This is a genomic window from Psychrobacter fulvigenes, from assembly GCF_904846155.1.
Taxonomy (GTDB): domain Bacteria; phylum Pseudomonadota; class Gammaproteobacteria; order Pseudomonadales; family Moraxellaceae; genus Psychrobacter; species Psychrobacter fulvigenes.
The window spans coordinates 1,152,663-1,268,005 of the sequence record NZ_CAJGZP010000001.1; the positions used below are offsets into that span (position 1 = coordinate 1,152,663).

Below are 115,343 nucleotides of genomic sequence, written 5' to 3' on the forward strand. Positions count from 1 at the left end.
GTACAGATGCGGTCAACTTTGATCAATTAAATGAAGTTAGAGACAGTGCTACATCCGCTAACCAAGGTTTTAATATTAGTGCTCAAGGTGAGAATAAAAGTACAGTAAGACCAGGCGATAGCGTTGACTTCAATAATCAAGACGGTAATGTCGTGGTGTCTAAAGAAGCCGATAGTAACAATATCAGCTTTGATTTGAACCAAAACGTTAATTTAGATAGCGCGACCTTCGGTGATGTGGTTGTCTCAGCCAATGGTCTAAACAATGGCGGCAAAAAGATTACCAACGTAGGTAACGGCACTGTAGCTGCAGGCTCTAGCGATGCCATAACTGGCGATCAGCTTAACAGTAATGCAGATTCTATTACTAACGTAATTGGTGGTAATGCTGTGAACAATGGTGGCGTTATTACTACTACTGACATTGGCGGTACCGGTCAAAACACTATTGATGGCGCTATCGGATCTATACAGCAGGGCGTGACTAACACTAATGCTCAAGTAACGACTAATACCACTAATATTGCCAATAATACTAATAGATTGGATGGCGGTTTAAACTTTGGTGCTGATAATGGTAACAATATCAATAAGCCTATAGGTGATGATAGCGTACTTGGTTTTGTAGGTGGTAATAACATCACAACCACTACGGTGGGTAGCAGTATTAGGTTTGATTTAAATGGCAACATTAATGTCGACAGTGTGACAACTGGTAGCGTTGTCGCTGGCAATACGACAGTTAACAATAATGGTGTCACTATCGCAGGTGGCCCTAGTATGACAGTTGACGGCATTAATATGCGTGACAAAGTGATTACTGGAGTCGCTGACGGTGTTAAGGATACTGATGCTGTGAATAGAGGACAGCTCAACAATCAGTTCGATACGATTGATAGGTTGATCAATAGCGAGCTCGCTAATATGGACTCAAAACTTGATGATCGAGTCAACTCGTTAGGTTATAGAATTGACGATGTTGAAGACGATGCGAATGCAGGTATCTCAGCAGCAATGGCGATGTCTTCACTGCCACAGGCTTATATTCCTGGTAAATCCATGATAGGTGGCGGTATTGCCTCATACAATGGTGAAAGTGCCGTTGCTATTGGTGTCTCGAGAGTCTCAGACAATGGTCGGTGGGTGATGAAGATAAATGGTACAGCAGATACTCAAGGTAATGCTGGCGGAGCTATCGGAGCAGGCTTCCACTTTTAATTCAACCAAAAGTATTATGACACTGCCTGTGCTCAAACAGGCAGGCTCTGTCAAATCACTCATGACATATTAAGGAATAAAAATGAAAGTATCTATATATCGACATGGACTGCTAGCTACCGCTCTGTTATTCGCTGCAACGGGTTGTACTTGGCATTTGAGCCCTGGTGCTCAGCATGGGTCTGTCAGTCCCGAAGACGTAGTCTTTCCTGATCAAAACTCAGCATGGCAAAAAGCTGGAAAAGTCGTTGAGCAAAAGGATCTTGCTAAGATTAAAGTTGGTTCTACAAAAGAGGAGATTTATCAAGTCATTGGCGCACCGCATTTCCAAGAAGGGTTTAATGCTCGCGAATGGGATTATATCCTCAAGTTTTATGACGACAATAACAATATGGAAACTTGCCTTTATAAAATCATCTTTGATAACGGTTATGAAGGAAAACTTCGTGGTGATAGCTTCCAAGCTACTGAGTTTTATTGGCAACCGGCATCATGTGGTGAGTATGTCAAAAAATGAGCGCTGGTTTAGTAGCGATATTTAACTAAGAGTTATAATTTTAAAGCAAGAAAAAAAGATCGAGATATTAAATATCTCGATCTTTTTAATGAAAAATCCTAATATTAGAACACAAAACAAAATATCTATAAAGTGAATCAACTATAGCTAATCCTGAATAAAAATATTACGCACTATGTCACGTGCTGCTGGCATTCGTTTTCCTTGCGTGCTGTGCCTACGCCGACAGAGGCTGCGAAAAACTAATACCAGCAGCACTGTACCTATTTTAAAGTGTGTTAACTATATATATTCTTTCGAACTGAATATCTTAATTACCTGAGTAGTAAGTCACTCTGTCATTACGTAAGAATCCAGCCAAGCCCAAGTTATATCTCTCAGCCACACGCACCGCCGTACTGGTAGGGGCAGACATACCTACCAACCAGGGTATGCGACCACGAATGGATTTTTGTACCAGCTCGATAGAGAGGCGAGAAGTCATAAGGACACAGTCGATATCCACCTTGTTTCGCAGTTGCCAGCCGATAAGCTTATCAAGCGCATTATGGCGTCCTACGTCTTCAAACAGATACAGTTGTTGACTATGCATCGTTGCAGCAGCATGCACGGCACCTGTCAATTGATGCATATGTTGCATGCTATCCACTTGTTGCCGTATTGATAATAGATGATTAAGACTTGGAGTGTTTGTTCTGACTTTTTGTATATCTTGAGCATAAGTATTTAGGTCGGGTAGTGCTTGTGTCAGTCCAGTGATGCCGCACATACCGCATCCTGTGCGCCCAGCAAGCTGACGTCTTTGTGCTTGGATACGCTGATGACAGCGTTGGTTCAGTATCAGCTCCACCACATAAATATCATAATCTTGTAATTGCTCTAAGCTTTGTTCAAATGCTGCTGAATCAAGACTCTCATTCGTTGAATCTTGCGCAAAGGAGTCTTGCGTAAACTGTTGATAGCTTGTGCTGTCGGTCAGCTGGGTCACTTCCCAATCAAGTAGTTCATGACTGTGCTCGATCAAACCTTCACTAAACAAAAAGCCGACGGCTAAATACTCTAGTTGGTGAGGACTGGCCATCAATACCGCATAGTGAATACCATTGATAATAATAGCTACCGCTGCTTCCACGGCCAAACTGGCTTGCTTACATTCCATATTGATCTGAGTACCACTATGATGACCCTGCTTATCTGATGCGTAATAATGCTTTTGCGCTATATGTTTACGCGCAAGAGGTATCGTAGACGATTTTACAGTCTCTGACACCTTGTCTATCAGGTTATCTGCCAAGCATTGATCGCTATATCTTGCATCATACTCAGTATTATTTTCAGCTATCATCACGGCTCATCGTATCGTATTATCATGGGTATGGTTATGACCATTATCCTTTTAAGTCATCATTATACCAAACCCGAAAAGTGCGATTAACGGTGTCAAACTTGTTAAGCCTACTAGGTGTAGTACTTGCGCAAGTGTTCCGCGTTCCTCTCATTTTTGGAAGTGGTATTATTTAATCGCTCGTTTATGTCGCTTATGCAGGGTCAGTGACTCCTGTATTGCTATTTACTCTTTGCAAAACAACGGTCGTTGATTTGTATGCTGGTATATGGGAGTCTGGCGCATGAGTGTCTAGATCAAATAGGTCATTACATTCAGGATAGTACGCTGCTACGGCATTAGAGGCGATATCCATCTCAGTCAATATCAGTGGACCCAATGTACGAGACTGCTCTGTGCTGTCTGTATGATTTGCGCTATTTGAACTGGCTTGACGCGATACCATAACGCTATCGCCTTTTTGCCAACCTAAGCGGCTCATCTCATCTGGATGCATAAACAGGACATCACGGCGATTGGTTTGACGATAGCGATCTTGATAGCCAAAAATCATGGTATTAAATTGATCATGACTACGGACGCTGGTTAATTGCCAAACTTTTTGACTGTTCTTTTGGGCTATGCCCTGAGCATCAGTACTATTGGTTGCTCTCGTATTGTCTTTAAAGGCTGAGGTTGTCTCTGCCATCTGCGCTGCGACATAAGTAATTGGGTATTGCGGCACTTCAAACTGTGCTTTACCACTGTCGGTATTCCACACCCGATGGCGCGCTGGATGATATAAATGAAAGCCACGCTCAGTAGCACGTATACGCTCGTTGAAGTTCTCAAACCCATCGATCGCTTGGGCGATGTAATCACGAATAACATCGAAGTCCTCGCTCATCGCTTGCCAAGGAATAGATGAATCAGCCCCAAGCACATGGGTCGCAATGTCTGCCACAATCTGCGCTTCCGACTTTAATCTGTCGCTAATAGGCTTAAGACTGCCTTGAGTAGGTACTATCTGACACATAGAATCTTCAATAGTTGCAAACTGCTCGCCTTTAGCAGTGACTATGCGTTCGGTACGACCTAAGCAAGGTAAGATCAAGTTATTTGCACCTGGATACAGCATGGTCTCATTGAGCTTAGTGCCCACAAAGATATTGAGCTGAGTAGTGGTTAAGGCTTGTTGAATAGCACTGGTATCAGGTGCTGCAACCGCATAATTACCACCCATAGCCATAAAGACTTTAAGCTTACCAGCAATTAACGCTTTGGCGCCAGAGACGACATCAAACCCATTTTCTTGCGGCATTGGACGCTCAAAGACACGCTCCAAACTATCAAGCAGGCTTTGGGCAGGACGTTCGTGAATGCCCATAGTACGGTCGCCTTGCACATTAGAGTGCCCACGAACTGGGGAGGCGCCTGCACCATCAATCCCGATCATACCCATCAGTAGTAGTAAATTGGTAATCATCGCCACATTATCATCGCCTTGTACGTGCTGGGTGATGCCCATACCCCAAGTACAAATTGTGGCTGGGCTATCGGCAATTAACTTAGCAATAGTGATAATTTCTGTTTGAGCAATACCAGAGCCTTGCTCGATATCTGCCCATGCTTGCTCTGTCAGCCATTGCTTTAATGGCTCAAAACCTGACGTATGAGTGGCAATAAAGTCGTTATTAATTTTATCGTTTTCAATCAGCCACTTGGCAATACCCGTCAACAGCGCGGTATCACCGCCGATTTGGATTTGAATGACATCATCGACCACATTGTCGCTTTGACCTGCTGCCATATGGGTGGGTTTTTGCGGGTTTCTAAATTTACTCAAACCTTGTTCACGCATGGGGTTTATCGAAATAATGCGGCAGCCTTGCTCGTGAGCATGGGCGAGCATTTCAAGCATGCGCGGGTGATTGGTCGCAGGGTTTTGCCCAAACATTAATATCAGCTTGGCCCGCTCAAAGTCTTCTAATTTCACGGTCGCTTTGCCAATACCTAACTGTCTACCAAGCATTACTGAGGTGGGCTCGTGACACATGTTGGAGCAATCTGGTAAATTATTGGTGCCAAAACAGCGTACAAATAACTGATACATAAAGGCTGGCTCGTTGGTGACACGGCCTGAGGTATAAAATAACGCCTCATCTGGCGAATCAAGCTGCCTTAATTGCTCAGCGATACGCTTATATGCCGCTTCCCAAGAAATCGGTACATAGCGGTCTTGCGTCGCATCATAATAGACTGGCTCTGACAAGCGGCCACTGTGCTCAAGCTCGTAGCCTGACCATCCTTGTAACTCTGTGACGGTATGCCGCGCAAAGAACTGAGCATCTGCCTTTTTTGACATGGTCTCACTGGCGATGACTTTGATGCCGTTTTCGCAGACATCAATGGACTTATGTGACTTATGATCTGGCCAAGCGCAGCCTGGGCAATCGAATCCCCCTTTAGGCTGGTTGCTTTTGAGCACACTTAAACTGCCGCGCAAAAAAGTCTGATAATCCATCAGTTTACGAGTAGAGGATATCAGCGCAGGCCAACCGGCAGCAGGGTGAGAGTAGACAGGGATTTTGCGCATGACAGACCTCATGAATAAATGACGATAGACTAATATGCCAACTATATAAGACCCAGCGCGAAGTTTGTAGATAATTAACCATAGATAACAAAAAAACCTTCAAGAAAAGTGCATTTTCTTGAAGGTTGGTCATGTACTTGTTCATTGAGTGCTGGTTAACTGTGTACCTATTAACTAAGCGCTTATTGACCGATAAAAAGCATGGGCTACCATTGCTTAATCAAAATCAGTAGCGCGCATCTTTCGGTTTCTTACCACTTGGCCAGTCATTTACTTTGCCAGCGAAGTCAGGGCGAGGTTTGTGCGCAAAGAACTCAGCGACGTCTACAGCATCTTGATCGGATAAGATGCCACCATGACCCCATAAACCCTTAGTTTGAACACTCATGGGCATGTTGTACTTAACAAAAGCCGCTGCTTTGTAAGTACGTGCCATACCAGCCCCAATGTTGAAGGATTCATCACCCCAGAGTGGTGGGAAAACAATGTGACCAAGATTGTCTCTCTTGCCTTCACCGTTGTCGCCGTGACAGCTAGCACACTGAGCAAAATAAATCTTCTCACCGCGATCTGTATCTGCCACTAAAGAGGTGTCTACATCACCCGCGTTTTGGATATCGACGCGTTGGCTTTCAGGGATTTTTTGGCTGAGCCATTCCATATATGCAATCATAGCTTTCATTTCTGGCCCTTCACGATCAAGGGGCACACCATTCATAGAACGTCTAAAACAACCATTAATCCGCGCTTCTAAATCAACCATAGACTCTGAGCGCGGCATCACGCGAGGGTAAGTGTTAAAGCTGTTGATGTACGGGTCGCCAAGTGGAATTTTGCCTTGCGAGATGTGGCAGCTGTTACAGTTCATCTCAGCGCCAACGTGCTCTGGCAACAAGCGCTTGGTCTCGTTTAATAGACGCTTGCCATAAAAAATCTCATCCGCATTGGGCTCGTTCAATATTTCTGTATCTTGTGGCAGTACATACTTACCAATGTCTTCGTTTGCATCATCAGCAGTGGTCACTACGAACTCGGGAGCAGCACGCTCAGCTGGCTCTGGATTGCCACAGGCTGTCAGACCAGAGGCGAGGAGAGCTGCCATGCCGAGCGCCAAGGCTGAATGTGCTGGATTTTTAAGTTTATGAGTGAGGTTCGTAAAATTATTCATTACCCGCTCCTTGTGTCTCTGCAGGCACCGTCAGATCCATGGGCAAATCGGTAGCCGTCGTAGGTTTTGCATCTAAGAATGCACGCATCTTGACCACATCTGTGGTATTGATCATGGGTGCTTGGTTGGTCCAGCTGTTACGCACATAGTTCACGACTTCAGCGATATCAGAATCACTTAAATGGCTGAACTCAGGCATCGTAAATGCCATACGGTCATGCGGTGTTTTTGGCATCCGTCCACCACTCAGCGTGATTTGTAATACTGAATCTGCGTTTCTGGCATAGACAGCACTGTTGTCCTCTAATGCTGGGAAAATACGTGGTACACCCTTACCGTCTGCACGGTGACAAACTTGGCAGTACTCTGCATATAAAATAGCACCGCGACTGTCATAATCACCATCGAGGAGCTTTTGCGTGGTCACGTCTTCTTTTGCAGGTAGTGTCACTTCTTTATTCGGTGCAGGGCTAAGGGTCTTTAGATACGCTGACATCGCATACAGGTCATCGTCAGTCATGTATTGGGTGCTGTGCTCAACCACTTCAGCCATCGCGCCAAAGGCTGCAACTTTATCTGTACGTCCAGTTTTGAAGAAATCAACCAACTCTTCTACTTTCCAAGTGCCTAGACCACGATGTTCGCCGCGTAGGCTTTTGGCACGCCAGCCATCGATGACCGCGCCGCTTAAGTATTCATCTGAGCCTGCGTTGGTCAGCGTCACTTCTTGGTAGCCGATACCGCGCTCAGTATGACAGGAGCCGCAATGACCTGGGCCTTCAATCAAGTACTGACCACGAGCCAGTACAGCATCGTCTGTCTCTGCAACAAACTCACGTTCAGGTGCAAACAGGGCTTGCCAGTAGGCCAAAGGCCAGCGCCAGTTGGTCACTGGTGGCAGCTCGCTCTTCAAGTTTGCCTGATTGACGGGCTTCACATCAGTCATGAAGTAGGCGTACATGGCTGCCATGTCTTCATCTGGCATGATTTGGTAAGATGGATACGGCATAGCAGGGTATAGTGCTCTATTACCAGGGGCTACGCCATGTTTGACGGCGTTTTTGAAGTCATCAAAGCTATAGTTGCCGATACCGGTTTCTTTATCTGGGGTAATATTTGTTGAATAAATCGCACCAAGTGGTGTCAGCATCGGCAGACCGCCCGCATAAGCTTCACCGCCCAAAGTGGTATGACAAGCCACACAGTCAGAGGTTCGCGCGACATATTCGCCTTTTTTGATTAAGGCGGGGTCGGTGATGTTGACTTCAATATCGCTGGTAGTAGTACGCATATTGGGCAACAATAACCCAATGATAAAAGCTATTGCCAGCCCGATAGCGGCTGCCATTATAATAATCAGTGGCCACTTTTTCATAAGCCCGCCCTCCATAATAAAATATTTGCCAAACTTGGTATTAGATGATGCTTATCTACAGCTTGGCTAATCAAAGGATACATTCTTACTATATAGTATAGGGTAGAGAGTAACATTAAGGTATTGTGGAAAACCACATTAATTATAAGGTTTTGATGAGATGTGCCAACTTAGCGCTTTAAATAGTAGAAATATCAATAATGCTTAGACGTCTATTCTTACAGGCTTCTATTTTTGCGCTCGTGATTGTGATGCTTAGTGGTGCATCAGTCTCGCAGGCGCAAACCTACTATTTAGGTGTGCTGGCTCCTCAAGGGGAGCGTGCTGCTCAAGAGCGCTGGCAGCCTTGGTTGAGTGAGTTAAATACTAAACTGTCTAATGACACTTTGGTATTGGTGCCGTTGGGACTCGAAAACTGGCAACAGCAAATTGAAGCGCAGCAGTTTGCGCTAGTACTAGGGCCACAAGTACAGTTTATTAGGATGGATACCATCGGTTGGCGCTGGCTTGCGACCTTGCAGACGGATGCAGCCACATCTCCACTGAGCACCTCTATAGATCCTGGCTCCAAAGCTTTTAGAACTGAAAAAACGCAACAGCCGCTTTCTGCTACCGTTGTATTGGCAAATGAGTTGAACAAACTTAATGCGCTCAAGCAGTCGCATGAGCCAAGTGCGATTGAACAGGTCGCAAGTGCGCTATGGGTCAAGGCCGATAGCACTATTTATCATCTACAGGATTTAGAACAGCGTAAAGTCGTGGCTGTGGATGCTGATGCATTTGGTGGCTACTTACTCATCGCGCATTTATTGCAAAATAACGGCGTGCCGCCCAGTCGTTATCAAACGCAGTTTGTCGGTTATCCCATCGAGCGCACTTTGAGCACGCTGGCGAGCGGAGCAGTGGATGCCGCTATAGCGCCGCTTTGTTTGATGGAGGAGATGGCACAGCAAGGCAAAATTGATAAAAGTAAATATCGTCTTATCCATAAAGTAGAGACGACTTCAAACTGCCAGTCATCAACCAAGATTTATCCAAATTGGACGCTCGCAGCGACAGAGCAAGCACCTGCGGCACTGGTGCGTGAGATCAATCAGCATTTATTCGTCTCACAAATACAGCAAAATGAATCGGGACAATCAGTAGTTAGTCAGGTTAAAGAATCAAGTGAATCAAGCGACCCGACGGTTGGACTGCGCTGGTTACCGCCTGAATCGAGTAGTGATGCCGAGCGCATTTTGTACGAAATGAATCGTCATCCTGCACAAAAAACCTTAACCACTCATATGGTCGATTGGATATATGCGCATCGACTGTGGGTGGGTGTACTGGCTTTTATTATTGTCATATCGACCATCAACTATGGCTGGATGAGCTGGCTGGCATGGCGTCGGCGGCAGCAAATAATGATGCAAAACCGTCTGATTCGTGACTATGATAATAGACTGCGACAATCGGAGCACTTTGCGGTGATTGGTGAAATGAGTGGCTCAATAGCGCATGAAATTAATCAGCCGCTGTCGACGATACAGAACTATGCGCAAGGATTATTGATTCGCAGTCAAAAAGCACGAGCTGACATAGAAGATGTAAAGAAGAATGCGGTAGAACAACAAACCACGGAGACTGCGCTACAGCAAATAGTCAGTGAGACCGAACGCGTCGCAGCGGTGATCAGTAATATTCGGCGCTGGGCGGGCAGGTCGCAACCTGATGAAGTCAGTGTCGATATAGCAGCCACTTATCAGCAGTGCGTGCTACTACTCGGCGACAAGGCAAACGCGCTTAGCTTTTGGTATGCTAGTGACTATCAGCAGCTACGACTGCCAAACTTGGTGCTCGATCAGTTATTGATTAATACTATGTTAAATAGCCAACAGCAAGGCGCTGCCCATATTATGCTGCGCTGTCAGATGACAGAAAACAAGACAGGTCGTTGGCTGGTGTTGCATCTCACGGATGACGCGGGCGGCTTTGATGAAGAGCGGTTGGCAGTGAATCAAACGCAGAGTCAGTATGATATCCGCTCGACGAAAGAAGAGGGGCTTGGCTTGGGGCTGATGATCTGTCAGCGGCTCTGTAAATCACTCGGCGGTATCATGCAGCTTAGCAATGTCTATGTGCAGACCGAACTTAATGATATAAAAGCTTTAGATGCGTATTATCAGCAGCGTCACAAGCGTAGCATCAATGGTAAAGTTCAGCTTATGCGTACAGAGGCTTCTTATCCACTAGCAAACGCTATTGGTGCGCAAGTGTCTTTTTATCTGCCGGTACACGTAGCGGATACAGACCCTATTAAGACCTCACAAATATAGCCAACAAGATAGTGGGTAGTGTATGACTTCTAAGCAAATGCCAAGCGATCAGATAAGCACTCTAGTAGATACTGATAACTTATCGAATGGTCTGTCCGACGTTAGGCCTGAATCGTTAGTGATCCATATCATTGATGATGAGGAAAGCGTCCGCACCTCGTGTGATTTTTTGATCAGCAGTTTGGGATTACCAACTGAGGCGTGGGCAAGTGCAGTAGAGTTCTTGCAGCAAGTAGATATTCATAGGCCAGCGGTGGTGGTCAGCGATTTGATGATGCCAGCGATGAGCGGTCAGGAGCTGCAGGCTCATCTCAATGACAATGACAGCCCGATGGCACTGATTGCATTAACGGGCAATGGTGAAATCCCTGATGCGGTAAATATGCTCAAACAAGGCGCAGCAGACTATCTAGAAAAGCCCATTAACAGCCGCCGCTTACAAGAGGCGATTACAAACGCTCAAGCGCTCACCATCAAACGCGCAAAACTCTATGAGATTCGCAAACTTTATTCAGAGCTGACGGACAAAGAAAAGCAGGTAGCAGATGAGCTTATGCAAGGCAATATTAATAAAGTCATTGCCGACCACTTAGACGTATCAGTACGGACAGTGGAGGTGCATCGCTCGCAAGTGATGAAAAAAATGCAAGCGCAGCATGTCAGTGAGTTGATTCAGAAGCTGGTGTTGCTTGCGGAGTAGAGTTGATAAATAAGTAGTAATGTTTGTAGCATGTGCCAAGCCGCACCAATGTTATAAAATATACTTTTTATCGGTGCAGTTCAGCATACTCTACGTCACTTTATAAGTTTAGGTTACCACTTCTTAAAACCGCAGCCCGCCATTAATACTTAAGACTTGGCCTGTTATAAAGGAAGCGTCATCGCTTGCCAAAAATAATACACCGTTTGCTATCTCTTGCGGTTCCGCTAAGCGCCCAAGCATGGTTTTCTCACGAATCGGATTTAAAACCTTATCAGGTATGGTTTTCATTAAGTCCGTATTGGCAAAACCTGGAGCAACCACATTGACCCGTACCGCTGCGCCTTTTCTCGAAAACTCTTTTGCCCACGTCTTTGCCATGGCAATGACGCCCGCTTTTGTCGCCGCATAGTTGGTTTGACCAATATTGCCATCTTCGCCGACTATTGAGCTGATATTCACAATAGAGCCTGACCCTTGCGCCATCATCATAGGGCCTATCAGCTGAGTCACGTTGAAAGTGCCTTTTAAATTGACATCAATCACCCTATCCCACATTTCTTCAGTCATTTTATGCAGCAGTGCGTCTTTAGTGACTCCAGCGTTATTGACCAAGATATCGATACGCCCAAAGGTCTCTGCAATCTCATCGACCACTGTTTTTAGACGCTCTCTATCGGTCACATCGGCTGATTTGAAGTGCAGGTTTTCTTGCTGCCACTTTGCATCACCTATATCCAAATTTATAACCGTCGCCCCTTCTCTCAAAAAGGTTTGCGCGGTTTGCTTACCAATACCTTGGCTGGCACCTGTGATAACCGCAATTTTATTTTTTAGTCTCATTTATTACTCCTTTTTGAGTGTTTTTAGATTATAGACTGGTCTCAACCAGCCAAGTCCACAGCTTACGATAGTCTATACTAAGTTGCAGGCGAGGGGATAGATGAAAGTATATGCCCATCACTCAATGACAAAGGTTTATAAACAGCGGTTACTCTATCAGTATGCCAAAATCCATTGCTTCCTGACGCAGTGCCTCTCGAAACTTTGGATGCGCGATAGAAATGAGACGCTCTATGCGCTCTTTTATATTGGTGCCTTGCAAGCGGACGATGCCATATTCAGTCGCTATCATATCGATACTATTACGCGATAAGGTGACAATTGCGCCGCGTTTGAGAGTGGTGACGATTTTTGAGACTTCCACACGTTCGCCTTGCTCATTTTTGACCATAGCCGTTGAATACAGAGCGATGATACTTCTGCCGTTTTTTGCCATCTGCGCACCCAAAGCCGTATCGGTTTGACCACCTGAGCCGCTAAATTGCACATGACCAATAGACTCAGAGCAAACTTGCCCAGTCAAATCCACTTCTATGGCGGTATTGATCGAGACCATGTTGTCATTTTGGCTAATGACATAAGGATCGGTGACGTAAGAGCCTTTGAGCACCATCACTGAGGGGTTGTTGTCCAAGTATTCATAAAGCCTCTGATTGCCAAGCGCAAATGAAAACACCACCTTGCCAGGATGCAGCGACTTTTTCTTGCCGTTGATAACGCCTTGCTCGATTAAATCTAGCATGCCCGAGGTCATCATTTCTGTATGCACACCCAGATTCTTTTTATCTTGTAAGCAGGCGGCAACCGCATTTGGAATACCGCCAATACCAAGCTGAATGGTGTCACCATCTTGAATCTGCTCGGCGATAAGTGCGCCGATTTTTAGGTCTTTCTCATTGGGCTCAATATCAGGCAGCACAGGCGCATCGTAATCCGCTTCAATCAAATAATCAATGTCATCGATATGCACCTCGACATCACCAAAGGTTCTGGGATAATTGTGGTTAATCTCCAAAATGACCAGCTTGGCTTTTTCAATCATTTGCTTTTCGTAAGTATTAGACAAGGACAAGGATACAAAGCCGTGCTTGTCTGGCGGCGTTGCAGCACCGACATAAATATCAGGGTTGATATGTTTAAGTCTATCGCTGCCTGCTAAATGCAAATTGTTCGGTACAAATTCAGCATTGCCATGCCTATGCGCTTTGCGCATGGGCGGTGAGAAGAAGAGACTATCAATATTGAATGATTTTTTGTACTGCTTATCCAAGAAAGCATTTTGATAGAGCGATAAGCAATTGGTAACGGTCACATTTTCGACGTCATTGGCTATGGTATGTAGGTTTTCCATGAACAGCTTAGCTTCAGCTGCCGCTAAACCCGTGACGATATGTTGATCGTTTTTTACCAGCTTTAGCGCCTCAGTGACGCTGATGGTTTTATTATTAATGGCAGTTTCATTGCTGATGATTTGATCGATACTCATGTGTGTTCCTAATCGTAAATCGGGTTAATATAGTCGGAGTACTTTTAAACCGCTACGGTGTTACCCGCCCTAGATGTACTCAGTGTACTATCTGCGGTCGGTCGCCTTGTAGCGATTTTAAAATTCCTTGACTATAATAGCGGCGTAACCCAACACGTTTTTTGAAAAACTAAAAAGCCCATTCTTAAATGCAGGAATGGGCTTTAATTTAAAAAGTAAATAGCTAACCTAACTCAAAATTAAACTGTCATCTTCAACCTTCTCACCGCGTGTTTGCTCAAACATATCGAGCAGGTCGTGTACGGTCATGCCTTTACGATCATCACCTGCCACATCAAGCACCACCTGTCCTTGATGCAGCATCACGGTACGCGTGCCATGTGCCAGTGCTTGTTGCATGGAGTGAGTAACCATCATGGTCGTCAGCTGATTGTCAGTGACGATCTTATCGGTCAGCTCTAAAACGAAAGCAGCGGTTTTTGGATCCAGCGCGGCAGTATGCTCATCAAGCAGCAAAATCTTAGAGGGTTGCAATGACGCCATCAACAAACTCACTGCTTGGCGTTGCCCACCAGACAATAGACCCATGCGGTCGGATAAACGATGTTCCAAACCCAGCTTAAGGACTGACAGCCTCTCTCTAAACAGCTCACGGTTGTTTGAATTGAGTGCAAATTTCAAGCTGCGCTTGCCACCGCGCTTATACGCAAGCGCCATGTTTTCTTCAATGGTTAGTGCCTCGCAAGTACCAGCCATCGGATCTTGGAACACACGTGCGACCCAATGGGCACGTTGGTGAGCGGTTTTTTTGGTTACATCGATGCCATTGAGTAATATTGAGCCACTATCGACACGGGTCGTACCGCTTACCGCATTCAAAAACGTCGATTTACCCGCGCCATTAGTGCCAATGACGGTGACAAACTCACCGTCAGCAATGTTTAAATCAATACCACGCAGTGCAGGGTTTTCGATGGGCGTACCTGGGTTAAAGGTCAGGCGCAAATCATTGGCTTGCATCATAATCGTTATTCCTTATTGTCTCTTCAAGCGTCGCAAGTTTTTATCACTGTTTTTGTGGCTCGATATTATGCACGAACTTTACGAGTTGACTTCCTCCCCTCCTTAAACGGAGGGGATTCCTACCGCTAGACGCTCAAGCCCGAGCGCGAGAATGTTTTTTGCCGCATTGATATCGCGGTCATGAGTGACACCGCACTCACACCACCATTCTCTTATTCCAAGCTCTGTCCTACCTTTCGGACTGTTTTGGCGTGAGCCGCAACACGAACAGGTTTGGGTGGTGTAGCTTTCATTCACCTCAATATAATGGCAACCTGCATGCTTGCATTTGTAGGTCAGTTGTCGTTTTATTTCAAACCAACCTGCGTCATAGACAGACTTGGCAAGGTTGCCCCGAGTGAATGAGTGTGATTGAAGTTTGCCAACGACAATCACGTTGTTATCTTTGCTTAGTTTCGATGTGAGTTTATGGATCAGGTCTTGGCGGGTGTTTTTGATTTTGGCATGAACAGCCTTAACCCGCTTTTTATTATTTGCTCTTTGGGCAATAGCGAGCTTTTTAGCCCATTTTTGCGTTTGCTTGATGGTGAGTTTATCGCCTTGGCTGCTAATGGCTGATTCTTTACAGCCCAAATCAATGCCGACTTTACCACTACCACACTTGTTGTTTGGAAATTCCTTAACGGTGACACAGGCATACCAAAGACCACGACTGTCCTGTACCAGCTCACAGGTATTAATACTATAGAGGGCAAGGTTATAGCTGTCCCATACATCAATCGTCAGTTTTTGACCTTTAGCAAGACTAAATTGAATGGTGGATTTAAGACTTTTCTTACCCACTTTTTTAACACCGAGATATTTAATAGCGGTCTTTTTAAAGGGTATCCAGCCCAAACTCTTGCGCTTGGCTTTAGGGTTGTTGGTGCGCCAGTTGAGCTTGGCTTTGTTGAACTGTTTGCGACTTTTGGCATGGGTTTCGGTGATGGCTTGCAAAGTTTGACTGTGCAGGTTTAGAAGCTCGCCACTGCCTTTCACATAAGCTGCGATGTCGTAAGCTGAAAAGAAATGTCCTGTACGTTGAAGGTGTTTAAAGCTCAAGTCATTCACATAGTTCCACACAAAATTGACCGATCCCGCCAATGTATTTAATTGGGTAGCATGTTTGTCTTTGATGCGTAGCTTGAGTGTTTTCATGGTATGATTATGATCTCAGCGCGGTTGGTTGACAAGGGGTATTCAGGATTAAACAACAAAGGCTGACGCCTTACATCCACGCCCTAGAAGGACGTGGATTTACGGCGCTTTTTTGATAAAAACTTGGTCTTGGCCTTTGGCAATACCAATGCGACTACCACAAGTAGCGCTGTAATCAAGTTCAGATCCTGTGGACCAAAGCCAATACTACGCAGCGTATCACTTGATAGCGCAACCTGAATAAATAACTTATAAAGTACTGCGCCAAGTATAACGGCAAAAGTAATCAGCCAAATACGCTTGGCGGGAATGATGGTTTCACCAATGATGACTGCTGCCAAACCAATGACAATGGTACCGATACCGATAGAGATATCTGCCCCACCTTGAGTCTGTACAAACAGCGCCCCTGCTAAAGCAATCAGACCGTTAGAGATTGCCATACCAATGACCGTCATCCATGAGGTGTTGATGCCTTGTGCCTGAGCCATGCGCAGGTTAGAACCAGTGGCGCGCATAGATAGACCAGATTCAGTACTATAAAACCAATCTAAGAATAACTTCGCCAGTATCACCACCACACCAATGATGAGACAACGCATCCAAAAGCCGTTACCGTCATTAACCAAGGTACTAAACACAGTGGTCTCACCCAACAAAGGTAAGTTTGGCGCCCCCATGATGCGTAGGTTGACAGAGTAAAGCGCTACCATGACCAAAATACTGGCCAGTAGCTGTAAGATACCAAGCTTGACATGTAGCCATGCGGTGACGATACCTGCCACCGAACCTGCCAACATGCCAAAGAGACAAGCAAGCCAAGGATTGATACCCGCTATAATGGATATGCCAGCGACCGCGCCACCTAACGGAAAGCTACCGTCGGCTGTCAAGTCAGGAAAATCGAGCGTACGAAATGAGATGAGGACGCCTAGAGCCACAAGGCCATAAATCAGACCACTTTCAAGCGCACCAAAAAAAGCAATTAAAGACATAAGAGATCAGTAAGTCATAACCAAGCGTTTAATAAATATTAGGGCAGATGGGTGAGTGGCATAGACCAGTATCATCTACCTATTAAACGACTGAGCGGTGAATTTAACAGATTAAAAAATCTGCAGTTAGGGTAAACCAAAACATATCACAGTAATAAGTCATCATAAGCTTTTGTATTTTAAAGCTTTTAAAAACAAGCCCAGCCTATCTGATTAGTAGCTGGGTCTTGTCTATGCTGCGTCCGTGCTGCATAAACAGCAATATAAAGCTAGGTAAACGCCACTTTAAGGTTTATTACGGCAAAACATCTTCTACTTTGAAGGTTTCATTAATAGCATATCTATGACCGATACGCTATCAATACCCCCAGTATAACCAGTCGTTATTCTACCACTTCTTTTGCTCTATCGATAACTGCTTGTGGCAAGGTAATGCCTTCTGCCTCAGCATTTTTTGGACTGACATACAAATCAAGATTCTGCGGTGTATAAACAGGTATCTCACCTGCATTTTCACCATTCAGGATACGTACGACGATTTTCCCTGTTTCGCGACCAAGCACGTAATAGTCGACCCCTAATGCGGCAACAGCACCGCGGGCAACTGAGCTGGTGTCAGAGGCAATGAGGGGAATCTTACTTTCTTTAGCGATTTGGAACAGTGACTCATAGGCTGATACGACGTTGTTATCCGTTGAGGTATAGATCATATCGACCTTACCTTCTAGACTACGTGCTGCCATAGCGATGTCATTACTACGCTGAGCTGGTGCCTCATGTACATCGATACCGAGTGGCGCTAGGTTTTCTTTCAATGCTTTTAAGACGATGGTTGAGTTTACTTCACCTGGGCTATAAACATAACCAACGTTTTTTAGATCTGGAATAATCTGGCGCATAAGCTCGATTTGTGGCTCATACGGTAGGGCATCGGATGCACCTGTAACGTTAGTGCCAGAGCCATCAAGCTTAGGTACCAATTTGGCTGCTACCGGATCGGTAACTGCTGAAAACACCAATGGAATGCTACTGGTTGCGGCGGCAACAGACTGAGCTGAAGGTGTGGCGATAGCGACGATTACATCTGGAGAGTCCGCCACAAACTGCTTGGCAATCTGTCCTGCTGTAGCGGTGTTACCCTGTGCACTTTGGAAGTTAATCGTTAAGTTTTCACCGTCTGTAAAACCTGCTTCATTTAGCTCATCGATGACACCTTTGCGCACATCATCAAGTGCTGGATGTTCAACAATGGCAGTAATAGCAACGGTCTTCACATCAGTAGCTGTGTCACCAGATGCAGCATCAGTGGTCTCTTGTACTGATTGGTTGCAACCAGTCAAGATAGCGGTACAAACGCCGCCCCATAACAGAGCCTTGGCAAAACGATTTTGGTACAACATGAGTCTTACTCCTAAAGGTAGATAGTGTTTCCATACAAAAATTAAAAGTTTTTTAAATCACTGCTGATTATTTGCTGGCAGTTTGGGTATCAGTATCAACATTAATGGCATTATTAAGTAGCTCTGTGGTCAAGGTCGTGCCTTGTTCAGCCGCGTGCTTAGGGCTTGCATATAAAGTTAATGTATTCATGATTTGTGGTGAGATATCTGAGACGGCTTCACCATTTAGCACTCGATAGACCATTTTGCCAGTGGTGCGTCCAAAGTCATAATCGTTGACACCAAGGGCCGCAGTCGCGCCGCGTCGCACACTAAACTCGTCTGAAGCAATCACAGGGATGTCTAGCTCATTTGCAGCGCCTGCCATCGCTTCAAAGGCAGATACTACGTTATTATCTAGTGACGTGTAAATAACATCTACGCGACCAGCAAGGCTACGTGTTGCCATGGCAACGTCAGTGGGGCGGTTGGCTGTCACGTCTAATATCTGAAGACCACGCGCTGGTGCGGCTTTTTTAAGCTGATTGAGCACCACCACGGAGTTGACCTCACCTGGGCTATAGACATAGCCAATGGTTTTTGCATTGGGTACAATTTTGAGAATGTTGTCTAACTGCGGCTCGATAGGTAACTCGCTGGATAACCCAGTCACGTTAGATTGAATAGGAACGTCGTTTTCATCAATGAGTTTGGCCGCGACAGGGTCAGAGATGGCGGTATAAATAACGGGTACAGTCGTGGTCGACGCAACAACGGATTGTGCTGATGGGGTAGAGATGGCAACGATGGCATCAGGCATGTCGCCTGCAAACTGCTTGGCAATTTGACCGGCTGTACCGGTATTCCCTTGTGCACTCTGAAAGTTGACGGTCAGGTTTTGACCCTCTATGTAGCCATTGTCCGCTAGTTCATCGATGATACCACGGCGCATGGCATCCAATGAGGGGTGCTCAACGATTTGAGTAATGGCCAAAGTTTTGGCAGGTTTGTCAGTGGCTGTAGTCTCATCAGTCGTTGCAGCAGTGTCTGTAGAGTTTGAGCAGCCGATCAATCCAAGTGTGGCGCTGAGGGCAGCACCATATAGGCTAAGGCGTAGAGTAGAAGCAATATTCATTATTAGTTTAACTCATTAGTGATACCAATCTTAAAATCAGGTTGACGTTGCCAGACGAGCGCAGTCTACTTGATGCATTACTTATACTGGTCTAATTGACAAGGTTTGATTTTAAAAACGGTATTAGAAAGTGCAGGTTAGCCGAGTCAATGCTATGTTGATGCCAAGATAGCAGGCTAACAATAAAGTAATCGTTCCGTCGATCATTATGATCATATTATGACAGTAATGTAACTTATCGCAATAAAAAATTAAAGCGTATTCGTCACGGATGCTATTAATGCCGGTATTAGCTGTTTTATTGAGCTAAATTTGGTAGCTTAGGGCAATAAAAAAGATGCCACGAGAGCATCTTTTTTATTATTCATTCATTTAGATAGCAGTCAGTTAGAGATTAATCAAAAACACGCCAGAGACTACGGAATAGCCAGCCGATCAAATAAAAAGGAATTTCTAATATATCTATAAAATATAACCAGTCCCATATACTCGAAGGCTCTGAATGACGGTTACGCCGTGAGCGTTTTATTTCCGCAGTATACATAAATAGTAAAGCGCTAATAATACCACTGCCAAGCGCAATCCATATGGCGGTGGTATCATCAGTAAAGTACCAGTAGCCAACTAGACCGAGCGCTAAATATATCAGGATATCGGCCAGTAATCTCAGCAGTACCATAAGACGCTCTAATAGTGTTTTTGGATTTAAGGTACGAATTAAAGCACTTAAGCGAGCTTATCACCAACCACACAAGCATCAGGCAAAGTGACTACCGTCAGGCCAGTCTTTGGATCACCAGTCGACAATACCATGCCTTCTGAGACACCGAATTTCATCTTACGCGGGGCAAGATTGGTCACGCAAATCACTTTTTTATCAACCAATTGCTCAGGCTCATAAAACTTACGAATTCCGCTAAATACATTGCGCGGCTTGTCTTCGCCTACATCTAGAGTAAGTTGCAGTAGCTTGTCCGCGCCTTCGACATGGCTGCACTCTAAGACATGCGCCACTTTCATCTCAACTTTGGCAAAATCCTCGATACCGATATGGTCAGCTTGATCAGCATCTGTTGTCACTGGTGGCGTGCTTTTGGCTGCTGTTTTGCTGTCGTTGTTAGCGACTGAGTCATTAGCAACGGAAGCATCTGCTTGGGCTAATGACGCTTTTGAAGCCTCAATCATCGCTGTCACGTCTTTTTCTTCGATACGCTGCATCAAAGGTTTGAACTTATTGATTTTATGTCCAAGCAACCACTCGTTATGACTGGCAAAACTTAAATCGTCGATGTTTAAGAATCCTTTGGCATTGGCAGTCAGCTCAGGTAGTACTGGCGCAAGATAAACCATCAGTTGACGGAAGATATTAATCGCCACCGAGCACACGTCTTGCACTTCTTGCTCAGTGCCTTCTTGCTTGGCAAGCGACCAGGGTTTTTTCTCGTCAATATACTCGTTGGCCTTATCTGCACACTGCATGATTAAGCGCATCGCACGGGAGAATTCGCGATTCTCATAAGCAGCGGCGATCTCATCACCCGTTTTGGTAATGTCTTCTAATAACTCTGACTCTACGCAAACCTCTGACAGCATGCCGTCGTATTTTTTGACAATAAAGCCGGCACTGCGACTGGCAATGTTGACTACCTTACCAACCAAGTCAGAGTTGACCTTTTGCATGAAGTCTTCTAGATCTAGGTTGATATCTTCGACTTTATCAGTGAGCTTGCTGGCAAAGTAATAGCGTAAGTATTCAGGATGCAAATGCTCGGCGTAAGTTTCGGCCTTGATAAAAGTGCCGCGTGATTTACTCATCTTTTCGCCATTAACCATCAAAAAGCCATGAGCGAAGACACCAGTTGGCGTACGGAACTCACTCCCTGCAAGCATGGCTGGCCAAAACAACGCATGGAAGTAAACGATGTCTTTACCAATAAAGTGATAGACCTCGGTTTTATTTTCGTTTTCTTGCATCCAATAACGATCAAAGTCCAATTCGTTTTCGCTGCCCATGCGTTTGTCGCATAAGTTTTTGAAGCTCGCCATATAGCCGACAGGTGCATCTAGCCACACATAAAAATATTTGTCTGGCTCATCGCTTGGGGTATCTGGAATCTGAAAGCCAAAGTAGGGCGCATCACGCGAGATATCCCAGCTGGCAAGACCTGCATCAAACCACTCTTGTAGTTTATTGACCACCGATGTTTGCAGACGATTTTCACTACGCGTCCACTGTTTTAAAAACTGCTCAAATTCGGGCAGATTAAAGAAATAATGCTTAGAAGTTTTTAGAACAGGCGTGGCATTAGATAGTGTTGAATGCGGGTCTTTGAGATCTGTCGCATCATAAGTGGTACCGCATACTTCACAGTTATCACCGTATTGATCTGGCGAATTACATTCAGGACAGGTGCCTTTGACAAATCGATCTGCCAAAAACAGCTGTTTCTCAGGATCAAACAGTTGCTTCACATCATGAGTCGAGATATGCCCAGCACTATTAAGCCTACGATAGATCAGCTCGGAGAAGTGCTTGTTTTCTTCTGAATGGGTGGTGTGATAATTATCAAACTCAATCAAAAATTTGGCAAAATCGGCTTCATGTGCTGCTTTGACCGATGAAATTTGCTCTTCAGGGGTGATGCCATTTTCTTCGGCCTTGAGCATGATGGCTGTACCGTGTGCATCATCCGCGCAGACATAGGTGACTTGATGGCCTTGTGCTTTCATCGCACGCGCCCAAATATCGGTTTGAATATATTCTACAAGATGCCCCAAATGAATATCGCCATTGGCATATGGCAGCGCACTGGTTACTAGAATCTCACGCACAAAATCACCTTTATTTTGATAGATAGGGTCAGAGCTTTAAAACTATTAAGCCCAACTCTATAGAGTTTAAAAAATGTGTCTATGATACCGTAAATTGACTGAATTTGTGATATTGCTTAGCAATTATCTCAATATTGATTACCAAAAAACCCACCAAGCGCTGAACTCAGTGGGTTTTTGGAGTAAGTGTTAACGGTTTTAAGCTATTTAGAATGAACCGAATAATGTTCCTAAAGTGATGATGGCTACCACTGCGATTAGCGGAATCACCATCGTCACCATGGCAACGTTTAGATAAGACTGTTTATGAGTCAAACCACAAATCGCCAGTAAGGTGATGACCGCACCACTGTGGGGCAGGGTATCAAGACCACCTGCTGCCATAACGGCAACACGGTGCATCAGCTCAGGGTCGATACCAGCGGCGACCGCCATTCTCAGATAGTCGTCACCCAACGTCGATAAAGCGATACTCAAACCACCAGACGATGAGCCAGTAATACCAGCGAGCGTGGTCATCGCCACTGCTTCTGAGATGAGTGGATTGTTAGGATTTAGGTTCAAGATGCTATCACGAATGATAAGGAAACCTGCAAGTGAGGCAATCACCGCACCATAACCCACTTCCGATGCCGTGTTAAAGATCGGCAACATAGAATCATAAGTACCACGGTTGATGGTTTTTTGTAAATTGTTCCAGTGACCGATACGCAGCACAATTAAAACGATACAAGCCACAACCAACGAGATGATAATTGACCATAAACCGAGTGAGCCTGCGATATTGAGATCAGGGAACTGAGTTTGCAACGCGCTAAAGTCCATTGACGGAAAGATAAAATAAGTCAGGACAGCGTTTAGGCCAATGACAAGCACCAGTGGAATCATAGCAACGGTAAATGACGTATGATGCGTACTGAGCGTTTCAGATTCTTTTTTGGCTGCACCAACGCCGCCGACATCTTCTTCTTCATGCTGACCATAGCCTTCGCCCGCTGCGTTGGCTTTTTTGGCCCGTGACTGTAGCCATAACCAACCGCCGATAAACATAATCGTACCACCGATGATACCCAAGATAGGCGCGGCAAAAACGTTGGTATTATAGTAAGGAATAGGAATGGCATTTTGAATGGCTGGCGTGCCTGGTAATGCTGTCATGGTAAAGGTGAATGAGCCTAGAGCAATCGCTGCTGGAATCAAGCGCTTAGGAATATCTGCGGCTTTGAATAGATCTTTGGCGATTGGATAGATGGCAAATGCTACGACAAATAACGATACGCCGCCATAAGTTAGAATAGCACAAACCAAGATAACCGCTAGAATGGCTTTGCTAGCACCGAGTTTTTCGACCACAGTATTGGCAATCGCTGTTGCCGCACCAGAGTCTGCCATCAAACGCCCAAACAGTGCGCCTAATAAGAAAATAGGGAAAAATTTCAGTAAGAATCCACTCAAAGCGCCCATAAATACATCGGTATAGGCGGGGATACTGCTTAAAAAGTCACCTGAAAGGAACACAGCTAAGGTCGCCATAATCGGTGCTAAAATCAGCACTGAATAACCGCGATAGGCAAAGAACATCAATAGTAATAAAGTAATGACAATAGCAAATGTGCTAAACATAAGCGCCCTCCTTGGCAAAATTAAGTCAGCGAGTATGCAGTGTCAGTCAATAGTGATCAATAGATAAATGAATACAGAGTTGTTAAGTTTTTTATTAAATCTACCTCTGTATTATTATTTCTGACAGCTAATTGATAAATAGCCTGTTGCGCTACTGTACTGATTCTCGCTGTCCGTGTCTTAATGTTATCCTCTAGTCGCTACGAGAATAATGTGCTAAGTTAGCACAGGTTTCCCATTTATGGAATATCAATACAAAACTTATTGTTATTAAGATGATGATTACATATCATAGTTGATATGGACAAGCTCTCAAGAGAGCAGTAACTATCTACAACAGGCACCTACAAACCACCCGTTTGAATAACAAATATGAGACTTGCAAGGAGATAAGCATGAGTCAATCAAAAGTATATAGCAGTGCCGAAGAGGCGCTAAAAGGTATTGTTAGTGATGGGCAAACGCTCGCTATTGGCGGTTTTGGTCTGTGCGGCATACCTGAAGCATTAATCGAAGCATTACGCGATAGTGGGGTCAAGGGCTTGACCTGTATCAGTAATAACGCCGGCGTTGATGACTTTGGTTTGGGTCTTCTATTACAAACCCGTCAAATCAAAAAAATGATCTCGTCTTATGTGGGTGAAAACAAAGAGTTTGAGCGTCAATACTTGGCAGGTGAGTTAGAAGTTGAGCTAACCCCGCAGGGTACTTTAGCTGAGAAGCTACGTTCGGGCGGCGCGGGTATCCCTGCGTTTTATACCGCAACTGGCGTTGGTACACTGGTGGCTGAAGGCAAAGAGACACGTGACTTTGATGGTCGTACTTATGTGCTTGAGCATTCATTGCGCGCTGATGTGACGTTAATCAAAGCGCAAAAAGCGGACAAAGCAGGCAACCTGATGTTTAATAAGACCGCGCGTAACTTCAATCCAGATTGCGCCATGGCTGGGAAAGTAACCATCGTCGAAGTAGAAGAAATCGTAGAGACGGGTACATTTGATCCTGACGAAGTGCATCTGCCAGGTATATTTGTCCAGCGCATTGTCTTAAATAGTAGCCCTGAAAAGCGTATCGAAAAGACCACGACCAAAGCAGCTGAAGGCGCTTAAATAAAGGGTTTATCACGATAATTATCGAACGTTTAGATAAATGATAATAAAGTATTGTAAACATAAAATATCGTAAAAAATAAGGAAGTTACCATGGCATGGACAAGAGAGCAGATGGCACAGCGTGCCGCAAAAGAGTTGCAAGATGGCTATTATGTAAACTTAGGCATTGGACTGCCAACCCTAGTAGCCAACTATATTCCTGAAGATGTGGATGTTTGGTTACAGTCTGAAAATGGTCTGTTAGGTATTGGCGAGTTTCCTACCGCAGAAAACGTCGATGCTGATTTGATTAATGCGGGCAAGCAAACCGTAACAGCAGAGCTAGGCGCCAGTTATTTTAGTAGTTCAGAATCATTTGCGATGATTCGTGGCGGCCATGTCAATCTGGCTATATTGGGTGCGATGGAAGTCTCAGAGCATGGCGACTTGGCTAACTGGATGATTCCCAAGAAAATGGTCAAGGGCATGGGCGGCGCGATGGATCTGGTCGCAGGCGTACAGCGCGTGATTGTACTCATGGAGCAGGTCAATAAACATGGGGATCCAAAAATCCTTGCCATTGTGAGCTGCCACTCACGGGTAAAGGGGTCGTCGATCGTATTATTACTGAGCTGGGTGTATTAGATGTCACTGACAATGGCTTAAAGCTGGTTGAGTTGGCGGATGGTGTCAGTTTTGAAGAGCTACAAGAAAAAACGCCAGTCAGCATTGTTCAGTAAGCAGCTGTCACCCAATGTCATATAGTCATCTTATAAAGCTACCAAATTAAGGAATATAAAATATGGCGACCGAATTACAACAGGATTTAACAGGCAAAGTAGCATTGGTCACAGGCTCTGCCAGTGGCATCGGACTTGATATCGCTGAGACTTACGCAAAAGCAGGAGCAGCAGTTGGCATCGCTGATATCAATCTTGAAGCGGCACAAAAAGCCGTGGACACTATCAAAGCTGCTGGCGGTCAGGCGCTTGCTATCGAGATGGATGTCACCTCAGAGGATGCTGTAAACGACGGCGTACAACAGCTGGTCGATACCTTTGGCGGCATTGATATTTTGGTTTCAAATGCGGGTATTCAAATCATCAACCCGATTGACAAGATGGCGTTTGCTGACTGGAAAAAAATGCTTGCCATTCACTTAGACGGCGCGTTTTTGACTACCAAAGCGGCGGTCAAGCACATGTATAAAGATGGCAAAGGCGGTACAGTCATCTATATGGGCTCAGTGCATTCGCATGAAGCTTCATTATATAAATCGCCTTATGTCACTGCTAAGCATGGCTTACTTGGACTATGCCGAGTATTGGCAAAAGAGGGCGCTGAGCACAATGTACGCTCGCATGTCGTGTGTCCAGGGTTTGTAAAAACACCACTGGTCGAAAAACAAATCCCTGAGCAAGCCAAAGAAAAAGGCATCAGCGAGGAGGAAGTGGTTAACGATATTATGCTAGTCAATACTGTGGATAAAGAGTTCACCACCATCGACGATATTGCTCAATTGGCATTGTTTTTGGCAGCGTTCCCAACCAACGTATTTACAGGGCAGTCTATCGTTGCCAGTCATGGTTGGTTTATGAACTAATGGCCTTCGTAGCTATATGGTCGGGAAACTCTAAGATCAATACAAGGCGACCACGCGCAGATGGTGAAAACAGTACATCTGGTGAGGTTAGCACTGTAGCGATTTAGAGTTTCTTTGGCTACAGCGCTGATTTGACAGTCATTACTTGCTAATAAAAGCCCAATCCATTAGCATCTGCTTTTATATTGACTTGAGCCAATGATATTGGCTCTTTTTTATTAGCGCTTGTTGCACCGTTTTGGGTCGCACGGAGTAAAAAATGAACCATGAAGCCCTAGCATTGTCATTGAGCATGGCTGCTGAACAGCAGCAGTTTGAACAAGCCATCAATCAAGTTGAAGACCTGCGACCTATTGATGTTGCTGATGTGTTAGCGCTTATTGAATCTACGCTTGCTCGGCAGTTGTTGGAGCGGCTACCCAATCGCTCGACGATATTTTCTTATTTAGAGCCTGATATTCAGGTCGCGATGGCGCATGAGTTTCCGCGAGCAAGTCTGGCGAGGATAGTGGGTGAGATGCCTGCTGATGAACGCACTGACTTATATAAGCATCTCAATCAAGAACAACGTGATGCCCTTTTGCCAGCCCTGGCACAGGCCAAACGTGAGGATATTCGCAGGCTGTCTGCCTATGAGGAGCGCACCGCTGGCGCCTTGATGACATCTGACTATGCGACTTTGGATCCTCAGATGACGGTCGCCGAAGCATTAGATGCATTACGATTAGAAGCCCCCGATGCAGAAACCATTTATCATGCTTATGTCATCGATGATGAGCGTAAATTATTGGGCGTGGTATCGTTAAGGGTGCTTATTTTAGCATCACCAGAGCAGATAATATCTGACATCATGGTGAGCTCTATCGTCTCTTCTGATGTTAATGATGATCAAGAGGACGTCGCCAAAACCGTGGCACGCTACGACTTAATCGCCTTACCGATTACTGATGCGAATGGTGCGTTGGTCGGTATTGTCACTCACGATGATGCTATGGACGTGGCTAGTGATGAGGCGACCGATGACTTTCATAAGTCAGGTGGTGTCTCGACCATGGTAGGTCGTCTAAAAGACGTCAGTATCAGAGTGCTGTATCGTAAGCGTGTGTTTTGGCTGGTATTTTTAGTATTTGGCAACCTGCTCTCTGGGCTTAGCATTGCAAGCTTTGAGGACGTAATTGCTGCCAACTTAGTACTAGTGTTCTTCTTACCATTGTTGGTCGATAGTGGTGGTAACGCGGGCTCTCAGTCTGCCACCTTGATGGTACGCGCCTTGGCGACAGGGGATGTGGTGATGCGCGACTGGTTCTCGCTACTGGGTCGAGAAGCGTTGGTTGCACTCATGCTTGGTGCTACGATGGCGGTTGCTGTCTCCATTATTGGTTATGTGCGCGGTGATGCTATTGTATCACTGGTCTTAGCGCTTAGTATGATATCGATAGTGATGATCGGTAGTGTGATCGGTATGAGCCTGCCGTTTATATTAAGTAAAATGGGTCTTGACCCTGCTACTGCCAGTGCGCCTTTGATTACCTCGATAAGCGATGCCTCGGGCGTACTTATATATCTGTTCATTGCTTCAAAGTTATTGGGCATAGGCTGAGATAAACAAAGAAATAGTAGTCGTTGAGTATATGCTGTAATTCAGTGTAGAGACAGTGTCCAAAGCTTAAGCCTATTGGCGTTGTGGTTTTTTTATACTTGCAATTCAGCTACACTGCCACGATAAAAGGTTTGGCCAAACAGCTTACTGGCTATGTTAAAAAAATAGCTGCTACGATATCGATGGAGCTGTTTTTAGCATATCCACCCACTTGTATAGGTAGTAAAGGTAGCTATGTTTAATTTTATAAAAAAAATAACGTCCGAAAAACCCGAAAGTCCGCAGCAGCAAGCAGAGCGCGATAGTGCCGTGGATAAGGTGCTGCTCGGCTATGAAGTAGATGGGATCAGTATTGCTACCATGGTGATGGGTCTTGAGCGCGAAGGTGGTCAGCTTACCTTAGATCTGCGCTTGCCACAAGACAGTAGCCCTGAGACCATTCAGCAAGAGCTTGGGCAACTGCTGCAACCACATGGTATTAACACTATCCATATGAATGTGCGTCTGCCAGCTGCCGCTAAGGGCGCAGGATCAAGCTTACCGAAGCAAATGCCAAAGACGACGGATGCAATGGCTCAGCAAGCTAAGTCTAGCGCACAGCCCGATACAAATAGCGAACCACCGATTACCAAAGCTGCGCCAACCCAAGCATCACTGACGCCGCATCCCCGTATTCGTCATATTATCGTAGTCGCCTCTGGCAAAGGCGGTGTCGGCAAATCAACCACTACTGTCAATATCGCCTTGGCGTTACAAAAGCTGGGCAACCGTGTAGGGGTGCTTGATGCTGATATCTATGGTCCTAGTATGCCGACTATGCTTGGTGTCGCTGAGGTCAAGCCGCAGCTAGAAAATGATCAGTTTGTCCCAGTCGATGCGCATGGCATGGCGATGCTGTCTATTGGCAGCTTGCTAGATGGCGACAACACGCCTGTGGCATGGCGCGGACCAAAAGCCACTGGTGCGCTGATGCAGCTGTATAATCAAACCAACTGGCCGCAGCTAGATTATTTAGTGATTGATATGCCGCCAGGTACGGGTGATATACAGCTAACGCTAGCGCAGCGTATTCCAGTGACTGGTGCGGTGATTGTGACGACGCCGCAGCATATTGCACTACTTGATGCGCAAAAAGGCGTTGAGATGTTTAACAAAACCAATATCCCAGTACTTGGGGTGGTTGAAAACATGGCACTGCATACCTGTAGTAATTGTAACCATACCGAAGCCATCTTTGGCGCAGGGGGTGGCGAGTTTATCGCTGAGCAATATCAGGTACCACTATTAGGGCAGTTGCCCCTTGCTAGCGGTATCCGTGCACAAGTGGATAAAGGCGTACCAAGCGTACTCGCTGATGATGAGTTTGCGCCGTACTATCTCAGTATTGCGAAGAACATCGAAGCCAATATTAATAAATTCGCGAAGCCTGCCGATGGTAAACGGATTTTTTAAAAGGAATTACTATGGGTACGGTTGACAGTTTTAAGCAATGCAGCTTGCCCATCGTTGATCAACTTGTTCAAAACGGTCAACCTATCTTTGGTGTATTTGCTAAAGTTAAGCGCATCAACTATCTTGACTACCATAGCCATCTTATTTCGCAAAAGGTGTTGCCAAACTGGCGCAAAGATTTAAAAGCCAATCAATTCTGTTTTATCCAAATTATTCAGCCGCCTTATCGAGTCTGTTTGGCACTTGCGACGATCAAGCTTGCGACCAGTGCTTTCGTCTATCTTTATAATGATGAGACCGATCAGCTAGAAGTTTGTGAAGCGCTACAACCTTTGACTCGCCAAACGCATTTGCAGGGTGATTGCTATCAAGGTCAGATGGTATTTACCCATGCCAAACTGACCGTCAATTTAGATTTTACGCCTTCTCAGATTAACGTTGCAATAGATAGCCAAAACCTTGCACTCCAGGCAACGTTGGCGCGGCAATCGCAGCCACTCGCTATCTGTACACCGACTGGCAGACGAGGCTGGACGTTTACCCAAAAAGAGCCATTGACTGCCTTATCTGGGCATTTACTTATCAAAGGGGATTCAGTATTTACTACAGACTCACAAGGAGTTCAAACAGACTTTACTGAGACCACTATCGCCAATTTAGATTGGACGCTTGGTTATATGCGCCACAAGACCAATTGGTTTTGGACGTGTATTAATAGTTATCTGCCAGATGGTCGTCATTTTGCATTGAACTTATCAATGGGCGTCAATGAAACAGGTGCCAGTGAAAATGCGTGCTGGCTTGATGGGCAGATAGCTTATCTACCGCCTGTAATGTTTATACGTAAAGATTTGGACGCAGTAGCGCAGAATACTTGGCGTGTGTATCATCAAAACTTAGGCTGGAGCAATGTAGATATTGACTTAACCTTCACGCCTATCACCGTTTATAAAAAGACTGATAACTTCGGCATGGTTGCCAGTATCTTTGAGCAGTGGATTGGTATTTATAACGGTGAAATACGGCTAGGAGATGAGATCATTAAACTTGATACTGTGATGGGGTTGGCAGAAGATCATTTTGCCAAATGGTGATTTATTAGAGCCAATCAGTGATTCTCATAAGTATTGCTTTTAAAGTAGCCACTGCTCTATAAATTAAGCCTTCAATTACGTATAATCGTCGCTATTAAATATTTGCTAAGGAATAACAATGTCTATCAAATCCGATCGCTGGATCCGTAAAATGGCCGAAGAGCATGGCATGATTGAGCCCTATGAGCCAGGTCAAGTGCGCTTCAATGATGCTGGCGAGCGTTTGGTGAGCTACGGCACTTCAAGTTATGGTTATGATGTGCGCTGTGCCCCTGAGTTCAAAGTATTTACCAACGTACATTCAGTGGTCGTTGACCCAAAGAACTTCGATGAAAAAAGCTTTATCGATATCGTTGGTGACGAATGTATCATTCCACCAAATTCATTTGCATTGGCACGCACCATGGAGTATTTCCGTATTCCACGTGATGTATTGACCATTTGCCTTGGTAAATCTACGTATGCACGCTGCGGTATCATCGTCAACGTGACGCCACTTGAGCCTGAATGGGAAGGGCATGTCACTTTAGAGTTTAGTAATACCACCAATCTGCCAGCACGTATCTATGCTGGAGAAGGGGTTGCGCAAATGCTGTTTTTCCAAAGTGATGCCGATGACGTCTGCGAGATAAGCTATAAAGATCGCGGCGGTAAGTATCAAGGTCAGCGCGGAGTGACATTACCAAGAACCTAGATCTAAAACCTAAAGCTAGACAAGAACTACTTTTGAAGGTTTAGTAGAAAAATTACAAATAAAAAAGCTGGGCGTATCAAGTACGCCCAGCTTTTTTTTGCATCAGATTTGATTATTTTAAAACTTTTAAACCTGCTCTGTTTTCGCGTTTGGGCTTAGGAGCGGTTGCCTTAGGAGAGGCAGACGGTGAAGCTTGCGATTCCTCTTCAGGTTGATAGTTCTCATACTCTTTTGGATCAAAGAACATACCTTGCGAGTTCTCTTTGGCATAAATGCCCATTACCGCAGTCAATGGCACCCAAATATCTTGTGAGACGCCGCCAAAGCGCGCACTAAAATGAATATAATCGTTTTCCATGCTCATATTGCCTGTGGCGCGGCTGGCAATATAGAGCACGATACGGCCATCTTGTACATGTTCTGTAGGCACCTGCACATTCTCTGCTGTTGCATCAACCATTAGATAGGGGGTGAGCGCATTGTCTTCTATCCATTGATAAATGGCACGCACCATATAGGGACGGGTTGGGGTGATCGATGTGGTTTCGCTCATCTTATGGTTTCCTATACTAAGACAAATGTAGTAAGTTATTTTTGTGAGTTTATAGTTTATTGGTCATTAAATATATCAAGTTAGCGAATACTGGCCTGAAAGCTAGGACGCTCAAACAATCGGGTTTGATACTCAAACAGCGGGCGACTAATAGCACGCGGCAAAGTAATCTGCATTTCTTCTAGTCGCCATAATAGTGGTGCGAGCAACACATCACACCAACCAAAATCATCTGCCATAAAATAGGGCTTATGAGCAAATAGAGGTGACAGGGTAATCAATGAATCCGAGAGCTTTTTTTTGGCGATAGCTGCTTGGGCTTTATTAAAGCTGTCTGGATGCATGAGCAGGCGTTTGCCAAGTACCAACCAATCGTGTTGAATACGCCATGCCAACTGCCGAAACTGTGCGCGTTCTTGCGGTGTATCAGGCAGCAGCTTATTGGCATGATAGCGTTCTTCAAGATATTCAAAGATAACGTTTATCTCGTAGAGCGCAATCTCACGCTGTTGTAATACAGGCAAGGTATGATAAGGATTCAGTTCAGTCAAATCTTCAGGGCGCTCAGAGTGCAAACGAGATAGATAATAATCCAGCTTTTTTTCTTCAAGTAATAGGCGCACTACATGACTGTCGTAGCCGTCATCAGCGTATAGAATCAGCTGACTACTTGGAATGTCATTTGCATCAATCATGAAAGCCTAATATTAAGAGTTAAGGTTGTCATCGTAAACAATGTCGCTTAGTTTATCAAGGTGCTAAGCGTAATCTGTCTATAGTACAAGCCATAAAGCATAAAAAAGCCATACCTGTGATTAATGCCAGTCAGTTAAGGCTGACTGGTATTTTTTTTGGGATATTTTTGTGGTTTACCCTTAACCACCCTCGGGCAAGATCGCTTTCTGCGTTCAGGAATGACAAACAATTTTCCTTCCTCTAAAACTGCATCTAACAACTTAGGGAAGAGTCCTGCAGCCTGTAAAGGCGCAAACCGTAAAAGATCAGCAATCGTAATAGACACCATATGAAAGCTAATTCGTAGAGGGCTAACCTTAGCTCTAACTGCCATATATCGCATCAAACGTCTTATCAGATTATAAGCAATCATAAGCCCCCAGAACTCTTGTAACACAAGCTGTGGCAGCTTACTTCTTAACAACAGCCCCTGCTGTAGATCAGACTTAATTTCCCTAAAAGCCATCTCGATCTCCCAGCGCTGCAAGTACAGCTGTGCCACTTTATCCTTAGTAAAGCGTTTATCATCTATTAAAGAGGTGATGTATCGTCTTATCTTACCCTCATAACGACACTCAATTAATCGAGCTTGCCAAGTATCGGGTAGGTTTGGATTTTTCTTTTGAGCTTGGGGAGAAACCGGCATTTGTATCAAGTAGTCCCCTTCACTAAAGGTTTCAATCACAGTGTAACGCAGATTATCTTTAGCCCGCATGAGCCAGTGACTGTTTGGATGGGTTTGTTGCCAACTAATCAGTAGGTCTGCTGAGAAATAGGCTCTATCAAAGAGCGTAATGCTGTTGTCTTGAATATTTAGCTGACGGGCTAATGTGATCTCTCCTTGACCCATATCTCCAAGGGTTGTGTCAATGATCTCATGCGTGTCAGTATTGATCAGGCATACCGAACGCATTTGGGGATAGGGCGCCTCTTTAGTTCTGCCTTTGCTTGAACTAAAGTACTGAAGGTTCTCATCAGTATAGGGTAGTGAGTATACGACACCGTCTACAGCTTGGACGCTAAGTCCCATAAAGTCTTGCTGCTGGGCTCGTGATTCTGTTTGGTAGTGAGCACTTAGTTGATGAAATAGCTGCTTTAGAGGCTCATGCCCGAGGCGTTGTCTTGCTTGTACCACTGCACTGGGTACGCAGGCCTGTGAGTCTATATTAAGCCGCATCTGCTCTGTGATATACCAAATTGAACGGTTTCGATATAAAGCTGTGCCGATGACTATCCAAACAACGTGTTCGGCAGGTAGCTTACGCCTTCTAATGCTCGCCTTGCCGGTATACTCTAAAGCTTGCTGTATCCACTCAGGATCTATTAATTCACTAAATTGTTCTAGGGTGTCTGGAATCCTTTTATGCGTCTCATTAATAGCGTCTTGTAGTCTCATAGTAAAATAGCCCATCTACTTATTAGATGGGCTATTTTATTACTTTTATTGAGTTTTTGCCTTAACTGACTGGCATTACTACCGAAGCAGTGCCTTTTTATACAGTACAGTATCTAAAGTTTGTCTACTTAATGTCTTTCCAAAACTCTTTATTCAGTAGATAAACAGGGATAAGCAGTACTAGTAAAAACAGAATCACAAAAAAACCAATAACTTTACGATCATGGCGGACAGGCTCACCCATCCACGCCATATAGTTTACTAAGTCACCAACTTCGCTTTCGAACTCTTCTTGACTCAAGCTTTTTTGCATATTATGCAATACATGCGGCATGGCTGCGTTTTCGAGCACGAGGTTATTAGCGCCCCAAGGACGACTTGGATCTTCATAAAACGATAACAGATAGGTATAAACCCAATCATCACCGCGAAGTCTATTTACCATCGTTAGATCTGGAGGTGCAGCGCCAAACCACGACGCTTGAATCTCAGGGTCTATCTCAGGGTTAATAAAATCACCGATTTGATCCGTCGTCACCATCAAGTATTTTTCGACCAGCTCAGGTGGTATCTCTAAGTCTTTTGCGATACGAGAGTGACGAACAAACTCGGCTGAGTGACAGCCAGCACAGTAGTTCATAAACAGCTTCGCACCGTTTTGTAGTGAGCCCTTATTGGTAAAATCAATAGGGGCAGAGCTACAAGCCAAATGCTCTACGACGCCGTCAGCGTTGGTGAATGTCCCGCATCCACCGCCGCCTGCTGCCATTGCTGTACCGGCAGTTAAGGTCAATGCCGCGCCTAAGCCCAAACCTGTTAAGGATTTTGTTAGCGTGTTCATTAGTGACCTCCGGTAACGCGTTCTGGTGGCTGTTTACACTTCTCAATAGCAGTGTAAAACGGCATCAATAAGAAGAACAAGAAATATAGAATGGTGAATACACGTGACATAATTGTCGCGGTTGGCGTCGCAGGTGTCGCACCTAAGTAACCAAGTACTACAAAGCTGATGGCAAATATGGTCAACGCAATCTTAGATAAGATACCTTTATAACGTATAGAGCGTACTGGCGATCTATCAAGCCATGGTATCAAGAATAACACAGCAATCGCGCCACCCATGGCAATTACACCACCAAGCTTATCAGGAACCGCACGTAAGATGGCATAGAAAGGTGTGTAATACCATACTGGTGCAATATGTTCAGGTGTTTTCAGTGAGTTTGCTTTTTCAAAGTTTGGTGGCTCTAAGAAGAAACCGCCGCCTTCTGGGAAGAAGAATACCACTGCAAAGAAGCAGATAAAGAATACTACGATACCAACCATGTCATGCACAGTGTAGTACGGATGGAATTCGATACCGTCTAGTGGTACACCATTTTTGTCTTTTAGCTTTTTGATATCGATACCATCAGGGTTGTTTGAACCCACATGATGCAGCGCCACAATATGCATGAAGACTAAGCCCACAAGTACTAAGGGAATAGCAACGACGTGTAGAGCGAAGAAACGGTTTAACGTGATACCTGAGATGATATAGTCACCACGTACCCATTCAGCAAGACCGTCACCAATCACTGGCAGCGCTGCAGGTAGGTTCAAAATAACCTGTGCACCCCAGAATGACATGTTGCCCCAAGGGAGTAGGTATCCAAAGAAACCTTCTGCCATTAGCGCTAAGTAAATACCCATGCCGATAAGCCAGATAAGCTCACGTGGTTTTTGATATGAACCATAAAGCAGCGCTCTAAACATATGCAGATATACGACGACGAAGAACGCAGATGCGCCTGTCGAGTGCATATAACGGATGAGCCAACCACCTTTAACGTCACGCATGATGTATTCAACAGACGCAAATGCCCCTTCGGCACTTGGGTTGTACATCATCGTTAGCCAGATACCGGTCACCAACTGGTTTACCAATACGATCATTGATAGTACGCCAAAGAAGTACCAAAAGTTAAAGTTCTTTGGTGCATAGTACTTTGACATATGGTATTCATAGGTTTCAGTCGCTGGAAAGCGTGCATCTACCCAATGCATTAACTTTTTACCCATACTCATATTAAGCTTCTCCAACCGTCAAGATGGTACCATCCAAGCTGTAGTCTGGGATGGGTAAATTAAGTGGAGCTGGAACCCCCTTATAAACGCGTCCCGCCAAGTCATATTTAGATCCGTGGCACGCGCAGAAAAATCCACCATACCAATCATTACCACCTAAGTCAGCAGCGCCAACATCGGGACGAAATCCGGGTGCACAGCCTAAGTGTGTACACACGCCTTCAACAACCAACAGACCTGGTTCCAAAGAACGGGTTTGGTTTTTTGTATATTCTGGTTGTAGTGATTCGTTAGAGTCAGGATCTAATAAAAGTGACTGCACAGGATCTAATGTGGCCAACATATCTTCAGTGCGTTTGACTATATAAATAGGCTTACCGCGATACTTGATGACGATCATCTGACCTTCTTCGACAGAACCAATATCTTGGGTAACTGCAGCACCTGCAGCTTCTGCTTTTGCGCTTGGAGCCCAAGAGCGGACAAAAGGTGTCGCCACAGCAGCTACTCCAACTGCGCCAATCGCGGCAGTCGAAGCTATTAGAACTCTACGACGTTGTACATTAACGCCTTCGGCATGGCTCATTAATACTTCCTCCAGGTGAATGAAATGGGATTATCCCACACTGGGTTTGTGACTTAGAAATCTGCAATATCAATATACAAGCCACGTTAGCTGTGCCTAATCTTGCTAATTGTTGCTATTCTAAGCTATTTTGGTCATAAAATAAATTGATGTGTTAAAAATAAAACCGCTCTAATAACTCAGACTTGACTGTGAGACCTTATAAAATGGGTCAAAGTCGGTCAGATATCAGAGGCAGATTTTAATAATTACCTTAGAATTGATAAGGGTATTTAACAATAGGGGAATGATACTTGAAATTAAGGAAATGTTCACTAACTTTCCTTAAGATTGCGTCACTCTCTCTATTTATTACCATTGTAGCGTTAACTTAAGCAATGATAAATGTCTTAATCACTCTCTAGGGCTTCCCAGCGCTCAAGTTTGCTCATCATCTCATCTTCTAAAGCCAACAAGCGCTCACTAGCAGCAGTCGCCGCCTCAATATCTGTCGTGAACCATGAACCGTCTGCCAGTTTGTCTTGTAGCTGTTGTTGCTCAGTCTCAAGGGCAGCGATTTCTTTGGGCAGACTATCAAGTTCGCGTTGCTCATTGAAGTTGAGCTTTTTGACTGCCTTATTTGGTTTGGCTGTTGTTTGTGATGGTTTCGTAGTCGCCTTGCTGTTTACCGCTGAGCGGTTAGCAGACCTAGCGGCGTTTGCAGCTTGCTCACGGTTTTTTTGTACCAGATACTCTTGGTAGCCGCCGACATATTCTTTCACAATTCCGTTGCCATCCTCATCTTGGTCAAATACCCAAGTCGAGGTGACCACGTTGTCCATAAATGAGCGATCATGGCTAATCAATAGAATCGTACCGTTAAACTTACTGACCGATTCTTCTAGCAGCTCAAGGGTTGCCATATCTAAATCGTTGGTTGGCTCATCGAGCACCAAGATGTTGGCAGGCTTTAACAGCTGTTTTGCCAAAAGTACACGGTTACGTTCACCGCCAGATAATGCCTTGACGGGAGTACGCGCGCGCTCGGGGGCAAATAAGAAATCTTGCAAGTAGCTCATGATATGAGTCTTGCGACCACCTACTTCTACAAAATCTGAGCCTTCAGAGACGTTTTGAGCGACGGTGGCTTCAAGATCTAACTGATCTCGCAGCTGATCAAAGAAGGCGATTTCTAAGTTGGTGCCCAAGGTGACGCTACCTGACTTGGTTACTTCATCATCAGACAAATCAAGCAAGGCTTTGATAAGGGTGGTTTTACCAGCACCATTAGGGCCAATAATACCGATCTTATCACCGCGCATGATAGAGGTGCTAAAGTTATCGACCAACACATTACCATCGTATTCAAGATGTAGGTTTTTGACTTTACAGACCAGCTTGCCGCTTTTCTCGCCTTCACCCATGGTGATATTGACATTACCGACTTGCTCACGGCGGGCGCGGCGCTCTTCACGTAATGCTTTTAGATCACGTACGCGGCCTTCATTACGGGTACGACGGGCTTTAATACCTTGACGAATCCAGACTTCTTCTTGCGCCAGTTTTTTATCGAAGTTGGCGTTGTTTTTCTCTTCTGCCAAGAGCTGTTGTTCTTTTAGCTCTTGATAACGCGCGTACCCTTTTGCACCTTGGGTGACGTCGTAGCTTGAGAGTTTGCCACGGTCTAGCTCTACGATACGAGTCGAAAGCTTGTCAACGAACGCTCTATCATGGGTGACGAATAATAGCGTCAAACCCTGCCAATCCAATAAGAAACGCTCTAACCACTCAATACTATCGACGTCTAAATGGTTGGTTGGCTCATCAAGAAGGAGTACATCAGGCTTGGTCACCAAAGCGCGTGCAAGTAATACGCGGCGCTTACGACCACCAGAAAGTGAGGAGAGGTCGTCTTCAGGGTCCAGTCCCATGGTGGTGATAAGGCGGGTAGCTTCACGCTCCAAATCCCAACCATGTACAGCGTCGATATCGTGTTGCAAGCTTGCCATACGCTCGCAGGCATCCATATCACCATCTGCGCATAAATCAGTCTGTTGGTTATAGCTGATGAGTAAATCTGCGGTGCGGCGACTGCCACCCATGACGATGTCTAATATACGTCCACTGGTTTCGGGTACGTCCTGCTCGAGCATTGCCACGCTTGTGCTACCGTTGATAATGACCTCGCCACTATCAGGCTGTAGTGAGCCGTTAATCAGTTTGAATAAAGTAGATTTGCCTTCGCCATTGCGGCCAATTAAGCACACGTGCTCACCAGCATCGAGGGAAAAATCAATGCCATCGAGGATAGGGGCGACGCCAAAGGCGAGATGGATGTTCTTTAAATGTATCAGTGCCATAGAGTATCTTAAGCTTATATATAGTGATGAAAGTAGTGAGTTATATAATGGTTATATAAAGGGTGTTACTAAGTTGTCAGCAGTATAACATGCTGCCGTGCCAGTGTAGTGTGAGCAAGGCTTTTTTATCGCGCTTGTTATGCATAAAGAAGGGTTAAAAGCCATGAAGGAGAGGATGTCTCTTCATTCTAAGACTAGTGTCATAGTCGAATGATCAACACGCTCTGTCATTACTGTCTATAATACGCATAACCATACCTATACTATAGTGAATACTAAATAAAAAGAGTACAGATATGACAGCGTGCTACTGGTATAAGTTTTACTTGCGTGCTGCGTTCCCAGAGGCTGCGCAAAATTCATCCCAGTAGCACTGTGTTTGTTTTATAGTGGATCAACTATATAAATAGTTACGATATTGAGAAAAGTATGAATACATCAGCATCTGAAAGTAAAACGAATTCTACAACCCAAAATGATAGTGCAGCAAAGCAGTCTGAGCTGCAAGCGCAAATGATTGAGCTGCAAATGAGTATGGCGCATCTTGAGCTCACTGTAGAGCGCTTAGATCAAGTCGTCACTAGCCAAGACAGACATATCCAAACCCTACAACGTCAGCTACAGCTGGTCTATAAGCAAGTAGAAAGTCAAACTGTTGAAGAGGGGATTGCACCCTTCGATGTGATAGCAGACAGACCACCTCACTATTGAGCTGTTATGCACTCACTTTAGCTAATGCTATTATCACAATATGACCAAACAGTCATAAATGAGAGATAATGTGTTATTGATGTTGTTTTAGTGTTTGAAAGTCATTACCATGGCTCGCCAAGGTATCATCTGCAAAGTGGCTTTTACAGTACTGGTTATTGTAGTGATATGACAATAAGGACGTTTGGAGATATACAATGGGCACTAATTTTAATCTAAAAACACTGGCAGTTGCTGTTGCGGCTTTTTCTGTAGCCAGCATGAGTAACGCGGCTGGCCTTGATCGCTCTGGTCAAGACATCACTGCCTTCTTACAAGACGGTACCTATGCAGAAGTCAGTTATACCTATCTTGATGCCGACGTTACAGGTAAAGACATATCTGGTAATAACATTGATGACATCGCTGAGTCTTACGACTTCTTCCGTTATGGCGTAAAAGCAGATATCAACGATACCTTTAGCGTTGGCGTATTATACGATGAACCTTTTGGTGCCGCTGCTGATTATAGTGGTAAAAATGACTTTGTATCGCATGAACCAAACCCTATTTTTGAAGGGCTTATACCACCTAATGGCGAAGGTACCAATGTAGAAGTCCGTACGGAGAGCATCACTGCTATTATCGGTGCCAAACTTGGCGAAAATAAAAACTTCCAAGTTTACGGTGGTCCAGTCGCCCAACGTGTCCAAGCGGATGTAAAATTGCGTGGTACTGCTTACAGTGTTGCTGATGGTTATACCACCCATATCAGTGCTGATCAGGATTATGGTTGGATAGCTGGTATGGCTTATAGTAAGCCAGAAATTGCTTTACAAGCTGCATTGACCTATCGTTCTGAGATTGAGCACAATACTAATGCCGCTGAGCTATATCCTTTTGCGCAAAGTCCATTAATCGGTCTTTCAGCAAACAGAAGCGGTAATATTGAAATTACTACACCTGAATCGGTAAACTTTGACTTCCAAACGGGTATCAATCCAACCACATTGGCGACCGCAAAAGTCCGCTGGGTACCATGGAGCGATTTTGCGATTACACCATCATTGTACAATGAGGCTAGTCAAGTATTAGCGACAAGACCTCAGGGTGCTGGTATACCTCCTGAAGGTCTAGATTTAGTCAGCTATGATAAAGATCAATGGCAGGTAGAGCTAGGCCTCGCCAAGCGCTTAACACCTGCTTTGGCCGTTTCAGGTAATATCGGTTGGGATAGCGGTGCGGGTAATCCAGTGACGTCTTTAGGGCCTATCGAAGGTTACTACAGTGCGGGTCTGGGTGCGAAATATAACGTCACTGAAAACTGGGCAATCTCAGCAGGTGGTAAATATCTTTGGTTTGGTGATGCCAAAGGTCAAATACCAAGTAAAACGGTTGTTAGTGATTTCCAAGACAATGATGGTTACGTACTTGGTGCAAAAATATCTTATCAATCTAAGTAACTAACCTCCTTTTAGTCTCGATACAGAAGCGATCCATGATGGGTCGCTTTTTTTGTGCTTAAATGCGCTTAAAGAGTAATAAAAAAACTGCTCTATGATGTCGATTCCAATTATTAGCGAATTGAATGGCAGATAGGGTTTTAATCAAGAAAGTTAAGCTGATTAGGTTTTAATCAATACAAAACTCAGGTGGCATGATCTTGATCATAGACTAGGTTACGGACTGGTTATAAATGAGAACTGTACTGTCATAATGGCGAAATAAAGTGCTTTATATGTTGTCTTAGTGTCAAAAAGCTATTACTATTCAGTTTAGGACATCGTTTGAATAGTCAGCTTGGTATTTAAAATAATACTATGTGCTGAATATGAAAGCGTTTATACAACTAGGACGTTTGGAGATACACAATGCGCGCCACCTTTCATTTAAAAACTCTTTCGGTAGCTGTCGCTGCTCTTTCTGTTGCTAGCCTTGCTAGCGCCGCTGGTCTTGATCGCTCAGGTCAAGATATCACTGCATTCCTACAAGATGGCACGTATGCAGAAACAGTCTATACCTATATTAATGCTGATGTCACTGGCTAAGATAATCAGAATGTAGCTACTAATGATCAGGGCTATGTTCAAGGTAATAAAACTGGCGATGTTGCTGAAACTTATGACTTCTTCCGTTATGGGGTAAAAGCGGATATCAACGATACCTTTAGCGTTGGTGTGTTATACGACGAGCCTTTCGGTGCTGCCGCTGCTTACAGTGGTGAAAGTAATTTTGTCACAGATACTGATACTGATGCTCTGGTTTCAAGCCTAGCAGGAAGTCAAGGCATTAATAGTGTTGCAGCCCTTGAAGGTACAGTAGCACAGTTACAAGGAGCACTTTCTCCAGGAAACCCTGGAAACTTAACGCCACAAGAGCTAGCACAAGCACAAGGCCAGCTTATAGGGCTTCAAGGTGTACAAGGAGTGGTAGATACAGCAGGGCAAGGTACTAATGTTGAAGTACGCAGCCATAATCTCACAGCTATTCTTGGTATGAAACTAGGTGAGAATAAAAACTTCCAAATCTACGGTGGTCCAGTTGCCCAGCGCGTAGAGGCGGATGTAAAACTACGTGGTACAGCCTATGGCCCTGCGACTGGCTATACGGCAAATATTAGCCCTGACCAAGACTATGGTTGGTTGCTGGTCTTTCATATAGTAAACCTGAACTTGCTTTAAAAGCAGCCTTAACCTATCGCTCTGAGATTGATCATGATATGACAATCTTTGAAAGCTTTCCTTTAGCGACAGCTGCTGGCGCTCAAGCTGGTAAACTAATTCCATCAAGCAGAGGCGATAAGATGGAAATTACTACGCCAGAGTCAGTCAACTTTGATTTCCAAACGGGTATTAACCCAACTACATTAGCCACGGCCAAAGTGCGCTGGGTACCATGGGGTGACTTTGCGATTGTACCGCCACTATATAATGAAGTTAGTAAAATAGCGACTAATGATGATAAAGGTTTACCACTCGTTAGTTATGATAAGGATCAATGGCAGGTAGAGCTCGGTCTGGCTAAGCGCTTATCACAAGCACTGGCAGTGAGTGGTACGGTTGGCTGGGATAGCGGTGCTGGTGATCCAACTTCTTCACTTGGTCCAGTAGAAGGGTATTATAGTGCTGGTTTGGGTGCGAAATATAACGTTACTGAAAACTGGGCAGTATCTGCTGGTGGTAAATACCTATGGTTTGGTGATGCTAAAGGTGAACTACCCAACAAATCTATAGTTGGTAATTTCGAAGACAATGATGGCTATATCGTTGGTGTTAAACTATCTTATCAAGGTGACTAATAGTTATATATCCAACCAACTTATATGATTAGCAAATAAAAAAGCGATCCATAAATGGGTCGCTTTTTTTATGCGTCTAATTTGAGAGAAAGATAAAGGGTATAAGTAGTGAGGTAGCCTTAAGACAGTATAGATTGCATGGATTCAGTCTTTTTGTTGCGAGCAAAAGTAGCGACAGTAAGGTCTATGAGTATAACTGAGAAAGTATTCAGTGCTTACTGCACGTAAGCCAAATAGAGACTACAAAAGCCTGTCTTGAATAGAGTCAGAGTGTGTCTGTTATTAAAAGAGTGAACTATAGCTGCATCCAATTTCCTAATTACTTTGATCGATGACACGCTCTAGATAAGCGCTGATCAGATGTAAATACAACGAGTCGGACAGTCATAAAGAGACAATAAAAAAACCTCGCTACTATGACAGTAGCGAGGTTGTTCATAAGAATGCTATGAGAAGATTGTTTGACTTACTTATCTAAGTTAAGCTCCATCTCTTCAAATTTGGCAGATACTGAAGGTCTTGGACCACCAGTCATGGTACTGACAGCGAAGATGGCGATGGTACTTAAGATAAAGCCTGGAACGATGGCGTATAACCAACTATTCAATGCCACACCATTCATCTCAAATGGACCATAGACCCATAAGATGACAGTCAACGCACCAACGACCATACCAGCAACCGCGCCGTTACGGTTCATACCGCGCCATGTGAGACTGAAGATAACTAGGGGTCCGAATGCTGCGCCAAACCCTGCCCAAGCGTTAGAGACCAAGTTCAATACTGAGCTATCTGGATTAGAAGCCAATAATATAGCGACAATAGCGACGACTATTACTGAGATACGACCGACCAGTACTTGGCGCGCTTCTGGTGCTTCTCTATCAAAGAACAGCTTGTAAACGTCTTTGGTTAATGAGCTTGATACCACCAATAACTGAGAGGAGATGGTACTCATAATGGCCGCTAAGATCGCCGCTAACAAGAAGCCCGAAACCAATGGATGGAATAAGAACTGAGTAAATACTAAAAAGATGGTCTCAGGATCATCCAAGGTCATTGCTGTTTTGGCCACATAGGCGCGACCAGCGATACCCGTCACACACGCACCAATAAGACTGATAATCATCCAACTCATACCGATTCTACGTGCTGTAGGCACGTCTTTGACTGAACGAATCGCCATAAAACGTACGATGATATGTGGCTGACCAAAATAGCCTAAGCCCCATGCCAGTAAGGATATAATACCAAGCGCAGTCATACCACTGGTAATGTCGAGCATACTTGGATCGATAGCTCTGATAGCGTTCGTCGTAGCACCTACACCGCCAAGATCAGTCAAGGCCACAATAGGTACAATCACCATTGCAAAGAGCATGATTACGCCCTGTACAAAGTCAGTCATAGATACTGCTAAGAAACCACCGAACAAAGTATAGACAACAACGACACCAGCCGTGACCCAAAGACCAGTACCATAAGAGAGGTTGAGCGAGCTTTCGAAGAGCTTACCGCCGCCAACCAAGCTGGCAGCTGTATAGACCGTAAAGAATAAGATAATCACTATCGCTGAGATAACACGCAGCAAGTGCGACTTATCTTCAAAGCGGTTGGCGAAGTAATCAGGAAGAGTGATCGCGTTATCAGCGACTTCAGTATAGACACGCAATCTTGGGGCAACAATGAGATAGTTCAAAAACGCACCCATTGTCAGACCGATGGCAATCCAAGCACTAACCACACCATCAGCATACATAGCGCCAGGCAAACCCAATAGTAACCAACCTGACATGTCTGAGGCGCCAGCCGATAACGCTGTGACGGCAGGGCTTAGGTTACGACCACCGAGCATATAGCCTTCAGTGTCATTGGCTTGCTTGAAGTAAGCATAAATACCAATCCCAATCATCACCAAAAAATAGGCGCCCAGTGAAATCATTACGCCACTAGAAACTCCATTCATAAAACTATCCTTAACCAACTGTATTGGCTGTAATTATGTTTAACCTTCAAATTTATTATTAAGGTACGATTCGTAAAGACAAAAAAAGCCATTAAGTAAAACAAAATGGCTTTTTATTTATCTTAATTATTCGCTTTTAGTTTTATATGATTGATGGTATTTTTCGATGCTTTTCGCTTCGCCTGTGCCACATCAATAGTGCTGGCTGATGGGCAACAGATAAAATCAATCATTTAAAACCGTCTGTTTTGCTACATTGGCTGCATAACCTTTTGCCAAGTCATACGCCGATGTGCAAAGAACAAACATAAAGCTACCATTATTAGACATTGGACGTTATTCACTGATCGTTAATTTTTCTACTCTATTAAATCTACATCTATTGGAATAGGTATCTTCATAGAATCAGGGCATAAATACTATTAATCAGCGATTAAGTTAATTAGTAAATAATAACCATTCAGCGAAAGCAGCTGTGTTTTGCAGCCTTTTCGCCATAATACCTTACTCAATACATGCCGTTAAGTGACTATTTGTGCCGTTATGGTAACTATATGTTGTATAAGCAAACTTGCCGCATTATAACGTAAAGAGGTTATGATTGCGAATTGCGCCTTTAAACTCAGGGGTTAACTATTGATCACTGTCAGTCATTAATCGATAGGAGCGAGTAGTTCAAGTAAGGCTTCAACGCTGGTCGAGCGAGTCAGTTTGGGGTTGATGACCACGCCTAAATAACGCTGCAGTTCTATATTATTCGCCATATCAATGCGTTCTAAATCCTGGCTGATTAGGGTCTGCGGTAATACCGACCAGCCAAGTCCAACAGAGACCAACATACGAATGGACTCAAGCGGATTGGTACTCATGGTGGCATAAGGTTTTAGGTTATGTTTGGCAAACTCTGCTAGGGTTATCTGGCTGGTGAAGGTATTGGCAGAAGGCAGAATAGCAGGGTAGTGTGCCAGTTGCTCTAATGTGACATTGTTTTTAGTAGCCAGCGGTGATAGAGCGCCAGTCATAAAATATAGTGGATCTGACCATAAGGTGTGGTAAGTTAGGCGCTTGTCATAGACTGGCGGTAAGGTCAAAAATGCCAAAGACAAATTACCATCGATAACCGCTTTATGCGCTTCTTCTGAGTCTACAAAGTGTACTTCTAGCTGTACAGAAGGATAACGCTGAATGAAATGCTTTAACACTGGCGCTAGATGATGCAAGCCAATATGATGGCTGGTACCGATGACTAGCTTGCCAGAAACGGTTTGCTTGGAATGTTGTAGATTAATTTTGAAGTTTTCATAATCATCAAGCCAGCGCTTGGCATGAGGGAGCATCTCAGTTGCCGCTTGGGTTGGAACAATGCCGCGACCAACGGTATCAAACAAAGTGATTTTAAACTCTTCTTCTAAATTTTTGATGCGCTTACTGACTGCAGGTTGGGTGATAAAGAGCTTTTCTGCGGCACCTGAGATACTGCCTGTCTGCATGACAGTCACAAACGTCGTCAAATTAGTGGTGTTCAAAACGATGTCCTTAGCTATAAAGCGAGCCATAAGTAAAAGTTGGTATACCCAGTCACAATGAATTAGAAATAAAAGTTTGTGAATAGATAAAAATCATCAATTATTATTATAGAATTAGGCTGTTATAATCACAAGGTATAGAGACACTTTTGATGAATTTATTTTGTCACATTCTAATTTGAACAGCATACAAATACTTTTTGACGTAAGACAGCGTCAGTTATGTCAATTATATAATTTATGTCAGTTATATAATATGGCACAACCACTTGAATATTATCACTGACAACGCATAACGACATATAGTCAGCAAGCAATTAGCAATTAATAAGGATAGCAACATGGCCGGTCAAACTTTATATGACAAACTCTGGAATGCTCACGAAGTCACCAAGCGCGATGATGGCTCGAGCCTAATTTATATTGACCGTCATTTATTACATGAGGTGACCAGTCCACAAGCATTTGAGGGCTTGGAGCTTGCCAATAGAGAGCCTTGGCGTTTGTCTGCCAATATCGCCAGTCCCGATCACAACGTCCCAACGGTGACCAAAGAGCGCTCAGAAGGCGTGGAAGGTATCAAAGATAAAGTCTCACGTCTGCAAGTAGTTACTTTAGATGATAACTGCGCTAAGTTTGATATCGCTGAATTCACTATTAATGATGCCCGTCAAGGCATCTTGCACGTCGTCGGCCCTGAGCAAGGCTTAGTACTGCCAGGTATGACGGTAGTGTGCGGCGACTCACATACGGCGACTCATGGTGCGCTTGGTTGTCTTGCTCATGGTATCGGTACTTCTGAGGTTGAGCATGTACTTGCCACTCAGTGCCTGATTCAAAAGAAATCAAAAAATATGCAAATCCGCGTTACTGGTGAGCTTGGTGTTGGCGTGACCCCAAAAGATGTGGTGCTCGCAATCATTGCGCAGATCGGTACCGCTGGTGGTACAGGCCATGCCATTGAGTTTGCAGGACAAGTGTTTGAAGAAATGAGCATGGAAGGGCGCATGACCGTCTGTAACATGGCGATTGAAGCGGGTGCGCGCGTCGGCATGGTCGCTGTCGACGATACGACGATTGACTATGTCAAAGGCCGTCCGTATGCACCGACTGCTGAGCAGTGGGAGCAAGCAGAAGCCTACTGGCGTACATTGTATTCAGATGATGATGCGGTATTTGATACGGTTATCGAGATTGATGGTAGCCAGATTGCACCGCAAGTGTCTTGGGGTACTTCACCTGAGATGGTCGTGGATGTGACTCAGTCAGTGCCCACGCCAGACCAAGCAGCAGATGAATCACAACGTGAAGGCTGGTTACGTGCCTATACCTATATGGGCTTAGAAGCTGGACAGCCGATTACTGATATTGAGCTTGATCGAATCTTTATCGGCTCTTGCACCAACTCACGTATCGAAGATTTACGCGATGCAGCTGCGGTTATTAAAGGTCGTAAAGTTGCAGATAATATCAAAGAAGCCATTGTGGTTGCTGGCTCTGGACAGGTGAAGTTGCAAGCAGAAGCAGAAGGCTTAGACACGGTATTTACCGATGCAGGCTTTGAGTGGCGCGAGCCTGGTTGCTCTATGTGCTTGGCGATGAACGCCGATAAGCTTGAGCCAGAAGAGCACTGCGCATCGACTTCTAACCGTAACTTTGAAGGACGTCAAGGTACGGGTGGGCGCACGCATTTGGTGAGTCCAGCGATGGCAGCGGCCGCCGCATTGGCTGGTCACTTCGTCGATGTGCGTACTTTTTAATGGTTTATTGGCCCTTGACGCTTCTCACATTTTTATCACATAGGAATTTACCATGCAAGCTTATAACACTCAAACGGGTATCGTCTGTCCGCTAGATCGCGCCAACGTTGATACCGACCAAATTATCCCTAAGCAGTTTTTAAAGTCTATTAAGCGTACTGGCTTTGGCGTCAACTTATTCGATGACTGGCGTTATCTAGATGAAGGCTTCCCAGGTCAGGACAACAGTAAGCGTCCTATTAACCCAGACTTTGTATTGAACCAGCCGCGTTATCAAGGGGCTACGATCTTGCTGGCTCGTAAGAACTTTGGCTGCGGTTCTAGCCGTGAGCATGCGCCTTGGGCACTGTCTGAATATGGGTTCCGTACCGTAATTGCACCAAGTTTTGCTGATATTTTTTATAACAACTGCTTTAAAAACGGCATGTTGCCGATAGTTTTGGACGAAGCCATCGTCGATAAGCTGATGAAAGCCACGCTTGAGAATGAAGGTTACGAGCTGACTGCGGATCTTGAGCGTCAAGTAGTTACTACGCCGACTGGTGAAGAGTATGCCTTTGAAGTAGATGCCTTTCGTAAGCATTGTTTGCTAAATGGTCTTGATGACATTGGTCTAACCTTGCAGCAAAGCGACTCAATCAAGGCATATGAGCAAAAAATGATGCAAAAAACCCCTTGGATCTTTAATGAGGTGCGGGCATAAAGTGAAGCCTGAATAAATGTCAAATAGTCAAGCATACAGCGTTGAGTTATGGTGACGAACTGGCTAAAATGAATATTAAGCACACTTCTATTTATATGAACAGTAGCCACCATTATGAATAAAAAACGTTATGCTCTATTTACTAGTACGCTCATAGCTGCCAGTCTAGCGCTGTCAGGCTGTCAGCTATTAACCGGTTATCAGCAGATTGATAGAGCTGAAAATGCGGATAAGTGGATGGGTAAGCTCATTCCTGTGGCAGGTGAGGTAAATCTCGCTTGTTTTGGTACCTATCATTGTGAAGTTACCCATATAGATAGAACCCCTATTATTTCGCCAGAAACCCATGAGCCTGTTGACATGAGTATGTTGACGACGACACCTAGCGCTGACGAGGTCACTTCACTATTAGACACCAAATCGGTCAAAATAGTCCCTTTAGCACCTTCTGGTATAAAGGGGCTGACCAATTATTATGCACGAGTGAAGCCTATCAAGCGTGAAGTACATGTGAACTTTTATCCTGAAAATAATCTTGGCTATGTTGAGCGCTTTGCTATCATTCATGAGTTTGTTGATGCCACCTATCAGATACGAGCCTATCAAGATAAGTCTAATCAAGAGGCTGGTAGCTTACTTGATAAAGCATCGCCAAAACCCCTATGTGTTGAGTTGGTAGAAGATGGCACGGTTGTACGTCATTTTTGTAAACAAACGGATGCGCAGCAGCAAGGTGAATTTATCGAAGTTGCGGTCACCAAAAGCTAAACGTAAACAACTCAGCACTCATAACCTTTTACTTAATTACCGACAAGGATCAGTATGGCAACGATATTAACATTAGCAGGCGATGGCATTGGCCCTGAAATCATGACTCAAGCCATTGATGTGCTAAAAGCTGTCAATAAGAAGTTTGATTTGGGGTTGACGCTTGAGTCTGGACTGATTGGTGGCGTGGCAATCGATGCGACGGGCGAACCACTGCCTGAAGAGACGTTGAATCAAGCGCGTAACGCAGATGCGGTGTTATTAGGTGCTGTAGGTGGTCCAAAGTGGGATGCTATCGAGCGTAGCAAGCGTCCTGAACGTGGCCTACTAAAAATCCGTAGCGAGCTTGGCTTGTTTGCCAACTTGCGTGTAGCAAAACTCTATCCGCAACTGGCAAATGCTTCTAGTATCAAACCTGAAATTATCTCTGGCTTAGATTTACTCATCGTGCGTGAGTTGACTGGTGGTATATATTTCGGTGAGCCGCGCGGCATCCGCATGTTAGACAATGGTGAGCAGCAAGGCTACAACACCATGGTCTATAAAACCAGCGAGATTGAGCGTATCGGAAAAGTTGCTTTTGAGTTGGCACAAACGCGCGCAAAAGCAGCTGGCACACCTGCCAAAGTATGTTCGGTCGATAAGGCGAACGTCCTAGAAGTCACAGAGCTGTGGAAGCAGACGATGATTGAGATGCAGCAAGCCGACTATAGTGATGTAAGCTTGTCGCATATGTATGCAGACAATGCCTGTATGCAGCTGATTCGTGATCCAAAGCAGTTCGACGTAATGGTGACGGGCAACATGTTTGGCGATATCTTGTCTGATGAAGCGGCCATGCTAACAGGCTCTATCGGTATGTTACCTTCTGCCAGCCTTGATGAAGATGGCAAAGGTATGTATGAGCCTTGCCATGGTTCAGCACCTGATATTGCAGGCCAAGATAAAGCCAACCCATTGGCGACAATTCTTTCTGTTGCTATGATGCTGCGTTATACTTTTAAGCAAGAACAAGCAGCGCAAGCGATTGAGCAAGCGGTTAGTGAGGTACTCGATGATGGTCTACGGACGCTTGATATCTTAGACAGTGATGAGAGTGGCCTGATTCAAGTGGGCTGTAAACAAATGGGTGAAGCAGTATTGGCTAAATTGTCATAAGCGAATCGCTGTTGTAAAGTTAAGTACTTAAGCTTTTATGACCCATAAACTACTGAGTGGTTTATGGGTTTTTTTGTGGGAATATAAAGTTTATTAGCACATTACTTGGCAAGTTATGAGCCCTTTTAAATGGCTTCGCAGTCAGATTGTGACGTCTATTTGATCTTTTATTATTTAGTTTTTTATAACACAGCGACTATAAGAATAAGCACTTCTTAACATAAAGGTGTTATATGCTCACAGGGCAATGTGACATGATGGTTGAGCAATAAAATAAATGGTTAGACAATAAAAAGCCAGATAACAAAATGAATAATAAATAATAACTTTAGGAGTGTCCATGTACCCATTAACAAAAGTCAGTAGTGCAGTGGTAGCTATTGGTTTATCTACTGTACTATTTATGAGTCCAAGTAGTGCTGCTACAACAAATAATACCGATATTAAAAACAATAGCAGTGTTAAAAACAGGGAGGTTAGTCCAGTAACCAATGGCGTGAGTCAAAAGATTACCCGAGATACGGAGACTGCAAGTTTACTAAATAGTCTATTACCAACGATCAAATATAACACCGACAATCTCTCGACAGTAGCAAAGAAAGTGAATGATGCCAACTGGTCAGAAGGCGCTGATATCGATCGCAGCATAGGTACCAAGTTACAAGCCTTACTGAATTGGCAACATAACGGTGTTGGAGCGGTCGATGGTTATTGGGGTAAAAACACCCGAAAAGCCATGCAAGCCTTTCAAAAGACTAACGGACTAGCGGTGACAGAGCAGCTGAATACAGAGACGTGGCAAGCACTGACTAGTGATGACAAGCTTGCTACGCAGCCAGTATTGGTTAATTATACCCTCAAAGATAGCGATATTGATATTAAGACCACAACCATCCCCGCTGGTGCAGAGGCCAAGGCTAAGCTTGAGGGCATGTATTACGAAAGTGTCATCGAAGCACTGGCAGAAAAATTTCACATGAGTAAAAAGTACCTCAAAACGCTCAATCCGAACGCCAAGTTCAGGGCTGGCGAGACCATCATTATCTATAATCCTGGTAACCCAAATACCGAGCAAGTAAGCCGAGTAGTAGCCGACAAAACAACCGAAACCTTATATGCTTATGATGACAATGGTACCCTTGTTGCCAGTTATCCGACCACAGTGGGTAGCACGGCAACACCTTCACCATCCGGTACACATACGGTTGAAGTAAAAGTGCATGAGCCGAATTATACCTTTACACATGCTGATGACAGTCAGACGATTATCCCGCCAGGACCTAATAATCCCGTCGGTAGTGTCTGGATTGGTTTGAGTAAGCCTTCTTATGGTATCCATGGCTCACCAGACCCTGAGCGTATCAGTCGTCAGGCCTCGGAAGGCTGTATACGCCTGACTAATTGGGATGCATTGGCACTTTTAGGTACCATCAAAGATGGTGCCACAGTAGAGTTTAAGTAGAGCGGATGGGAATAAAATGAATAGGAATAAAACGAGTTGAAATAAAGAAACGTTAAAATAATCTTCTTCATTAGTCGCATCCATAAAAAAATACCGCTAAAAAATTAGCGGTATTTTTTGGGCAGTACAAAACTAACGTCAGTTATTAAACGAGTCACTATCTATGGGGAGTTAGTAGACAGGTCATTGGTTTTGTTATTATTGTCATGTAAAACAGCCAAGCTATTATATTAGCTGAATAACCAGCCCACTTAATAACCCGTTTAACAATCTATCGTTGAGCAACTGTTATTTAGTACACGCCATATAACAAAAAATTAGTTTTTGCCGCGATAAGTAATACGACCTTTGGTTAAGTCGTAAGGGGTCATTTCAACCTTAACTTTATCACCAGTTAGAATGCGGATATAGTGCTTGCGCATTTTGCCTGAGATATGAGCAATGATTTCGTGTCCGTTTTCTAAACGAACTTTAAACAAAGTGTTTGGAAGGGTGTCGATGACTTCGCCTTCAAATTCAATAATTTCGTCTTTAGCCATAATCTGTATCAATCAATGAAAAATAAGCGAGTATTATACGCAGGTTTTAAAATTAAAGCAATACGGTTTCAGGTTTTTACTTGACAGCATGTAATCGTTATGTATGTCAGTACCCTATTTGAATGTACAACAGACCCTAGCCTTACATTGGTTTAATCAGGTAGGTTGAGCCAAATGGGTGTTAGCGGTGCTTTGGGTAACAACTGCTGATAATGCTCGGGATAATAAGCGTTAATGAAGTATAGACCATCACCAGAGGCAGTGGGTGGTGCAATCGTACGATCTTTTTTTGCCAGAATGTCTAAGAAGTCTGTAGGCTGTAATTCATGCTTACCTATGGCATAGAGCGTACCCATAAGGTTACGCACCATGTGATGCAAAAAACCATCTGCTTGAATATCAAACACGATAAACTGCCCATGGGCAAAGAGATTGGCATGGCTCACATTGCGTATAGGCTGATTGGATTGGCAGGCTGCTGCTCGGTAGCTACTAAAGTCATGTGTTCCAGCTATGTCTGCAGCGGCGGTTTGCATGGCTGCCAGGTCTAGTGGCTCGTGAATATGAGTCACTTGGTGATTGAGAATAGCGGGGCGCTGTGCTTGATTCAAAGTAATATAACGATACCGGCGAGCAATGGCGCCAAAGCGGGCATGGAAGTCGGCAGGCATCGGCTGTACCCAGCGTAGGGCGATATCATCAGGCAGTAAGCTGTTGACGCCGCGTAGCCAATTGTGAGTTGGGCGATAAGCATGGGTGACGAAGTGGGCAATCATATTGCTCGCATGCACGCTAGCGTCTGTACGGCCAGCCGCGACTACTTCTACTGTTTCGTTCGCCACTGTGCCGATAGCTTTTTCTAAAGCTTCTTGTACGCCCAGTACTTCTTTTTGCCGTTGCCAGCCATGATAGTTGGTACCTAAAAACTCAATGGCAATGGCCAACGTATAAGTAGGGGTATCTTGATTTTCAGCGGCCTGTGTGAGGGTGGTTTTAGATTCGGACAATGTGGGTTGGTCAGGTGTTACCGGTGAAGTCATAAAGGGCTCAGAACAAAGGGTGATCATTTGGTTTTATGAGGGGCTATAGTATATAAAGCCCCTAAGGCGTATTGTATATTTAGCGATTTCTTTTAGCGGCAGTGTCGGACTGGTTTATGGTATGAGTCCAGCGTTGGCGTCTGCGCGTAGGAGTATCATAACGCAATAGCAACCACAGTAAACGTGCATAAATCGCGGGAATGGTTAAGCGACCACCGGCAAGTACGTGATAGTCGTATTGCCAACTGCCAGCGGCATAACTGTCACTCACGCCGCCAAATGGACACTGACTAGCACACACGACCATGTGGCCTGCTTCATAAGCACGACTCAAAGCGTCAGCCAAGCCTGCAGAGTAGGGAACGTTGCCCGCACCAAAGCCTAATAATATGATGCCAGATGGCGGCTGCTCTAATAAAGCGCTTAGCTGTGCACTTAAGACATCAGGGCTATTAGGCACGCAATATATGGGATAAATGCTAGCGTGCTCTACATGTGCCTGAATAGATGCGCTAAGCGTTAGCTGATCATCTATCCAGTGTTGCAGGCGGGCAGCTGGCAAGCGCTTTTGGTAGCTATTGGCGGGATAAGCGGCGCGCATGTGCCCAGTGAAAGCCATAAAGTCATGACTATGGATCTTTTGTACCGTTTGTGCCGGCCATGCTTCACCGCCAAAGCTTATCTTGACACCAGGCTCTCCGCCAGCAGCTAAGCGTAGAGAAGCACTGAGATTATCCCAAGCATCGCTATTTGCATCGATAGCATAAGTCTGCAGTATCTCACTGTCTAGTAGTGGACGCATACTACCAGTAACGACCACACAGATATCAGAACCTGCAAATGCCTCTGCCAAAAAAGCCCCTAGATAACTGAGAGTATCTGTACCAGTAATTAAGACAAACTGCCGCAAGCCCTGAGCATAAGCCTCTAATAATAAAGTATAAAAATGTACAAAGTCGTTTGGTGTCAGCTGGCTACTGTCTTTAATCAGCGTATTGTCCAACCAAGAGATAGCCGGTAGGTTGTCAGTTTTATTATGCTCGCTCAGAAGCTGTTGCAAAGCTGGCAAGAACACATCAGCATCAAGTGGCGCTAAAGGGCGTCCATAACTACCAAATGTACCTCCAGCATAAATAAGCTGAATAGGGGTTAATACAGAGGGTTTTTGCTTTAAAGAGGTAGAAGATGCTGGCATGAATCACCGCCCAGAATAGGATGAGTAATAACCTAGATTACCACAGGACGTGCAACGCTAAAATAGAAACAAGCATCCTATTTTCACAGAATGCTTGTAAATAACAAAATGCTTGTAAAAAGCACGTTGGCGCTTAGTCTAGGCGTGAATGAATTTCATAGCATTCTAAGCGGTACGGGCAAGAAGCACTTGCGCTTGGCTTTGTTGTTCGCTGTTGCCTTGCATGACAACTTCATTGAGCAAGCGTTTAGCGCTATCGTACTCACCTAACTGCAGGTATTGCGTTGCCAAATCTAAAGTGACTTGGTTATTGTCTAAAGTTTTGACAAAATCAAAGTCAGCATCAAACTGCGCGGCAAAGTCAGCTGATGCCTCTGGCGTCACTGGATCTTGGCTGTGTGTGTCTGCCTCTTCACTAAAACTGATAGCATCAGTATCATCGCCTTCAGTGGCTACTGGGGTATCAGCAGACGGTGAAGAGATCAATGCATCAAAATCAAAATCATCATCGATCAGCATGTTGTCATCAGCTGGTGCGCTATCCTGTACGGAGCTATCAGTTGTCGCTGCTGTTACGTCTTTAGTTGTCGGCTGTGTATCAGTATTAATGGCAGTATCAACATTAGTATCTATATTAGTATTAATAGATATTTCGTCATCAAAACTGAGCTCATCAAGTTGCGATATGGTGTCTGCAACTCCCATGCCTAAGACACTTTCAGCCTCTTCTGTTTGAGCGTTAAAATCGCTTAAAATATTAGCTTCATTTTTATGCTCTTCTTCATCTTCTAAGAAGAGCATAAAGTCTTCGCTACTATCTATCTCTGTATTTTGCTCAGCGTTCTCGTTCTCTTGAATATCAAAATCATCTGCTTCTTTGCTTAAGTCCTCTAAGTCCAAAACAAAGTCATTTTCTAAGCTGATGCTCTCTTCAGAATGGCTTTCTTGTGCATGAGTTTTAGGGGTTTCTTCTACAAAAAGATCAGTATCTGCAGGGGAATCGAAATCAAATGTAAAGTCATTATCAATGTTTTCAACAGTACTGGAGGGCTTTTCAAAAGTCTCGTCTGCACTGATGTCAAACTCAGTGTTATCAGGGCCAGCATGAGAAGTCTCTGAGTCACTGACTTCTAGCTCCGATGTTTCGAGGTCGTCTAAAGTAAGAGCAAATCCATCATCATTAGCGTTATTATCAGAGTCAATGTGCTGTGCATCTACAGTCTCACTTTGTACATTTAGATCGAGTGTATTGAAGTCATCTGAATTGTCGAAGCTATCTACATTTTGGATAGGTTGGGTCTGCGTAGCTTGCTGCGATGTAGAAAGGTCAAAGTCTATACTTTCAAAGTCTGCTTCCTTGTCAGCTTGCGGTTGTACTGGCGTATTCTGTACTTGTTCTTGGTCTAACAACGCTTTGAGCTGATTCGCTTCATCGATAGCGACTGTATCAGCGGATGAATGAATGGCATCATAGGTTTTATTAAAATCTTGATGCTGATTAGTAATAGCATAAATATTTAATAATTTGAGTGATAACTGCGTATCTTGCGGCTTGTCTTTTAAGCCACGTTCTAATGTCTCAATCGCTTTATCATAACGCTGCTGATCTATAAAGCGCTGGGCGATGGTCAAAGGATCAAACTTAGTCGCACCTTGATCAATGATGCTTTGATCAGGATGGCTACTCTCTGTAGGTTTTCTTGCTACAGGTATACTGGTAGCCGTACTTTTACTGGCTTTAGTAATAGGCCTAGTGGGTGGTTTTTGCGCTTTATTTCTACGTAGTAATAATACTGCCAACAGTATGATGACCATTAGGCCTGCAACGATATTTAGCATGTTATCCATAAATACTCCCACGCCTATGAGGGCTGTTTACAGCAATGAGGCTGAACAGCTAGGCAATTATTGATTGCGTAATTTTTTTAGACGAGCTTCAAGCTCAGCCAGTTTTTGATTTTGTAATTGTAACTTTTGGGCATAACTACCAAGGGTGTTTCTGGTAGTTGCTATCCGCTTAGCTTGATCTGCTGTGTTTTGTCGAGCCGATTTAAGGGTGGCTAGGATATCAGTGCTTAAGCCGCTTCCAGTTGCCGCTGCTGCTTTGGTTTGGGTGCCATCTGCGCTACCATCACGACCAGGAGCAAGCACTGAAAAGCGTGCCTGTGGTAGTTTTTTGGTGGTGGTCCGCACAGGCTTATCAGTGTCTTTAGCTGAGGGTTTTGTCGTAGCGGGTATGGGTTTCGAAGCCACTTTTGGTGTATTACTATCAGTTTTTGATAAAGGTTTTTTCTTATTACTGTCCTTTGCTTTGGCTGAATGACTCTGCAAGTAATACTGTCTTTGGGCAGCAATGGCAGTTTGTAAGCTCTGCTGTGAAGGCACAGTGTCATAATCAGGAAGTTTTAACTGAGCATCAGCTTTTAGCAAGTCGGCATCTCGTGCAATAAAGGCGTCAGGATTTTGCTCTTTGATTTGCGTCATGACGGTTTGTACGTCTAGGTTGTTTTGCTTAGCAATCTGCTGAGAGATAATCCACAGGTTATCATTACGCTGTACGGTATACGTGCTTGCTGCGGCAGCTGTATTATTTGCTACCGTGGATGAGGTAGGTGCAGCAGAGTTACTGCTAGCTGCAGGTTGCATCGCCGTTTCTGCTGCTAGTGCGGCACTGGTAGTAGCGAACTTCTCTTCGGAGGGCTTCTCATCAGCGTCACTCTTCCCAGCGCTAATCATCAAAGGTGTTGACTGACTAACAATGCTTTTATCCGTATTTTCTTTACGAGCATCTTTTTTGGCTTGAATTTGCCGTGTCACTTGGATATTTAAAATATCTAATTGTTTATTGTCAATGTTAACCGCTGGCACAGTATTGTTTTGAGTATTGGCATCTAGAGGTGTTTGTACAGGAATACTAGGCTCTTGTGCCGTAACGCTGCTATTAGTCGGCAAGCTTGTGTCACTATTTTTTTTAATACTATTAGTAGTAGCGTTCAACGTGTTTGCTGTTGCAGTACTGTTAGCCTTAGAAGTCGAACTAGTGTTGTTCAAAGCGCTGACATTATTTGAATCAGTGCTATTGATAGAGGTACTGTCAGCTTTACTGGTCAGGGTGTTATTGGAGTCAGCTGTTTGCGGAGCACGGGCAATCGTGCTTGGTATACTTGCCGCTTCAGATGCTTTGAAAGGCGGTAAAGCAGTCGCACTCATCGTTGGTAAGGTGCTTACAACAGAGGTTTCCAGAGTATTGTTTTGTGGTAATGTCTGAGTTTGTGTTTGTATCGGCGCGTTAATGTTTGGTTCTGTAAATAATGGCGGCGGCGCTCCGCGCTTTACCGCTAAAGGCTGGGCAGTGGGGTTTGAGACGACTGGTAGATTTGGTTTTTTTGCACCAGCAATCACACTATTTGAAGGTTTAACAGGGACACTATTACCAAGTGGCATGAGTAAGGTTTTGGGCATCACATTACGTTGGCCACTATCATTAATCGCCAGCACCACATCCGCAAACGGCATCGATACAGGCTGTGAAGTATTGATAAGCAGCTGACCGGTCGTCGCCGAGGTTGGTACGAATCGCACCGACATTGAGGCAGTGGGAGTCAATCCCATTTGTTGATAGACGACAGGGCTTGCAATACTGGCTGCAAAGTCTTGAGCGTTGATGTCGCTGACCGCAATGCTCGCGGCCAAGGGCTCGTGCTGGGCGGAGGTAATGATTGTTTTGCCCATAGTGGCAGCGTGTGCAGCAGGCAACAATACCGTAGAGCTTACTGAGTATAGTAGTGCGATTGACACCGTTCGATGGATACTGGTCAATCGGTGAGGTAAATGCCAAGACATGCGCAGCCCTTTTATAGTGACTTAGAAGAATGATTGATGATAACAATGATGATAATGTATCAATGTTGTTATAACAAAATAGTATCTAGTTTACCAGTTTAATTGATAGGCATTGCGGCCAATACAGGTAACTGCTGCTTAACTTCCCGATCAATAATCTACTCTATCGAGTAGCATGGCATCGCCGTAGCTAAAAAATCGATATTGATTGTCAATGGCGTGCTGATAAGCACATTCAATTGCACTTTTACCTGCAAATGCTGATACCAACATTAATAGAGTAGATTTAGGTAAATGAAAGTTGGTCAGCAGCCTGTCGATCACCCCAAACTTAAAACCAGGATAAATAAAAATATCTGTATCTCCTGACCAACTCGCCACAAACTGTCTGTCATCTGCCGTTTTTTGATAAGCTGTCTCTAAAACACGTGCAACAGTCGTGCCAACTGCAATGACCTTTTTGCCATTGGCATGGGTTTGATTGATTAGATCGGCTGTGGCTTGTGGTAAGTGCGCGTACTCACTGTGCATCGTATGATTGAGCAGATTGTCTGTTTTCACTGGCGCAAAGGTACCTGCACCTACATGTAAGGTCACAAAGGCAGTGTTAATGCCTTTATCAGCCAACGCAGTTAAAATAGTGTCATCAAAATGTAAGCTCGCCGTGGGCGCGGCGACGCTGGCAAGTTTTGCAGGATCATGAAAGACGGTTTGGTAGCGTGTATTGTCAGTAGCATCAGCATGGCGCTCAAAGTAAGGCGGTATTGGTAGTTCTCCATAACGCTCTAAATCAGGCAAGATAGGCGCATCAAAGCCCAAAACGAACAAGTTGTCTTGTCGACCGATCATCACACAGCCCATCTTTTCGTCAGCTAACCATAAGCGCTGCCCAAGCTTTGGTGCTTTACTGGCTTTTACATGACAAAGGGCAATATGTTGCTGTGCAGAACTCACCTCGCTGTCAATGTCGAGGTTTTCTGTATTTGCGTTTAGAATTGCGCCATCTACCAAGCGTTCAATCAGTACCTCAACACGGCCACCCGAGTCCTTTTTTCCGAACAGTCGCGCTTTCATTACTTTGGTATCATTAAACACAATCAGATCGCCCGTATTGAGTAGTGAGGGCAACTCAGTAAATATATAGTCTTGTGGCTGGTTTGTTTGCTCTTTTTGCTCGCTAGTAGGTAAATATAAGAGTTTGGACGCTGAGCGCTGTGCTAAAGGGTAGCGGGCAATGAGATTATCAGGTAGCTCATAATCATAATCAGCGACGCTAAGATAGGGTAGTATGCTATCAGTATTTTGGTGATTGGTCATAGTAGAGTCATTAAATAGGTGAAAATTTTGGCGTCAGTTTAGCAGAAACCCGCCAAGAACGTGACAAATTCCTAGTGATCATAAGTTATAAGATTGGTATGAAAATATTAAATAGCCTAAGCGTTATTAGATACACAAAGTCGTCCAAACGTTGTCATTTAATCACAGTCATCTAAGTTCTTATGGAACCTGCATTTTTTAGATATAAATTAAAAAGACAGTTAAAAATCTAGGGTCTGTTGAACACTCAAATATTAGGGCTGCTGATAGATAAAATCGCACCAAACTAGGCGCAAACCGACGATAATGTCTAGACCTTAGCTAGGTTTGTAACACTGTTTGGGGTGATTTTAGCATCAGCCCTTCGGGGCGGGACTATTTTTTGCCAATACATGGTGAAATTGTCTACCCTAGAATGACTAGGCGTCAAAAATTTCACTGCGTATTGCCTAAAAAAATAGTCACCGCCAGTACCACATTTGAATGTTCAACAGACCCTAATCAAATAAATCTAACTGCGGTAGGGTTTCGGTCGCAAGCGCTAAGGAAGAGTAGGTCACACCGACCAATCTGATCGGCAAGTCGCGCGGTATATCCAAAAACAGCTTATCTAACCAGTAATGCGCCGATTTGGCACTGCTAAAAGCCGTAGATAGAGTATGTGAGCGCGTAATTTGAGTGAAATCAGCGTATTTTATTTTGAGGGTAATGGTATAAGCAATCAGCTGCTTAGTATGCATTTGATGAAAGGCGTCGGCATTTTGTGCATATATTTGCGGCAGTAACTCGGTATCGTCAATTAAGTTGTCTCTGAATGTGGTCTCTGAGCCAACTGATTTGTGTTGGCGCTCAGATTTAACTGCTCGCTCGTCGCGCCCATGCGCAATATCATGGTAAAACTGTCCGCGCTTACCAAATTCATTGATGAGCAACTCAGGTGGCACTTGACGAAGGTCAGCGCCATTACTCACTCCCATTGCGTGTAAGCGTTTGGCCGTGGCTTTACCGATACCATGAAAGCGCTCTATGGGTAACGCACTGATAAAAGCCTCTGCATCCGCTGGGGTGATGACAGCCGTACCATTGGGTTTGTTAAGATCAGAGGCAATCTTTGCGAGCATTTTATTAAATGACACGCCTGCTGAGGCAGTCAGACCAGTCTGCTCTAATATCTGCGCCCGCAGCCAATTGGCCATCAATGTGGCTGAGCCTTGATGGGCTTGCAAGCCTGTGACATCCAGATAGGCTTCATCCAATGATAATGGCTCAACGTGAGGCGTTAAGCGGTGCATAATAGTGCGGATTTGGGCACTGACAGCGCGGTAGACATCAAATCGTGGTCGTACGAATATCACCTCTGGACAACGTTTGCGTGCTTCGTAGCAGGACATGGCAGAGCGTACTCCAAACGGCCGTACCTCGTAACTGGCAGCGGCTACCACACCGCGTCCGCTCGGATCCCCACCAACCACTAATGGCTTGCCGCGATACTGCGGAAAGTCACGCTGCTCGATACTGGCATAAAAAGCATCCATATCGAGATGAATAATCTTACGTGGGGCAGGGGTGATAGAGTCTGTCATGCGCTCTATTTTACCTGAATTTGTGTTTGGGTTTTAGTGTTGATGGTTAAAGTGAAAGTTAGTTCATGCCATATCTAAATCACTATATCTAAATCACTATATCTAAATCTAAGTCACTATATCTAAGTCACTTGAATAAGCAAATAAAGCGGGTGCACCGCCCGTATGCCAAAACAAGACACTATCCGTTTTCTTGATTTTGCCTGTACGAATCATATCTATGAGTCCGCCCATTGCACGACCTGTATAGACAGGATCTAATAGTATGCCTTCAGTTTGCGCAGTCAGAGCAATGGCTTCATTTTCGAGTGCGCCAACCACGCCATACCCTTCGCTAACATAATCGGAGTTCAGTATCAAGTCTGACTGCGAAAACTCATAATCTGCACCGATGAGTTTTGCCGTGCTATTAGCAAGAGAGAGGGTATATTGATCAAAAGGTACTTTATCGGTTTCGCCTTTATCAATATTGATGCCCACTATTTGATAGGGTGAGTTGAACATTCTATTACCAAGCATTAACCCTGCTTGCGTGCCGCCAGAGCTAGAGGCAGAGACGATATGAGTAAATGTTTCGTTTATGCTTTCACGTTGCGACTCTAATTCTTTAAAGGCCTCTACAAATGCCAAAGCGCCAAGCTCGCTTGAGCCGCCATAAGGGACGACATAGACGTTTTTGCCTGCTTGGGTCAATTGCTCCACGATTTGAGGGATGTCTTCACCTTTACGGTGACTTCCTGCCCAGTGAATATGGCAACCGAAAATTTTATCCAGTAACAAATTGCCGCTTACTTGCTCAGGTTCTTCTCCGCCCAAAACCAAATGGCACTCAAGCCCCAAGCTTGCAGCAGCGGCTGCCGTCTGGCGGCAATGGTTTGACTGCGCTGCCCCTGCGGTAATGATGGTATCAGCACCTTTGGCAAGCGCATCACCGATAATAAACTCAAGCTTACGGGTTTTATTGCCACCGAGTGCCAGTCCCGTATTGTCATCTCGTTTCATAAAGATTTTAGGACCAGCAAGTTCTTTACTTAATCTGGTCAGCTCAATTAAAGGGGTGGGGAAGTAGCCTAATGACTGTCTTGGTATGTGGTGATAGTCCATGTGTTATTCACTTTATAGTTAGAGATGTTATTAGGGCATGTCCTCAATTCAATCGAAGGATACCTAAATGGGCTAAAAATGGCTAAATCTTGCCAAACAGCGTTAAATAGCTAGGTAATATCCCGATATTATCTTCGCTATTTTCCTTGTTTGACGGCGATTTATCTCATTTTTATCTCCATTTTTAAAATGAGGACACGCCCTAGATTGAGTGTTATCTATTGGTGTTAATTATTCAAGTTATTCAATATTGATACTACACAATGCATAAGTATTAAAGAAACAGTTTTTTTATTAGACACAAAAAAACCCCAAACAATCTAATGTTTGAGGCGAAACTTGCTTAAACTCGAGAGTCTAAATTCGTTTTAAATATGGCGCAGCGGACGGGACTCGAACCCGCGACGTGACAGGCTAGAACCAACAAACTATATTAAATGACCTTAACCTATATTAACATGCAAAGGCTTACCAGTAAAGGCTCTAACACAAAATACTGTAGTGACCCTTTGCATGTTAATATAGGTTAAGGTCATTTACTGAGTATAAAATACTAATTTTGGTCACGCATTATGTATTATTTATAATACAATATTATTTATATGATGTATTATAAATAATGCATTAGTCAATGTGAGAGCTTGTAGCTGTCCTGTCAAATTTTAATCAAATCTATTGCTGGTCATAGTTATTGGTCTATCATATAAAGCGATAAATGCTACTTATCAATTAAGTAAGATACAGAGAAAGCCACTATGATAAAAACTAAAGTGTTACTAACAAGCTACTTCGTATCTAAGCTCATTGTTCCTATCATCACTAAAGTAGGCATCAAGCATTTTTTATCGCCTTGATTTTCGTATTCCATATCCATAGGGCTTTTGGGCACATAACCTGAATACTGACCATTTGTTAAAATAAAATCTCCCATTCTATAAACACGTCCATCCAAAGCCAAAGTTTTGCTCTCTTCATCCCACCCAACAATACCTTTTGGATAAAGTGGGAACATGGCAGTACTGTAAATACCATCTCTGCCTACTAAGTAGATACAACCATTTTCTATGCAAATTCTCCCTCTACAACAGCTGCTGATTGAGCGGGTCTTACTGGATTAACATAGTAATAGAAAAGACTGGTCTTTTGCACTGGCTTTATCGCTGTCACTGATTCATGTTGTCATGCCGATGTGCTTTGGCAAGTAGTAAGTAGCATTGCTAACGCTATAAACATCATTTTTATTTTCATGGTTCTTGCATCCTAAGGCTAAGCCCTAATGGAGTGATTTCTAACCTAAGGCTTATTCACCTGGCCTAAAAATAATATTGCATCAGTTTTATTGTCTTTAATCACAAACATAAACGGATGGTCGGCTTTAAATTTCACAGGATAAGACATACCAACATACATACCTACAGCACCGGCTGCTGCTGCCGCTTCCGTCCCTTTTTCATCGACGGTGACCACCGCTTGATGATAAACCTCATCCAGCTTTATCGGTGGGCCATCAGCATATAAGTTAAATTCAGCCCCATTATTAAACGCTTTTGGCATACCCATATCAGCGAGCAATGTTTTCATCTGATAACGCGCATCTAACTTAAACTTTGGCAGTTGAAGGTTCACCTCTTGTCTTACTAAGCCTGAACGCCATTGCTTAATCTTAGTTGCACTTAAACTCTTAGCTAATTGCTGCATAGCAAGTTTATGATTGAATTTGGGTAACACTACGAGCATAGATAGGTCATCGCCTTTATAAGGCAATTGCACGACCTGTATATATTTGTCCTCATAATAGTCAAAATAAGACTGTTGCTGCATCATTTGGACAGTAGAGGCTCTGCCTATGGCATTATAAAAAGGCTGGGCACTGGTTCTTTCAGCTGTAAAAGGCATGGTCCAATCGCCCTTAAAATAGATGGCATTGGTTAGCACCACGGCAGTATCAGATTTAATGCTACCCTTGGGTAATAATTCAAGAATCATTTGCTTGGTTTTATCAGCTATCTTTTTATTAATGGTCTGACGTGCGGGATCAGGACTGCCTTCAAAATCAAGAGTGGTGACTTTACCACCGTAATAACGCTGTACAGTATCCAAGTAGTTTTGGTTGGGACGCAACCCTTGTTGCATCCATAAATCATTGACCGTGGCAAGCTTGTAGTCGGGATTGGATTTATTGAATTGGTTATAGAGTGCTGCACTATTAGGGTTGAGGATAGCTGGTACTGGATAATGAAACGTCTTTTGGATTTGCGCTTTCGTTTCCCCTTCCGCTGCGGCATAGAGCATGGCCATTGCAGTAGATAAGCTATACGGTGAGAAAAATACATTTTTATCTGCTTGGTCAGGTTGCCCATTTATCTGCTGATACATATCAATGGCAAACTGGTTATTGGCAGTGACGACTTCAGCAATACCCTCGGGTGTCGAGGTCAAGGCCTTTGCCTCAATCGGAGGCGCTTGATGGTTAATAGTTGGCTGATTACGAGGAATGGTATCTGTTACAGCAACAGTGCTCTTATTTTTTATAGTACTGTCACAGCCAGTGACCATTAATAATAAGATAGCTGGTAATAGCTAAGACGCTGATAACACAATTATGGGCTGTATATTTAAAATAGCGAAGTGGGTCATTTTGCATATCAGGCTCAACAATAAATTATAATTAAAAGAATGGCTCTATTTCGGCTGCTATGTAGGGAGCTACGCAGCTGTATATTTGGTAGTGTTCAAAATAACTGATTTACTCTGTATTCATCATCCCAGTTCTTTTGTATTAACGTTTTTAGCTCCTTTTCACTTTGTAATTTGCTGAAATCTTACCCGTACCACTTTATCAGAGCTTCTCTTGCTATTTTGTATTCTTGATGATCAAAATTAAACGTTATCCACTCTGCATTTTGAATCAACGCAAATAAGTAAGTGGCGTTATATATCACTGTCTTTTTATCATTCTTTTCCGACTCTGACCCATCATAATTTAAGATGACCCCATAGGGTGCCTCTTTCGTTTTGAGCTCAAGCCCCCTGAATTTATCTGATTGCATAGAGTGATTTACAATATTGATGACTGCACTATTATCACCAACATAGGCATTCTTGTATTGAAACACATCTTCTTCAATGGTCTTCGTATTACATCCACTGGCGACGGAAATCACTAACAGTGAACACGATAATAACTTAAGCATTTTTTTCATAATGTCTCATCAACAGTCAGTTAAGTCTTATTGCCGTCATTCGCTCTTTTAAGGTTTGTTCACTTGCCCCAAAAACAATATCGCATCTGTTTTATTGTCTTTAATCATAAAGACAAACGGATGATCGGCTTTGAACATAGGTGGTGGAGCAGAAGCAGCAGTTGCATTGGCAACAATCCCCGTTGCTGCTGCCGCTTCGGTTCCTTTCTCATCCACGATAACCACTGCTTTATGATAAACGTCATCAACATATATCGGCGGGCTATTATCAAATAAGTTAAACCCAGCCCCTTTTTGAAAGGCTCTTGGCATTCCCATATCCGTGAGTAGGTCTTTCATCTGATAGCCTGCTTCAAGCCTGAACTTTGGCAAATGAACGTTTACTTCTTGTCCTACTAAGTCTTTACTCCATTGCTTAATTTTATCAGCGCTTAAATCACGCACCAGCTGCTGCATGGCTGCTTTGTCTTTTGATTTTGGTAATACCACCAGCATAGACAAGTTGTCGCCCTTATAAGGCAATTGCACGACCTGTACTTGCTTGTCCTCGTTATACCTAAAATACGATTGTAGCTGCATCATTTTGACATTAGAACTTGTACCCATAGGGTTATAAAAAGGCTGATCCGTAGTGGTGTCAACCTCAAAAGGCACTTTCCAATCGCCCTTAAAATAAACCGCGTTGGTTAATACGGCAACTGTGATGGGCTTGATACTGCCCTTGGGTAGCAGTTCAGAAATCAACTGATTGGTATGCTGAGCAATTTTTTTATTAATGATGAGGCGCGAAGGATCGGGACTGCCTTTAAAATCAAGGTTGGTTACTTGACCGCCGTAATAGCGTTGTACCGTATCTACGTAGGATTTAGTAGGCGTTAGCCCTTGCTGCATCCATAAGTCATTGACCGTGGCGAGCTTATAGTCAGGATTGGGTTTATTGAATTGATTGTAGAGCGCAGCGCTATTGGGGTTTAGAATATCCATTAAGGGATAATAAAAGGTCTTTTGAATTTGCGCTTTCGTTTCTCCTTCCGCTGCAGCATAGAGCATTGCCATAGCAGTGGACAGGCTATACGGTGAGAAAAACACGTTGTCATCTGCTTGCCCAGTCTGTCCATTGATGTGTCGGTACATAGCAATGGCAAACTGATTGTTGGCGGTAGTGACTTTTTCGATGCCGTCTGGTGTTGAAGCAGAATCATCAGCAGCAATAAAATCAACCGGACTATCTGCTCGAGCGTCAGCGTTGCTTTTAGCTTTATCTGGTAAGTATGATTTATCTGAATTTGATGTGGTATTGGCTACGCTGTCAGTAGGTTTAGACTCTTTCATAGTGCTGTCACAGCCACTGACCACGAATAATAGACTACTGATAGCCAATGCACTTATGATACGGTTACGATGTGCTCTTTTAAGATAACAATACTGGTTATTCTTCATATCTGCTTCACTAATAATGTAGAGTTAAGATGATGCCATTCTAGTATCATCTCTATACAATCGTTTAGTGTAGTTTGGTAAGCGTGCTTATCTATAATCGACCTAACTTATTCACTTTTTAATCAAAAAAAGTACCTATCTTTGCAAGAGATGGTGTTAAGCATTTTTTATCGCCTTGTTTTTCATATTCTGCACCACCCACTGTGTTAGGGGTATAGCGTTGGTATGAACCATTTGTGCTTATATAGTCCCCCGTTTTAAAAACCCGACCATTGAGATTTAGTGTCTTGGTAGCTTCATTCCATTTCACGATACCTTTTGGAAACTCAGGGAACATCGCGGTAGTAAATTTATACCAAACCCAACAATTAAAGTTGCGCCCAGGTACGAGCAGTTAACGACCGAATTCTTTGTGGCTGTTTAAGCAAATTATTCCAAGCCAAGCAAGTGGCATCGACAATAGCCTCATAACTGTCATAACAACGATTAGATAGCTCATTTTGCTTAAGGTACTGCCATACTCTCTCAGAGGGATTGAGCTCAGGTGAATAAGGCGGTAGTTTAAGCATAGTGACATTAGCCTGATTCAAGCTTGGTTGATGCCATAATGCGCCGTCCATCACCACCACCGCATGACGTCCTTTTGGAACGGCTTTACTAATCTCTTGCATATGCAATAACATGGTGTGTTTATTAACGAAAGGCAGTACTAAGCCGACAGCCTTCTTTGTCGCTGGACAAAAGGCACCAAACAGATAAGCGGAATGAAACTGTTGCTGCTTGATCAGTCGAGGTCGCCCACCGCGGTAATGCCAAACTCTGGTCAATGAGCCTTGTTGTCCTATTCGAGTTTCATCTTGAAACCAGATGTCCACTTGATCTAGGCTCACATCAGTAGGCAGTGACGCCTTAACCTGTGCTATAAAGTTTTTTTAAAAGCGTCTTGAGCTTGTGGGTCGGCTTTTGGATGCTGACTACGAGCACTTATCCAACTCATATCAATACGCTTGAGTAGCTCGTAGATACCGTTAACGGTGTAGTGAGCGTTGTAGTGTTCTTTAGCCAATTGCTGAATGTCTTTGCCGGTTAGACGACCGCCAGCGCGCTTTTCTTGTTCAGAGACTATCATGGCTTTAAAAGCGGCTGTGTCTGCTTCTGCCAATTTGCTGCGACGACCTCGACGATGACGATCGTAGAGACTCTCAAGTCCTCGTTCATAATATCGCTTCAATTTCCGTCTGGCAGTTTCAGGATGTATGCAGAGGTCTTTGGCAATATCGTTGGTGGCTTTGGCTATACTATATTGGTATAAGATGAGCAGGCGTAGTCGGGCTCTGGGATTGCGCTCAGTCTTTGAGTGTTTGCCAAAGTCATGGTCTTCTAGGTTATGTATTGGTATAGTCATAAGTGGATTATACTATATATTTTGGGTTTGGTATTACGATCACTGCCTATTAAATAAAGACAGTGATCTCTCCATACGAAATTACCCCTTACTATTGCGGCAGCTTGAGATTGATGAATGGGGTCAACATAATAAGTAAAAATGCTGGTTTTTGGCTCAGGCTCTACGACTTCTTGAACAGGCTTTATCACTACCACTGATTCAACTGAAGTAGCTACAGGAGCTGTCGTACAACCTACTAAAAACAGGCTTGCTAACGCTAATAAGCTCTTTTGCATTTTTTATTCTCCATAACATAATGGCTCAGTACTAAGTTATTTATTCCCCAAACTCATAGTCCCCACTTTTACCTGAGTGGGTGCTAAACATTTTGTGTTGCCTTGCTTCTCATATTCTGCATCACCAACTGAGTTAGGGACATAATCCTGATATCCACCGTTGGTATAGATAGGATCCCCCATGTTAAAAATATGTCCATCAAGATTTATTATTTTAGTAGATTCATCCCACTTTACTAGGGCATGTCTTCAATTGGATAAGCCCTAAATAATAGTTACAATACCGCATCTATTGAGTCGATGCGAGAAATACAAGTTATGGCGAGAAATACAAGTTATGGCAAGAAAAGCATTAACAGATACGCTTTGGGATCAATTGCAATCGACGATGATAAAGTACGGCTGCTATCAAACTCAAAACAGCCGAGAGATCATGGAAGCCATACTATGGAAGCTACGCACAGGCGCTCCTTGGCGTGACATACCTGAAGAATTATGCTCGTGGAAAACAGCCTATAGTCGTTTCAACCGCTGGTCGAAAACTGGCTTATGGGCGGATTTTTTTTTAGCTTACGAAAAGAAATTGATACGGAATGGGTATTCACAGACGGAAGCTATGTTCGCTGTCATCAGCATGCAAGTGGAGCTCGGCTTGGTGAAGAGCGAGCAATTGGACGAAGCCGTGGCGGCGCAACTACAAAGATACACCTATCCTGTGATGCCGATGGATATCCGCTCAATTTTAAAATCACTGGGGGTGAAGTCCACGACAGTCAAGTTGCAGGTGAATTGATTGAAATGATTGGACAAGCTGATTACTTTATCGCTGATAAAGGCTATGACTCAGAGTCTATCAGAGACAAAGCTCGAAGCCACAATATGATACCCGTCGTGCCTAAAAGGAAAAATGCCAAACAGCCTAATCCAGAGTTTGATAGCTATTTGTACAAATTGCGTCATCTTGTTGAAAATATGTTTGCAAGGCTTAAGCATTTTCGTAGTATCGCTACTCGCTATGAGAAGTTAGCTCGTAATTTCAAGTCTATGCTCTATCTAGCGTGTACTATCATTCATTGTAAAATGAATTGAAGACACGCCCTAAGCCTTTTGGATATTTAGGAAATAAGGGTGTCATATACTCTCCATTATTATCTACTAAATAAAGACAACCATCCTTCCACTCAAACTTACCACTTACTACTGCCGCTGGTTGAGCAGGACGGTTTTGATCAACATCATAATAATAAATATTAGTTTTTTGCTCAGGCTCTATGATCTCTTGGACAGGTTTTATCACTGTCAATGGTTCAGGTGGGTTTGCTACAGGGGCTGTCGTACAACCGACGACCACTAGGCCTGTTAAAATCAAAAATGCTTTTCTCATCTGTGCGCTCCAGTTTTGACAGAAAATCCGTATTTTAAATATAAGCAAAGATACTTAGCGTATCTCTTTTTATTAATATTCCTATTCAGCGATAGCGAGAAATTCCTCTAAAAGTATGGGTAGCTGCATTGGACTTGACATAAAATCTACTTTAACAGGATGTCCAACCAATTCATTTAGTTCACTTTCGACCTTCTGACGATACTCTTTAGAATAAGACGGCACATATATTGATACGGTAATAGTGTTATCGGCAGGGCTATAACCTACACCTTGAGTATTGGGATAACGCTCAAATATTTTAGGCGTTGCTTTGTCTTTCAGAGCAAGTATTTGTTTTAGTGTTTTTTCACTATTTGAGTGAATATCTACCACTATCATCTCGCCTTGCAACACGCCTTGCTTGAACTTATAAATAAAACGTTCAGACTGTAAATTCGTGAGAGTATTTATACCAATTCGAAATTCTTTTGGATCATCGTTAACAAAATAGACGCCTACAACGTTGTCTTTTAACTCTTGCTCAATCGCTTGCAACAGCTCCGAGCTATACCCTTGTATAAGTAACCTACGCTCTGCTTCTACCAAAGGGACGCCAAAATCGTTTGCATAAAACTGTGCAGCGCGTTTATCGACACTCAATTTATTAGAATAAGGATGATTTTGATAAAGCTTATCCGCAGTGGCTTCTACTTTTGACCAATTAACAGTAACCGCTGAGGCGTTTGCGACTGGGATACTTTGACTAGTCGACGTATGATCGGTCGAGGCGACGTTTGAGCAGCTTACTAACACTGTTGAAGCCATGCTCAAACCGAGAATCTGCTTTAAGGTTTTATTCATCTTTTTATCTCCAAACTTTACTAACGGGTTAAAGGGGTGATACAGAGTAACTCACAAACTCGATTGTCAGAGGCAATTTATCCTGTCCCCATTCAGACTGTACCTTTTTAACGAGAGCAAGGTTTTCAGGCGTGGGTTTGCCATGAACATCAGCAACAATGATGCCTTTTTCCTCATCATAGCCGGTCATTCTTGGCTTTGAAAAATAACGGCTAACCAATTTAGCCGCTTTAGTTTGTTGCAAGCGAGCTTCCTCTTTTGTGAATCTTGCACCGTATTTTATCTCGACTGGCAATACTTCATATTTGCTAGCATTATTACGGTCATATATTTTCACTAGGCGCGTGTTATCTTTACCCGTACCAACCATTCGCAAAACGTATTTATATCTAGGTTCATTCTCTATATAGCTACCAGCAATGCGTCCATTGAACTCTTCATTTAACGCTTCAAACGCAGCATCACGGTTTGCACTAATAAACAATCTTCTTTCGGCTTCTTTAATAGAGATATTATATTGCTCTAAGTAATACTTGATTTCAGGGTCAACCGGCTCATCTACCAGCCCCTGTGTGCCAATACCTGATAATGTAGGCTTTAAACACTTCTTATTGCCCATATTTTTAAGCTCATTACTAAATCCTTCAACGGGATCATACTTACCATAGCCGCCATTGGTACGAATATCGTCACCCATTTTGAATGCATGGCCATCGATAGTAATAATCTGCTTTTGCTCATCCCAAGTGGTCACGCTACTAGGAAATAGCGGGGTGGTATATTCGTCTCCCATTTTTAAAAATATACAGCCTTTCTCCCAAATGAAAGTGCCACTTACGACAGCTTGGGTTTGCGCAATATTAATTTCAGGATCGAAAGGATAGGTAAAAATACTGGTCTTAATTTTAATAGGTTTTGCGCTTAAATCATTCACCGCAGCAAGTGGCGTTGATTGCTTATCAATCGTGGGACTCGATGTTGTACAAGCTGATAAGCCAACCAATAGGGCTAGACAAGTTGGCATTACTATTAAACTGCTCTTTGATTTTAAGTTGTTCATCAATTTGTCTCGTTGTTTGGTCTTATCAGGGTGTTAGTTGGTTGTAGCGTTGAGGTAGAAGGCTGAATAATTATTTTAAAGGCTTCTAATATTGCGGGTTAGCATGATTTACTCCTAGCATCTATTGATAAGAATATCGTTTAAATACGATTGCAATTGAACGCCAAGTTCAGTGACATACTCTAAGAGTAAATAAGTACATCTGACATTCTAGCGCCATAAATACTGGACTACGATAAGCTTTTTCTAGCCGCCTGACCACGCGGTAAACCCGATAACATGGTCATCTCTTTGACATCACAGCGACTTGGCGCTTGACTAACGAAGCCTTCTTTGGCATATCTTTCTCGATGCCAAGGTGCAAGAATAAACCCACCGCTTTCTATGATGTCGCCCACCTCATAAACCACATTAAAATATTTGAGCGTTTTATTCTTGTCATCCCAACTTGCTTGACCATTCGGTAGAAAAGGAATGGTTTTATTCGGTCCATAATAGAGATAAACACAGCCCTCCTCATAGGCGAGTCGTACGTTCACCTCGTCCATAACATCAATCTTATCAAGGTCAGAAAACTCAAAAGGATAGGTATAAAACAAGCTCTCACTACTCCATGAGGGGTAATGTAATAGCGGCTCTAAGTGTTGCTCTACCTTAATGGTTTGACTCAAATCAGGCTGTGGTGCTGATAGGCTTTGGCAAGCAGCCAGTAGCATTGCTAAGGGTATCAGCATCATTTTTATGGTCATCATTTTTGCATCCTCAAGCTATAGCTTATTCACCTGACCTAAGAACAATATCGCATCGGTTTTATTGTCTTTAATCATAAACATAAAGGGACGATTGGCATTAAACTCAACGTCATAATTAGCTGAGACGACTACTGGCACTATACTTGTAGCAGCTGCCGCCACTGTACCTTTTTCATCAACCTCAACCACCGCTTTATGAATAATAGAATCTACCGCTAATGACTGCTCGTCATTGAATAAGCTAAAGTCAGCGCGACTATCAAAAGCGATTGGCATTCCCATTTCAGCCAGTAGCCCATCCATTTTATAATCTTGTTCCATTTTAAACTTAGGCAGCTGCAGGTCGACTGCTTTTATTTTCATATTGTGAGTCCACTGACCAATTTGATCGGCACTTAAATTCTTAACCAATGCCTGCATAGCAGCGGCTTCTTTTGATTTTGGCAAGATGATCAGCATCGACAGGTCATCGCTTTTATAAGGCAGCTCTACCACTTGTACTTGCTCATCTTCCGTGTAATTAGAGTTTTCTATGCTATACATAAAATTCGTATCGGTGATTGTGCCATTGAGGTTATAAAAGGGTTGAGTACTACCTCGTAGACCTAGAGGTTGTGCCCATTGGCTTTTAAAATAAACAGCATTGGTTAATACAGCAGCGGTAGATGACTTGATACTCCCTTCTGGCAGTAGTTCAGGAATCATCTGCTTGGTATGATTAGCGATGGTTTTATTGATGGTCTGACGTGATGGCTCGGGACGGCTCGCAAAATCAAGATTGGTGACTTGACCACCATAGTAGCGTTTTACGGTATCCAAATAGGTTTGATTGGGACTTAGGCCTTGACGCATCCATAAGTCATTAACTGTGCTTAAGTCATAGTTTGGATTAGGCTTATTGAATTGATTGTAGAGTGCTGCACTATTGGGATTGAGGATAGCTGGTGCTGGATAGTGAAAGGTCTTTTGGATTTGCTGCTTTGTTTCACCCTCTGCTGCAGCATAAAGCATGGCCATGGCAGTGGACAAGCTGTACGGTGAGAAAAACACGTTATTCTCTGCTTGTTTAGCTTGCTTATTTATTTGCTGATACAGATCTATAGCAAATTGATTGTTGGCATCGACGACTTTTCTGATACCTTCAGGCGTTGAAGCAGAGTCGTCAGCAGCGATATAGTTCTTATCAGTCTTTGGGTTTGAAGGGTTCTCAGTCTTGCTGACTATAGGTTTTTCAGCTGCTTGTTTTATTGGTTGATTATCAACCAAGCTATTATTACAACCAGCAATTGCCAGTAAACTGCCTAAAGCAAGCGTACCGACGCTGAATTTAATTGCAGGCTTTTTATAGATGTATTGGTTACGATTTTTCATGGCATTGTACCCTCTTGTAATTCGAATGATGTCCTGATTATATACAAGGGTTTAGGCTGATTTAGTAAACATATGCTAACAAAATTGGTGGTTCATATCTGATTAAACCCACACATAGCATCAGTTAAATAAACGTATTAAGCTATTTATAATAACTATTAAACATATGAAAACCCACTTAAAGGTTGCCTGAGTTTATTATGCCGTTACACTGCTACCTGTCCCAATCATATCGGGGCAATCCGAATAACAATCCCTCTAAAAAGAGCACTGTTTTATTATGGTAGAAATATTATTATTGGCATTAGCACTCGCTGCGGATGCGTTTGCTGCTTCAATCGGTCTTGGCTCCACTCATAGAGGGGATGTTAAGAAACAATTTATAAAAATGGCCTTACTCATTGGGTTGTATTTCGGGGTTGCTCAAGGAGTGATGCCACTGATTGGTTATGCGCTTGGCTCTACCATGCTGGGCTGGTTTGCTGAAGGGGCTTCTTGGGTAGCCTTTGTCATACTAGTCGCGCTTGGGATTAAGATGCTCTATGAGTCACGTTCTGTTAACGATGATGATACTCGGATCAATTTAAGTCATAAAACATTGCTGTCGTTGGCTATAGCCACCAGTCTCGATGCCATGGCAGCAGGATTTACGTTGAACCTATTGGCTGTTAATGCTTATGTTGCTTGTTTAATCATTGCACTGACGACGGCTATATTAAGTGTTTTAGGCGCTTATATAGGACGTCAATCAGGAACATGGCTTGGCAGTTGGCAGAAGCTTTGGGTGGTTTGGTATTAATTGCTATTGGTGTGAATATGGTGGTTTAAACAAAGTCTCATAATGAATAGTTTTCAGCGATCAATTAGAAAGATAGTAAAATGGCAATTTTGGGTTAAAGCTGTAAGTTAAACTTCTCTTAACATTTATGCTTATAGACATAATCTCGTTGACGTCCGAAATACTCAGCAAATTGTTCGGCACTAATACTATTACCCATAAGTTCTGAGTATGCATGCTTTAATTGTTCCGAACTTTTAATAATATTTCGAAGCTCGTGGAAGTTATTGCCAAGTGCTGACATATTTGCTTGGGATAAAGACTTTAAAAAATCTAATAGAATTAAAGTCCGCAACTCATCTTCAAATACTTTTTTGCTCTGTCCTTCCACTGGACTGAGTTCTATAGCTACTAGCTGCTTATTGGTTCTCAATACTTCATCATCGAACCAAGGGTTAAAGCAACCTGCAATTATTTGATAATCAATATTGACTTTTTCTTTGCTTTTTTTAGACTGATTTAACAACTTCACCTCTTCACGATTTGAGATCAAATAGATAGTTTGTTGGCTTAACTGTAGGTTATATTGGAACATTTTAATAATCGTTTTATAAAACTCATCGCTATAAGACTTCATAAAAGATTTATGTAACTTTTTTGTCATGGGATGCCAAGACAGATTTGAGTTTTTCGCGATTCTTTTAATAATGGATTTATTCATATTTTTCTCATACTGTAAATTATTGAGTATATTTAATACTACTAAGTACACTGTTATTCTAATGCGTTACTTTAAATATCACTTAGAAGTATGAAGTTATAGAAACAAAAGACTTGCAATATTCGGTTATAGTGTATTTTGCTACTACCTTTGTAATATTTTTCTTTGGAACTAGCAATGCCTATACTAGCTTTCACTTTCTTAGTGTATTTTATTTCTTTTTTATCCTTAGATAAGTCATAGTGTACGTTAGATTCTGGCAACTTATTAATTCGTTTTTTCCATTTATTCAACAATCTTTTATCAGTACAACTTTCTAAATTGCGAATATTTATATGGATTAATAATTTAGGCAAAAGATTAATTATGCAGTTTAAAAATTGATCAAAATCTTCAATATCTTTAAACCTAATTTGATTTTGAGTGTACTCACAATTTTGTAGTGTATAGCGAATAAACCAATCTAGACCTTCTTTATGTTTTTTTGATAAATATAGTCTTTTAAAGTTACTCTCCATCTCCTCCATTACTTTCTGATCTTCTGCGATTAAATTGTAGGATGGAACAAGCAGGTGTTTTTGTTCTGATGAAAACAGCCTTGAACCACCGAACTTAGTTTGATATTCCGAACTTTCTTTTAAGTGTTTTGCCCTATAATGCCATTTTTTAAATTCATCATTGGACACATCATATAGTTTTAGTAATTGTTGAAAATCATCATGTATGTAATAACTACGCAATATTTTAGCAACTTCATTAAAACCAAATTCGCGCTCAACCTCTTTGTAATTAGATGGGTATTTTTTTGATTTACCTTCAAATCTTGGTAATGGCTCAACTTTTAGCTTTTTAAGTAAATACTCATAAACTTCCTTGTCTGCAAATCCTTGCTTACGTCTAGGTAGTTGAAGTAAATAACTTTTCTGGTTTTCGCTTAACTGATAATCAATATTCCACAACTGGAGTCCAACTTGAACATCAGTGAAATGAATATAGTTATTAAAGCTAACACTAGGTTCACTATGACCAGCAACACCTGCGATTATGTAGTTGCTAATAGATTTCCTTGATCCAAATAGTTTGTAATAAATATTCCATGCATCTGCTTTTTCATAAGGTAGTAAGTCCTTCAAGCTTTCATGTGCTGCTGTATTATTTAAAGTTTCTGAATCATACAAAAAATGCAGTAACTGAATGTTAGATAGGCAGCTGTGCCTAAGGTTATGAGCTGTCAAATATGACAAGCCAGTTACTTTTTTTATTAATCCTGAGACCATCTGTGATAATTGATTCTTAAAGACTGTTTGCCCACTAGCGTCAGCAATCAATGTTTGTCCTTTTTCCTCAACACGTCTATGGTACAAGGCAGTTAAAAATCTTAGTTCTTCTGGTGATAGCAACAGATCTATAGGTAAACTACGCAAAGCAGAGGATGTTTTATTATCACCATAAATATTATTACGAACCTCAAGGTCTTCAACTGTTCCTGATATTTCTGTGAGCTTAAGCTTGGCTATCTCTCCTATTCTCATGCCAAATCGTTGGCCAAGAATTAAAGCAGTATAAATAGCATCTTTTTTCTCTTTATTAATATTTAGGTTTTTGCATGCATAGAGAATTGCTTGAAACATAGTTTCTGATATATATCCTGCTTTTACATGAGCTACGGTTCCAGCTGACAATGGTTCAACTGGCTCTGCCCCATAAACATTGACTAAATGCTCATGAAAATCGCCTAGCAATTTAGCAGTTTCATTTTTTGCTGATGTAGTACGACTCAATCCTATAATTTCGGCATAAAGAGATTCAAAATCAGCTTCATCAAAATCGTCTATGTTCTGTCCATAAGTTAACGCTAGCCATCTATTCGTAATGTTGTTGCTATAGGTTTGAATACTACTTGGTTGATTGGATATTCGCTTATGAACAAACCAGGTAAGCAGTGCGATTTCATTAATAGGAGCTTTTTCTTGCTTTAATAGTACTAAATTCGCTTTCAACCTTTTATCAAATACGCTTCCTAATATTTTTTTATCCTTCTTGTCATTCTCAGGTTTGAACAGTCTAGAAATCTGTAATGCCAACTGTTTATGTTCATTATGTAAAGAATTCGTTTTATGCTGTTGATGGGTATCGAACTCTTCTAAGATGTCTATATCAGATGGTTTTGGTCGTTCATATAATATACATTGCCAATTATCAACCGGTAAGGAATACGTCTTTTTATCGCCTAATAATAAGTACAAATGATATTCTGGCAAGTTGAAATTTTTGTGATTTTCACAGACATAAACGCTAGCTCTCAAAAAGTCTTCTAAGTTATTAGGTAATATTTGATACAGTTTTTGATGATCAATTAATTTTTGATAGAACACCTTGATGTCTATAGAACCGTCAGGTTTTAAGAAATTATTTATTAGTGAAATATCGTCTAGTCTATACGATCGCAATAAAGTGGCTGAAACGGGCGACAGAAATACATTTTGTGAAGTGTACTTTTCATCTCTTATCTTATTGCTCCTGAGATTAGTGCTATAGCCTCCTTTATTAAAATTAGCTCTAACAAAGGGTAGGCTATAAATGCTTTGAATCGTTAGATCTCCAGCAACTAATTTTTCAATAATGAATTCAAGCAAAGGAGCTTGTAATACGGCATTGTGAAACACTAGAGATAGAAAAATGTCGTAAAGATTAATTTTTTTATTATTCTCAAAACTACTCATCCACACCTGATAGAAAGCTCTCACCTTTTTTGCTTCTTGAAACCAGTTGCTATTTCTAAAAAGTTTTGGACGCTGTTCAAAGACAATATACTTAGGGAAACTGATATCTAAATCGTGACCTTCAAGTTTTTTTTGAATCTCTTGAAGAGCGTAATTATAGCTCTTACCATAGAACATATGATTGTGAAAGTTTTTTGTTGACTTGAGCGATTGATCAAATTTGTTCCACTTTTTGGTGAACTCTACTTGTGGATTAGGCTTATTAGCGATCTCATCAACTCTAATATGACTCAAAGCTATTTTAAGAGCTTTGTTTTTTGCTCTTACTAGTTTTTTTTCCCGCTCTTCTTTTCGTTTATCAATACCTGAAAGACTATTCTTTGACACTTCTCACCTCACTTAGTTCAATGATTTCAAATCCATAGTCTCCTAATTTCTTTTCGATCAGTTCAGCAAGCTCCACTTGTTGCGAACGTTTTAATCCACTGAATATATCGTAATAATCGAAACCAAGTTGATCTGTATGCCCCATCCAACTGCTAATTACTTCGTCATTTAGTTGAGCTAAATTGCTGCTAAACATACTATGATCAAAGTCTTTCAACGATCGAATATGATGACGATACCAGTTTAATGGTAGATGGGCATACAATCTGAATCTATCAGAAATAAAGGTATTATTTTGGTTTTTAATAAAACTAAATTCGTCATAATCATCGACTTCTAAATAACTAATAATGCCAACTCTACTTTCATAAACTGCCTGTAGTAATAACCCCATTTGATGATGTTTAGTGTTAAAGAGCTTCATATTTTCATAAAGATAATTTTGATAATGTTGTAGTTGAAGTCTTGCTATCTTAGGAAGAGTAATGAAACGTCCTTGTGCATCCGTTCTATTTTCTTTATCTGAAATGAAATACATACCTGTATCAAGATCAATATCTTTTAGACGTCCAAAGGTCTCAACAACAGGACGGTAACCAGATGATAGTCCGAGAATAAGGTAAAGATAATCCATAAGCTTGTTATGAAAACCAATAAAATTATTGACACTTAGACTTATATGAGGTTTTAAGGCTTTGAGTTCATTAATAATTGGAGTGACTAATTTCGATTTAATTTGAGAGCTTTGCAGAGCCAGCTTTGTTCCCATTTGCTGCTCTCCTTCGTAAACGTATCTATCATCTGGAAAATCTAGCAAATCAAACTTCAATAGCTTATTATTTTCTCTTAATTCGTTTTTTACCATACTGGCGGGTTCTGAAAAAATTATATCCTTAAGATGATCATAGTAGTGGTACTGCGCATAATGTATATCGGCTTTAGTAAGGCTAAAATAGGGTAATGCGGATAGATGGTGTATTGGAGAAAGAGTTATGACATCAACGACAGCTGTATCAGTACCTGAATGAAAGAGTACATGTTTTAAGTAGCTTCTTAACTTATTTAAAGTTAATCGCGTATCATTTTTATTATTGATTCTACTAATTCTGTTTTTTGCTAATTTTTCAAGGTTATTGAAGAAAGTCAACTTTTCCTGCTTTGTACCTACTAGAGAGTTTTGAATATTTTCTACTAAAACTCCTACTGCAAATGGTAACGTTAATTCTAGTTTATCTTTATTGGCTATTGAGAGATCACTACTGTACTCACTTCCTAATATTGCTCTTTTCGGTGAAAAGTTAAATTCAATATGATATCGATCGTAACGCTCAATTAAATTATCGTGTTGAATGAATTCTGAACTCCCTGTGAGTAAAGTTATCATTATATATACTGCTTCTATTTCGTCATTATTTAGCTCAATAGTTTTCTCGCTATCGACTGTGTAATCAACATTACTACTCTTTAAAATTGTAAACAACTCATTAAATAAGATCTTCATTTCGGAATGCTTAGCGACTTGAACATCTGTATTCAACAACATCGACCGCTTACGGCGCATATTTACTTGTTGTTGAGCGTTCACAATATCCAAATGATAAGATATTGGTCTATTAATTGAAACTTCAAATACAGCTTCATCAATATTGTCTTGCCGTTCATCAGTTTCAAAGGTTTCTAACGTCTGATTATCGTTTGTTATGTTATTCAAACTATAAACAGTTGAGGTGCTATCTCCTGTTATTTCATCAGTAAAACTATTATACGATATGACAGCAGGCTTTCCCGACCGAGAAACGTTCCGAGTAATGCCTGATTTTTCAAGTAGTATATTTTCGAGTGGTAAAACAAATTCATAAATATGCTTAGATAATCGATAATTAACGAGCTCATCATCAGCCCATTCTTGATCCTTTTCATCTTTGTGTAGTTTCCTACGAATTTTTTCTACAAATCCTTCTAGTTCCTTTTTTTCTGATTTTAACCATTCTTCATATAAATTTTCTGACTGAATCGACTCAAATACGCTTAATAAGTCCTGTATAGAGCTGTATTCATTTACATCCGGTAAAAACTGAATTAAAAATTCGCGTGTTTTGTTGGTTAAAAATCGACATTCATCAAGGGTAGTTTCAATTCGACTATCATAGTCGGTCAATTCGACCATTTTGAGACATAGAAAAAAGTAAAGAGCACGAATAGTGTTTACCTTAGATGAGTCTGCTCGATGGACTAAAAAGGTAATAAGATAAAGCTTTTTCAAATAAGGCTGATGCTCTTTAATATTTTTTAAAAACACTTTATTATTAGTGCCATTTTCATATATTTGTGAATTTTTTGATTCCATTAGAGAGTCATCAATCTCAGCTTTTTTTATCCATTCAGTTAATGCGTTATACTCACTGTTAAAAAGAGATTTAAATTGTACAGGCAAAGTGTTTTTCAAGAACCTTAGCTCAATTAGTAAGGATGAAGCTTCATCACTATTAGGATCAGAAAAATCAATAATGTTTTTTTGTAGCCATTCTTCGATATCTTTAGAGCGATTATCTTCATCAGCCATTATTCTGTAACCATTACAAACTATTTCCTTAACTGTAGCTCCATTTATATAAAGCATCCAGCGATAAAACAAAAAAAAGACATCTATTCGGATGTCTTTTTGTTAAATATAGGCTCTTTCATATGTTTTGTAATATTCCTCGTGCTACCAATAATTTATCTAAAGCACTTCCGTCTTGACGAGTTAGGTTTGGCACATATCGAGAATACACTGTGAATAGCATTTTTGTGTTGCTATGACCCATTTGCGCAGCAATCCATTCAGGCGACTCACCAGCAGCAAGCCAAAGAGTTGCAGCGGTATGTCTACTTTGGTAAGGATTTCGCTTATCAAGCTCTAAATATCGTAGTAACGGATACCAAACTCTCTTTGTCACATTACGATGATTTAAAGGGGTACCCGCTTTTGTACAGAACACAAACTCACTTTGATGTTTAGTTAGTTTCTGCTGACCAACTAATGCATCATAAACCAGTTGGTTCATCTGAATGATACGATTCGAACCTGAGGTTTTAGTTTCGCCTATTACACCATTAACGACTGCTTGATCAACGATGATTTGTCGGCGCTCAAAATCTATATTTTTCCAAGGCAAGCCATCAATCTCACCTGTACGCATACCTGTAAAAAATCGTACGATATAGTAAGGCTTATAATCTGCTCTCACGTTATTGATAATCAGCATGACCTCTTCTAGAGTAAAAGGACTGACATTACTTTTAGGCTCACTGAGTGGTTTTATATTCTTCCAAGGGCTGTCAAAATCAAAACGCTCAGAGGCTTCGGTCAGCACCATACGTAATGGCGTCATGATATGATTAATGCGAGACGCTGATAAAGTTCGTCCGTTATTACCATCTTTGACTAACTTGCCTCGAAAAGTCATGATTTTGGCTTTGCTAATGGTATTTAGCGGTAAATTGCTAAAATGAGGAATTAGGTAAATTCTAAATATATCTTCCACATTACTTATTTGAGAGTCCCGCCATTCCGGCTTTTTTTCCTCTAACCAAACTTTGCTAAAACTATCAAAGCCTGAGCTTGAGTCCTTATGACTATTCGTTGACCTCATAAGCTCTAAGCTTTGAAACTGCTCAAGCTTTTTACTTTGCGGAAAATAGTTTTCATATCGAAAACTACCTAATTGAATGTCTGCTTCCATTTTGCTAACGAAATTTTCTAGACGCTTTCGATTAGGCTTAGTGTCTGCCAGTAAGGTTTGCTCTCTACAACGTTGACCTATGTATCGAAAATCTACATACAGGTTGCCATTACGGCTATTGATACTCGCCATGATTACGCTCCCGCTGCAAATGGAATGGTATCGTCGTAGCCTGTTAGCATCAACTCTTCAATCTTTTGCCATATAAAAAGGATTTTTCTACCTCCAAATGGTTTGATGTAATGAACGCCTTCAATGAATACCGCATCTTTAAGCTGGTTGCGTATGGTCTTGCTGTCATATTTAATACGTTGTGACAGCTCTTCGGTTGTTAAATAGGTATAACTCATAGTAAAATCCTTACTAAAGATTAAAGTGTTATTATCTGATAGCTTTATGACCTGCTATAGAACATAATTTACACTAAAAATAATCTTTTGCAAGACATTTTTATCTACAGTAGGTTATTTTATTATGGAGGAGGTTATGGTGAAGTGTAATTTATCTAGAATTATGGGTGAGAAAAGGCTAAAGATTGCTGATGTATCTAGAGATACTGATGTGAACAGAGGCACAATCACACGTATGTATAACGAAGAAGCCACTAGAGTGGATCTAGAAGTTGTAGAAAAGCTATGTTTATATTTGGATATTGAAGTGGGCGATCTTTATGAGATAGTTAAGGAAGAAGAATAAACCTATCTTCTTTTAGAACCCAAGATAACGCTGCGCTTATCAGTTATTACACCAAATAATATGCAGCAAACTATAGTTTCTCAAATAGGCTGAATGTTCTATTAAGTAATAAAAAGTTCTATAGAAGATTATTTTAATTTGCAATAGCTCAAAATGTATGTATAATTTCAACTGTAGGAAGTCATTACGACCAGCAGAAAGAAATATTAATCTACAGGAGATTATACATGAACACATTTATTAAACCGCCGCATGCTTCAATCTGGTTAAGCGCCGAAGCAATATCGATATCTACCAAGCTTATGGTAAACCTGCAAATACAACAGGGTTCACAGTTAGCAAAGATGCTAGGCGTCAATCCGATATTTTATAATGATGAGGCAATTAGGATATGGGTGCAACGTGAGCTAAATGAAGGATTAGCGCTGAATCGTTATACCTTAACAAATCTTGAGACCAAATTTTTGGCCATTATGAATCATTACGAGATTTCTTATTCGTTGTGATTAACGTTAATTATTTGGTTTGGAGATAACCATGAGCTTAAAACTTATTTTTAGCGCTAATGCAGATCAGTCCGACATACAACTATGTGAAGACTATTGGGCATACGGGCATGATGGGCGGTATGTAGAGCATATAGAAATACTCTGCAAACAATACCATATCGATTATCATATTTTGTTTGGCGTATTAGCGGAGTGCCAGGCTTACTTAGATGATGTGCACTGTGAGTACTGTGGACGGCCGTATCAACTTGATGTGCCAGCGGATATACCTTACATCAGAAAACAATCATCTTGGTTCTGCGAATCATGCATTAGCTTTTCTGGCGGTCAGCTTACAGTTGGTAGGTTGTAATTTGAATAGTGCTTAATAACCAGATCGCACATGCTATCTGGTTTTTTTGTGTCTAAAAGATATATAAAGCTTCTACTTAAGAGCCCATCCCGAATTCTGTGTAACTGCCCTTTAGATTAAATGCCTGCTTATACGATCATCAAACATAATCATAAAGCGATTAAGAGCAGACGTCCAGTTACGAATCGGCATCGACCACTTCTTGGATGCCTGCTGTGTTGCTAGATATACCACTTTAAACGCTGCCTGATCAGAGGGAAATACCTTACGCTTATTCACCGCCGTACGAATCACGCTGTTTAGCGACTCAATAGCATTGGTGGTATATATGGCTTTTCTAATGTCTTTAGGGTAGCCAAAGAACACCGTTAAGCCCTCCCAGTTATTACGCCAAGACTTGATGACATGCGGATACTTATCGCCCCACACCTCATCAAAGTGTTCAAGATTGGCCTCTGCTATCTCAAGCGTATCAGCGCCGTAGATGGCCTTTAAATCAGTCGCTATTGCCTTCTTATCTGTCCAAGGTACAAACTTCATTGAATAGCGTACCATGTGCACGATACACAGCTGAACCTGAGCGTTGGGGTAAACCGTATTGATGGCATCAGGAAAGCCCTTTAGACCGTCGACACAAGCGATTAGGATATCTTGTACCCCGCGGTTTTGTAGTTCAGTGAGAACGCCAAGCCAGAACTTAGCGCCTTCATTCTCTGATAGCCACATGCCAAGCAGCTCTTTTCTACCATCAAGTCCCACGCCTAGCGCCAGATAGATTGCCTTGTTGATAATCTGCTTATCTTGACGTACTTTGACGACGATGCAGTCTAAGTAGACGATAGGATAAACACTGCTCAATGGCCGGTGCTGCCAAGCGGTGATATCGTCAATAATATTGTCAGTGACTCTTGAGACAAGAGAGCTTGAGATATCGACATCGTAGAGCTCTTTAATGCTCTCTACAATCTCGGTGGTGGTTTGACCTTTGGCGTATGAGCGAGGATCAGCAAGTGTCTGGGAGACACTTGCCCGAAGCGCAAGACGGAAGGCTATGCCTGTAGTGAAATATGATTTTATCATCAAGGCCACTAATACGGGTTTGATGCTTGCGCACTAGTGTAGGTTCAAAGCTGCCACCGCGGTCTCTTGGAGTGGAGATCTCAAGGTCGCCTGTGTCGCTACGGACGGTCTTTTAGTATGACCGTTGCGCTTATTAGGCTTGTCTGCTTTTTCATGCTTGGGGTATCCAAGATGGTCTTCCATCTCAGCTTCTAAGGCAGTGTCGATAAAAGATTGCATGAGCTGCTTTTGAAAGTCTTTGATGTCATCAAAGCTGTTCATGCTACCAGCCATTTGCTCGGCCAGTTTCTTGATATCAGATTGGTTAGTCATTGCTTATTCTCCTGTTAATGGATTATAAGCAGTTACACAGAGTTTGGGAAACTCCCAAGTTAAGCTATTTCGCCTCAAACATTAGCTTGTTTGGGGCTTTTTCTCTCAACTTGCTGTAATTGAAAGTCGAGAGTGAATGGCTATCACAACACCTCATAGAACACTCTCTCTCAATAAATAACCATGAACTGAACCTCGCTCAACCATAAAGTCTAAAATGTTGATTATTTTAGTTTTTAATCTGACATCCTGCTTAATTCTTTGACGATTCAAAAATAGGTATTGACGTAAATAATTCTCTAAATTAAACAAAGTATCAGATTCAACGTCTCCAAGTTTTAAATCATAATTATTTGAAGTGATACTACTAATCCAATCAATACCTTGATCTTGGAAGTTGCTAGCTACTGAATATGGTCCTCTTGCAATTGAATATAGTACCGAAGGGCGATAGCCTAAATCTTTAGATATACTACTATATAACCATAAGTTATTTTCTTTTAGGCTACGCCATTCTTTTGTATTCTGCTTCCAACTTCCCCAAGCAAGTAGATAGTTAATAATTAAATTGTCGTAATCACGATTGTAGCTAGTTTGAGGATAAAGTTTAATTATCTCAGGATAAAATACTCGCCAAATGTGCCAAAAACTTGCTGGCTGATAAAAAATATCTTCTGCTCGAACAAACCACTCAATTAGCTGTTCCGTTTCTTCGCTCTTTTTCAAATAACTTAAAAATGGCTGTAATAGACTATCTATAATATCTTTATTCTTTTGATGAACAATAATAGTACTTATTTTTTCAAGGATATTTAGTCTGATTTTATATAAATTATGGATATTATTAATATCTCGCCTGTTTTTAAGTAGTAACTCCACAATAGTAGGTAAGGTGGAAGCTAAAATATTTAAGTGATTTTGACTAGTCGTATCGTTTGGGAGTAATAAATAAACTGTCTCTAGATCAGCGATACCAAAAAGACTTAACTGACTTGCATCAATAACAATTTTATCTAGTGGCTCATCTAATACTTTTTTTGCTTCGCATAATTCTAAGAATTTTTTAAGTATCTCTTGCTTCTTATCCAATTCCAAACTGTATTGTTCATTATTACTTTCTAGAACCTTTAAGGCTTCGTCGTATATTGGTTTTAATCTAATGAAGCCATTAAATATATTTGAAGCAATTTCAGGATTTTTCTCCCAGACGTTTTTTTGATGAACCGCTTCAATTGCATGTTCACAGACTGTTTTGTATGTTCCTAACCAGTGTTTATCAAACATTATCATTATTAAAATTAAGATTAGATCATCACTATCTCCAGCATACTCATCAATCAAATAGGGTAAAACCTGTATACAAGCTTCCATACCATCGCCAACTTGATAGCCATAATTATCCAAGAACAGTCTCTTAATACCAGCTTCAATGACTTTTTTACATAAATCTTTGTCGGACTTTGGAAGGAGATGGCTATATTCAATAATTAGCTTTGAACAACTATGAAAAGCAATATTGCGATTGAGCTGTATAAAAGTTGCATCTGATGTGCTTTCAAGCTCTTTTAATAAACTTTTAGTATCATTTAAAGCCAGTAAAGCATTACCCTTGTACTTTTTACTACTCTCATACTCTTCATCGTTGCTAGAATTTGACCACAAGTCCAATGAAGTATATTTAAACCTTTCGTTATATTCTACTTGTGCTGTTTCACTAATCCTTTTTTGTTTTTCTGTCAATTTTGGTGTAAAAGCAACTTTGGTTTGTTCTTCCTCTTCGATTACCTCAGGTACTAAATTACGTCTATCCATTCTTGCTAACAATATACCTGTAGTTTCATCTCCATCACTCAACTCAGATTTATGTTGATCGATAATCTTAAGAATATTTTCAATAAAGTCTGAGTTTTGACCTTCTGAAAAGCTTTTTACGCCATAAAATTGATAGTGCAGACATAAGTGCTCTAAATTCGAATTTCTATGCTTGTCTTCACAAGTTTTGAGACGCTCATCTCTATAAAGAATATTCTTTAAATCTAAGTTAAAACCATATCCCGTACTAGAAATTGACTTCACTCGATACTCTGTTCTACATCGCATAGTGTCAGTGTGAAATAAGTCAATAGTTTTGAAAAGCATAAGTGCTATATCATTAAAAGTATTAAAATGTGCTAATACAATGCTAGCTACAATGGCCGTTATAGATGTCGACTCTGCTGTATTTAAAATACGCAGTAATAGTACTCTAACAATATAATCATCAATGTTTTCATCATTTGAAATTTGTATTAGGAATTTCTCTAATGCCATATGTATAGATTGAAGTAAATAAGGTGTTACAGGGCTACCGTGACCTCTATACATCGTCCATAATGCGAAACTATGATATTGTGAGATTTCTTTATCTTGAGTGTATATTTTAACTTTGGCAACATCTTCTCTACCTAATTCTGATTGAGCATAATTTGCTACGGCATAGTTCGTAAAACGAATGATAAAATCGATTGCATTTGAGTAGTCTTTTGTATTTAGTAACCAATAGATAGGTGTTTGGTGAGCACTTGCGGGGTAATATTTAAAATCATGACTATCTTTAATACCATATCTCGTTTCCATATCAGGGTTATATTTCAACGAACGGTAGAAATCATCATCTTTCTTTACGATCCAGAATATTTCACATAGTTCAATGACTGATTTTGGTAATAGCTGTATTAACGGAATAGCTAAATAGCATTTATTTAGAATCGTTACACAGAAGTCTTGATACGGATCATTATGCTCAACCCAAACATGCTCAATGACTTTATCAAAGATTTCCTTTATTTCGTCTTCTATTTCACGGCATGACGCAAAAACAACTTTATAAATATTATTATCTTCGTTTCGAGAGTATATATGTTCTCCTTGTTCTGTCTTCTTTAGAATACTAACTGCAAGTAAACCAGCAAGCCTTGTCGTTTCTCCTCTAGGGTTACTTTGACACCAATCTAATAAGATCGGTAGAACTCTATTTCTATTACTTTCAAAAAAATCAAGCTGATGCTTATAGATAAAATCAATAGTTGCTTGCCAACCTTTACCTTTGGGTCTAGTATTCTGTAGCAAAGATACAACGTCTTTATAGGCAACCTGTAATAAAAATATAATACGTTTTAAAATAAAAAAATTATTTGCTATCAACTCATTTTCGTATATTTTAAAAAACTCGAACGAGTACTCTGACAGTAACACTGAAACCAATAGCTCATCTTTCCAAAACTGGGTTATATCACTGACAAAGACATTATTAATGAACCTTTTGATATCAGTATCTTCTTCTATTAATTTCTGAGATAGCCAAAGTCGAAAAGCTCTTCTAATTGCTAGCGAATTACCTAGCTCACTAAAAAAATCCTCAATATTTACATGGTTTTGATAAGTCTTGTTTATAATATGGTTTAATGCCCACTCTTCGTATATATCATGAGTAATGAAATATCCGTCGTGTTGTTCATCATAGCCTAAAATGTCATCTGCTTTTAGTTGGTATAGTGCATCCTGAGGAAGGCTGTCACCAGTAATATAGAAACGATTAGTGTCAGCACGTTGCTTTGCAATTCCTTCTAAACATCGACCTCTCTTAATATGTATATTATCCCTTTTGACGAGACTATTTTGAATTCTCTTTTTCCAAAGTAAGTCTATAAAACTAGCAAAATCACTAATAGCTTCTGTACTCTGATAATGACTAATATACTCGTTAAGATAAAATAAATTTCTCAGCCTATCCTTAAAGATGTCATTATTAGGTAGAACGATTCCAAATTCATCAGATATTTCAATCAACCTTTCGCCTGACAATAACTCAACTTCTAAAATCTCACATTGTAGCTGGTAACTTTCATTTATATGAAAATTTAAGTCGTCTAAATATGAGATTCTCGTAGTGAAAACTATTGTCCAACCATATGTTGTAAGACTGTTGACTAAATCATGCAATATATTTTGATTGCTTAAGTCGGCTAGCTTTTCTGCGGAATCAATTATAAATAATTTAGTAGTTTCATTTTCGTAGGTACTGAAGAAGTCAGCAGATGAAAAGTTATGTTCAAAGCGAAATAAATCACTAAAATGATTAACGTTTAACTCTGTGGCTTTGAATATACATATAGGGATATTGAAGGAATGCTGCTGATAGAACTCTTTAAGAATAGCCGTTTTACCACTACCACCCTCGCCAGACAAGATAATATGCTTGTTCCCACTCGTAAGCTCTTCAATTTCTGAAATATAATTTTGACGCTCAATTTTTATCTGTTGCTGATTTACGCTGATTTTGGTACGAATAGCGTTTAAGATACTAGTGTTATGAGCAAAAACACTGTCGCGCAACTTATCTAAAGTTGGATCTAAGCTAAAAAACAGGTCTTGAATATACTTATGCTTTGGTAAAACTAGTTGAAGTTCAAAATGACTAGGTACACGCCATTCAAGTGAGACGCCAAGCTTTTTACAAGCTTCATTTATTTCGACTTCATAGCTAGCTTTCTTTCTGTCTTTTAGAGAGCTTTCAGATAGCTCCTGATTGATATAAAAATAAACAACGTCTATTTCAGGGTTCTTACTTTTGGCTTTTGTAATAGCCTCAATAATTTCTTTTTTTCTATCACTAATAGATACTTCGTAGTATTTAGCTGAGAAACCATAAACTACGCCATCTTTCTCAAGCGGCTCAGTTTCAATTCCTGTTTGGTTTTTATATCTGAATAATCCAACATTATTGTTAAACTCTGAGCAAAATAATAAATAAGCCATCTGCTCGAACGCCCATTGTTCCTTATTTTCATTTTTGATGGCAAACTTATTCCAGTTCATTGTAATCCTTGTAGTTTTGCTCTTTGGATGAATTATTTGTAACTTCAGTTTTTAAAATTAAATATTATTCACAGTCGACTTTCACACATTCAATGACTGTAGTATTCCCATCGTTGTATATTCTGAGCTTAGGCTCCATTACTTTGTCTCCATAATCGTAGGCTATAAACTCAGGTTGATGTCTATCTATAGCTTGACCAATATATACACAAGCAGCATTTGAGGCACAAACTAATAGATGTACTTTTTTGATACCATGCATCTGATTCAAGTTAGTAAAAATCTCCTTAAGTCTATTAGCTAGTTTCTCACCCTCAAGTGGATGCGCTATTGCGCCATTACCGTATCCGTAACTCTGAGGAGGATATATATTTATTACTGGAAGCTTGTCTTGGGCTTGCTGATTAAGATGGTCAATTGTTGAATCAATCATTTCAGCATCTGCAGTTAGTTTGACGCTAACAATAACCTCTGATTGCTCTGGGTCAATCTCTGGCTCATCAATAATAAACGCATCTTCCCTAGGATCTACTCCAGGCCACATCCAACTACTAGCATCTCTGTAACGCAGCATTGGCATTAATTTGGATTTATTACCAAACTTCGCGCCAAAACCTATTAAAGCAAAAGTTGGACCTAAAACGAATACTGCAGCACCAGACCCTTCAGTCCGATCATGAATTCTATTAACACATTTCTCGATATTCTTTGAAGCATTCTCTTCAAAACTATTATCAAGATCCATTGACTCACTTGCACCAGAGTTCACACTAATAATATGATCTGATGCTCTATGTTCAAATACACTTAGGGACTTTGATATTGCCACTGAATTAGGTTTTTCTACATGCTGACTGTTTACACCCCAAGGAATAAAGAAAATATCAACTGGCGTATAATTTAGAGCATCAAGTAACTTGTTGCACAAATAAACATGCTCTTCACGCATTTTAGTTAATAATGGCGCTGGATAATATGAGCTTGCAACCCTATCTACCAAGCGATGATGTACATCACATAACAATAAAACGTTACTGGGTTCATTAGACAATAGAGTTGATAGATATAGTGTTCCTCTTGGGCCTTTAGTAGAGGATGCAGTGATATGAGCTAAATAGCCGTAGTTACCTTCATAACCTGTCAGTTCGTCTACATCTAAACGTTGACCACATCCTCTGAACATACATCTACCATGGCTATCATCCATGACTTTACGTATTGTATTAACTGTAAAATCTTTACCTCTACCACCATCATTAGTTTTCAAAATTAGATCATTTACAAAATCTTTTAACGACTCATTCGTTACAGAATATGAGCTTTGAAGACAACCAGACCATAAAGACATAACTTCATTTTTCTGATTTATATTTTTATTTTCAAAAACTTCAACTTCAGAAAGTCTATAATCCACCGTTATTTCAAAATTTTTACTTAAGTATTGAATGAATAAGTGATTGTCATTATCTGTAAGAGAAAACGTAAAAACATCAAGTAGCTCACCATCATTGAACAGCAATGTCAGTAAGTTATGGAAGCTTGCGTCTGAAAGAAAGCCAACAGAATCCCATTGCAATCCTGTCTCTTTAAGATGATCAAGATATTGTTTGGCTGAGTCAAGATCAGTAAATATAGTCTTGTTTAGGGTTTGATCATGCGGGATCTGAGTTACTACAGATAGATTATTTGTAGTCATTATTTAATCGTCCAATTCAGTAGAAAAAGGTAAATAGCCTAAAAATATTTTAGAGTTTTGAGAGTATGCAATCCAAAAGCCAATATGACTAGTACCAACGATGACGTACAAAATACGTTCCGATAAATATTTAGAACTAGTGAATTGACTCGCTAAATCATTTAAGTCCGTACTAGATGGATTGGGTTTTGGCTCAGGGTGTGTATGCCATAAACCTAGCAGACCACCAAAACCTTTGGTATCTTTCCAATATTTTTTCAGAGCTTTATCGTGAGATTTGGAACGAAAGAAAGTGGTGCGAGTACGTCTATCTCTGAACATTGGCGTAGTTAAGTCGTCTACTACTATTGTATGACTGTCTGGATAATAGCTACCTAATAATATACCGCCAGCTTCCTTGGATTTGGCTTGTGACTGTCTAAAATCGAACCATGTGGATATGACAGACTCGGCTATTGCGCCATCGTATGCTTTATCATTTTCTTTTTCTTTCCATATAATGCGCTTATTTAGGTACTGCAACATGAGCAACCTGCCACTTTAATAGTATTTAAAGACTGTAAGTAGTAGCCACCATTTTGTAGAGCCAATGCGTGATGTTTGGTGGCCTTCAAGTTATAGTTGGTCGGTAACTTATTGGTAGCGCACCATGACTGTAATCCTACTTTATTCTCGATTACATATTCAGCCATTATTACTGCTGTTTTCATAGCATGAACTGAACCGTATGCAGTGAACGCTCCAGCACATCCAGTGATATTTCTTGATAAAACTATGCCTGAAGGATTACTAAACAAACTGGTATTTATATAATTTGAAGGATTGCCATCGTGATCATAGTAAAGACATTTTAAACAGCCATCCTCATTGCTTTTGAATCCTAGAATATGACCACCCAACCCGTAAGCCTCTAGCCAACCAGATATAACTTGGACATTCGCCTCGTAAGTATATAGCGGCGGCACACCTCTAGTTCTGTGGGAGGGTGACCAGTAGCTAACACTATGGAATGCATTTCAGATAGCTGTTCATCATTCTGGCTATTAAGCCAGTTTAAGATATTAGTTTTGTAGACTACTACTTCTAATTCAGGTATGTTTTGTTGGAGACGATTTTTAAGGGCACTAACCTTTGACTGGTTGACATCTTGTATTCCAAGGTAATGCCGCATAATATTGTCGGTTTTCATATCATCATAATCAACCAGTATTAATTTATCGACATCTGACTCAGCCAGTATCTCTGCAACTCTTGACCCAACTGAACCGCATCCGGCTATCACAACAGGTTTCTTACTTGAAAATTGAGACTCCATGCCAGTACGATTAAGTAAATACTCGCGCCAACCGCGCTGCAAGGTTTGAATCTTAAAATTGCGATATTTATTCGAAGCCATATCCTGATAATAGGAGATGACCAAGTAAGTACGCATTTTAGGCGTAGGTATCTCTAAGAGAACGATTTTAAACTTACTTTTCTTATTTAAGCTGTCTAACTGTTGGGTACTGAAGTTTAAGGTTTGTTGTTCCCACCAGTGTTCATCAAAGGATGTGAAAAGATTAGGAATAACAAAATTCTCGATACGAGGCAGGATTATTTTAGTTACTTTTATAGCAGTGTAAGGGTTGGAGCTAGGTGGATGTTGACTAGCTCCGTCAACTAAGTATTTGATATGATGACACTGAGGTGTATTACGTTGTTTCGTAAGATTAATACACCATGCATATAAGCTGTCAGACTGATTTGGATTATGCGTCGCAATAACAATAGGGTCATCCGATACGACTGTTTGATTGTAACCATCGATCTCTTCGTATAAAGCCTTTCTGTTTCCAGCACTGTAAGATTCAAGGGCATTCGTCAGAATGCTTATAGCCGTATCTACAGCATATTTGAAGAGGCCAAATAAGTCAGCGCTATCAAACATCTCACCTTGATGATCTGTGACACATATCAAGCCGTTATTACCCACATGATCTAACGCTGGCAAGTTGCACTGAGCAACTGACACTGTAGGCAATGATAGCCAACGCTTTTGATCAATATATTTGACTGATAAAGGTACTGTCTGACCATGAATATTTAAATCAAAGCCGATGGCTATAAAACCACCCTTTTTATCATAGCTCTCAATGCTTTTACCACCAAGAGATTGAATATAATTTTTGAAGCTTTGCTGTATGCCATCGCTGATTTTCATAACATTACCTATGCTGATGAGCCAGTACTGACATATGGCGCTTCATTACTCTTTTTAGCTTTATCGATTTTGTCCACTACTGGAAAGTCATCACCAAAAATTTTTCTTAATGTCTTACTGGCTTCATGCGCGTCTGGCTCATTGACGGCTGATTGTAAATTATCTCTTAGTGTCTCAAAACGCTCCTTAGTAATAGCCATATCCTCATCGTTGACAGATTTTAGCAAGTCACCACCTGGTGTTATAGGCAGATTAATGCTGAGACGACCAAAGTAATCAAAATTACTAAGGATAGTTTTAATTAAATCCAGTAGAACCTCTCCATCATTCTGGGTATCTACATCTGGTTCTAACCAATGATACGCTGCCATAGTCAGTCCAATGCTATGGATACCAACATATTTATGGTTGCGCCACCTTTTTAAGTAGCGTACACATCTACGAAACTGTCTACGTTGATCAGAACCGTTATCCTCATAGGTATCATTACCTTTATATAAGCCATTGATTATTGAGTTGATACCTTCAGGATCCGCTGCCTGCCAAATTCGCTTATCTTCAGTTAACCCTTTTCTACCTTTAGCTAGATAGTATGTATCATCGTATTCGTTGTTAGATTTGGCATATATTGGTAAATCAACATGATAATCAGCTATCCCATTTTTTTTATATGTTACTGTAATACAAGATCGACTTACCACTACATCACGATTTGTATGTTGGATACATTCTGCTATTAACTCTTTTAGATCTACAGTATCTTCATAATCTTCAATATAACAGTCAAGAAGTACACCAACATCGATATCATAATCACCAGCTCTGACAGGTTTAATACCCGTATTTAAAGCGTAGCTTCCTTGGTTGAAGCTTCTTTCATACTGAGGATAACCATCGTCTTTTCTTTCTGCCAATTTACTCTTAAGCTTATCGATGATTAGGTCGCGTTTTTTACGTAAAAAGTCGTTCTCTTCGTAAGTGCCTAATTTAATAGCATTATGAAATTCTAAGAACTGTTTTTGTAAATCTGCCATATACGTTACCTCTCAATAATTGTTAAGTTTTAATAGTTATAGAATATATCAAGTCTCTACCAACATTGATAGGTACAGAACATTTGCATACGACAAGTAATGTCGCATCCATCCAAGTCAACGCTGAAAAATATCCAACAATAGCTTAAAGTAGCTCTACCAAAGCAAAAGCTTAAGATATCGTATTACAGGTCGATATCTGGTGAGAGCAAGCGGGTTATATGATAAATTACCACTCAGAATATTAAGCACTAAACATGCCAGCCATTTATGGCTGAAAATAAAGAAGGAAGTGAGGCGATATGCCTATATTGAACTGGTTGAATAAAGAGCAAGCGTTGACCACAGCGCGTGACTGTCCGTATCGTCTATTAGAGTTGGTACCGGAATTATCGTATGGCGAGTCAGATACTGACAATATGCTTATTCAAGGCGATAACCTCGATGCATTGAAGGCGCTCATTCCTACGCATTCAGGGAAGGTAAAGTGCATCTTTATTGACCCGCCTTATAACACCAAAAGTGCTTTTGAACACTATGATGATAATCTAGAGCACAGCAAATGGCTGTCGATGATGTATCCACGCTTGGAGCTTTTGCAGCAACTATTATCTGAAGATGGTTCAATCTGGATTACGCTTGATGATAACGAAGCCCATTATTTCAAAGTTATTTGTGACGAGATTTTTGGAAGAGCAAACTTTATAGGAAATATAATATGGCAAAAAAGAACCTCGCCAGCTAATGACGCTATATATTTCAGTAAAGATCATGACAATATTATTGTATATGCAAAAAACAAAACTATATGGCGCCCTTATAGGTTGCCATTGAATGAAGCTCAAGCTAAAAATTATAAAAATCCAGATAATGATGAGCGTGGATTATGGAATTCAGCAGCTTACACTTGTGCGAAGAGTTCAACAGAGCGACCTAATCTTTACTATCCTATTATCCAGCCGAATACAGGCGAGGAGATTTGGCCAAAAAAAACTCGAGTTTAGGCTTATGGACAAGAAACTCACGAAAAACATTGCGAAAATAATATGATTTACTGGGGTAAAGACGGACTATCAAAGTCACCTCGAATTAAAAAGTTTATTGAAGACGCAAAACCAGTTGTACCTAGATCTATCTGGATGAATTCAGAGGTAGGTCATAATCAAGAAGCCAGAAAAGAAGCGCTTAATTTATTTTCAGATACACCATTTTCCACACCTAAACCTGAAAGTTTGATGCAGCGTATCCTTCAAGTAGCTACACAGCCAAAAGACCTTATCCTAGACTCGTTTCTTGGTTCTGGTACTACAGTTGCAGTAGCTCATAAAATGAACCGCCGTTATATCGGTATTGAACTTGATGAAAATGCAGTCACTCATTGCCAGCCAAGGCTAAAAAAAGTAGTCGATGGTGAGCAAGGTGGTATTTCAGAAGACGTCAACTGGACAGGAGGTAGTGGCTTCAAATTCTATCGCTTAGGTGAAGTCATTTTTAGCGAAAATGGCTCTTTAAGAGAAGGTATCAGCTTTGATTCGCTTGCTTCGCATATTTGGTATGGCGATACCCGACAAGCACTACAACAGTCAGCTAAATCACCACTACTTGGCGTGCACAATGGCGTCGCTTACTACCTACTTTATAACGGTATTTTAGGTGATAAACGTCCTAACGGTGGCAACGTACTCACATCAAAAGTGCTAACAATACTGCCACCTCATCCTGAAGACCCAAAGAATGGTAAAAAAGTCATCTATGGTGAGACGAGCCGAATGGGAGACGCCCGTCTCAAAAGTGAAAATATTATATTTAAGCAAATACCATACGATGTGAAAGGAGATAAGCGATGTTTGAACTAAAGAGCTATCAGCAAGGCGCACTTGACACACTTACGAGTTTTTTTCAGCGTTGCCGTATGGATGGCGATATTGACACAGCATTTCAGCAGACACTACAGGATAATAATTTTGTAGAAACCCCTTACCGTGCTTACTCTTTTGATGATACACCTTATGTCTGTATTCGTATTCCGACAGGAGGCGGCAAGACTGTGCTGGGCGCTTATGCGGTATCTACAGCTGCGACTCATTATCTATCGCAAGATTTCCCGATTGTATTATGGCTAGTACCTACTACTACCATTCAGCAGCAAACCGTCTCGGCTCTCAAGAGCAATCCAGACTATACTGATCATTTAAACCGCGCTTTTGCCAATCAAGTCAGTGTTTACGATATCGCTGATGTCAATCAAATCCGTGCCCAGGATATTGGCAATAAAACAATTATAGTAGTCTCTACTATTGCTAATTTACGAGTAGCTAAGACGTCTGATCGTAAGGTATATCAGTATCATGAAGACTTTGAACCGCATTTCGCCAAACTGAGTCGTCAGCATCCTTTTTATGACAAGCTTGAGACCGTCAGTGAAGATGATGTTTCTGAAAACGGTTTGACCGTCAATGATATAGGTAAGATAAAGTACTCTTTTGCCAACCTATTAGCACTTTATAACCCTCTAGTTATTGTCGATGAAGCCCACAACGCTAGGACGTCATTGACCTTTGATACCCTAAAACGTGTGCATCCTGCGGCTATTATTGAGTTTACTGCAACCCCTAACACCTCAACGACCAATGGTAGTAATATCTTATATCATGTCTCAGCGGCACAACTGAAAGCTGAAGAAATGATCAAACTACCTATCATTTTGACCGAGCATATTAATGGCTGGGAAGAAGCGGTACGTGATGCGGTATTAACCCGCGATAGATTAGCGCTTAAAGCACAACAAGATATCGACTATATACGTCCTATCGTCCTACTACAGGCGGAGAATAAGAACGGCAAGGTAACGGTTGAAATACTCAAAAAGTGTCTGATTGAAGATCATAATATTACTGAGGATAAAATCGCGGTAGCTACAGGGACGCAGCGAGAGCTAGATGGTATCGATCTTTTTGACCCTAACTGTCCTATCGAGTACATCATTACCATAGAAGCTTTGAAAGAAGGCTGGGATTGCTCATTTGCCTACGTATTCTGTTCAGTTAAACAGGTGTCTTCTAGTAAAGATGCTGAGCAGTTATTGGGGCGTGTATTGCGCATGCCTTATGCAAAACGCCGCGTGATAGAAGATCTAAATAGAGCTTATGCACATTTGGCAACCACAAGTTTGGCACAAGCGGCAAAGGAGTTAACAGATAAACTTATCTCAATGGGTTTTGAAGAGTTAGAAGTTGCCACGTTCCTTCGGCAACAAGATGCCAATCAAGGTGATTTATTTGGTCAGGTAGATAAAGATGACGTTATAAACTCGAAGCCTAAGCTGACGCCACCTTCTTTGATGGTTGAGGTGCAGGATACGATAGATACTACCGAGTTATCAGAAGAAGAACGCAGTAGCATTAAGATCTCTGAGGTAGGTGGTCGCCAAGTAGTTACGGTTACGGGTAAAGTCTCAGAGCCTCTGAAAAAAGCCATTACTAAAGTGGCCGTTGAAAATAAAAAAGAGATTGAGACTTCATTTGATAGGCATAACCTTAGCGTACATGCCGCTTTGTCACCGGCAGAGAACGGAGTGAAATTTGCCCCGCTACCAAGATTGTGTGTCATGGTTCAGGGTGAGCTTGAACTGGTTGAGAAAGAAGTATTCTTGGATGTATCAGGTTGGAATCTATTAGATTATCCAGCTAAGCTCGACTATCAGCCCACTGAAGAGACGACAAGCTTTCTAGTCGATGTAGAAGGCAAGAAAGTTAAATACAACCTTGCTCATGAGTCACAAACTTTAAATTTAAACCTGGCTAATACCGAGGTAACCCAAGATGAGCTTATAGGCTGGCTAGACCATGAATGCCGTCAAAGTGATGTAACCCAGCGAGAAATGACGAGTTTCTTAACTAAGGTTATCAATCAATTATTGCAAATACCCGCGCTGACACTCACTACTCTCATACGTAATAAGTATCCACTTGCTCGTTCTATACAGGAGCTGGTATCTGCATATAGACAGCAAGCAATGACTAAAGGATATCAGCAAACCTTATTCTCAAGCGATGCTGACGTGCTTACGACTTACGATTTTAGTTACGAGTTTAAAGCAGATAATTATCCAACGCGACCACCTTACTATTCAGGTAGTTATGCGTTTGACAAACATTATTATCCGCAAATTGAAGACATGAAATCTTCAGGTGAAGAGTTTGATTGTGCTCAGACTATTGATCTACTACCTCAAGTGAAACATTGGGTGAGAAATCTAGTCAGACGTGGGGAAGCGTCGTTTAGTTTGCCACTGGCACATACCAACTTTTATCCTGATTTTATCGTTGAATTGCAGGACGGTCGTATTTTGGTGGTGGAGTATAAAGGCAAACCCTACGAAACCAATGATGATTCAGCAGAGAAACGAATGGTAGGCGAACTTTGGGCAAGTCACAGCCAGGGTCAATGCTTATTCTTGATGGCGGTTAAAAAAGACGATAAAGGCCAAGATGTGCGACAGCAGATCCTTAATGTTATTGGATCAGGTATCTAACCTATTATAGTTTGCTAACGGACCTAGATAACCTACCTAATCCTGAAGATCTAGCTATTGATATTATCGATAATATTGAGGTGGGGCTGGCAAGCTTCCGTGCTGTGTTGGATGAGTTTGAGGGTTAGATTGTTGTTGATTTACAGTTTTTGAAATATTAGAACCTAATATAGGAAAAAGGTCATGGCATATACCCTTGAAGAAATTAGAACTCATGTTCAAGAAGTGGAAAAGCTTATAGATCTGCCTATTAAAGCTAAAGGGTTTCTAATTAAAATTCAGATTAACGATCAAGGTATTTATTTATTTAAATTCTCGAATATAAAAACCTTGGACGGTAATCAAGTAAGAATTGATGAGAACAGAGATATTAATAGTGTTTTTTTAGCACTTGGTCCTATTGAAGAGCTAGATCAAAAATATAGTCAATTCTATGATAGAGAACTGTATGGAGAAATAATATTAAATGATAGTAGGCGTGAACAACGTACAGCCCTTGAAAAAGATGAAGTTGAACGACTTTTTAAAGTTGATGATAAATCTTTAGATACTGTAATTCATATAGATAGTCTTGTAATTCAGACAGATGAAAATGGATACTTAATCAAAGAAAGCTTCTATGCAAAAGCGCTTAGTGATATTAAAAGCGATTTAGGAATCGCTGAGTATGTACGAAATCGTGATGACTTAGCCTCGGAATTAGCTAAGATAGAGTTTGCTACTCAAGAGATTGAAAATAAAAACAATAGGTTAGCAGATGCAGTTCTTAAAAAAGAACAAGAGGTCAACAAGATAACCGCAGAATTAGAGGTAGAGAAAGAAGCGCTTAGGGGTTCAAACGACCATCTAAACATTAAACTAACCGAACTTGAAAGTCAAAAATCAGCTTTATTGCAAGTTTTAGATCAAGTTGAAGAAGATGTATTGATATCTCAAAAAGCTTTAAATAAAGCTGAAACCGAATATGAAGAATTTTTAAGTGACTTGGATAAAAATATGGCAAAACTCAATGACATTCTCAAGACAAAAACAGAAATGCTGAAAAAAATGGACTTGCTAGAAGAAGATGATTTAGATAAGTTCCTACTTAACTTAGAAGAACGAGATAAGAGAGAAGGTCATAAGTTCTCTGAAGTTTTTGATTCTAATTACACGCAAGCAGTAGCTTACATACAAGCTTACTTATGGCAACGTAAGATTGTCTATAAACGTAGCGTTTTAGAAGACTTTCTAGCATTAATCTCAACAAATGATCTTATTATACTTGCTGGTGACTCAGGTTCTGGTAAAACAAACTTGGTTAAATCATTCGCTAAAGCCATTGGAGGTAAATCTATCATTGTACCTGTTAAGCCCAACTGGACAAGTGCAGAAGATTTATTAGGATATTACAACCCTTTAGAGAATAAATATCTGTCTACTAAGTTTTTAGATGCGCTGTTAGAAGCCCAGCAGAATCCACATGTTCCCTATTTAATATGCTTAGATGAAATGAATTTAGCACGCGTAGAGTACTATTTTGCTGATTTTTTAAGCTTATTGGAGGAACGCGATGAACAACCTGAAATCCAGCTTTTTTCATCTTCTGAAGGTGAGGTGTTAGCTAGTGAGTTAAAAAACTTTATTTCGCTTATTAATGACACTGCAGTAAAACTAGATAATCGTAATATTAATGGCTTTATAGATATTATGAAAGATGAAGAATTCAATGCCAAGCTTCATGAAGTGTGTGGGTTCAAAGAAGGCGATTCTCTCTTGAAGTATCATAGCTATCTTAAAAGAATGTTAAATAGCTTCTTAAACACGCCGTCATCTATAAAGTTACCTCAAAATGTACGTATTATTGGGGCGATAAACGTAGATGAACCTACCCATTATTTGTCACCTAAGATCTTAGATCGTGCACATATTATGAAGTTTGGTAGTCCTCTTCTTGCAGACTGGAGCTTAATCGAAGATGAGGTTGAAGATTTTGATTTGGATATGAATTTACCAATTAATTTTACCTCGTCTGAGCTTGGTGAGCGATTACCGTATCCTGAATTTGATAGAGAATCAGAGTTAACACAAGATTTAATCAGGTTGGTTAAGGATTATCTTGATCCACTAGGCATTGAATTCGGCTTACGTACTATACGCCAAGCCTTGGGATATTCTGAAGCACTGGGTAAATTTGAGACAGAATACAAAATAATTCTTAATAATATTATTCTACATAAGGTTTTACCTAAGTTGTTATTTGATGGAAGAAAGATTGATAATCAAGGTAAACTTCGCGAAGATACCTTAAGAGCAATGAGTATGCATCTACAAAATGAGCTTAATGGCTTGAGTTTTTATGATGATGCCGATAGCAGTATAGCTGAGTTACTGAAGGTTATTAGTAATGCTGAAGCAAATGATTGAGTTGTCAACTACTGGTCAAGATAATGTTTAAATTCCTCGAAATTAAGTATCTAGCGATACGATGGACTGATAAAGAAACGGTCTTCAAGCTAGAAGAAAGTAACGACACGCTTACTATACAACAAACTGATGATGATGGTACTTACGGAGGCGGAACTGTTCAAACAGTAACCTATCCAGAAGTGCATCATTACCTTGGTTTTAGTTTTGAAGGTGAGGTTTCACATACCCCATATTTTGAACTATCAAATGGAAATCGTGAGTATTTAGTTTCCTTCAAATCGCCTAAAAATAATAAGACTTGGTGGATTCAAAATAGTGGTTGGGACAAGAAGAGTAAACGTTATTACAGTGAGCTATACCGTACAGTAGGTAAACTCTCTTTAGTAATTCAAAACAGATCGTTAGAGATAGAAAATAACGATCTAGAATTCACAGTTAGAGAACTTGAACACTATCTAAGTGATTTTAAGAATGATTTGTGGTTAATGATTTTAGATACTAACAACCCTTCTAAAGCAAAAATAAGTAAAGAAGTTCCAAATATATTTCAAGAGGATGTATTAGAAATATTCAAAAATTTTATTAATGTATCAATAGATTTGATTAGAAATCCTAATATGTTTTTATCTGAGCGACAAAACTCATTGCCAATTAAGAAAGTTAAGCCTATACCCCTGACTTTTCGAGAATTAATTCAAAAACCCAATCGAAAATACGCTACTAGCAGAGACTTTTACGAAAGCTATGATACTTCAGAAAATAGATATATCCACTATTGTGTGTCTAAGACACTCTATTTATTACAAAACCTTAATCGGCTAGCAAATAATCAAGTTGATAGCTATCAACAGAAAATTGATGATGCAAATGAATGGAAGGATGAGTTATTAAATCAAAAAGTTAACGTCATCGATAAGGATGTATATCAAAGCGAAATTGATACTATTGAAGAGCAAGTTCAAGATATTCTTAATAAATTTGAAAAATTTGTAATAAATATTGATCCAAATGAATGTTTAGAATTTCATAAGCGGGAATATAGAAAATTCAATATACGATTTGGTAATAAAACTAGTGATAAGGAAGGATATTATATTAACCAAATAGACAGTGTAAATAGTGAGGATTTTAAAAAAATTTTTGGTATGGATAGTGTAATAATAAAAATTAAAGATCCTCGCTACAAAAATGAAGACTTTAGTAATTATTCTACTAATATGGATTTTGCTGGTTTTTGTACTCGTAATAGATATGCTAAACAAAGAGTCACTGACGTACTTGTATTCGATAAAATTACTTGGATAAATTTCGATATCAATAATATTTATGAATATACAAACTTAGTAAATAAACTTCAAGAAATGGAGACTCGTAAGGTAAAGCTTGAGGAAAAAGATTGGATGGAACCGCTTACATATAAAGAAGAACAAGAGTTAAAAAAAGAAGCTTCAATATTAGAGCGCAGAACTGAAATCTATCAACAAGCTGAACAGCAAATCAGTACAGTATCATCACAACTTCCTATACAAATTTCAAGTTTGAAGAAAGTTTTAAGTTTTTTTAAGGCCAATAACGTCAAAAAGCAAGCAAATAGTCCAAATAGTATGGTGTTCATTCAAAATCCATTGTATGCAGGCTGTAAGAGTTTATATAAAAAAATCATGGACGTGAATGGTTTGGATCAAAGTCTATTTGATGCGATGTTAGAAATAGATGAGATAGGTTTGGTCAATATATCTAATCTATACGAGAAATGGTGTTTAATTAAAGCTATTCAAGTACTCAAAAATATTTATGGTTTTGTTTTACAAGAGGACTGGCAAAGTAAACTAATTCAATCAGTACAAAGCGAGCAGTACAACATAAGTTTGATGATGAAATGTGAAAACACATCTCAGTCAATTAAAATAACCTATGAAAAAATACTCACTAGCGGCAGACGTCCAGATATCGTAATCGATTTAACTTATGATATTTACAGTGTTTCATATGACTCAAATTCTAAAAATTATATTATAAACGTCATTAAGACTGTTACCAAACGTCTAGTTTTAGATGCTAAATTTCAAAACCTCAATCAGAATTCACACAATAGTTTAATAGATCAATTATATAACCCTACAGATGAAAACGATAAAAATAAACCAAGTTATTTAAGAAACAAAGATTACTCTGAAGGTGGGAATAATCAAGTTTTTATTATCCATCCAAAGCCTAGAATAATAGATTCGCCTACTAGTCCATTAAAGTGGGGAAGGTTTTGTGACTATGGTCAGAGTAACAAAGCTAGACATAGATACGGGGGCATCTTTTTGAGTCCTAGCCTTAATCATCCACAATCAGTTGATAACTTACAAAGATTGATTGGAATGTTTTTACAGCAAAACGACCAGAAAGATTATGTTGGAGGTCAAATATTTCATAATATGAGTTGTATAGCATGTGGTAATTCAGAAAGTAATAGATTGAATTTAAGTTACTCACAAACTCAAGGCAAAAATGATATTTGGACATTGAAGTGTTATAAATGTTCACAACTAACCATCCAAAGTGTTTGTTTTAACTGTAAAAATATTATCTTTAAAAATGGTTTGAAATGGGCTTATCATAGAACTCGAGCTGAGCAGGTCTCAAATGTTGTTTGTCCAAATTGTGAAAGTTTTTTATAGCATTGTTTTGAGGAAGGCAGTTTTATGAATGGTTATTTCACTTTATATATCGATGAATCGGGTGATTTTGAAAGTCCTAATCAATCTTGGTTGATTGGTGGGCTAATCATTGCTGATTCATTCAAGAGTTCAGAAGATAAGTTACATGCCGCTATATTCCCTCTTATCAAAAAATATGAGCTGAATGGTCAAGATGACTTTCATCTTACTGAAATACGTAGAAACTCAGGTAATGATAAAGCTTTAAATATTGCCACAGATTTATTTAAAACTTTAAATTCTGCTAATACGCCGTCTTGCTTCGTTACCACTATTAATAAAGCTAAAGTCAGCGCACATAACCTTGAGCGTACCTACCGCTTGATGCTTTTAGATTTGATTATTCAGGCTGAAACTGCCGTCCACGAATTTTTCAATTCTGAAATAACTCATTTAGACTTAGTTATAGCGACAAGAACGATTAATGCAGTCCGCCAAACCACTCAATTCAATATTGATCAAGAAATATTGCAGGCATTACCTAAAGCAGTAGAGTCAGACTTAGTAGCTTCAGGACAAATCGCCCTATTGAACAATATAGAAGTACATATGAGAGACGCCAAATATCAATGGGGACTAATTTGTGCGGATTTTATATGTAATATAACTTATAACCAAAGATTTCCAGAAAACTATAAAGTTTTGAACGACTTGAAAGATGATCGGCAATTATTTTCTTTTGAAACCTTTTCCTCACCTGAACTAAGAAGAATCTTGAATCATGAGCGTAATCAGAATTATATTAACGCATTGTTCGATAGCTTAAAATTAGTAGATAGACATCCTAAAAATAAAGATTTTAAATCTGCTGTGTACCGACTCATCAAGGTAGTATTCACACAGACAGGCTCTTCTGGAGCAAAAATATACTTTGAAGGATTGCTAGAGAGAATATGGCGTGATAAGACAGTCTATAAAAGTTATTTTCAAAAATTAAATGTTTTAATAAAGCTACTACGTATACTTGAAGATGCTAATACAGAATTAAGTGTTCGCAACTTTAATTCTTTTAAATTTAAATTAAATAATTTAGCTTTATTATGCTTGAACCATATCGGTGACGTTGATAAGGCCAAAGAAGTGTTACAGAAACAAAAATCTATAATCAATGAACTTATATCAGATCCAAGCAATTTTCCAATGATATTAGATTTTCACTCTAGAGAAGTAGAGATATACGTTAACTCTTTAGATTTTGAAAAGTCTGAAGTTTTAGCTCGTGCTCATTGGGATATGATAGATGAGTATCGCAATATCTGGGAGTTAATTTCACCTGATATGGAGAAGTCAGACTTCTTACGTTCTAGTATGGCAATTCGTGCTAAAAGCACCCTAGTACGCTGCATGACACTAAATTATAGCTCTGATAAAACAGAAGTAATCCAAAGCTATATTGAAGATATATTACCCTATCTAAGCCATAAATCTGATAAGAGCCGTATTTTCTGCCTGAGACTACTAATACTAAGTAAAGAGCATCGACTAGATGAGGCTATCAATGTAGCTATTGACTATATAAGTGGAAATGAAGATGTTCAAGAGTTTGACTACTTCTTCTTTCTATTTGTACTAAATCAAAAACTGCTTATCTCTGAAAAGTCAGATATTAAGGAATTGATAACGAGAGTTTACGATATAGTAAACGGTATTTCATTAAATAGTTTCTCCATGCAATATATAGATATGTTGAGATGTCGAGAGCTAAGCTTGTTTTACCATTTTAAAGGTTTGAAAAGAGAGTCCCATGATTACCTCAAGAGAGCGCAAAGCCTTGAACTAGTGGAGTTAAGTCCTATTGCATAGTATTTATCTGCAATGAACCAAGTCCAGTTAGACTTCATGAATAATAATTTAAAAAATATTAGTCAGTATAATTCTAACCATCCTGAATTAAACATAGATAGTATTGACGCATTATGGGGTGGCGACTCACCTAACTTACTATTTAACTTGCGATATTATTTAGCTAGCTAAGATACAAACTATCAAGTATTAAATATATATAAAGAGAAATTTAAGGATAAATAATAGAAGTACAGGATTAGGGTAGCGGGCTTACACAGCATGAAGTTGATGCTATGCACTAAGTAATAAGTGGCGTAAGACAGATGATCGTAATGTCTATTACACAGCCAAAAGTAATTGAACATCTTATGAGCATAACGTACAAAGATAGTAATATCTATCAAGAGCTTATGACCATTATTACTGAATTAATGAAAGACACTCAAGGAACTAAAATCATCCTAAAAATAGAGGCGTAATTAAATGTACTATCATCCGGATATGAAAGTAGGCAATGAGGACGTAAAGGACGTGCTAAGAAACTATCCTCAAATCACAAAGGAGCAAAAGGTAGATCTAAAGAAACAGGTAGGAGTACTGCCAATATTAGAACTAAATCCTTATCTGGACAAGATGCTAGGAAAAGACAGGGACATAATGTTTTAGAAGGTGAAAAAAGTAATAGTGAATCTAAAAATGTCATATAAAGTAGGTTTAAGAAATCAGTAATAATGATTATAAAGGTATTGAAACAAAACAGTTAGATCTCGTTAAGTGGGAGTTTCCCAAACTCTGTGTAACTGCTTATAATCCATTAACAGGAGAATAAGCAATGACTAACCAATCTGATATCAAGAAACTGGCCGAGCAAATGGCTGGTAGCATGAACAGCTTTGATGACATCAAAGACTTTCAAAAGCAGCTCATGCAATCTTTTATCGACACTGCCTTAGAAGCTGAGATGGAAGACCATCTTGGATACCCCAAGCATGAAAAAGCAGACAAGCCTAATAAGCGCAACGGTCATACTAAAAAGACCGTCCGTAGCGACACAGGCGACCTTGAGATCTCCACTCCAAGAGACCGCGGTGGCAGCTTTGAACCTACACTAGTGCGCAAGCATCAAACCCGTATTAGTGGCCTTGATGATAAAATCATATTCCTTTACGCCAAAGGTCAAACCACCACCGAGATTGTAGAGAGCATTAAAGAGCTCTACGATGTCGATATCTCAAGCTCTCTTGTCTCAAGAGTCACTGACAATATTATTGACGATATCACCGCTTGGCAGCACCGGCCATTGAGCAGTGTTTATCCTATCGTCTACTTAGACTGCATCGTCGTCAAAGTACGTCAAGATAAGCAGATTATCAACAAGGCAATCTATCTGGCGCTAGGCGTGGGACTTGATGGTAGAAAAGAGCTGCTTGGCATGTGGCTATCAGAGAATGAAGGCGCTAAGTTCTGGCTTGGCGTTCTCACTGAACTACAAAACCGCGGGGTACAAGATATCCTAATCGCTTGTGTCGACGGTCTAAAGGGCTTTCCTGATGCCATCAATACGGTTTACCCCAACGCTCAGGTTCAGCTGTGTATCGTGCACATGGTACGCTATTCAATGAAGTTTGTACCTTGGACAGATAAGAAGGCAATAGCGACTGATTTAAAGGCCATCTACGGCGCTGATACGCTTGAGATAGCAGAGGCCAATCTTGAACACTTTGATGAGGTGTGGGGCGATAAGTATCCGCATGTCATCAAGTCTTGGCGTAATAACTGGGAGGGCTTAACGGTGTTCTTTGGCTACCCTAAAGACATTAGAAAAGTCATATATACCACCAATGCTATTGAGTCGCTAAACAGCGTGATTCGTACGGCGGTGAATAAGCGTAAGGTATTTCCCTCTGATCAGGCAGCGTTTAAAGTGGTATATCTAGCAACACAGCAGGCATCCAAGAAGTGGTCGATGCCGATTCGTAACTGGACGTCTGCTCTTAATCGCTTTATGATTATGTTTGATGATCGTATAAGCAGGCATTTAATCTAAAGGGCAGATACAGAAGGTAGTGTTCAAAATTCTGTGTCATTCCCCTAAACTATGTAAAAAACAAGGAATGACACCATGCAAAACTTTGACTTTAACGAAGCCTTAAAAGGCATTCAAGCAGGTAAACCTATCACAGGCAGTGACGGGGTACTTGCCCCACTCATCAAACAGCTCACCGAAGCTGCCTTAAATGCCGAAATACAAAGCCACCTTGAACAAAGTACGACAAGCAACCGTCGTAACGGTTACAGCAAAAAGACGGTCAAATCAGCAGCGGGTAGCTTCGAGCTTGAAACCCCACGAGATCGTAACGGTGAATATGAGCCTGTGTTGGTCAAGAAACATCAAACTAAACTCACCGCTGAGATCGATAGCCGCATCCTATCGCTATTTTCTCATGGCATGAGTTACCGTGACATACGCCACCACATTGCTGAGATATACCAACTTGAGGTCTCAGAGGCGACCATCAGTAGCATCACTGATGAGCTGATACCGCAGCTTAAAGCATGGCAATCTCGTCCACTCGACAGCGTTTATCCGTTTGTCTGGCTTGATGCGATTCACTACAAGGTCAAAGACGAAGGACGCTATGTCAGCAAAGCCATTTACACGCTATTGGCACTTAATACCGAAGGCAAAAAAGAACTCATTGGTCTGTATTGCTCTGAAAGCGAAGGGGCAAACTACTGGCTATCTGTGCTCACAGATTTACACAATCGTGGCGTACAAGATATTCTCATCGCTTGTGTGGATGGCCTAAAGGGTTTTCCTGAAGCCATCAATGCCATTTTCCCCAATACAGAAGTACAGCTGTGTGTGATTCACCAAATCCGTAATAGTATCCGTTATGTAGCTAGTCGTGAGCAAAAAGCCTTTATGCGCGATTTAAAGCCTGTTTATAAGGCAGTTAATAAGGAGTCAGCTGAACTGGCTCTTGATGATTTAGAGGCTGTTTGGGGCGATCAGTATCCGGCGGTGATTAAGTCTTGGCGGGACAAGTGGCATTTGCTATCTGCCTATTTTAAGTATCCTGAAGCAGTCAGAAAGCCTATTTATACCACCAATGCGGTGGAAGCGGTACATCGTCAGTTTCGTAAACTTACTAAAACCAAAGGCGCATTCCCGAATGAAACCAGCTTGCTCAAATTGTTGTATGTTGGTATGTTATACCAAACCCAAAATATATAGTATAATCCACTTATGACTATACCAATACATAACCTAGAAGACCATGACTTTGGCAAACACTCAAAGACTGAGCGCAATCCCAGAGCCCGACTACGCCTGCTCATCTTATACCAATATAGTATAGGCAAAGCCACCAACGATATTGCCAAAGACCTCTGCATACATCCTGAAACTGCCAGACGGACATTGAAGCGATATTATGAACGAGGACTTGAGAGTCTCTACGATCGTCATCGTCGAGGTCGTCGCAGCAAATTGGCAGAAGCAGACACAGCCGCTTTTAAAGCCATGATAGTCTCTGAACAAGAAAAGCGCGCTGGCGGTCGTCTAACCGGCAAAGACATTCAGCAATTGGCTAAAGAACACTACAACGCTCACTACACCGTTAACGGTATCTACGAGCTACTCAAGCGTATTGATATGAGTTGGATAAGTGCTCGTAGTCAGCATCCAAAAGCCGACCCACAAGCTCAAGACGCTTTTAAAAAAACTTTATAGCACAGGTTAAGGCGTCACTGCCTACTGATGTGAGCCTAGATCAAGTGGACATCTGGTTTCAAGATGAAACTCGAATAGGACAACAAGGCTCATTGACCAGAGTTTGGCATTACCGCGGTGGGCGACCTCGACTGATCAAGCAGCAACAGTTTCATTCCGCTTATCTGTTTGGTGCCTTTTGTCCAGCGACAAAGAAGGCTGTCGGCTTAGTACTGCCTTTCGTTAATAAACACACCATGTTATTGCATATGCAAGAGATTAGTAAAGCCGTTCCAAAAGGACGTCATGCGGTGGTGGTGATGGATGGCGCATTATGGCATCCACCAAGCTTGAATCAGGCTAATGTCACTATGCTTAAACTACCGCCTTATTCACCTGAGCTCAATCCCTCTGAGAGAGTATGGCAGTACCTTAAGCAAAATGAGCTATCTAATCGTTGTTATGACAGTTATGAGGCTATTGTCGATGCCGCATGCTTGGCTTGGAATAATCTACTTAAACAGCCACAAAGGATTCGGTCTTTAACTACTCGTACCTGGGCGCAACTTTAATTGTTGGGTTTGGTATTAAATGCCTCTGCCAAGTGGACGATGCCGATTCGTAATTGGGGACAGACGATGATGCAGCTGTCTATCTATTTCCCTGGTCGATTAGATTCGGTGATGCGTCTTTAATTTAGTTGACACAGAGTTTTGAACGGCCTCACACAGAATTCGGGATGGGCTCCTTAACTTACTTTATCACTACTCGCTAAAATTATACTCCTATCTACAACATCCATTACATCATCAGTTTTGAAATGCTGACAGATTTTTTCATAGCTCACAGCTTTACCATTTCTACGATCTCTGTATACCGTATTAATAATGTCATCTTTTGAGTCTTCAGTAGCATTATTTAGCATATGAGTGACCAGTTCATCCTCATTAAGCTCGCAGGCTAGTAAGAATGGAGTGTATCCGTCGATGCCACTCCAATCATATCTAGCGCTAGGATTTGCACCTCGATCAATTAGTAGCTTTGCTATTTTGCGCATTTCGCTCAAATCAAATAACTCGTAGTTTGCTTGAGTTTGTTCTTTAAAAACTTCAAATACCTCTTTAAGAATAGCCATTGCATTTGAACTTTTCTTACCTTGAGCAAGATGGTGACTCACTTGTTTTCTATTGAGGCCAAGGCTACCTTGAGTTTCTCTAATAAAAGCAGAAAACTCATAATCGCTCATCCTAGCTATCGCTTTTTCTGGATCTTTTGTCATCATAGAGAACTGGTTAAGTAGCTGTTTTGAGTTCTTAATCGTTCCAATTAAAGATATACACATAGTTAAGGCATCTACATGACCGCTGCCGCCTTTTTGGCTCACATCCGCTCCTAGGCTTAGGATATGTTCAACGACCTCGAGTCGTCCTGTTTGCACTGCACTTAATAGTGTAAACAGATGCTTTTTAGCGGTTACCGCGTTGATTGTCTTTGGTGCATACTCCAAATCTTTAAGCACTTTATAAAAGCTATCGTCTGGTTCATGAAGCTCAGTTAAATTCATATGCTGTAAAGCAACTAATAAAGCTGACTCGTTGTTATCAGAGAGGATGTTGATATCAGCACCAGCTTGTAAGAGTTGATTAACAGCATCTAGATCCTTTCGTAATGTATTCCAAATAAGTTGTGTCGTTACTTGCTTGCTCTTACCCTTGTTCCTATGAAGCTTGGCATTGTCATTTACTTTCACTTTTTTATTAGGTTTTTTTAGGTCAAGTGCTAGCTCTTTCGCGTTTAAATATATAGGTAGAACAGCTGAGCTCACTCTATATTTTTCTGGTAGTTCAACTTTAAAGTTATTGAACACCTTTTGAGCATTGCTTCGCCACATATTGATTTCCCAGTCTTCAACTAGGTTTTCCTTCTTACGTTTGGTATCCTCAGTCAATATCGTAGGTAGAGTGTAGCCATATAGGTTTTGGACACTTTTTAGCTTTGATATTAAGTTCATATCAGGTCTCTCTTGCCAGCTAGCAATCACGAAACCGACTTCGATAATCTGCTCGCATAAGTGTCCTGACCGATAAAGACTAAGCTCAAATGTATTAACAAAATACTCTTTTGCTTTCTCTATTTCATCCTTCGAAAAACTGCTTAGACTATAAGTCAGAAGCTCTAAAATAATAGTAGAAGGTCGATGAAGAAATTGCTCATCTTTATTCTGATATAGAGTGGCTACATATTGCATATCTCTTTCATGTAGTGCTAATAGTAAGTCCTCGAATTGAACCATCAGAGCTTTAAAAGATGTAGGCGGCTTTAAATATTGGGTCAATAATTCAAAATCATTGTGTTTTTTAAAGTACCCAATAGCACGAGCCGTTATTAAGAAAACCAGAATATTCTTTGATATATCATGGTGCTTAGGATTGAGAATCGCCAGCAAACTGCCATAACTGGGTAGGTCATCACCGCGACGCCATGCCGTAATCTTATCTTATCGCCCTTAGATAAACTGGTATAAAAAGCATTCCAACCTTTAACACGTTTTTCAATAATTTTGAAAGTAATCTCCAAGCCTGTAGAGTTATCAGTCATTAGCTCAATGTAGTCTGATTTTTCAAAGGGTCTTGTTCTTGTTCCTAAAAAAGAGACAATATTAATTAAATAAGGGCAAAAAAATGCTTCAATTATCCAAGGTCCAATATCATCTCTATGCTGCTCTGATAGATTATAGGTTGCTACTATCTTTAGGTAATCATCAAACATCTGAGCAACCAAAGCCTTAAGCTCGTTCTCAACTGATTTTTTTAGCTCAACTCGTTCGATAACTTTATGTATATGTATATTGATAAGCTGGTCAAGCTCATTCTTACTTAGATATAGATCATGACATTTGTTATCTAACGATTCACTATCATTCTTGCTGTCAATTGCTGTAGCAATAGCTCTTACTACTTCAGCAGGGAAAAAATAAGGGCTCTTCTTAATGCTTGTAGTTCTCATTGTGCATATCCTTCTTTTGTATGTCTAATATCATTGATAAAATTTTTAAGAGCTCTATGATCGCTCGGTGTTTTAGAAAAAGTAACAGATTGTCCACTTGGCGCAACGATCTGATTGTGTTTTCTTCTCTTTCTAAATAACCAGCCTTGCTTTATTAAGTGCTTTATATGATGATTAAAATCTTTATTGGTCGAATATCTCATATTTTTGAAAGCAGATGTGGCTTGCCGCCACATCTGCCTCTCCAAATTAATTGTATTTGAATTTATTTAGGCTTTGCATTTCCACGATTTGATCCTGACGAGTTGCTTGAGCCATTCTTAGTTGGCCAGTTTCCGCCGTTGCCTTGGTTCGAAGTTGGTTTTGATTGTGTAGACTTACTCATGGTGTAGCTCCTATTTTTGTATGCCTTTAGTGGCATGAGTATAGTCTCAAATACTTGAGCGATCTCCCACTGGGTTAATGCCGTAAAAATTTTATTTTTGAATAGTTAGAAAAAATTATATGGAAGATTATTTAATGGATGTCAGACAGCGCAATGAACAGTACACATGGATTCCGGCTTTTAAAGCTATTGCGGATTGGATAGCTGACTACGAGGATAGGCAGCCTGATCTAGTTAATACACTCGTTAAAATTGGTATTATTAAAGGTTTAGAAGATAAACATATTGAGAATCAAAAAGAAGAATTGAAAGAGATAGATCCTTTTACTTTTTTTGCTGCTTTTATGAAATTTGGAGTTAAGAATAGAGGGAAATTTGTTGAAGAACTAATAAAGTTGATAGGACTAGATATTACTGTTCCTAAAGATTTTGATGGAGTCCCTACATCTCAAGCACAGAAATTTTGGTTATTTCCATATGAGTATTTACGTTCTGATGACTCAATTCCCTTGCTTTGGGAGTTATTTCGGCAAGCTCGTAATGGTGATATTAAAGAGCAAGACTTTAATTCGGCATTAAAAATACTTGGTACAGGATTTACAAAACTTACTCAATATTTGTTCTATATTAGTCCATCACAGTACCTACCCATAGATGCACAAACTGAACCATGGCTCGAAAATAAAGGCTTTATTTTGCCTAAAGAAAACTGGTCTGATTATCAAAAAATTCTTACAAGTTTAAGGGCCTATACTGATAAGCCATTTTGGCAAATATCGTATGAAGCATGGTTCGAAAACTCTAATAGGAAAGTTGCATCACAACAGAGTGGGTATAACATTAAATCGAAAAGTAAAGAACCAAATATGGCTAACCTTAATCGAATTTTATATGGACCACCTGGAACAGGTAAGACCTACTGTACTACAGAACTCGCTGTCCAGTGCGTTGCTCCTGATTGGTATGAGTCTCTGAATAATGACAAGTTCAAGCGTCGAAAGATCAAAGATAAGTATGATGAGTTAACAGCAAAAGGGCGCATTGCATTTACGACGTTCCACCAAAGCTTTGCTTATGAAGACTTTGTTGAAGGGATTAGAGCAAA

The 115,343-nt window shown here is 41.3% G+C and carries 87 protein-coding genes and 5 pseudogenes (2 of these 92 cut by a window edge); 35 read left to right on the forward strand and 57 right to left on the reverse strand.

The features are described 5' to 3' along the window. Both JMX03_RS05160 and JMX03_RS05165 read left to right on the forward strand, forming a co-directional pair. A protein-coding gene (locus JMX03_RS05160; protein ID WP_201594977.1) for a YadA-like family protein crosses the window boundary here: on the forward strand, positions 1 to 1,217 show its final stretch. 1,306 nt of this gene lie to the left of the window's left edge; 1,217 of the gene's 2,523 nt are visible here — the last part of the coding sequence; the start codon falls outside the window, past its left edge; the stop codon is at positions 1,215 to 1,217. Between the two features lie 82 nt (positions 1,218 to 1,299). Beyond that, complete coding sequence (locus JMX03_RS05165) at positions 1,300 to 1,734, forward strand: outer membrane protein assembly factor BamE (protein WP_201594979.1); 435 nt, start codon at positions 1,300 to 1,302, stop codon at positions 1,732 to 1,734. Between the two features lie 310 nt (positions 1,735 to 2,044). On the opposite strand, the gene JMX03_RS05170 is transcribed toward JMX03_RS05165, so the two are convergent. The 4 genes from JMX03_RS05170 to JMX03_RS05185 all read right to left on the reverse strand — a co-directional run bounded on the left by JMX03_RS05170 (position 2,045) and on the right by JMX03_RS05185 (position 8,197). Further along, a complete protein-coding gene (locus JMX03_RS05170; protein ID WP_201594981.1) occupies positions 2,045 to 3,079 on the reverse strand; it encodes a formate dehydrogenase accessory sulfurtransferase FdhD in 1,035 nt (344 codons plus the stop codon). A gap of 193 nt (positions 3,080 to 3,272) precedes the next feature. Beyond that, complete coding sequence (locus tag JMX03_RS05175; protein ID WP_201594983.1) at positions 3,273 to 5,654, reverse strand: FdhF/YdeP family oxidoreductase; 2,382 nt, start codon at positions 5,652 to 5,654, stop codon at positions 3,273 to 3,275. Between the two features lie 226 nt (positions 5,655 to 5,880). Next, entirely contained in the window at positions 5,881 to 6,822 is a 942-nt protein-coding gene (locus tag JMX03_RS05180) for a c-type cytochrome (RefSeq protein ID WP_201594985.1), read from the reverse strand. After that, positions 6,815 to 8,197, reverse strand: a complete 1,383-nt coding sequence (locus JMX03_RS05185; protein WP_227695338.1) for a cytochrome c — start codon at positions 8,195 to 8,197, stop codon at positions 6,815 to 6,817. Before JMX03_RS05185 ends, JMX03_RS05180 begins: the two co-directional genes overlap by 8 nt. A 200-nt stretch (positions 8,198 to 8,397) precedes the next feature. Between JMX03_RS05185 and JMX03_RS05190 the strand changes: the two genes are divergently transcribed. Further along, positions 8,398 to 10,515 (forward strand): sensor histidine kinase, encoded by a 2,118-nt coding sequence (locus JMX03_RS05190; RefSeq protein WP_201594989.1) that lies wholly within the window; start codon positions 8,398 to 8,400, stop codon positions 10,513 to 10,515. A gap of 22 nt (positions 10,516 to 10,537) precedes the next feature. Then, complete coding sequence (locus JMX03_RS05195; RefSeq protein WP_201594991.1) at positions 10,538 to 11,215, forward strand: response regulator transcription factor; 678 nt, start codon at positions 10,538 to 10,540, stop codon at positions 11,213 to 11,215. A 123-nt stretch (positions 11,216 to 11,338) separates the two neighbouring features. Here JMX03_RS05195 and fabG read toward each other — a convergent pair whose 3' ends face one another. The 10 genes from fabG to JMX03_RS05245 all read right to left on the reverse strand — a co-directional run bounded on the left by fabG (position 11,339) and on the right by JMX03_RS05245 (position 23,728). Next, the gene (gene fabG, locus JMX03_RS05200) at positions 11,339 to 12,058 is read right to left on the reverse strand and encodes a 3-oxoacyl-ACP reductase FabG (RefSeq protein ID WP_201594993.1); all 720 of its coding nucleotides are present in this window, start codon (positions 12,056 to 12,058) and stop codon (positions 11,339 to 11,341) included. Positions 12,059 to 12,206: 148 nt separating this feature from the next. After that, entirely contained in the window at positions 12,207 to 13,544 is a 1,338-nt protein-coding gene (locus tag JMX03_RS05205; protein WP_201594995.1) for an acetyl-CoA hydrolase/transferase family protein, read from the reverse strand. A 228-nt stretch (positions 13,545 to 13,772) separates the two neighbouring features. Further along, a complete protein-coding gene (locus JMX03_RS05210) occupies positions 13,773 to 14,567 on the reverse strand; it encodes an ABC transporter ATP-binding protein (RefSeq protein WP_201575119.1) in 795 nt (264 codons plus the stop codon). A gap of 102 nt (positions 14,568 to 14,669) precedes the next feature. Beyond that, positions 14,670 to 15,764 (reverse strand): RNA-guided endonuclease InsQ/TnpB family protein, encoded by a 1,095-nt coding sequence (locus JMX03_RS05215; RefSeq protein ID WP_201594997.1) that lies wholly within the window; start codon positions 15,762 to 15,764, stop codon positions 14,670 to 14,672. Between the two features lie 83 nt (positions 15,765 to 15,847). Further along, on the reverse strand, positions 15,848 to 16,759 hold the full coding sequence (locus JMX03_RS05220; RefSeq protein ID WP_201575117.1) for an ABC transporter permease: 912 nt from the start codon (positions 16,757 to 16,759) through the stop codon (positions 15,848 to 15,850). Between the two features lie 383 nt (positions 16,760 to 17,142). Continuing rightward, positions 17,143 to 18,159, reverse strand: a complete 1,017-nt coding sequence (locus JMX03_RS05225; protein WP_201594999.1) for an ABC transporter substrate-binding protein — start codon at positions 18,157 to 18,159, stop codon at positions 17,143 to 17,145. A 67-nt stretch (positions 18,160 to 18,226) separates the two neighbouring features. Then, positions 18,227 to 19,273 (reverse strand): ABC transporter substrate-binding protein, encoded by a 1,047-nt coding sequence (locus tag JMX03_RS05230; RefSeq protein ID WP_201595001.1) that lies wholly within the window; start codon positions 19,271 to 19,273, stop codon positions 18,227 to 18,229. Positions 19,274 to 19,667: 394 nt separating this feature from the next. Next, positions 19,668 to 19,952 carry a hypothetical protein gene (locus tag JMX03_RS05235; protein ID WP_201595003.1) on the reverse strand — a complete coding sequence of 95 codons (285 nt, stop codon included), beginning with the start codon at positions 19,950 to 19,952 and terminating at the stop codon, positions 19,668 to 19,670. 47 nt (positions 19,953 to 19,999) lie between these two features. Continuing rightward, positions 20,000 to 22,105 carry a methionine--tRNA ligase gene (gene metG, locus JMX03_RS05240; protein WP_201595005.1) on the reverse strand — a complete coding sequence of 702 codons (2,106 nt, stop codon included), beginning with the start codon at positions 22,103 to 22,105 and terminating at the stop codon, positions 20,000 to 20,002. Between the two features lie 207 nt (positions 22,106 to 22,312). Then, positions 22,313 to 23,728 (reverse strand): GntP family permease, encoded by a 1,416-nt coding sequence (locus tag JMX03_RS05245; RefSeq protein WP_201595007.1) that lies wholly within the window; start codon positions 23,726 to 23,728, stop codon positions 22,313 to 22,315. A 395-nt stretch (positions 23,729 to 24,123) separates the two neighbouring features. Between JMX03_RS05245 and JMX03_RS05250 the strand changes: the two genes are divergently transcribed. The 7 genes and pseudogenes from JMX03_RS05250 (at position 24,124) to dcd (ending at position 31,262) form a co-directional block, all read left to right on the forward strand. Beyond that, positions 24,124 to 24,837 carry a CoA transferase subunit A gene (locus tag JMX03_RS05250; protein ID WP_201595009.1) on the forward strand — a complete coding sequence of 238 codons (714 nt, stop codon included), beginning with the start codon at positions 24,124 to 24,126 and terminating at the stop codon, positions 24,835 to 24,837. Between the two features lie 93 nt (positions 24,838 to 24,930). Further along, positions 24,931 to 25,559, forward strand: a pseudogene (locus JMX03_RS05255) (CoA transferase subunit B). A 62-nt stretch (positions 25,560 to 25,621) separates the two neighbouring features. Then, positions 25,622 to 26,422: a 3-hydroxybutyrate dehydrogenase gene (locus JMX03_RS05260; protein ID WP_201575109.1), complete on the forward strand. Its 801-nt coding sequence runs from the start codon at positions 25,622 to 25,624 to the stop codon at positions 26,420 to 26,422. A 259-nt stretch (positions 26,423 to 26,681) separates the two neighbouring features. After that, positions 26,682 to 28,022: a magnesium transporter gene (mgtE, locus tag JMX03_RS05265; RefSeq protein WP_201575108.1), complete on the forward strand. Its 1,341-nt coding sequence runs from the start codon at positions 26,682 to 26,684 to the stop codon at positions 28,020 to 28,022. 234 nt (positions 28,023 to 28,256) lie between these two features. After that, the gene (apbC, locus tag JMX03_RS05270; protein WP_201595011.1) at positions 28,257 to 29,474 is read left to right on the forward strand and encodes an iron-sulfur cluster carrier protein ApbC; all 1,218 of its coding nucleotides are present in this window, start codon (positions 28,257 to 28,259) and stop codon (positions 29,472 to 29,474) included. Positions 29,475 to 29,485: 11 nt separating this feature from the next. Further along, positions 29,486 to 30,568, forward strand: a complete 1,083-nt coding sequence (locus JMX03_RS05275; RefSeq protein WP_201595013.1) for a DUF2804 domain-containing protein — start codon at positions 29,486 to 29,488, stop codon at positions 30,566 to 30,568. Between the two features lie 118 nt (positions 30,569 to 30,686). Then, entirely contained in the window at positions 30,687 to 31,262 is a 576-nt protein-coding gene (gene dcd, locus JMX03_RS05280) for a dCTP deaminase (protein WP_201575105.1), read from the forward strand. A gap of 112 nt (positions 31,263 to 31,374) precedes the next feature. Here the strand turns inward: dcd and JMX03_RS05285 are convergent, their stop codons facing one another. From JMX03_RS05285 to JMX03_RS05315, 7 genes are all read right to left on the reverse strand, one after another. Beyond that, positions 31,375 to 31,815, reverse strand: coding sequence for a ClpXP protease specificity-enhancing factor (locus JMX03_RS05285; protein ID WP_201595015.1), 441 nt, complete (start codon positions 31,813 to 31,815; stop codon positions 31,375 to 31,377). A gap of 80 nt (positions 31,816 to 31,895) precedes the next feature. Further along, positions 31,896 to 32,510: a glutathione S-transferase N-terminal domain-containing protein gene (locus JMX03_RS05290; RefSeq protein ID WP_201595017.1), complete on the reverse strand. Its 615-nt coding sequence runs from the start codon at positions 32,508 to 32,510 to the stop codon at positions 31,896 to 31,898. Positions 32,511 to 32,644: 134 nt separating this feature from the next. Then, positions 32,645 to 33,961, reverse strand: coding sequence for an IS4 family transposase (locus JMX03_RS05295; protein ID WP_265090451.1), 1,317 nt, complete (start codon positions 33,959 to 33,961; stop codon positions 32,645 to 32,647). A 109-nt stretch (positions 33,962 to 34,070) separates the two neighbouring features. After that, complete coding sequence (locus JMX03_RS05300) at positions 34,071 to 34,787, reverse strand: cytochrome c1 (RefSeq protein WP_201575102.1); 717 nt, start codon at positions 34,785 to 34,787, stop codon at positions 34,071 to 34,073. Next, positions 34,787 to 35,992 carry a cytochrome b gene (locus JMX03_RS05305; RefSeq protein WP_201597818.1) on the reverse strand — a complete coding sequence of 402 codons (1,206 nt, stop codon included), beginning with the start codon at positions 35,990 to 35,992 and terminating at the stop codon, positions 34,787 to 34,789. The genes JMX03_RS05300 and JMX03_RS05305 overlap by 1 nt, the downstream gene beginning before the upstream one ends. Before the next feature lie 22 nt (positions 35,993 to 36,014). Beyond that, complete coding sequence (gene petA, locus JMX03_RS05310) at positions 36,015 to 36,599, reverse strand: ubiquinol-cytochrome c reductase iron-sulfur subunit (RefSeq protein ID WP_201595019.1); 585 nt, start codon at positions 36,597 to 36,599, stop codon at positions 36,015 to 36,017. A 389-nt stretch (positions 36,600 to 36,988) separates the two neighbouring features. Beyond that, positions 36,989 to 38,938, reverse strand: a complete 1,950-nt coding sequence (locus JMX03_RS05315; RefSeq protein WP_201595021.1) for an ATP-binding cassette domain-containing protein — start codon at positions 38,936 to 38,938, stop codon at positions 36,989 to 36,991. A gap of 429 nt (positions 38,939 to 39,367) precedes the next feature. Here JMX03_RS05315 and JMX03_RS05320 point away from each other — a divergent pair, with 429 nt between their 5' ends. The 3 genes and pseudogenes from JMX03_RS05320 (at position 39,368) to JMX03_RS05330 (ending at position 42,926) form a co-directional block, all read left to right on the forward strand. After that, positions 39,368 to 39,649, forward strand: a complete 282-nt coding sequence (locus tag JMX03_RS05320; protein WP_201595023.1) for a SlyX family protein — start codon at positions 39,368 to 39,370, stop codon at positions 39,647 to 39,649. Between the two features lie 197 nt (positions 39,650 to 39,846). Further along, on the forward strand, positions 39,847 to 41,091 hold the full coding sequence (locus JMX03_RS05325) for an OmpP1/FadL family transporter (RefSeq protein ID WP_201595025.1): 1,245 nt from the start codon (positions 39,847 to 39,849) through the stop codon (positions 41,089 to 41,091). Positions 41,092 to 41,499: 408 nt separating this feature from the next. Then, positions 41,500 to 42,926, forward strand: a pseudogene (locus JMX03_RS05330) (hypothetical protein). A gap of 466 nt (positions 42,927 to 43,392) precedes the next feature. Here JMX03_RS05330 and putP read toward each other — a convergent pair. Both putP and JMX03_RS05340 read right to left on the reverse strand, forming a co-directional pair. Next, positions 43,393 to 44,892, reverse strand: a complete 1,500-nt coding sequence (gene putP / locus JMX03_RS05335; RefSeq protein WP_201575096.1) for a sodium/proline symporter PutP — start codon at positions 44,890 to 44,892, stop codon at positions 43,393 to 43,395. A 653-nt stretch (positions 44,893 to 45,545) separates the two neighbouring features. After that, positions 45,546 to 46,418 (reverse strand): LysR family transcriptional regulator, encoded by an 873-nt coding sequence (locus JMX03_RS05340; RefSeq protein WP_201575095.1) that lies wholly within the window; start codon positions 46,416 to 46,418, stop codon positions 45,546 to 45,548. Between the two features lie 341 nt (positions 46,419 to 46,759). Between JMX03_RS05340 and leuC the strand changes: the two genes are divergently transcribed. The 5 genes from leuC (at position 46,760) to JMX03_RS05365 (ending at position 52,269) form a co-directional block, all read left to right on the forward strand. Continuing rightward, positions 46,760 to 48,178, forward strand: a complete 1,419-nt coding sequence (gene leuC / locus JMX03_RS05345; RefSeq protein ID WP_201575094.1) for a 3-isopropylmalate dehydratase large subunit — start codon at positions 46,760 to 46,762, stop codon at positions 48,176 to 48,178. A 52-nt stretch (positions 48,179 to 48,230) separates the two neighbouring features. Then, positions 48,231 to 48,881 carry a 3-isopropylmalate dehydratase small subunit gene (leuD, locus tag JMX03_RS05350; RefSeq protein ID WP_201575093.1) on the forward strand — a complete coding sequence of 217 codons (651 nt, stop codon included), beginning with the start codon at positions 48,231 to 48,233 and terminating at the stop codon, positions 48,879 to 48,881. Positions 48,882 to 48,995: 114 nt separating this feature from the next. Beyond that, positions 48,996 to 49,649 (forward strand): hypothetical protein, encoded by a 654-nt coding sequence (locus JMX03_RS05355; RefSeq protein WP_201595027.1) that lies wholly within the window; start codon positions 48,996 to 48,998, stop codon positions 49,647 to 49,649. 54 nt (positions 49,650 to 49,703) lie between these two features. Beyond that, the gene (gene leuB / locus JMX03_RS05360; RefSeq protein WP_201595029.1) at positions 49,704 to 50,807 is read left to right on the forward strand and encodes a 3-isopropylmalate dehydrogenase; all 1,104 of its coding nucleotides are present in this window, start codon (positions 49,704 to 49,706) and stop codon (positions 50,805 to 50,807) included. Between the two features lie 340 nt (positions 50,808 to 51,147). Continuing rightward, on the forward strand, positions 51,148 to 52,269 hold the full coding sequence (locus JMX03_RS05365) for a L,D-transpeptidase family protein (protein ID WP_201595031.1): 1,122 nt from the start codon (positions 51,148 to 51,150) through the stop codon (positions 52,267 to 52,269). Positions 52,270 to 52,586: 317 nt separating this feature from the next. Here the strand turns inward: JMX03_RS05365 and infA are convergent, their stop codons facing one another. From infA to JMX03_RS05435, 14 genes are all read right to left on the reverse strand, one after another. After that, entirely contained in the window at positions 52,587 to 52,808 is a 222-nt protein-coding gene (gene infA / locus JMX03_RS05370) for a translation initiation factor IF-1 (RefSeq protein ID WP_265089859.1), read from the reverse strand. A 152-nt stretch (positions 52,809 to 52,960) separates the two neighbouring features. Further along, complete coding sequence (gene truA / locus JMX03_RS05375; RefSeq protein ID WP_227695351.1) at positions 52,961 to 53,848, reverse strand: tRNA pseudouridine(38-40) synthase TruA; 888 nt, start codon at positions 53,846 to 53,848, stop codon at positions 52,961 to 52,963. Between the two features lie 79 nt (positions 53,849 to 53,927). Beyond that, complete coding sequence (locus tag JMX03_RS05380) at positions 53,928 to 55,043, reverse strand: asparaginase (protein WP_201595033.1); 1,116 nt, start codon at positions 55,041 to 55,043, stop codon at positions 53,928 to 53,930. A gap of 165 nt (positions 55,044 to 55,208) precedes the next feature. Continuing rightward, complete coding sequence (locus tag JMX03_RS05385) at positions 55,209 to 56,891, reverse strand: FimV/HubP family polar landmark protein (protein ID WP_201595035.1); 1,683 nt, start codon at positions 56,889 to 56,891, stop codon at positions 55,209 to 55,211. Positions 56,892 to 56,948: 57 nt separating this feature from the next. Continuing rightward, positions 56,949 to 58,886 (reverse strand): FimV/HubP-related protein, encoded by a 1,938-nt coding sequence (locus JMX03_RS05390; protein ID WP_201595037.1) that lies wholly within the window; start codon positions 58,884 to 58,886, stop codon positions 56,949 to 56,951. A 150-nt stretch (positions 58,887 to 59,036) separates the two neighbouring features. Next, the gene (gene queA / locus JMX03_RS05395) at positions 59,037 to 60,203 is read right to left on the reverse strand and encodes a tRNA preQ1(34) S-adenosylmethionine ribosyltransferase-isomerase QueA (RefSeq protein ID WP_201595039.1); all 1,167 of its coding nucleotides are present in this window, start codon (positions 60,201 to 60,203) and stop codon (positions 59,037 to 59,039) included. Between the two features lie 497 nt (positions 60,204 to 60,700). Continuing rightward, complete coding sequence (dinB, locus tag JMX03_RS05400) at positions 60,701 to 61,786, reverse strand: DNA polymerase IV (protein ID WP_201595041.1); 1,086 nt, start codon at positions 61,784 to 61,786, stop codon at positions 60,701 to 60,703. Between the two features lie 108 nt (positions 61,787 to 61,894). Further along, positions 61,895 to 62,890 carry a D-cysteine desulfhydrase family protein gene (locus JMX03_RS05405; RefSeq protein ID WP_201595043.1) on the reverse strand — a complete coding sequence of 332 codons (996 nt, stop codon included), beginning with the start codon at positions 62,888 to 62,890 and terminating at the stop codon, positions 61,895 to 61,897. Positions 62,891 to 63,674: 784 nt separating this feature from the next. After that, on the reverse strand, positions 63,675 to 63,902 hold the full coding sequence (locus JMX03_RS05410; RefSeq protein WP_201595045.1) for a hypothetical protein: 228 nt from the start codon (positions 63,900 to 63,902) through the stop codon (positions 63,675 to 63,677). A 281-nt stretch (positions 63,903 to 64,183) separates the two neighbouring features. Continuing rightward, positions 64,184 to 65,329, reverse strand: a complete 1,146-nt coding sequence (locus JMX03_RS05415) for a serpin family protein (protein WP_227695358.1) — start codon at positions 65,327 to 65,329, stop codon at positions 64,184 to 64,186. A gap of 383 nt (positions 65,330 to 65,712) precedes the next feature. Beyond that, positions 65,713 to 66,093: a DUF4825 domain-containing protein gene (locus tag JMX03_RS05420; RefSeq protein ID WP_201595048.1), complete on the reverse strand. Its 381-nt coding sequence runs from the start codon at positions 66,091 to 66,093 to the stop codon at positions 65,713 to 65,715. A 48-nt stretch (positions 66,094 to 66,141) separates the two neighbouring features. After that, positions 66,142 to 67,533 (reverse strand): serpin family protein, encoded by a 1,392-nt coding sequence (locus JMX03_RS05425; RefSeq protein ID WP_201595051.1) that lies wholly within the window; start codon positions 67,531 to 67,533, stop codon positions 66,142 to 66,144. A gap of 368 nt (positions 67,534 to 67,901) precedes the next feature. Further along, positions 67,902 to 68,408 carry an IS630 family transposase gene (locus JMX03_RS05430; protein ID WP_201594333.1) on the reverse strand — a complete coding sequence of 169 codons (507 nt, stop codon included), beginning with the start codon at positions 68,406 to 68,408 and terminating at the stop codon, positions 67,902 to 67,904. 44 nt (positions 68,409 to 68,452) lie between these two features. Then, positions 68,453 to 68,938 (reverse strand): winged helix-turn-helix domain-containing protein, encoded by a 486-nt coding sequence (locus tag JMX03_RS05435; protein ID WP_201595053.1) that lies wholly within the window; start codon positions 68,936 to 68,938, stop codon positions 68,453 to 68,455. A 615-nt stretch (positions 68,939 to 69,553) separates the two neighbouring features. Between JMX03_RS05435 and JMX03_RS05440 the strand changes: the two genes are divergently transcribed. Then, positions 69,554 to 70,305 (forward strand): IS5 family transposase gene (locus JMX03_RS05440; protein WP_374220347.1). Its coding sequence is split into 2 segments (ribosomal slippage): positions 69,554 to 69,782 and positions 69,782 to 70,305, totalling 753 coding nucleotides; the frame shifts between segments, so codons are not numbered across the junction. Here JMX03_RS05440 and JMX03_RS05445 read toward each other — a convergent pair. From JMX03_RS05445 to JMX03_RS05465, 5 genes are all read right to left on the reverse strand, one after another. Beyond that, complete coding sequence (locus JMX03_RS05445) at positions 70,283 to 70,600, reverse strand: hypothetical protein (protein ID WP_201595055.1); 318 nt, start codon at positions 70,598 to 70,600, stop codon at positions 70,283 to 70,285. The genes JMX03_RS05440 and JMX03_RS05445 overlap by 23 nt on opposite strands. Positions 70,601 to 70,681: 81 nt before the next feature. Further along, a complete protein-coding gene (locus JMX03_RS05450) occupies positions 70,682 to 71,443 on the reverse strand; it encodes a hypothetical protein (RefSeq protein WP_201595057.1) in 762 nt (253 codons plus the stop codon). Between the two features lie 28 nt (positions 71,444 to 71,471). Then, positions 71,472 to 72,467: a hypothetical protein gene (locus JMX03_RS05455; RefSeq protein ID WP_201595059.1), complete on the reverse strand. Its 996-nt coding sequence runs from the start codon at positions 72,465 to 72,467 to the stop codon at positions 71,472 to 71,474. 266 nt (positions 72,468 to 72,733) lie between these two features. Beyond that, positions 72,734 to 73,255: a hypothetical protein gene (locus JMX03_RS05460; protein ID WP_201595061.1), complete on the reverse strand. Its 522-nt coding sequence runs from the start codon at positions 73,253 to 73,255 to the stop codon at positions 72,734 to 72,736. Positions 73,256 to 73,270: 15 nt separating this feature from the next. After that, the gene (locus JMX03_RS05465) at positions 73,271 to 74,626 is read right to left on the reverse strand and encodes a serpin family protein (RefSeq protein ID WP_201595063.1); all 1,356 of its coding nucleotides are present in this window, start codon (positions 74,624 to 74,626) and stop codon (positions 73,271 to 73,273) included. 280 nt (positions 74,627 to 74,906) lie between these two features. Here JMX03_RS05465 and JMX03_RS05470 point away from each other — a divergent pair. Further along, positions 74,907 to 75,454: pseudogene (locus tag JMX03_RS05470) on the forward strand (manganese efflux pump MntP). Between the two features lie 89 nt (positions 75,455 to 75,543). Here the strand turns inward: JMX03_RS05470 and JMX03_RS05475 are convergent. The 5 genes from JMX03_RS05475 to JMX03_RS05495 form a co-directional block, all read right to left on the reverse strand. Beyond that, positions 75,544 to 76,125, reverse strand: a complete 582-nt coding sequence (locus JMX03_RS05475) for a hypothetical protein (RefSeq protein WP_201595065.1) — start codon at positions 76,123 to 76,125, stop codon at positions 75,544 to 75,546. Positions 76,126 to 76,196: 71 nt separating this feature from the next. Then, on the reverse strand, positions 76,197 to 79,235 hold the full coding sequence (locus JMX03_RS05480; RefSeq protein WP_201595067.1) for a tyrosine-type recombinase/integrase: 3,039 nt from the start codon (positions 79,233 to 79,235) through the stop codon (positions 76,197 to 76,199). Continuing rightward, a complete protein-coding gene (locus JMX03_RS05485) occupies positions 79,222 to 81,798 on the reverse strand; it encodes a hypothetical protein (RefSeq protein ID WP_201595069.1) in 2,577 nt (858 codons plus the stop codon). The genes JMX03_RS05480 and JMX03_RS05485 overlap by 14 nt, the downstream gene beginning before the upstream one ends. A 118-nt stretch (positions 81,799 to 81,916) precedes the next feature. Beyond that, the gene (locus tag JMX03_RS05490; RefSeq protein WP_201595071.1) at positions 81,917 to 83,092 is read right to left on the reverse strand and encodes an Arm DNA-binding domain-containing protein; all 1,176 of its coding nucleotides are present in this window, start codon (positions 83,090 to 83,092) and stop codon (positions 81,917 to 81,919) included. Between the two features lie 2 nt (positions 83,093 to 83,094). Continuing rightward, on the reverse strand, positions 83,095 to 83,310 hold the full coding sequence (locus JMX03_RS05495; protein ID WP_020442991.1) for a hypothetical protein: 216 nt from the start codon (positions 83,308 to 83,310) through the stop codon (positions 83,095 to 83,097). Positions 83,311 to 83,446: 136 nt separating this feature from the next. Here JMX03_RS05495 and JMX03_RS05500 point away from each other — a divergent pair, with 136 nt between their 5' ends. Both JMX03_RS05500 and JMX03_RS05505 read left to right on the forward strand, forming a co-directional pair. Next, positions 83,447 to 83,656, forward strand: a complete 210-nt coding sequence (locus JMX03_RS05500) for a helix-turn-helix domain-containing protein (protein WP_045445187.1) — start codon at positions 83,447 to 83,449, stop codon at positions 83,654 to 83,656. A gap of 227 nt (positions 83,657 to 83,883) precedes the next feature. Further along, positions 83,884 to 84,162 (forward strand): hypothetical protein, encoded by a 279-nt coding sequence (locus tag JMX03_RS05505; RefSeq protein ID WP_201595073.1) that lies wholly within the window; start codon positions 83,884 to 83,886, stop codon positions 84,160 to 84,162. A 466-nt stretch (positions 84,163 to 84,628) separates the two neighbouring features. Here the strand turns inward: JMX03_RS05505 and JMX03_RS05510 are convergent, their stop codons facing one another. The 7 genes and pseudogenes from JMX03_RS05510 to JMX03_RS05535 form a co-directional block, all read right to left on the reverse strand. Further along, entirely contained in the window at positions 84,629 to 85,597 is a 969-nt protein-coding gene (locus JMX03_RS05510) for an IS256 family transposase (RefSeq protein ID WP_406947692.1), read from the reverse strand. Next, positions 85,521 to 85,909: pseudogene (locus JMX03_RS15125) on the reverse strand (transposase). Before JMX03_RS15125 ends, JMX03_RS05510 begins: the two are co-directional and overlap by 77 nt. Positions 85,910 to 86,062: 153 nt before the next feature. After that, positions 86,063 to 90,766: an AVAST type 4 anti-phage nuclease Avs4 gene (gene avs4, locus JMX03_RS05515; RefSeq protein WP_201595075.1), complete on the reverse strand. Its 4,704-nt coding sequence runs from the start codon at positions 90,764 to 90,766 to the stop codon at positions 86,063 to 86,065. Between the two features lie 64 nt (positions 90,767 to 90,830). Continuing rightward, entirely contained in the window at positions 90,831 to 92,462 is a 1,632-nt protein-coding gene (locus tag JMX03_RS05520) for an SAVED domain-containing protein (protein ID WP_201595077.1), read from the reverse strand. A gap of 3 nt (positions 92,463 to 92,465) precedes the next feature. After that, a complete protein-coding gene (locus tag JMX03_RS05525; RefSeq protein WP_201559899.1) occupies positions 92,466 to 92,987 on the reverse strand; it encodes a Mov34/MPN/PAD-1 family protein in 522 nt (173 codons plus the stop codon). Between the two features lie 385 nt (positions 92,988 to 93,372). Beyond that, positions 93,373 to 94,662, reverse strand: a complete 1,290-nt coding sequence (locus JMX03_RS05530; protein WP_201595079.1) for a ThiF family adenylyltransferase — start codon at positions 94,660 to 94,662, stop codon at positions 93,373 to 93,375. A gap of 8 nt (positions 94,663 to 94,670) precedes the next feature. After that, positions 94,671 to 95,696 carry a nucleotidyltransferase domain-containing protein gene (locus JMX03_RS05535; protein ID WP_201559901.1) on the reverse strand — a complete coding sequence of 342 codons (1,026 nt, stop codon included), beginning with the start codon at positions 95,694 to 95,696 and terminating at the stop codon, positions 94,671 to 94,673. A gap of 302 nt (positions 95,697 to 95,998) precedes the next feature. Between JMX03_RS05535 and JMX03_RS15255 the strand changes: the two genes are divergently transcribed. The 11 genes and pseudogenes from JMX03_RS15255 to JMX03_RS15130 all read left to right on the forward strand — a co-directional run bounded on the left by JMX03_RS15255 (position 95,999) and on the right by JMX03_RS15130 (position 111,542). Further along, positions 95,999 to 96,700, forward strand: a complete 702-nt coding sequence (locus JMX03_RS15255; protein WP_320158299.1) for a site-specific DNA-methyltransferase — start codon at positions 95,999 to 96,001, stop codon at positions 96,698 to 96,700. Positions 96,701 to 96,742: 42 nt separating this feature from the next. Beyond that, on the forward strand, positions 96,743 to 97,552 hold the full coding sequence (locus JMX03_RS15260) for a site-specific DNA-methyltransferase (RefSeq protein WP_320158300.1): 810 nt from the start codon (positions 96,743 to 96,745) through the stop codon (positions 97,550 to 97,552). Beyond that, a complete protein-coding gene (locus tag JMX03_RS05545; protein ID WP_201595081.1) occupies positions 97,540 to 100,230 on the forward strand; it encodes a DEAD/DEAH box helicase in 2,691 nt (896 codons plus the stop codon). The genes JMX03_RS15260 and JMX03_RS05545 overlap by 13 nt, the downstream gene beginning before the upstream one ends. A 183-nt stretch (positions 100,231 to 100,413) precedes the next feature. Beyond that, the gene (locus tag JMX03_RS05550) at positions 100,414 to 102,636 is read left to right on the forward strand and encodes an McrB family protein (RefSeq protein WP_201595083.1); all 2,223 of its coding nucleotides are present in this window, start codon (positions 100,414 to 100,416) and stop codon (positions 102,634 to 102,636) included. 23 nt (positions 102,637 to 102,659) lie between these two features. Continuing rightward, positions 102,660 to 105,308 carry a DUF2357 domain-containing protein gene (locus JMX03_RS05555; RefSeq protein ID WP_201595085.1) on the forward strand — a complete coding sequence of 883 codons (2,649 nt, stop codon included), beginning with the start codon at positions 102,660 to 102,662 and terminating at the stop codon, positions 105,306 to 105,308. Positions 105,309 to 105,332: 24 nt separating this feature from the next. Continuing rightward, the gene (locus JMX03_RS05560) at positions 105,333 to 107,150 is read left to right on the forward strand and encodes a DUF3800 domain-containing protein (RefSeq protein WP_201595087.1); all 1,818 of its coding nucleotides are present in this window, start codon (positions 105,333 to 105,335) and stop codon (positions 107,148 to 107,150) included. A gap of 814 nt (positions 107,151 to 107,964) precedes the next feature. Further along, entirely contained in the window at positions 107,965 to 109,179 is a 1,215-nt protein-coding gene (locus JMX03_RS05565) for an IS256 family transposase (protein WP_201595089.1), read from the forward strand. A 75-nt stretch (positions 109,180 to 109,254) separates the two neighbouring features. Continuing rightward, positions 109,255 to 110,349: pseudogene (locus JMX03_RS05570) on the forward strand (IS256 family transposase); the annotation flags it as partial. 33 nt (positions 110,350 to 110,382) lie between these two features. Next, positions 110,383 to 110,868: a winged helix-turn-helix domain-containing protein gene (locus tag JMX03_RS05575; RefSeq protein ID WP_201594188.1), complete on the forward strand. Its 486-nt coding sequence runs from the start codon at positions 110,383 to 110,385 to the stop codon at positions 110,866 to 110,868. Between the two features lie 44 nt (positions 110,869 to 110,912). Then, complete coding sequence (locus tag JMX03_RS05580) at positions 110,913 to 111,419, forward strand: IS630 family transposase (RefSeq protein WP_201594971.1); 507 nt, start codon at positions 110,913 to 110,915, stop codon at positions 111,417 to 111,419. Further along, positions 111,420 to 111,542, forward strand: coding sequence for a hypothetical protein (locus tag JMX03_RS15130; protein ID WP_265090453.1), 123 nt, complete (start codon positions 111,420 to 111,422; stop codon positions 111,540 to 111,542). It abuts the gene before it with no gap. 53 nt (positions 111,543 to 111,595) lie between these two features. On the opposite strand, the gene JMX03_RS05585 is transcribed toward JMX03_RS15130, so the two are convergent. From JMX03_RS05585 to JMX03_RS05595, 3 genes are all read right to left on the reverse strand, one after another. Then, a complete protein-coding gene (locus JMX03_RS05585) occupies positions 111,596 to 113,095 on the reverse strand; it encodes an ankyrin repeat domain-containing protein (RefSeq protein ID WP_201595091.1) in 1,500 nt (499 codons plus the stop codon). A 137-nt stretch (positions 113,096 to 113,232) separates the two neighbouring features. Beyond that, complete coding sequence (locus tag JMX03_RS05590) at positions 113,233 to 113,853, reverse strand: hypothetical protein (RefSeq protein WP_201595093.1); 621 nt, start codon at positions 113,851 to 113,853, stop codon at positions 113,233 to 113,235. Further along, positions 113,850 to 114,089: a hypothetical protein gene (locus JMX03_RS05595; RefSeq protein WP_201595095.1), complete on the reverse strand. Its 240-nt coding sequence runs from the start codon at positions 114,087 to 114,089 to the stop codon at positions 113,850 to 113,852. Before JMX03_RS05595 ends, JMX03_RS05590 begins: the two co-directional genes overlap by 4 nt. Positions 114,090 to 114,357: 268 nt before the next feature. Here JMX03_RS05595 and JMX03_RS14940 point away from each other — a divergent pair, with 268 nt between their 5' ends. Beyond that, on the forward strand, positions 114,358 to 115,343 hold the 5' end (the start) of the coding sequence (locus JMX03_RS14940; RefSeq protein WP_227695373.1) for an AAA family ATPase. The gene runs 1,339 nt beyond the window's last position; the window shows 986 of its 2,325 coding nt (coding positions 1-986); its start codon is at positions 114,358 to 114,360; its stop codon lies beyond the right edge, outside the window.

Bases quoted from the DNA above. Each gene is read 5' to 3' on its own strand.
- JMX03_RS05165 (WP_201594979.1), top strand. From the start codon at position 1,300: ATGAAAGTATCTATATATCGACATGGACTGCTAGCTACCGCTCTGTTA.
- JMX03_RS05170 (WP_201594981.1), bottom strand. From the start codon at position 3,079: ATGATAGCTGAAAATAATACTGAGTATGATGCAAGATATAGCGATCAA.
- JMX03_RS05175 (WP_201594983.1), bottom strand. From the start codon at position 5,654: ATGCGCAAAATCCCTGTCTACTCTCACCCTGCTGCCGGTTGGCCTGCG.
- JMX03_RS05180 (WP_201594985.1), bottom strand. From the start codon at position 6,822: ATGAATAATTTTACGAACCTCACTCATAAACTTAAAAATCCAGCACAT.
- JMX03_RS05185 (WP_227695338.1), bottom strand. From the start codon at position 8,197: ATGAAAAAGTGGCCACTGATTATTATAATGGCAGCCGCTATCGGGCTG.
- JMX03_RS05190 (WP_201594989.1), top strand. From the start codon at position 8,398: ATGCTTAGACGTCTATTCTTACAGGCTTCTATTTTTGCGCTCGTGATT.
- JMX03_RS05195 (WP_201594991.1), top strand. From the start codon at position 10,538: ATGACTTCTAAGCAAATGCCAAGCGATCAGATAAGCACTCTAGTAGAT.
- fabG (WP_201594993.1), bottom strand. From the start codon at position 12,058: ATGAGACTAAAAAATAAAATTGCGGTTATCACAGGTGCCAGCCAAGGT.
- JMX03_RS05205 (WP_201594995.1), bottom strand. From the start codon at position 13,544: ATGAGTATCGATCAAATCATCAGCAATGAAACTGCCATTAATAATAAA.
- JMX03_RS05210 (WP_201575119.1), bottom strand. From the start codon at position 14,567: ATGATGCAAGCCAATGATTTGCGCCTGACCTTTAACCCAGGTACGCCC.
- JMX03_RS05215 (WP_201594997.1), bottom strand. From the start codon at position 15,764: ATGAAAACACTCAAGCTACGCATCAAAGACAAACATGCTACCCAATTA.
- JMX03_RS05220 (WP_201575117.1), bottom strand. From the start codon at position 16,759: ATGTCTTTAATTGCTTTTTTTGGTGCGCTTGAAAGTGGTCTGATTTAT.
- JMX03_RS05225 (WP_201594999.1), bottom strand. From the start codon at position 18,159: ATGTTGTACCAAAATCGTTTTGCCAAGGCTCTGTTATGGGGCGGCGTT.
- JMX03_RS05230 (WP_201595001.1), bottom strand. From the start codon at position 19,273: ATGAATATTGCTTCTACTCTACGCCTTAGCCTATATGGTGCTGCCCTC.
- JMX03_RS05235 (WP_201595003.1), bottom strand. From the start codon at position 19,952: ATGGTACTGCTGAGATTACTGGCCGATATCCTGATATATTTAGCGCTC.
- JMX03_RS05245 (WP_201595007.1), bottom strand. From the start codon at position 23,728: ATGTTTAGCACATTTGCTATTGTCATTACTTTATTACTATTGATGTTC.
- JMX03_RS05250 (WP_201595009.1), top strand. From the start codon at position 24,124: ATGAGTCAATCAAAAGTATATAGCAGTGCCGAAGAGGCGCTAAAAGGT.
- JMX03_RS05260 (WP_201575109.1), top strand. From the start codon at position 25,622: ATGGCGACCGAATTACAACAGGATTTAACAGGCAAAGTAGCATTGGTC.
- mgtE (WP_201575108.1), top strand. From the start codon at position 26,682: ATGAACCATGAAGCCCTAGCATTGTCATTGAGCATGGCTGCTGAACAG.
- apbC (WP_201595011.1), top strand. From the start codon at position 28,257: ATGTTTAATTTTATAAAAAAAATAACGTCCGAAAAACCCGAAAGTCCG.
- JMX03_RS05275 (WP_201595013.1), top strand. From the start codon at position 29,486: ATGGGTACGGTTGACAGTTTTAAGCAATGCAGCTTGCCCATCGTTGAT.
- dcd (WP_201575105.1), top strand. From the start codon at position 30,687: ATGTCTATCAAATCCGATCGCTGGATCCGTAAAATGGCCGAAGAGCAT.
- JMX03_RS05285 (WP_201595015.1), bottom strand. From the start codon at position 31,815: ATGAGCGAAACCACATCGATCACCCCAACCCGTCCCTATATGGTGCGT.
- JMX03_RS05290 (WP_201595017.1), bottom strand. From the start codon at position 32,510: ATGATTGATGCAAATGACATTCCAAGTAGTCAGCTGATTCTATACGCT.
- JMX03_RS05295 (WP_265090451.1), bottom strand. From the start codon at position 33,961: ATGGGCTATTTTACTATGAGACTACAAGACGCTATTAATGAGACGCAT.
- JMX03_RS05300 (WP_201575102.1), bottom strand. From the start codon at position 34,787: ATGAACACGCTAACAAAATCCTTAACAGGTTTGGGCTTAGGCGCGGCA.
- JMX03_RS05305 (WP_201597818.1), bottom strand. From the start codon at position 35,992: ATGCATTGGGTAGATGCACGCTTTCCAGCGACTGAAACCTATGAATAC.
- petA (WP_201595019.1), bottom strand. From the start codon at position 36,599: ATGAGCCATGCCGAAGGCGTTAATGTACAACGTCGTAGAGTTCTAATA.
- JMX03_RS05315 (WP_201595021.1), bottom strand. From the start codon at position 38,938: ATGGCACTGATACATTTAAAGAACATCCATCTCGCCTTTGGCGTCGCC.
- JMX03_RS05320 (WP_201595023.1), top strand. From the start codon at position 39,368: ATGAATACATCAGCATCTGAAAGTAAAACGAATTCTACAACCCAAAAT.
- JMX03_RS05325 (WP_201595025.1), top strand. From the start codon at position 39,847: ATGGGCACTAATTTTAATCTAAAAACACTGGCAGTTGCTGTTGCGGCT.
- putP (WP_201575096.1), bottom strand. From the start codon at position 44,892: ATGAATGGAGTTTCTAGTGGCGTAATGATTTCACTGGGCGCCTATTTT.
- leuC (WP_201575094.1), top strand. From the start codon at position 46,760: ATGGCCGGTCAAACTTTATATGACAAACTCTGGAATGCTCACGAAGTC.
- leuD (WP_201575093.1), top strand. From the start codon at position 48,231: ATGCAAGCTTATAACACTCAAACGGGTATCGTCTGTCCGCTAGATCGC.
- JMX03_RS05355 (WP_201595027.1), top strand. From the start codon at position 48,996: ATGAATAAAAAACGTTATGCTCTATTTACTAGTACGCTCATAGCTGCC.
- leuB (WP_201595029.1), top strand. From the start codon at position 49,704: ATGGCAACGATATTAACATTAGCAGGCGATGGCATTGGCCCTGAAATC.
- JMX03_RS05365 (WP_201595031.1), top strand. From the start codon at position 51,148: ATGTACCCATTAACAAAAGTCAGTAGTGCAGTGGTAGCTATTGGTTTA.
- infA (WP_265089859.1), bottom strand. From the start codon at position 52,808: ATGGCTAAAGACGAAATTATTGAATTTGAAGGCGAAGTCATCGACACC.
- truA (WP_227695351.1), bottom strand. From the start codon at position 53,848: ATGACTTCACCGGTAACACCTGACCAACCCACATTGTCCGAATCTAAA.
- JMX03_RS05380 (WP_201595033.1), bottom strand. From the start codon at position 55,043: ATGCCAGCATCTTCTACCTCTTTAAAGCAAAAACCCTCTGTATTAACC.
- JMX03_RS05385 (WP_201595035.1), bottom strand. From the start codon at position 56,891: ATGGATAACATGCTAAATATCGTTGCAGGCCTAATGGTCATCATACTG.
- JMX03_RS05390 (WP_201595037.1), bottom strand. From the start codon at position 58,886: ATGTCTTGGCATTTACCTCACCGATTGACCAGTATCCATCGAACGGTG.
- queA (WP_201595039.1), bottom strand. From the start codon at position 60,203: ATGACCAATCACCAAAATACTGATAGCATACTACCCTATCTTAGCGTC.
- dinB (WP_201595041.1), bottom strand. From the start codon at position 61,786: ATGACAGACTCTATCACCCCTGCCCCACGTAAGATTATTCATCTCGAT.
- JMX03_RS05405 (WP_201595043.1), bottom strand. From the start codon at position 62,890: ATGGACTATCACCACATACCAAGACAGTCATTAGGCTACTTCCCCACC.
- JMX03_RS05410 (WP_201595045.1), bottom strand. From the start codon at position 63,902: ATGTTCCCACTTTATCCAAAAGGTATTGTTGGGTGGGATGAAGAGAGC.
- JMX03_RS05420 (WP_201595048.1), bottom strand. From the start codon at position 66,093: ATGAAAAAAATGCTTAAGTTATTATCGTGTTCACTGTTAGTGATTTCC.
- JMX03_RS05425 (WP_201595051.1), bottom strand. From the start codon at position 67,533: ATGAAGAATAACCAGTATTGTTATCTTAAAAGAGCACATCGTAACCGT.
- JMX03_RS05435 (WP_201595053.1), bottom strand. From the start codon at position 68,938: ATGACTATACCAATACATAACCTAGAAGACCATGACTTTGGCAAACAC.
- JMX03_RS05445 (WP_201595055.1), bottom strand. From the start codon at position 70,600: ATGAGAAAAGCATTTTTGATTTTAACAGGCCTAGTGGTCGTCGGTTGT.
- JMX03_RS05450 (WP_201595057.1), bottom strand. From the start codon at position 71,443: ATGAATAAAACCTTAAAGCAGATTCTCGGTTTGAGCATGGCTTCAACA.
- JMX03_RS05455 (WP_201595059.1), bottom strand. From the start codon at position 72,467: ATGCCAACTTGTCTAGCCCTATTGGTTGGCTTATCAGCTTGTACAACA.
- JMX03_RS05460 (WP_201595061.1), bottom strand. From the start codon at position 73,255: ATGATGACCATAAAAATGATGCTGATACCCTTAGCAATGCTACTGGCT.
- JMX03_RS05465 (WP_201595063.1), bottom strand. From the start codon at position 74,626: ATGAAAAATCGTAACCAATACATCTATAAAAAGCCTGCAATTAAATTC.
- JMX03_RS05475 (WP_201595065.1), bottom strand. From the start codon at position 76,125: ATGAATAAATCCATTATTAAAAGAATCGCGAAAAACTCAAATCTGTCT.
- JMX03_RS05485 (WP_201595069.1), bottom strand. From the start codon at position 81,798: ATGGCTGATGAAGATAATCGCTCTAAAGATATCGAAGAATGGCTACAA.
- JMX03_RS05490 (WP_201595071.1), bottom strand. From the start codon at position 83,092: ATGGCGAGTATCAATAGCCGTAATGGCAACCTGTATGTAGATTTTCGA.
- JMX03_RS05495 (WP_020442991.1), bottom strand. From the start codon at position 83,310: ATGAGTTATACCTATTTAACAACCGAAGAGCTGTCACAACGTATTAAA.
- JMX03_RS05500 (WP_045445187.1), top strand. From the start codon at position 83,447: ATGGTGAAGTGTAATTTATCTAGAATTATGGGTGAGAAAAGGCTAAAG.
- JMX03_RS05505 (WP_201595073.1), top strand. From the start codon at position 83,884: ATGAACACATTTATTAAACCGCCGCATGCTTCAATCTGGTTAAGCGCC.
- JMX03_RS05510 (WP_406947692.1), bottom strand. From the start codon at position 85,597: ATGATAAAATCATATTTCACTACAGGCATAGCCTTCCGTCTTGCGCTT.
- avs4 (WP_201595075.1), bottom strand. From the start codon at position 90,766: ATGAACTGGAATAAGTTTGCCATCAAAAATGAAAATAAGGAACAATGG.
- JMX03_RS05520 (WP_201595077.1), bottom strand. From the start codon at position 92,462: ATGACTACAAATAATCTATCTGTAGTAACTCAGATCCCGCATGATCAA.
- JMX03_RS05525 (WP_201559899.1), bottom strand. From the start codon at position 92,987: ATGTTGCAGTACCTAAATAAGCGCATTATATGGAAAGAAAAAGAAAAT.
- JMX03_RS05530 (WP_201595079.1), bottom strand. From the start codon at position 94,662: ATGAAAATCAGCGATGGCATACAGCAAAGCTTCAAAAATTATATTCAA.
- JMX03_RS05535 (WP_201559901.1), bottom strand. From the start codon at position 95,696: ATGGCAGATTTACAAAAACAGTTCTTAGAATTTCATAATGCTATTAAA.
- JMX03_RS15255 (WP_320158299.1), top strand. From the start codon at position 95,999: ATGCCTATATTGAACTGGTTGAATAAAGAGCAAGCGTTGACCACAGCG.
- JMX03_RS15260 (WP_320158300.1), top strand. From the start codon at position 96,743: ATGATTTACTGGGGTAAAGACGGACTATCAAAGTCACCTCGAATTAAA.
- JMX03_RS05545 (WP_201595081.1), top strand. From the start codon at position 97,540: ATGTTTGAACTAAAGAGCTATCAGCAAGGCGCACTTGACACACTTACG.
- JMX03_RS05550 (WP_201595083.1), top strand. From the start codon at position 100,414: ATGGCATATACCCTTGAAGAAATTAGAACTCATGTTCAAGAAGTGGAA.
- JMX03_RS05555 (WP_201595085.1), top strand. From the start codon at position 102,660: ATGTTTAAATTCCTCGAAATTAAGTATCTAGCGATACGATGGACTGAT.
- JMX03_RS05560 (WP_201595087.1), top strand. From the start codon at position 105,333: ATGAATGGTTATTTCACTTTATATATCGATGAATCGGGTGATTTTGAA.
- JMX03_RS05565 (WP_201595089.1), top strand. From the start codon at position 107,965: ATGACTAACCAATCTGATATCAAGAAACTGGCCGAGCAAATGGCTGGT.
- JMX03_RS05575 (WP_201594188.1), top strand. From the start codon at position 110,383: ATGACTATACCAATACATAACCTAGAAGACCATGACTTTGGCAAACAC.
- JMX03_RS05585 (WP_201595091.1), bottom strand. From the start codon at position 113,095: ATGCAATATGTAGCCACTCTATATCAGAATAAAGATGAGCAATTTCTT.
- JMX03_RS05590 (WP_201595093.1), bottom strand. From the start codon at position 113,853: ATGAGAACTACAAGCATTAAGAAGAGCCCTTATTTTTTCCCTGCTGAA.
- JMX03_RS05595 (WP_201595095.1), bottom strand. From the start codon at position 114,089: ATGTGGCGGCAAGCCACATCTGCTTTCAAAAATATGAGATATTCGACC.